Annotated in this window: 97 protein-coding genes (1 of these 97 running past the window's edge); 53 read left to right on the plus strand and 44 right to left on the minus strand. The window is 70.7% G+C overall.

The annotated features are described in order from the left end of the window. Positions 1 to 172: 172 nt before the first annotated feature. Positions 173 to 1,363 (plus strand): CynX/NimT family MFS transporter, encoded by a 1,191-nt coding sequence (locus IEY82_RS22850; protein WP_225263632.1) that lies wholly within the window; start codon positions 173 to 175, stop codon positions 1,361 to 1,363. 84 nt (positions 1,364 to 1,447) lie between these two features. Here IEY82_RS22850 and IEY82_RS22855 read toward each other — a convergent pair whose 3' ends face one another. After that, the gene (locus tag IEY82_RS22855; RefSeq protein WP_189126248.1) at positions 1,448 to 2,293 is read right to left on the minus strand and encodes a bifunctional methylenetetrahydrofolate dehydrogenase/methenyltetrahydrofolate cyclohydrolase; all 846 of its coding nucleotides are present in this window, start codon (positions 2,291 to 2,293) and stop codon (positions 1,448 to 1,450) included. Between the two features lie 131 nt (positions 2,294 to 2,424). On the opposite strand from IEY82_RS22855, the gene IEY82_RS22860 reads away from it, so the two are divergent. Genes IEY82_RS22860 through IEY82_RS22870 form a run of 3 tightly spaced genes read left to right on the plus strand, consistent with a single transcriptional unit; the run spans position 2,425 to position 8,710 of the window. Next, positions 2,425 to 6,861, plus strand: a complete 4,437-nt coding sequence (locus IEY82_RS22860) for a glycoside hydrolase family 38 N-terminal domain-containing protein (RefSeq protein WP_189126249.1) — start codon at positions 2,425 to 2,427, stop codon at positions 6,859 to 6,861. Next, a complete protein-coding gene (locus tag IEY82_RS22865) occupies positions 6,858 to 7,796 on the plus strand; it encodes a DUF7158 domain-containing protein (protein WP_189126413.1) in 939 nt (312 codons plus the stop codon). Before IEY82_RS22860 ends, IEY82_RS22865 begins: the two co-directional genes overlap by 4 nt. After that, positions 7,796 to 8,710 carry an ROK family protein gene (locus tag IEY82_RS22870; RefSeq protein ID WP_189126250.1) on the plus strand — a complete coding sequence of 305 codons (915 nt, stop codon included), beginning with the start codon at positions 7,796 to 7,798 and terminating at the stop codon, positions 8,708 to 8,710. The genes IEY82_RS22865 and IEY82_RS22870 overlap by 1 nt, the downstream gene beginning before the upstream one ends. Here IEY82_RS22870 and IEY82_RS22875 read toward each other — a convergent pair. The 3 genes from IEY82_RS22875 to purN form a co-directional block, all read right to left on the minus strand. Continuing rightward, on the minus strand, positions 8,689 to 8,871 hold the full coding sequence (locus tag IEY82_RS22875) for a hypothetical protein (RefSeq protein ID WP_189126414.1): 183 nt from the start codon (positions 8,869 to 8,871) through the stop codon (positions 8,689 to 8,691). The two genes, IEY82_RS22870 and IEY82_RS22875, sit on opposite strands and share 22 nt — an antisense overlap. A gap of 129 nt (positions 8,872 to 9,000) precedes the next feature. Further along, the gene (gene purH / locus IEY82_RS22880; RefSeq protein ID WP_189126251.1) at positions 9,001 to 10,542 is read right to left on the minus strand and encodes a bifunctional phosphoribosylaminoimidazolecarboxamide formyltransferase/IMP cyclohydrolase; all 1,542 of its coding nucleotides are present in this window, start codon (positions 10,540 to 10,542) and stop codon (positions 9,001 to 9,003) included. Next, positions 10,539 to 11,168 carry a phosphoribosylglycinamide formyltransferase gene (gene purN / locus IEY82_RS22885; protein ID WP_189126252.1) on the minus strand — a complete coding sequence of 210 codons (630 nt, stop codon included), beginning with the start codon at positions 11,166 to 11,168 and terminating at the stop codon, positions 10,539 to 10,541. The genes purH and purN overlap by 4 nt, the downstream gene beginning before the upstream one ends. A gap of 75 nt (positions 11,169 to 11,243) precedes the next feature. Here purN and IEY82_RS22890 point away from each other — a divergent pair, with 75 nt between their 5' ends. Further along, positions 11,244 to 11,663, plus strand: coding sequence for a hypothetical protein (locus tag IEY82_RS22890; protein ID WP_225263630.1), 420 nt, complete (start codon positions 11,244 to 11,246; stop codon positions 11,661 to 11,663). A gap of 52 nt (positions 11,664 to 11,715) precedes the next feature. On the opposite strand, the gene IEY82_RS22895 is transcribed toward IEY82_RS22890, so the two are convergent. The 3 genes from IEY82_RS22895 to sucC all read right to left on the minus strand — a co-directional run bounded on the left by IEY82_RS22895 (position 11,716) and on the right by sucC (position 15,557). Continuing rightward, entirely contained in the window at positions 11,716 to 13,350 is a 1,635-nt protein-coding gene (locus IEY82_RS22895; RefSeq protein WP_189126253.1) for a cell division protein PerM, read from the minus strand. Positions 13,351 to 13,496: 146 nt separating this feature from the next. Next, entirely contained in the window at positions 13,497 to 14,372 is an 876-nt protein-coding gene (gene sucD, locus IEY82_RS22900) for a succinate--CoA ligase subunit alpha (RefSeq protein ID WP_189126254.1), read from the minus strand. 3 nt (positions 14,373 to 14,375) lie between these two features. Beyond that, positions 14,376 to 15,557: an ADP-forming succinate--CoA ligase subunit beta gene (gene sucC, locus IEY82_RS22905; RefSeq protein ID WP_189126255.1), complete on the minus strand. Its 1,182-nt coding sequence runs from the start codon at positions 15,555 to 15,557 to the stop codon at positions 14,376 to 14,378. A gap of 192 nt (positions 15,558 to 15,749) precedes the next feature. Here sucC and IEY82_RS22910 point away from each other — a divergent pair, with 192 nt between their 5' ends. Both IEY82_RS22910 and IEY82_RS22915 read left to right on the plus strand, forming a co-directional pair. Further along, positions 15,750 to 16,652, plus strand: a complete 903-nt coding sequence (locus tag IEY82_RS22910; RefSeq protein ID WP_189126256.1) for a hypothetical protein — start codon at positions 15,750 to 15,752, stop codon at positions 16,650 to 16,652. 171 nt (positions 16,653 to 16,823) lie between these two features. Next, positions 16,824 to 17,687 carry a hypothetical protein gene (locus IEY82_RS22915; protein ID WP_189126257.1) on the plus strand — a complete coding sequence of 288 codons (864 nt, stop codon included), beginning with the start codon at positions 16,824 to 16,826 and terminating at the stop codon, positions 17,685 to 17,687. A gap of 149 nt (positions 17,688 to 17,836) precedes the next feature. On the opposite strand, the gene IEY82_RS22920 is transcribed toward IEY82_RS22915, so the two are convergent. Further along, the gene (locus IEY82_RS22920; protein WP_189126258.1) at positions 17,837 to 18,475 is read right to left on the minus strand and encodes a TetR/AcrR family transcriptional regulator; all 639 of its coding nucleotides are present in this window, start codon (positions 18,473 to 18,475) and stop codon (positions 17,837 to 17,839) included. A gap of 108 nt (positions 18,476 to 18,583) precedes the next feature. Between IEY82_RS22920 and IEY82_RS22925 the strand changes: the two genes are divergently transcribed. The 4 genes from IEY82_RS22925 to IEY82_RS22940 all read left to right on the plus strand — a co-directional run bounded on the left by IEY82_RS22925 (position 18,584) and on the right by IEY82_RS22940 (position 22,528). Beyond that, positions 18,584 to 19,156 (plus strand): dihydrofolate reductase family protein, encoded by a 573-nt coding sequence (locus tag IEY82_RS22925; RefSeq protein ID WP_189126259.1) that lies wholly within the window; start codon positions 18,584 to 18,586, stop codon positions 19,154 to 19,156. Between the two features lie 179 nt (positions 19,157 to 19,335). Then, positions 19,336 to 20,463, plus strand: coding sequence for a sigma-70 family RNA polymerase sigma factor (locus IEY82_RS22930; RefSeq protein ID WP_189126260.1), 1,128 nt, complete (start codon positions 19,336 to 19,338; stop codon positions 20,461 to 20,463). Next, positions 20,460 to 20,981 (plus strand): pyridoxamine 5'-phosphate oxidase family protein, encoded by a 522-nt coding sequence (locus tag IEY82_RS22935; protein WP_225263628.1) that lies wholly within the window; start codon positions 20,460 to 20,462, stop codon positions 20,979 to 20,981. Before IEY82_RS22930 ends, IEY82_RS22935 begins: the two co-directional genes overlap by 4 nt. A 542-nt stretch (positions 20,982 to 21,523) precedes the next feature. Continuing rightward, positions 21,524 to 22,528: a L,D-transpeptidase gene (locus tag IEY82_RS22940; RefSeq protein ID WP_189126261.1), complete on the plus strand. Its 1,005-nt coding sequence runs from the start codon at positions 21,524 to 21,526 to the stop codon at positions 22,526 to 22,528. Between the two features lie 96 nt (positions 22,529 to 22,624). Here IEY82_RS22940 and pcrA read toward each other — a convergent pair whose 3' ends face one another. After that, a complete protein-coding gene (gene pcrA, locus IEY82_RS22945; protein ID WP_465263446.1) occupies positions 22,625 to 24,874 on the minus strand; it encodes a DNA helicase PcrA in 2,250 nt (749 codons plus the stop codon). Positions 24,875 to 24,968: 94 nt separating this feature from the next. Between pcrA and IEY82_RS22950 the strand changes: the two genes are divergently transcribed. Further along, complete coding sequence (locus tag IEY82_RS22950; protein ID WP_189126262.1) at positions 24,969 to 25,688, plus strand: PIG-L deacetylase family protein; 720 nt, start codon at positions 24,969 to 24,971, stop codon at positions 25,686 to 25,688. Positions 25,689 to 25,885: 197 nt separating this feature from the next. Here the strand turns inward: IEY82_RS22950 and IEY82_RS22955 are convergent, their stop codons facing one another. The 8 genes from IEY82_RS22955 to IEY82_RS22990 form a co-directional block, all read right to left on the minus strand. Beyond that, a complete protein-coding gene (locus IEY82_RS22955) occupies positions 25,886 to 26,311 on the minus strand; it encodes a PIN domain-containing protein (RefSeq protein WP_225263626.1) in 426 nt (141 codons plus the stop codon). Then, positions 26,308 to 26,508, minus strand: a complete 201-nt coding sequence (locus tag IEY82_RS22960; RefSeq protein ID WP_225263624.1) for a type II toxin-antitoxin system VapB family antitoxin — start codon at positions 26,506 to 26,508, stop codon at positions 26,308 to 26,310. The genes IEY82_RS22955 and IEY82_RS22960 overlap by 4 nt, the downstream gene beginning before the upstream one ends. A gap of 185 nt (positions 26,509 to 26,693) precedes the next feature. Next, the gene (locus IEY82_RS22965; RefSeq protein WP_189126264.1) at positions 26,694 to 27,377 is read right to left on the minus strand and encodes a CPBP family intramembrane glutamic endopeptidase; all 684 of its coding nucleotides are present in this window, start codon (positions 27,375 to 27,377) and stop codon (positions 26,694 to 26,696) included. A gap of 9 nt (positions 27,378 to 27,386) precedes the next feature. Further along, entirely contained in the window at positions 27,387 to 27,644 is a 258-nt protein-coding gene (locus IEY82_RS22970) for a WhiB family transcriptional regulator (RefSeq protein ID WP_189126265.1), read from the minus strand. 159 nt (positions 27,645 to 27,803) lie between these two features. Further along, on the minus strand, positions 27,804 to 28,391 hold the full coding sequence (locus IEY82_RS22975) for a neutral zinc metallopeptidase (RefSeq protein WP_189126266.1): 588 nt from the start codon (positions 28,389 to 28,391) through the stop codon (positions 27,804 to 27,806). Between the two features lie 85 nt (positions 28,392 to 28,476). After that, the gene (locus tag IEY82_RS22980; protein ID WP_189126267.1) at positions 28,477 to 29,940 is read right to left on the minus strand and encodes a glutamate-cysteine ligase family protein; all 1,464 of its coding nucleotides are present in this window, start codon (positions 29,938 to 29,940) and stop codon (positions 28,477 to 28,479) included. 131 nt (positions 29,941 to 30,071) lie between these two features. Further along, complete coding sequence (locus IEY82_RS22985) at positions 30,072 to 30,704, minus strand: response regulator (RefSeq protein ID WP_189126268.1); 633 nt, start codon at positions 30,702 to 30,704, stop codon at positions 30,072 to 30,074. After that, entirely contained in the window at positions 30,701 to 31,909 is a 1,209-nt protein-coding gene (locus IEY82_RS22990; protein WP_189126269.1) for an ATP-binding protein, read from the minus strand. Before IEY82_RS22990 ends, IEY82_RS22985 begins: the two co-directional genes overlap by 4 nt. A 113-nt stretch (positions 31,910 to 32,022) precedes the next feature. Here IEY82_RS22990 and IEY82_RS22995 point away from each other — a divergent pair, with 113 nt between their 5' ends. The 8 genes from IEY82_RS22995 to IEY82_RS23030 all read left to right on the plus strand — a co-directional run bounded on the left by IEY82_RS22995 (position 32,023) and on the right by IEY82_RS23030 (position 42,522). Further along, on the plus strand, positions 32,023 to 33,888 hold the full coding sequence (locus IEY82_RS22995; RefSeq protein WP_189126270.1) for a PspC domain-containing protein: 1,866 nt from the start codon (positions 32,023 to 32,025) through the stop codon (positions 33,886 to 33,888). Further along, a complete protein-coding gene (locus IEY82_RS23000) occupies positions 33,878 to 34,078 on the plus strand; it encodes a hypothetical protein (RefSeq protein ID WP_189126271.1) in 201 nt (66 codons plus the stop codon). The genes IEY82_RS22995 and IEY82_RS23000 overlap by 11 nt, the downstream gene beginning before the upstream one ends. Positions 34,079 to 34,153: 75 nt before the next feature. Then, positions 34,154 to 34,636, plus strand: coding sequence for a (2Fe-2S)-binding protein (locus IEY82_RS23005; RefSeq protein WP_189126272.1), 483 nt, complete (start codon positions 34,154 to 34,156; stop codon positions 34,634 to 34,636). After that, positions 34,633 to 37,035 (plus strand): xanthine dehydrogenase family protein molybdopterin-binding subunit, encoded by a 2,403-nt coding sequence (locus IEY82_RS23010; protein WP_189126273.1) that lies wholly within the window; start codon positions 34,633 to 34,635, stop codon positions 37,033 to 37,035. Before IEY82_RS23005 ends, IEY82_RS23010 begins: the two co-directional genes overlap by 4 nt. Further along, entirely contained in the window at positions 37,032 to 37,886 is an 855-nt protein-coding gene (locus IEY82_RS23015) for an FAD binding domain-containing protein (RefSeq protein ID WP_189126274.1), read from the plus strand. Before IEY82_RS23010 ends, IEY82_RS23015 begins: the two co-directional genes overlap by 4 nt. A gap of 81 nt (positions 37,887 to 37,967) precedes the next feature. Beyond that, entirely contained in the window at positions 37,968 to 38,735 is a 768-nt protein-coding gene (locus IEY82_RS23020) for an SRPBCC family protein (protein WP_189126275.1), read from the plus strand. Positions 38,736 to 38,821: 86 nt separating this feature from the next. Beyond that, positions 38,822 to 41,461, plus strand: a complete 2,640-nt coding sequence (locus IEY82_RS23025) for a bifunctional glycosyltransferase/CDP-glycerol:glycerophosphate glycerophosphotransferase (protein ID WP_189126276.1) — start codon at positions 38,822 to 38,824, stop codon at positions 41,459 to 41,461. Further along, positions 41,458 to 42,522 (plus strand): glycosyltransferase, encoded by a 1,065-nt coding sequence (locus IEY82_RS23030; RefSeq protein WP_189126277.1) that lies wholly within the window; start codon positions 41,458 to 41,460, stop codon positions 42,520 to 42,522. Before IEY82_RS23025 ends, IEY82_RS23030 begins: the two co-directional genes overlap by 4 nt. Before the next feature lie 65 nt (positions 42,523 to 42,587). Here IEY82_RS23030 and IEY82_RS23035 read toward each other — a convergent pair whose 3' ends face one another. The 3 genes from IEY82_RS23035 to IEY82_RS23045 are packed head-to-tail and all read right to left on the minus strand — an operon-like array spanning position 42,588 to position 46,002. Beyond that, positions 42,588 to 43,637, minus strand: coding sequence for a sulfotransferase family protein (locus IEY82_RS23035; protein WP_189126278.1), 1,050 nt, complete (start codon positions 43,635 to 43,637; stop codon positions 42,588 to 42,590). A 22-nt stretch (positions 43,638 to 43,659) separates the two neighbouring features. Next, positions 43,660 to 44,505, minus strand: coding sequence for a CDP-alcohol phosphatidyltransferase family protein (locus tag IEY82_RS23040; RefSeq protein ID WP_225263621.1), 846 nt, complete (start codon positions 44,503 to 44,505; stop codon positions 43,660 to 43,662). 48 nt (positions 44,506 to 44,553) lie between these two features. Then, the gene (locus IEY82_RS23045; RefSeq protein WP_189126280.1) at positions 44,554 to 46,002 is read right to left on the minus strand and encodes a glycosyltransferase family 2 protein; all 1,449 of its coding nucleotides are present in this window, start codon (positions 46,000 to 46,002) and stop codon (positions 44,554 to 44,556) included. Between the two features lie 157 nt (positions 46,003 to 46,159). Here IEY82_RS23045 and IEY82_RS23050 point away from each other — a divergent pair, with 157 nt between their 5' ends. Together IEY82_RS23050 and pseI are read left to right on the plus strand one after the other, a co-directional pair. Continuing rightward, entirely contained in the window at positions 46,160 to 46,660 is a 501-nt protein-coding gene (locus tag IEY82_RS23050) for a GNAT family N-acetyltransferase (RefSeq protein ID WP_189126281.1), read from the plus strand. Continuing rightward, positions 46,657 to 47,700, plus strand: coding sequence for a pseudaminic acid synthase (gene pseI / locus IEY82_RS23055; protein WP_189126282.1), 1,044 nt, complete (start codon positions 46,657 to 46,659; stop codon positions 47,698 to 47,700). The genes IEY82_RS23050 and pseI overlap by 4 nt, the downstream gene beginning before the upstream one ends. Positions 47,701 to 47,779: 79 nt before the next feature. Here pseI and IEY82_RS23060 read toward each other — a convergent pair whose 3' ends face one another. After that, a complete protein-coding gene (locus IEY82_RS23060) occupies positions 47,780 to 48,859 on the minus strand; it encodes a PseG/SpsG family protein (protein ID WP_189126283.1) in 1,080 nt (359 codons plus the stop codon). Then, positions 48,859 to 49,587 (minus strand): cytidylyltransferase domain-containing protein, encoded by a 729-nt coding sequence (locus IEY82_RS23065; protein WP_189126284.1) that lies wholly within the window; start codon positions 49,585 to 49,587, stop codon positions 48,859 to 48,861. The genes IEY82_RS23060 and IEY82_RS23065 overlap by 1 nt, the downstream gene beginning before the upstream one ends. A 102-nt stretch (positions 49,588 to 49,689) precedes the next feature. On the opposite strand from IEY82_RS23065, the gene pseB reads away from it, so the two are divergent. Next, positions 49,690 to 50,673, plus strand: a complete 984-nt coding sequence (pseB, locus tag IEY82_RS23070; RefSeq protein ID WP_189126285.1) for a UDP-N-acetylglucosamine 4,6-dehydratase (inverting) — start codon at positions 49,690 to 49,692, stop codon at positions 50,671 to 50,673. Then, positions 50,673 to 51,797 carry a DegT/DnrJ/EryC1/StrS family aminotransferase gene (locus tag IEY82_RS23075; protein WP_189126286.1) on the plus strand — a complete coding sequence of 375 codons (1,125 nt, stop codon included), beginning with the start codon at positions 50,673 to 50,675 and terminating at the stop codon, positions 51,795 to 51,797. Before pseB ends, IEY82_RS23075 begins: the two co-directional genes overlap by 1 nt. 47 nt (positions 51,798 to 51,844) lie before the next feature. Here IEY82_RS23075 and IEY82_RS23080 read toward each other — a convergent pair whose 3' ends face one another. From IEY82_RS23080 to IEY82_RS23090, 3 genes are read right to left on the minus strand one after another with little or no spacing between them, the layout of a single operon-like run. Then, the gene (locus IEY82_RS23080; RefSeq protein ID WP_189126287.1) at positions 51,845 to 53,704 is read right to left on the minus strand and encodes a glycosyltransferase family 2 protein; all 1,860 of its coding nucleotides are present in this window, start codon (positions 53,702 to 53,704) and stop codon (positions 51,845 to 51,847) included. 43 nt (positions 53,705 to 53,747) lie between these two features. Continuing rightward, entirely contained in the window at positions 53,748 to 55,331 is a 1,584-nt protein-coding gene (locus IEY82_RS23085) for a class I SAM-dependent methyltransferase (RefSeq protein WP_189126288.1), read from the minus strand. After that, positions 55,328 to 55,957 carry a hypothetical protein gene (locus tag IEY82_RS23090; RefSeq protein ID WP_225263619.1) on the minus strand — a complete coding sequence of 210 codons (630 nt, stop codon included), beginning with the start codon at positions 55,955 to 55,957 and terminating at the stop codon, positions 55,328 to 55,330. The genes IEY82_RS23085 and IEY82_RS23090 overlap by 4 nt, the downstream gene beginning before the upstream one ends. Positions 55,958 to 56,323: 366 nt before the next feature. On the opposite strand from IEY82_RS23090, the gene IEY82_RS23095 reads away from it, so the two are divergent. Genes IEY82_RS23095 through IEY82_RS23125 form a run of 7 tightly spaced genes read left to right on the plus strand, consistent with a single transcriptional unit; the run spans position 56,324 to position 63,062 of the window. Continuing rightward, positions 56,324 to 56,569 (plus strand): acyl carrier protein, encoded by a 246-nt coding sequence (locus tag IEY82_RS23095; protein ID WP_189126290.1) that lies wholly within the window; start codon positions 56,324 to 56,326, stop codon positions 56,567 to 56,569. Then, positions 56,550 to 57,302, plus strand: a complete 753-nt coding sequence (locus IEY82_RS23100; protein ID WP_189126291.1) for an SDR family NAD(P)-dependent oxidoreductase — start codon at positions 56,550 to 56,552, stop codon at positions 57,300 to 57,302. Before IEY82_RS23095 ends, IEY82_RS23100 begins: the two co-directional genes overlap by 20 nt. A 1-nt stretch (position 57,303) precedes the next feature. Continuing rightward, positions 57,304 to 58,617, plus strand: coding sequence for an AMP-binding protein (locus tag IEY82_RS23105; RefSeq protein ID WP_225263617.1), 1,314 nt, complete (start codon positions 57,304 to 57,306; stop codon positions 58,615 to 58,617). Next, on the plus strand, positions 58,614 to 59,639 hold the full coding sequence (locus IEY82_RS23110; protein WP_189126292.1) for a LuxE/PaaK family acyltransferase: 1,026 nt from the start codon (positions 58,614 to 58,616) through the stop codon (positions 59,637 to 59,639). The genes IEY82_RS23105 and IEY82_RS23110 overlap by 4 nt, the downstream gene beginning before the upstream one ends. Beyond that, positions 59,636 to 60,880 carry an acyl-CoA reductase gene (locus IEY82_RS23115; RefSeq protein WP_225263615.1) on the plus strand — a complete coding sequence of 415 codons (1,245 nt, stop codon included), beginning with the start codon at positions 59,636 to 59,638 and terminating at the stop codon, positions 60,878 to 60,880. Before IEY82_RS23110 ends, IEY82_RS23115 begins: the two co-directional genes overlap by 4 nt. Positions 60,881 to 60,920: 40 nt before the next feature. Continuing rightward, a complete protein-coding gene (locus IEY82_RS23120) occupies positions 60,921 to 61,607 on the plus strand; it encodes a polysaccharide deacetylase family protein (protein ID WP_189126293.1) in 687 nt (228 codons plus the stop codon). 45 nt (positions 61,608 to 61,652) lie between these two features. Continuing rightward, entirely contained in the window at positions 61,653 to 63,062 is a 1,410-nt protein-coding gene (locus IEY82_RS23125) for a hypothetical protein (protein ID WP_189126294.1), read from the plus strand. 101 nt (positions 63,063 to 63,163) lie between these two features. Here IEY82_RS23125 and IEY82_RS23130 read toward each other — a convergent pair whose 3' ends face one another. The 5 genes from IEY82_RS23130 to IEY82_RS23150 all read right to left on the minus strand — a co-directional run bounded on the left by IEY82_RS23130 (position 63,164) and on the right by IEY82_RS23150 (position 74,650). After that, positions 63,164 to 67,090: a S8 family serine peptidase gene (locus IEY82_RS23130; protein WP_189126295.1), complete on the minus strand. Its 3,927-nt coding sequence runs from the start codon at positions 67,088 to 67,090 to the stop codon at positions 63,164 to 63,166. Positions 67,091 to 67,286: 196 nt separating this feature from the next. Beyond that, complete coding sequence (locus IEY82_RS23135) at positions 67,287 to 70,175, minus strand: helix-turn-helix transcriptional regulator (protein WP_225263613.1); 2,889 nt, start codon at positions 70,173 to 70,175, stop codon at positions 67,287 to 67,289. A 233-nt stretch (positions 70,176 to 70,408) separates the two neighbouring features. Then, the gene (locus tag IEY82_RS23140; protein WP_189126296.1) at positions 70,409 to 71,287 is read right to left on the minus strand and encodes an alpha/beta hydrolase; all 879 of its coding nucleotides are present in this window, start codon (positions 71,285 to 71,287) and stop codon (positions 70,409 to 70,411) included. A 3-nt stretch (positions 71,288 to 71,290) separates the two neighbouring features. Next, complete coding sequence (locus IEY82_RS23145; protein WP_189126297.1) at positions 71,291 to 74,041, minus strand: helix-turn-helix transcriptional regulator; 2,751 nt, start codon at positions 74,039 to 74,041, stop codon at positions 71,291 to 71,293. 258 nt (positions 74,042 to 74,299) lie between these two features. Then, the gene (locus tag IEY82_RS23150) at positions 74,300 to 74,650 is read right to left on the minus strand and encodes a winged helix-turn-helix transcriptional regulator (protein ID WP_189126298.1); all 351 of its coding nucleotides are present in this window, start codon (positions 74,648 to 74,650) and stop codon (positions 74,300 to 74,302) included. A gap of 47 nt (positions 74,651 to 74,697) precedes the next feature. Here IEY82_RS23150 and IEY82_RS23155 point away from each other — a divergent pair, with 47 nt between their 5' ends. The 3 genes from IEY82_RS23155 to IEY82_RS23165 all read left to right on the plus strand — a co-directional run bounded on the left by IEY82_RS23155 (position 74,698) and on the right by IEY82_RS23165 (position 77,643). Continuing rightward, a complete protein-coding gene (locus IEY82_RS23155; RefSeq protein ID WP_189126299.1) occupies positions 74,698 to 75,585 on the plus strand; it encodes an NAD(P)-dependent oxidoreductase in 888 nt (295 codons plus the stop codon). 259 nt (positions 75,586 to 75,844) lie between these two features. Further along, positions 75,845 to 76,837 (plus strand): hypothetical protein, encoded by a 993-nt coding sequence (locus IEY82_RS23160; RefSeq protein ID WP_189126300.1) that lies wholly within the window; start codon positions 75,845 to 75,847, stop codon positions 76,835 to 76,837. A gap of 110 nt (positions 76,838 to 76,947) precedes the next feature. Continuing rightward, positions 76,948 to 77,643, plus strand: coding sequence for a hypothetical protein (locus IEY82_RS23165; protein WP_189126301.1), 696 nt, complete (start codon positions 76,948 to 76,950; stop codon positions 77,641 to 77,643). Here the strand turns inward: IEY82_RS23165 and IEY82_RS23170 are convergent. After that, positions 77,633 to 78,187, minus strand: a complete 555-nt coding sequence (locus IEY82_RS23170) for a helix-turn-helix domain-containing protein (RefSeq protein ID WP_189126302.1) — start codon at positions 78,185 to 78,187, stop codon at positions 77,633 to 77,635. The two genes, IEY82_RS23165 and IEY82_RS23170, sit on opposite strands and share 11 nt — an antisense overlap. A 36-nt stretch (positions 78,188 to 78,223) precedes the next feature. Between IEY82_RS23170 and IEY82_RS23175 the strand changes: the two genes are divergently transcribed. After that, a complete protein-coding gene (locus tag IEY82_RS23175; RefSeq protein WP_189126303.1) occupies positions 78,224 to 79,570 on the plus strand; it encodes an erythromycin esterase family protein in 1,347 nt (448 codons plus the stop codon). 58 nt (positions 79,571 to 79,628) lie between these two features. On the opposite strand, the gene IEY82_RS23180 is transcribed toward IEY82_RS23175, so the two are convergent. Further along, on the minus strand, positions 79,629 to 80,102 hold the full coding sequence (locus tag IEY82_RS23180; protein ID WP_189126304.1) for a flavodoxin family protein: 474 nt from the start codon (positions 80,100 to 80,102) through the stop codon (positions 79,629 to 79,631). A 115-nt stretch (positions 80,103 to 80,217) separates the two neighbouring features. Between IEY82_RS23180 and IEY82_RS23185 the strand changes: the two genes are divergently transcribed. Beyond that, positions 80,218 to 81,054, plus strand: a complete 837-nt coding sequence (locus IEY82_RS23185) for a TetR/AcrR family transcriptional regulator (RefSeq protein WP_189126305.1) — start codon at positions 80,218 to 80,220, stop codon at positions 81,052 to 81,054. Positions 81,055 to 81,217: 163 nt separating this feature from the next. On the opposite strand, the gene IEY82_RS23190 is transcribed toward IEY82_RS23185, so the two are convergent. Then, complete coding sequence (locus IEY82_RS23190) at positions 81,218 to 81,613, minus strand: YybH family protein (protein ID WP_229697649.1); 396 nt, start codon at positions 81,611 to 81,613, stop codon at positions 81,218 to 81,220. 254 nt (positions 81,614 to 81,867) lie between these two features. Here IEY82_RS23190 and IEY82_RS23195 point away from each other — a divergent pair, with 254 nt between their 5' ends. Both IEY82_RS23195 and IEY82_RS23200 read left to right on the plus strand, forming a co-directional pair. Then, entirely contained in the window at positions 81,868 to 82,341 is a 474-nt protein-coding gene (locus tag IEY82_RS23195; protein WP_189126307.1) for a hypothetical protein, read from the plus strand. Between the two features lie 298 nt (positions 82,342 to 82,639). Continuing rightward, a complete protein-coding gene (locus IEY82_RS23200; RefSeq protein WP_189126308.1) occupies positions 82,640 to 82,828 on the plus strand; it encodes a hypothetical protein in 189 nt (62 codons plus the stop codon). Between the two features lie 295 nt (positions 82,829 to 83,123). On the opposite strand, the gene IEY82_RS23205 is transcribed toward IEY82_RS23200, so the two are convergent. Continuing rightward, a complete protein-coding gene (locus IEY82_RS23205; protein ID WP_189126309.1) occupies positions 83,124 to 83,552 on the minus strand; it encodes an ATP-binding protein in 429 nt (142 codons plus the stop codon). Between the two features lie 558 nt (positions 83,553 to 84,110). Here IEY82_RS23205 and IEY82_RS23210 point away from each other — a divergent pair. From IEY82_RS23210 to IEY82_RS23220, 3 genes are all read left to right on the plus strand, one after another. Next, positions 84,111 to 84,968: a helix-turn-helix domain-containing protein gene (locus tag IEY82_RS23210; protein WP_189126310.1), complete on the plus strand. Its 858-nt coding sequence runs from the start codon at positions 84,111 to 84,113 to the stop codon at positions 84,966 to 84,968. After that, positions 84,965 to 85,246 carry a DUF397 domain-containing protein gene (locus IEY82_RS23215; protein ID WP_225263610.1) on the plus strand — a complete coding sequence of 94 codons (282 nt, stop codon included), beginning with the start codon at positions 84,965 to 84,967 and terminating at the stop codon, positions 85,244 to 85,246. Before IEY82_RS23210 ends, IEY82_RS23215 begins: the two co-directional genes overlap by 4 nt. A 205-nt stretch (positions 85,247 to 85,451) precedes the next feature. After that, positions 85,452 to 86,855 (plus strand): IS1380 family transposase, encoded by a 1,404-nt coding sequence (locus tag IEY82_RS23220; protein WP_189126311.1) that lies wholly within the window; start codon positions 85,452 to 85,454, stop codon positions 86,853 to 86,855. Between the two features lie 462 nt (positions 86,856 to 87,317). On the opposite strand, the gene IEY82_RS23225 is transcribed toward IEY82_RS23220, so the two are convergent. After that, on the minus strand, positions 87,318 to 89,210 hold the full coding sequence (locus tag IEY82_RS23225; RefSeq protein WP_225263608.1) for a DUF2075 domain-containing protein: 1,893 nt from the start codon (positions 89,208 to 89,210) through the stop codon (positions 87,318 to 87,320). Between the two features lie 154 nt (positions 89,211 to 89,364). Between IEY82_RS23225 and IEY82_RS23230 the strand changes: the two genes are divergently transcribed. After that, a complete protein-coding gene (locus IEY82_RS23230) occupies positions 89,365 to 89,583 on the plus strand; it encodes a DUF418 domain-containing protein (RefSeq protein ID WP_372459744.1) in 219 nt (72 codons plus the stop codon). A gap of 361 nt (positions 89,584 to 89,944) precedes the next feature. Here the strand turns inward: IEY82_RS23230 and IEY82_RS23235 are convergent, their stop codons facing one another. The 4 genes from IEY82_RS23235 to IEY82_RS23250 form a co-directional block, all read right to left on the minus strand. After that, positions 89,945 to 90,538: a pyridoxamine 5'-phosphate oxidase family protein gene (locus IEY82_RS23235; RefSeq protein WP_189126314.1), complete on the minus strand. Its 594-nt coding sequence runs from the start codon at positions 90,536 to 90,538 to the stop codon at positions 89,945 to 89,947. An 858-nt stretch (positions 90,539 to 91,396) separates the two neighbouring features. Further along, positions 91,397 to 92,944, minus strand: a complete 1,548-nt coding sequence (guaA, locus tag IEY82_RS23240; protein WP_189126315.1) for a glutamine-hydrolyzing GMP synthase — start codon at positions 92,942 to 92,944, stop codon at positions 91,397 to 91,399. 73 nt (positions 92,945 to 93,017) lie between these two features. Further along, positions 93,018 to 93,848 carry an SDR family NAD(P)-dependent oxidoreductase gene (locus tag IEY82_RS23245; protein ID WP_189126316.1) on the minus strand — a complete coding sequence of 277 codons (831 nt, stop codon included), beginning with the start codon at positions 93,846 to 93,848 and terminating at the stop codon, positions 93,018 to 93,020. Between the two features lie 76 nt (positions 93,849 to 93,924). After that, on the minus strand, positions 93,925 to 95,283 hold the full coding sequence (locus IEY82_RS23250; RefSeq protein WP_189126317.1) for a pyridoxal phosphate-dependent decarboxylase family protein: 1,359 nt from the start codon (positions 95,281 to 95,283) through the stop codon (positions 93,925 to 93,927). 61 nt (positions 95,284 to 95,344) lie between these two features. Between IEY82_RS23250 and IEY82_RS23255 the strand changes: the two genes are divergently transcribed. The 3 genes from IEY82_RS23255 to IEY82_RS23265 are packed head-to-tail and all read left to right on the plus strand — an operon-like array spanning position 95,345 to position 97,479. Then, a complete protein-coding gene (locus tag IEY82_RS23255) occupies positions 95,345 to 95,821 on the plus strand; it encodes an Lrp/AsnC family transcriptional regulator (RefSeq protein ID WP_189126318.1) in 477 nt (158 codons plus the stop codon). An 11-nt stretch (positions 95,822 to 95,832) separates the two neighbouring features. Further along, complete coding sequence (locus IEY82_RS23260; protein ID WP_189126319.1) at positions 95,833 to 96,576, plus strand: N-acetyltransferase; 744 nt, start codon at positions 95,833 to 95,835, stop codon at positions 96,574 to 96,576. A gap of 39 nt (positions 96,577 to 96,615) precedes the next feature. Continuing rightward, positions 96,616 to 97,479: an SDR family oxidoreductase gene (locus IEY82_RS23265; RefSeq protein ID WP_189126320.1), complete on the plus strand. Its 864-nt coding sequence runs from the start codon at positions 96,616 to 96,618 to the stop codon at positions 97,477 to 97,479. A gap of 16 nt (positions 97,480 to 97,495) precedes the next feature. Here IEY82_RS23265 and IEY82_RS23270 read toward each other — a convergent pair whose 3' ends face one another. Continuing rightward, positions 97,496 to 98,533, minus strand: a complete 1,038-nt coding sequence (locus IEY82_RS23270; RefSeq protein WP_189126321.1) for a PLP-dependent cysteine synthase family protein — start codon at positions 98,531 to 98,533, stop codon at positions 97,496 to 97,498. A gap of 89 nt (positions 98,534 to 98,622) precedes the next feature. Here IEY82_RS23270 and IEY82_RS23275 point away from each other — a divergent pair, with 89 nt between their 5' ends. The 3 genes from IEY82_RS23275 to tgmC all read left to right on the plus strand — a co-directional run bounded on the left by IEY82_RS23275 (position 98,623) and on the right by tgmC (position 100,982). Further along, positions 98,623 to 99,318, plus strand: coding sequence for a hypothetical protein (locus IEY82_RS23275; RefSeq protein WP_189126322.1), 696 nt, complete (start codon positions 98,623 to 98,625; stop codon positions 99,316 to 99,318). A gap of 198 nt (positions 99,319 to 99,516) precedes the next feature. Continuing rightward, a complete protein-coding gene (gene tgmA, locus IEY82_RS23280; protein ID WP_225263638.1) occupies positions 99,517 to 99,768 on the plus strand; it encodes a putative ATP-grasp-modified RiPP in 252 nt (83 codons plus the stop codon). Positions 99,769 to 99,836: 68 nt separating this feature from the next. Beyond that, a complete protein-coding gene (gene tgmC, locus IEY82_RS23285; RefSeq protein ID WP_189126324.1) occupies positions 99,837 to 100,982 on the plus strand; it encodes an ATP-grasp peptide maturase system methyltransferase in 1,146 nt (381 codons plus the stop codon). Between the two features lie 102 nt (positions 100,983 to 101,084). On the opposite strand, the gene IEY82_RS23290 is transcribed toward tgmC, so the two are convergent. After that, positions 101,085 to 102,764: an FAD-dependent oxidoreductase gene (locus tag IEY82_RS23290; protein WP_189126325.1), complete on the minus strand. Its 1,680-nt coding sequence runs from the start codon at positions 102,762 to 102,764 to the stop codon at positions 101,085 to 101,087. Beyond that, positions 102,761 to 104,266: a succinic semialdehyde dehydrogenase gene (locus tag IEY82_RS23295; protein ID WP_189126326.1), complete on the minus strand. Its 1,506-nt coding sequence runs from the start codon at positions 104,264 to 104,266 to the stop codon at positions 102,761 to 102,763. Before IEY82_RS23295 ends, IEY82_RS23290 begins: the two co-directional genes overlap by 4 nt. A gap of 73 nt (positions 104,267 to 104,339) precedes the next feature. Here IEY82_RS23295 and IEY82_RS23300 point away from each other — a divergent pair, with 73 nt between their 5' ends. The 4 genes from IEY82_RS23300 to IEY82_RS40170 all read left to right on the plus strand — a co-directional run bounded on the left by IEY82_RS23300 (position 104,340) and on the right by IEY82_RS40170 (position 111,767). Then, a complete protein-coding gene (locus tag IEY82_RS23300) occupies positions 104,340 to 106,514 on the plus strand; it encodes a serine/threonine protein kinase (RefSeq protein ID WP_189126327.1) in 2,175 nt (724 codons plus the stop codon). A gap of 32 nt (positions 106,515 to 106,546) precedes the next feature. Continuing rightward, positions 106,547 to 108,580: a beta-propeller domain-containing protein gene (locus tag IEY82_RS23305; protein WP_189126328.1), complete on the plus strand. Its 2,034-nt coding sequence runs from the start codon at positions 106,547 to 106,549 to the stop codon at positions 108,578 to 108,580. 118 nt (positions 108,581 to 108,698) lie between these two features. Next, entirely contained in the window at positions 108,699 to 109,880 is a 1,182-nt protein-coding gene (locus tag IEY82_RS23310; RefSeq protein WP_189126329.1) for a helix-turn-helix transcriptional regulator, read from the plus strand. Between the two features lie 96 nt (positions 109,881 to 109,976). Further along, positions 109,977 to 111,767 carry a S8 family serine peptidase gene (locus tag IEY82_RS40170; RefSeq protein WP_189126330.1) on the plus strand — a complete coding sequence of 597 codons (1,791 nt, stop codon included), beginning with the start codon at positions 109,977 to 109,979 and terminating at the stop codon, positions 111,765 to 111,767. 44 nt (positions 111,768 to 111,811) lie between these two features. On the opposite strand, the gene IEY82_RS23320 is transcribed toward IEY82_RS40170, so the two are convergent. Together IEY82_RS23320 and IEY82_RS23325 are read right to left on the minus strand one after the other, a co-directional pair. Then, the gene (locus IEY82_RS23320; RefSeq protein WP_189126331.1) at positions 111,812 to 113,548 is read right to left on the minus strand and encodes a glycerol-3-phosphate dehydrogenase/oxidase; all 1,737 of its coding nucleotides are present in this window, start codon (positions 113,546 to 113,548) and stop codon (positions 111,812 to 111,814) included. Between the two features lie 106 nt (positions 113,549 to 113,654). Further along, complete coding sequence (locus tag IEY82_RS23325) at positions 113,655 to 114,425, minus strand: DeoR/GlpR family DNA-binding transcription regulator (RefSeq protein ID WP_189126332.1); 771 nt, start codon at positions 114,423 to 114,425, stop codon at positions 113,655 to 113,657. 122 nt (positions 114,426 to 114,547) lie between these two features. On the opposite strand from IEY82_RS23325, the gene IEY82_RS23330 reads away from it, so the two are divergent. Further along, positions 114,548 to 115,343, plus strand: the 5' portion of a protein-coding gene (locus tag IEY82_RS23330; RefSeq protein ID WP_189126333.1) for an SIS domain-containing protein. It continues 80 nt past the right edge of the window; the window shows 796 of its 876 coding nt (coding positions 1-796); its start codon is at positions 114,548 to 114,550; its stop codon lies beyond the right edge, outside the window.

Raw genomic sequence — 115,343 nt, forward strand, 5'->3', positions numbered from 1 at the left:
CACGGCCTACCGGTCACCGCACCGCTCGGGCCTTGGCGGCCCTCCCGCGCTGTCGTTTCCTCCCGGGCGTAAACGCCCGGGGTTCCACGCCAGATCACGCTGAAGCGCGCCGCGGGGGCTCGCACCGGCCGGCCCGGCGCCGACGGGTATCGTTCACCCCGATGTTCAGACTGTGGACGACGAGGCGACCGGCTGGACGCCGCTGATGTCGCGAAGATCCGTCCTCCTGCTCGCCGGCCTCATCCTGGCCTCCCTCAACATGCGCCCCGCGCTCGCCGGGGTCTCACCGCTGCTCGACGAGATCATGGCCGACATGGGGCTGACCCCGGCGGGCGGCGGCGCGATCACCACCGTCATGGTGGTCTGCCTCGGTGTGTTCGGCATGGTCACCCCGGGGCTGGCCAGGCGGATCGGGCTCGACCGGACCCTGTTCGCCGGCCTGCTCCTGCTGGCCTTCGGGATCGTGCTGCGCACCGTGGACGGAGTCTTCTGCCTCTACCTGGGCTCCGCCCTCGCCGGCACCGCCATCGCGGTCCTGAACGTGGCCATGCCCGGCGTGGTCAAGCAGCACTTCCCCGACCGCGTCGGGCTCTACACCTCGATCTACGTCTCGGGCCTGGTGGCGGGCGCGGCCGCGGCCTCCGCGTTCGTGATCCCGCTCGAACAGGCCACCGGCGCCGGCTGGCGCGGAGTGACGGCCATGATGGCGATCCCCGCCGTGGCCGCCGCCCTGCTCTGGCTGCCGCAGGCGCTCAGGAGGCCGGAGGGCTCCGGCGGCGGCACGCGCCCCTTCGCCGCCCTGATGCGCAACAGGGTCACCTGGTACGTGACCGCCTTCATGGGCCTGCAGTCGCTGACCTTCTACGTCGTGCTGGCCTGGCTGCCGACCATCTTCCAGGAGGCCGGGGTGCCGGCCCACCAGGCGGGCTACCTGCTCGGCCTGACCAACCTGACCCAGGTGGTGTCCACGCTGGCGGTGCCCGTACACGCCGGGCGCAGGCGGTCACAGGTGCCGCACGTGACCGTGGCGGCCCTGCTGACCGTCGCGGGCTACACCGGCGTGCTGGTCGCGCCCACGACGGCGCCGTGGCTGTGGGTGATCGTGCTGGGTCTCGGGCAGGGCGCGTCGATCGCGCTGGCGCTGCTCATCATCACGATGCGGGCGCCCGACGCCGCGTCGGTGACGGCCCTGTCGGCGGTGGCCCAGTCGTTCGGATACGTGCTGGCCGCGGTGGGGCCGGTGCTGATCGGCGTGCTCCGCTCGGCGTCGGGCGGCTGGACGGTGCCCCTGCTGGCCGGGCTGGCGGCCTGCCTGGTGCAGCTCGTGGCCGGCGTCTTCGCGGGCCGGCCACGACCGGACTAGCCCGGCCACGCCTGGATCGCGGCGGCTCGACCGGGCCGACATGACCCACGCCTGGATCGCGGCGGCTCGGCCGGGCCGCTTGGGCTACAGCCGCTCGGCGGCCTCGACCACGTTGGAGAGCAGCAGGGCGCGGGTCATCGGGCCGACGCCGCCGGGGTTGGGCGTCAGGAAGCCCGCCACCTCGGCCACGTCAGAGGCCACGTCACCGGCGATCTTGCCGTCGACCCGCGAGACGCCCACGTCGAGCACCGCCGCGCCGGGCTTGACCATGTCGCGGGTGATGAGGCCGGGCACGCCGGCCGCGGCCACCACGATGTCGGCCCGGCGCACATGACCGGCCAGGTCCTGGGTGCCGGTGTGGCACAGGGTGACCGTGGCGTTCTCGCTGCGCCGGGTCAGCAGCAGCCCCAGCGAACGGCCCACCGTGATGCCGCGGCCGACCACGGCCACCTCGGCGCCCTTGACCGGCACGCCGTACTCCTGCAGGAGCAGCACGATGCCGTGGGGCGTGCAGGGCAGCGGCGCGTCGACCATGTGCACCAGCCGCCCGAGGTTGACCGGGTGCAGCCCGTCGGCGTCCTTGGCCGGGTCCATCCGCTCCAGCAGGGCCATCGTGTCGAGATGCTTGGGCAGGGGCAGCTGGACGATGTAGCCGGTGCACTCGGGTGAGGCGTTGAGCTCGTCGATGGCCGCCTCGACCTCGGCCTGCGTGGCGGTGGCGGGAAGGTCGACGCGGATGGAGGCGATGCCCACCTCGGCGCAGTCGCGGTGCTTGCCGGCCACGTAGATCTGGCTGCCGGGGTCGTCGCCGACCAGAACCGTGCCCAGGCCGGGCGTGATGCCTCGGGCTCGGAGCGCGGCCACCCTGGTCGCCAGGTCTGCCTTGATCTTTGCGGCGGTGGCCTTGCCGTCGAGTTTCACTGCGCTCATGTCACGTCATCCTTCCACGCCGGCGGCGGGGGTGCCGCCGGGACCCCGTCCGGCGTACTGACATCGTTGTCATAGATCTTGGAAGCGCATAGGGTGACGCTCGCCAGCACCGCGTACTCCGAGGAGTTCCCTTGCCCGCACGCCTGCTCTCAGCGGAGTCGACGGACCTGTTCGTCGGGTCGGAGGCCGAGCCGCACCAGGTGCTGAAGGTCACCGTCAGGCAGGGCGGACGCGAGACGCCGCTGGACGTCCGGGGACGGGGCGTCTCGTGCGCGACGGCGGTGAGCGTGCCCCCGGGGGTGGGCGCGCTCACCCTGGAGGTGCCGCTGAGAGTGTCCGCGCCGCCGGGCACGACGGTCCCGTGCCGGGTCACGCTCGGTGACGAGGCGCTGGAGGCCGAGGTCACGGCCGAGCGGCCCGGGTGGACGATGCACATGGTGTCGCACTTCCACTACGACCCGGTCTGGTGGAACACCCAGGCCGCCTACACCAGCCCCTGGGAGCTGCTGGCCGGTGACTCGACCACCCGGCCGCTCTGGGAGCGCAACGCGTTCGCGCTGGTCGAGGCGCACATCGAGCTGGCCCTGCGCGACCCCGACTACCGGTTCGTGCTGGCCGAGGTCGACTACCTGAAGCCGTTCTTCGACGTGCACCCCGAGCGGCGGGCCGACCTGCGGGCACTGCTGCGCGAGGAGCGCGTGGAGTTGGTCGGCGGCACCTACAACGAGCCCAACACCAACCTGACCGGGGCCGAGACGACGATCCGCAACCTCGTCTACGGCATCGGCTACCAGCGCGACATCCTCGGCGGCGATCCCCGCACGGCGTGGCAGCTCGACGTGTTCGGACACGACCCGCAGTTCCCTGGCTACCTCGCGGCGGCCGGTCTGTCCGGCAGCGCGTGGGCGCGCGGGCCGTTCCACCAGTGGGGGCCGATCTCCAAGAACTTCGGCCCGGCCAAGGACGACGCCGCCGTGATGCAGTTTCCCAGCGAGTTCGAGTGGATCTCGCCGTCGGGGCTGGGCGTGCTGACCCACTACATGCCGGCGCACTACTCGGCCGGCTGGTGGATGGACTCCTCGCCGACGCTGGAGGAGGCGGCCGAGGCCACCTACCGGCTCTACCGGTCGCTCAAGCCCGTCGCCGCGACCCGGCACATCCTGCTGCCGGTCGGCACCGACTACACGCCGCCCAACAAGTGGGTGACCGACATCCACCGCTCCTGGGCCGAGCGTTACGTCTGGCCGCGCTTCGTGTGCAGCACGCCCAAAGACTTCCTGCGGGCCGTACGTGAGGAGACATCGGCGTTCAGCCCGCAGACACGGGACATGAACCCGGTCTACACCGGCAAGGACGTCTCCTACATCGACACCAAGCAGGCCCAGCGGGCCGCCGAGGTGGCGGCTCTCGACGCCGAGCGGCTGTCGGCGTTCGCCGCCCTGCTCGGGCTCGGGCGCTACCCGCACACCGCGCTGGACAAGGTGTGGCGGCAGCTCGCCTACGGCGCCCACCACGACGCGATCACCGGCTCCGAGTCCGACCAGGTCTACATCGACCTGCTCACCGGCTGGCGCGAGGCGCACGACCTCGCCGCCGACGCCCGCGACCGCGCGCTGGCCGCCCTGACCGGCCGGATCGCCGTGGACGGGCCGAGCGTCGTGGTGACCAACACCCTGCCGTTCGCCCGCGACGGCCTCGTACGCGTGCGGGTCGCGCCCGGTCTGCGCCCCGGCGACGCCCCCGCCGTGTACGAAGACGGCACGCTGACCTTCCTGGCCCGCGACGTCCCCTCGATGGGCTGGCGCACCTACCCGCTCACCGAGGGCGCCCCGGGCGCCTGGCAGCCGATGGACGGCACGACCATCGAGAACGGACGCTGGCGCGTCACCGCCGACCCGGCACGCGGCGGCGGCCTGACCTCGATCCTCGACCGGTCGAGCGAGCGTGAGCTGCTCACCGGACTGGGCAACGAGCTGCGCCTGTACGACGAGTATCCGCAACATCCCGACATGGGAGAAGGCCCCTGGCACCTCATGCCGACCGGCGTCATCACCGGCTCAGGTTCCAGCTCCGACTCCGACTCGGGCTCAGGCTCAGGTTCCAGCTCCGACTCGGGCTCGGGCTCGGGCTCGGGCTCGGGTTTTGACGAGGCTGAGGCGGCGGTCGTGCGGGCCCAGGTGAGCCCCCTCGGTCAGCGGCTGACCGTCACCGGCCGGGTCGGCGATCTCGCCTACGAGCAGGTGATCACCCTGCTGACCGGCTCCGACCGCATCGACTTCGGCACCCGCGTGCTCGACCACACCGGTGCCGACCGCCTGCTCAGGGTCCGTTTCCCGGCCCAGGTGGAAGGCGCGCTGCCGGTCTCCGACGTCGCGGGCGCCGTGGTCGGGCGCGGCTTCGCGCTGCCCGACGTCGACTCCGCCCGGCATCCGTGGACGCTGGACAACCCGGCGAACACCTGGTTCGGCCTTTCGGCCACCGCCAGGGTCGACCTCGGCGAGGCGGGCGCGCGGGCCCTCGGCGTCGCCGAGGTCGTCGTGCCTCGCCAGGAGGACGCTCCCCTGGCCCGCGACCTCGTGGTGGCGCTGGCCCGCGCGGGCGTGACGGCCACCACCTCGTCCGCGACCGGCCCCCGCTACGGCTGGCTGGACGTCGACTCCAACCTGCCCGACGTCCGCCTCATCCTGGGCGGGCCCGACGACAACCCGCTGGCGGCCGAGCTGCTCGACCGCAGCGACCCCGCCTACCGCGACGCGCTCAAGGCGGGCGCGCGGGCCGTCTGGGTGCCCGCCGAACGGCCGCTGGCCGAGGTCTGGCAGCCGAGCGCCGACCTGCGCGACGTACGCGCCCTGCCCGCGCTGATCGTCGCCGGACCGCTGCCGTCGCTGGTGTCGTGGCTGGTGGAGGACCTGGCCGACGCGACGATCGAGGCCGTCTGCCCGCTGGGCGGCGAACGGCTCGAAGACAGGACCGTCGCGCTGCTCACGTACGGGCTGCCGGGCTTCGCGGTCGACCCGTCCGGGGCGCTGCACCTGTCGCTGATGCGCTCCTGCACGGGCTGGCCGTCGGGGATCTGGCTCGACCCGCCCCGCCGCACGGCTCCGGACGGTTCGGCCTTCCAGTTGCAGCACTGGACGCACGAGTTCTCGTACGCGCTGACCGGCGGCGAGGGCGACTGGCGGGCCCGCGCGCTGCCCGCGGCCGGCCAGGATTTCATCACCCCGCTGCTCCCCCGTGTCGTCGACGGACCCGGCGGCGAGTCGCCTCCCGTGCACTCGCTCCTCAGCGTGGAGCCCGCCCGTGACGTGCTGCTCGGCACCCTCAAGGCCACCGGCAACCCGCACGCCCACGGCCTGGCCCGGCACGACGCCTCGGGCGTCACGATCCGCCTGGTCGAGTCGACCGGCCTCGGCTCGACGGCCGTGCTCCACTCGCCGATCCTCCAACTCGACCGGCTGACCCGCTCCGACCTGCTCGAACGGCCCGGTGAGCCGGTGCGCGACCTCGTCCTCGCCGGAGCCGAGGTCGCCACCTTCCTCGTCCACTCCCCGCCACCGTCCGAGCGGGGAGGCACGGCGGAGGCGGCGCGACGCGCGCTCGGGTCCACCGAAGTGACGACGCGGCCCGTAACCACCGAAGCAACGGCGCGGCCCGCGCTCGAAACCGGCGCCGGGCAGGCGCCGCCGGAGCTGGGAGCCTCTGAAACCGGCGCCGGGCAAGCGCCGCCCGAGCTGGGAGCGACCGCCGAGGTCGCGCAGCCGGTCTACAGCCGCTACTGGCTGCACAACAAGGGGCCCGCTCCGCTCGGTTACCTGCCGGTGTCGATCGCGGTCACTCCCGGCCTGGTCACGCCGTCGGAGGCGTTCGAGGTGTCGGTGGTGGTCTCGTCACACCTGGTCGACGCGGCGCACGAGGGCGTGGTGGACGTCCTCGTGCCCGACGGCTGGGCCGCCACGCCGGCCCGGCGGGTGTTCCGCCTCGAAGCGGGCGGCCACCTGCGCTTCCCCGTGACCGTCACACCGGGCACATCGGGCACACCGGGCGCACCTGTCGAACCGGGCACTACTAACACACCTGGAACCGGCCAGGGCCTGCACTTCGTCTCGGTCCGCACGTCCGCGGGTGGCCAGCAGGTCGAGGACGTGGTCACCGTCGCGCTCGGCGACGCTCCCTCGCTGCCCACTCCCGGCCCGCTCCCCGCTCCGGGCCGGGCGACTCACGGCACCATGGCCACCGAGGGCCCCGTCACGGGCCTCTCGGTCTCGCCGGTCGAGGAGTCGCTCTCCCTCCGCCCCGGTGAGCGTTCCTCGATCGAGGTACGCCTCACGAACGGCACCTCCGGCGAGATCAGGGGCGAGGCGCAGCTCGCGGCCCCCTGGGGCACCTGGGACCTGCTGCCCGAGGTCATCAGAGGCTTCAGCCTGCCGCCGGGCGAGTCGGTGACCGTCGGCTTCCCCGTCGAGGTGCCCGAGGACGCGCCCGCCGGCCACGCCTGGGCCATGGCCAAGGTCATGTGGTTCGGCCGCTGCCAGTACACCCCGGCAATCCGCCTGGAGGTGACCCGGTGACCCGCCAGGAAGCGCCCCCGGCCGGGCTCGGTCCGGTGGTCGGCTGGGTCGGTGACCGGGCGATCCCGAGAGAGCTACTTGATCGCCGGATCGCCGAGTTGCGCGACGGCCCGCTGGCCGGGGCGCTGCCGGTGCCCGGAAGCTCCGAGGACCGGCAGTTGGCCAGGTGGCTGGCCCAGGTGATCCTGACCGAGGCGCTCTGTGAGGACGAGGCGGCGGCCCGGGGCCTCGCGCCGGTCGGGGGCGGCCCGCTCGACCGGGTGGCGGCCGTGGAGCTGGGCTCCATCAACGCCTCCGCCTTCAACGGCAGCCCTTGGGTGCGCGCGGTCTTCGAGGACGTCACGGCGGCTGTGGGCGTACCTCCCGAGTGGCGCCGCCGTCCACCGGACGCACCTCCCGGCCGACCGATCGCCGATCCGCACGCCATCCGGCCACCGCGACCGGCGGAGGCATCGGCCCGCGAGCCGCGACCGAGCCACGAGGCGCGGGCGACGGCCCCGCCGGAGGAGGCGGCCGAGCGGTTCGCCGTGTGGCACGGGCTGTTCGGCGACCGCGCTCGGGCGGAGGCCGCCACCGCCCGCGACCTGGAACCCCTGGGCGTCGTGACCCTGGGCTCCCTGCCGACCGCCATCGCCGACGCCCTCCGCGCCGCCCCCGAGGGGACACGTGCCGGGCCGGTGGAGGACTCCCTGGGCTGGCACGTCGCGACGGCCCGGCCGGAGCCCGTTCCCTCCCCGGAACGGTCCGGCGACCACAGAACGCTCCCCGCCCCCGTCCCGCCCTGGGAGCGGGCCGGTGACTCGCCGGAAGGGGCGGCGCGGCGACGCGCGTTCGCCCGCTGGCTCGACCAGAAACGTGCCGAAAGGATCAGACTCGTGCCCGGTCTCGAACATCCTGGCGACCCCCGCCAGCCCGACAACCACCACAAGCACTGATGTCCCGCGTCCTCGCCGTCGACATCGGAGGGACCAAGCTCGCCGCCGCGCTGGTGGACGAGGCGGGGTCCGTCTCACGTTCCGCCACCCGGCCGACGCCGCGTACGGACGTCATGTCCGCGCTCGCGGACCTCATCGGCGAGGTGAGCGGCGGGGAGCCGGTCCTACAGGCGGCCGGAATCGGCTGCGCCGGGCCGCTGGACCTGGCGGAGGGGACCGTCAGCCCGGTGAACATGCCGAGCTGGCGCGGATTCCCGGTGCGCGAGGAGGTGCGGCGGCTGACCGGGCTGCCGACCGTGCTGGCCGGCGACGCGCAGTGCTTCGCGTTGGGCGAGCACTGGCTGGGCGCCGGTCGCGGCAGCTCGTCGCTGCTCGGGGTGGTGGTGTCCACCGGCATCGGTGGCGGGCTGGTGATCGACGGCGTGCCGCTGCTGGGACTCACCGGCAATGCCGGACATGTCGGCCACATGACCGTGGACCCGTACGGCGAAGCATGCGAGTGCGGCGGGCGCGGCTGCGTCGAGCGCTACTCCAGCGGCCCCAACCTGGCGCGGTGGGCGCTGAGCAACGGCTGGAAGGTGCCGGACGGATCACCCGCCGACGCGCGGGCGCTGGCCCGCGACGCCTCGGCGGGAGAGCCCGTCGCGGTGGCGGCGTTCGAGCGGGGAGCCAGGGCCCTCGCCGGGATGATCGCCTCGACCGCGGCGGCCACGGAGGTGACCAGCGTCGTCATCGGCGGCGGGGTCTCGGCGGCCGGGCCGGTGCTGTTCGAGCCGCTGGCACGGGCGCTGGACGAGGTGGCGGGGCTCGCGTTCGTCAGGGCGGTGCGGGTGCGGCGGTCGACGCTGGGTGTCCGGGCGGCGCTGGCGGGCGCCGCCAAGCTGGCCTGGGACTACTCGCGCTCGGCCGGCTGAGCCTCGCGCCGCTCGATGATCCTGCGCGTGAACGGGATGACCTCGACGACCCGGCCGCCGAGGTAGGCGCCGACGAAGGCGAGAGCCAGCAGCACGAAAGGGCTGGCGGACAGCTCGTTCAGGCTCACGAAGGCGTACAGAATCGCGTCAAACAGCGCCATAAGGGGACTCCGGGGGAAGAAACAGACGGCGAGGCCCACAGGTTAACCTCACCCGCCGTCTGTTCGCTCCCGACTTGGTGGAAGAACCCGCCTTCGCCGGAAAGAAGCGCTCAGCGGAACGAGGGGGCGTCAGTGGAAGAAGTGACGTGTCCCGGTGAAGTAGAGCGTGATGCCCGCTTTCTCCGCCGCGTCGATGACCTCCTGGTCACGTACGGACCCTCCCGGCTCCACGATGGCCTTGACCCCGGCCTCGATCAGCACCTGCGGGCCGTCGGCGAACGGGAAGAACGCGTCGGACGCCGCCACCGAGCCCTCGGCGCGCTCACCGGCGCGGGTGACCGCCAGCCGGCACGAGTCGACCCGGTTGACCTGCCCCATCCCGACGCCCACGGTCGCCCCGTCCGCCGCCAGCAGGATGGCGTTGGACTTGACCGAGCGGCAGGCCCGCCAGGCGAAGGCCAGGTCGGCCAGCGTCTCGGGCGAGGCCGCCGGGCCCGCCTTGAGCTCCCACCGCTCGGGCGCGTCGCCCGGCGCGTCGACCCGGTCGGTCTGCTGCACCAGCAACCCGCCGTCGATCCGGCGGAACTCCGCCGGGTTCGCGGGGCCCTGCGGGCAGACGAGGAGCCGGAGGTTCTTCTTGCGGGTCAGCACCTCCAGCGCCTCAGGCTCGTACGACGGCGCCACCACGACCTCGGTGAACACCTCGGCGATCTGCCCGGCCAGCTCCGCCGTCACCGCGCCGTTGACCGCGATCACGCCGCCGTAGGCCGACACCGGGTCGCAGGCGTGGGCCTTGCGGTGCGCCTCGGCCACGTCGGCGCCCACCGCGATGCCGCAGGGGTTCTGGTGCTTGATGATCGCCACGCAGGGCCCGGTGAGGTCCCACGCCGCGCGCCAGGCCGCGTCGGCGTCGAGGTAGTTGTTGTAGGACATCTCCTTGCCGTGCAACTGCTCGGCATTGGCCAGCCCGCCCGTGCCGGCGCTGTAGAGCGCGGCGCCCTGGTGCGGGTTCTCGCCGTAGCGCAGCGTGGACGAGAGCTGCCAGGTGGCCCCCATGAACCCCGGCCAGTCGCCCTCGGACGCGTAGACGCCGCCGAACCAGGACGCGACCGCCACGTCGTAGGCGGCGGTCTGGGCGTAGGCGAGGCCCGCCAGCCGCTTGCGCTCGGCCAGGGTGAACCCGCCGTCGCGCAGCGCGGCCAGCACGTCGCCGTAGTGGCCGGGATCGACGACGACCGCGCAGGCGTTGTGGTTCTTGGCCGCGCCGCGGATCATCGCGGGCCCGCCGATGTCGATCTGCTCGACGCACTCCGCGTCGGACGCCCCCGAGGCCACCGTCTCCTGGAACGGGTAGAGGTTGACCACGACCAGCTGGAACGGGTCGATCTCCAGCTCCTCGAGCTGGGTCACGTGACTCGGCTTGGACAGGTCGGCCAGCAGGCCCGCGTGCACGCGCGGGTGCAGCGTCTTGACCCGGCCGTCGAGGCACTCGGGGAACCCGGTCAGCTGCTCGACCTTGGTCACCGGGACACCGTAGGACGCGATCGCGGCGGCGGTGCCGCCCGTCGACACGATCTCCACGTCGGCCTCGTCGAGCGCCCTGGCCAGCTCTTCGAGACCTGACTTGTCGTACACCGCGATCAACGCGCGCCTGATGGCGATGCGAGTCACGTGGATCCCCCTCCTGGTTGGTTGCCGATGCGGACGGTGCGTCCGCTGACCGTCCAGCCCTCGCGGGCCATCCGGCCGACGATCTCGACGAGCAGACGCCGCTCGACGGTCTTGATGCGCTCGTGCAGAACCGCCTCGTCGTCGTCGGCCAGCACCCTCACGACCTCCTGGGCGACGATCGGCCCGCTGTCGACGCCGGCGTCGGCCAGCATCACCGTGCACCCCGTCACCTTGACCCCGTGGGCGAGCGCGTCACGCACGCCATGGGCCCCGGGAAAGGACGGCAGCAACGCCGGGTGGGTGTTGAGCACGGGGAAGGCGTCGAGCGTCGGCGCGCCGAGGATTTTCATGAACCCCGCCGACACCACCAGTTCGGGCTCGTACGACGCGATCCTGGCCGCGATGGCCCGATCCCAGTCGGCACGCGTCGGATGATCGCGCAGTTTCTCGACGAAAGTCGGCACACCCGCTCGCGCGGCCCTGGCGAGACCTTCGATCCCCTCCCGGTCGGCGCCCACGGCGACCACCCGGGCGCCATAGGACGGGTCGGCGGAAGCGTCCAGCAGGGCCTGTAGGTTGGTTCCAGAGCCGGAGACGAGGACGACGAGCCGCCCAGCCTTTGACACGCGACACTCCAAGGGAAAACCGGGGTGGGGCTGCAAGCGTATCGGCTTCTCGCCCGGTCACGCAGAGGAGGTCAGGTGTCGACACCGGTGCAGGCACCGGCGGGTCAGCAGCCCGCGGATGCAGCGAGCCGCCGCGCGATCTGGTTGTCCATCGCCGCGCTGGCGATGACGTTCATGTTGCCGCTCGCCGGTCTGGTGATGGCGTTGTTCGCGATCATCGCGGGCGCGCGGGCCGTCCCGCTGCTGAAGGGCGCGGGCAAGCCGGCGGGCGTCGCCGTGGGCAGCATCGTGGTGTCCTCGATCGCTCTCACACTCTCCGCGCTGGCCACCGCGACGCAGCTCTACCTGATGGACGAATACTCGGCCTACCAGGAGTGCATGAAGAGCGCGGGCACGGTCTCCTCGCAGGGCGACTGCTTCACCCAGTTCAGGGACGCGGCCCAGAAGAAGCTGCCGCCCGACGTGCTCGACGTCCTGGGCTCCGTGCAGCCCTGACCTGCCAGGCCCCCCGCCATGCACCCCGCCATGCACCCTGTCATGCACCCTGTCAGTCGCGGTCCCAGGCGTAGGGGTCGAGGTAGATGACGTGACCGCCGCGGTCGTCTGACTCGTCCACGATGTCCTTGCGCGGCTGGCCGGCGACCGGCGGGGCCGCCGCGGGACGCGGGCGCGCCTGTGAGAGCGTCTCGGCCTCGGCGGAGGCGTGCTCGTCCTGCCAGTCGTCGCGGATGACCGGGATGGGCTGGGTGTCGGCCTCGGTGGCGTCCATCCAGTGGCCCGGCAGCGGGCGGGCGTCGGCCTCGGCCAGTCCCACCTTGCTCGCCACCCTGGCGATCGCGGCTCCGGCCTTGCGCACGGGCACCGCGGCCTTGTCGAGCGGGGCCCGGGCCCGCCGGTTGAGCAGCAGCAGGTTGGTCACACCGGCCGAGATGCCCGCCGCGACGCCCACCTCCAGCGTGATGGACAGGGCCACCTCCCACGGCGACGGGCCGACGGCCGACATCCGGCCGCCGCCGATGGGGCCGCCGGACAGCGCGGCGAGCCCGCCCGCCACGAGCCCGCTGGAGACTCCGGTGAGGAAGCCCCACAACGGCGCCGCCTCGTACGACGGCGACGGCGAGATCCGGGCGACCACGATGCCGGCCACCATCCCGGCCGCGAACGGCACCGCGACGACCGCCATCATCCAGCCGGGCACGGTGCCGCTGTCGGGGAGCGCGCCCAGCAACGGCAGGGTCGGCACGGCGCCCAGATGCACCCCCGTGGGCGCGACCAGCGTGCCCGTGCCGATCGCGAACCCGGGCCCGGCGATGTAGGAGAACGCCCAGATGACGACGTTGAGCAGGTAGAGCAGCTGGAGCAGCAGGAGCAGCAGCCCGCCGACGAGCCCGGGCGACAGCACGCCGGACAGCTCGCGCACCTGCCCGAAGTTGAGCGCCACGGCGACCAGCACCAGGACGAGCCCGGCGGCGAGCATCACCGCGGTGGCGACGGCGGTGCCGACGGTCAGCGCGCGCACCCGCTCGGGCAGCAGCCGCAGCATCGCCCGCCACGGCCCGATCGTGCGCGCGGTGGCCAGCACGCCCGCCAGGAAGGCCAGCGCGAAGTGGCTGAACAGCGCCTCGCCGATGAACGGCTGGGTGATCTCGTTGCGGGCGACGAGCGCGATCAGACCGGCCAGCAGCGCGTAGGGGGCGGCCAGCGAGACCCCCGCCTGGATCACCAGCACGAACTGCGCCCGGCGGCGGGCGCTGGCCTGCTCGCGCGGGCTGTTCTTGGGCAGCCGCGCGGGCAGCCGCAGCCGCAGGTCGGCGTCACGCGCCATCCATCGCGCGGCGCGGTAGAGCAGCAGCGCGGGCAGCAGCATCAGGCCGAGCGGCAGCAGCCCGATCCGGCCGCCGGGGATCGCGAATCCGGCGTGGTGCGCGGCGAGCCACAGCTGCGCGGCGGTGCGGAACACCCCGGGCAGCCCCGCGCCCAGCGCCCCGCTGGGCGCGGCGATCCAGCCCACCAGCGTGAGTGTGGTGAGGATGGCCAGCCCGACGCCCAGCGTGCAGGCCGCGGCGAGCATCCCGGAGACGGGCAGCGGCCGCCGCGACTCGTCGTCGTCGGGCGAGACCCCGGGGAGCCTGCCGAGGACGGAACGGGGGGTCGTCCGCAGCTGGTCCAGAATCGCCGTCACAGTAGGCGATTTTCTCAATCTTTTCCGACCATCGCTTGGTTGACGCGCCGCACCGGACCGGGTTTGTGTCCGTCTGACGCTGTGGCGTCCAGGAAAGTGCCGAAGGCCCCGCGACCTGAGCGGTGCGGGGCCTTCGGGAAGGCAGGTCAGCGGGCCTGCATGATCTCGCGCATCAGACGGGCGGTCTCGGAGGGGGTCTTGCCGACGCGTACGCCGACCTTCTCCAGGGCCTCCTTCTTGGCCTGGGCCGTGCCGGCCGAGCCCGAGACGATGGCGCCGGCGTGGCCCATCGTCTTGCCCTCGGGCGCGGTGAAGCCCGCCACGTAGGCGACCACCGGCTTGGTGACGTGCTGCTCGATGTAGGCGGCGGCCCGCTCCTCGGCGTCGCCGCCGATCTCACCGATCATCACGATCGCGTCGGTGCCGGGGTCGTTCTGGAACGCCTGCAGGGCGTCGATGTGGGTGGTGCCGATCACCGGGTCGCCGCCGATGCCCACGGCGGTCGAGAAGCCGTAGTCGCGCAGCTCGTACATGAGCTGGTAGGTCAGCGTGCCCGACTTGGAGACGAGGCCGATGCGGCCCGCGGTGGTGATGTCGGCCGGGATGATGCCCGCGTTGGACGCGCCGGGAGAGGCGATGCCGGGGCAGTTGGGGCCGATGATGCGGGTCTTGTTGCCCTTGGCCACCGCGTAGGCCCAGAACTCGGTCGAGTCGTGGACCGGGACGCCTTCGGTGATGACCACGCAGAGCGGGATCTCCGCGTCGATGGCCTCCTTGACGGCGTCCTTGGTGAAGGCCGGGGGCACGAAGGCGACCGACACGTCGGCGCCGGTCTGCTCCATGGCCTCCTTGACGGTGCCGAACACCGGCAGGCCCTCGTGCGTGGTGCCCGCCTTGCGGGCGTTGACCCCGCCGACGACGCGGGCGCCGGAGGCGAGCATGCGGCGGGTGTGCTTGGTGCCCTCGCCGCCGGTCATGCCCTGAACGATGATCTTGCTGTTCTCGGTCAGCCAGATAGCCATGTGTCACGCACCTACCGAAGCGAGCTCGGCGACCCGCTTGGCCGCGTCGTCCATCGTGTCTACCAGCTCGACCCGCGGGAGTGCGGCGTCGGCCAGGATCTGTCGCCCGAGCTGGGCGTTGTTGCCGTCGAGGCGCACCACCAGCGGGTGGGTCACGGCCTCGCCGCGGCTCTCGAGGAGCTTGAAGGCCGCCACGATGCCGTTGGCCACGGCGTCGCAGGAGGTGATGCCGCCGAAGACGTTCACGAAGATCGACTTGACCGACGGGTCGGACAGGATGATCTCCAGGCCGGCTGCCATGACCTCGGCCGACGCGCCGCCGCCGATGTCGAGGAAGTTGGCCGGCGCGGGCTTGCCGGGGAAGGCCTCGCCCGCGTAGGCGACCACGTCGAGCGTGGACATGACCAGGCCCGCGCCGTTGCCGATGATGCCCACGTCGCCGTCGAGCTTGACGTAGTTGAGGTCCTTGGCCTTGGCCGCGGCCTCCAGGGGGTCCTCGGCCGACTTGTCGGCGTAGGACTCGTGGTCGGGCTGGCGGAAGACCGCGTTGTCGTCGAGCGTGACCTTGCCGTCGAGGGCCTTCACCTGGCCGTCGGCCGACAGGATCATCGGGTTGACCTCGACCAGCGTGGCGTCCTCGTCGACGAAGCAGCACCAGAGCTTCTCGATCAGCTCGGCGGCGCCGTCGAGCGCCTGCTCGGGCAGCCCGCCGGCCACCGCGATCTCGCGCGCCCGCTCGCGGTCGACGCCGGTCAGCGCCGAGACCGGCACCTTGGCGACCTTCTCGGGGGCGCTGTGCGCGACCTCCTCGATGTCCATGCCGCCGGCGGCGGAACAGATCGCGAGGAAGGTACGGTTCGCGCGGTCGAGCAGGAAGGAGAAGTAATACTCCTCCGCGATCGCGCTGGCCTCCTCCACGAGCACCTTGTGGACCGTGTGGCCCTTGATGTCCATGCCGAGGATGGCCTTGGCCTTCTCGACCGCGTCCTGGGCGTCGTCGGCCACTTTGACGCCGCCGGCCTTGCCTCGGCCGCCGGTCTTGACCTGGGCCTTGACGACGACGCGGCCGGTCAGTTGCTCGGCCGCCGCCCGTGCTTCGTCCACAGTGTGGGCGACGATGCCGCGTGGCACCGGGATGCCGTAGTCAGCGAAGAGCTCCTTCGCCTGATGTTCGAACAGGTCCACGAGGGTCCGTCCTTGCTTGTCCGACTGATGTTCGACGGCCCGGGGCACCCCGTGCGTGCCGGGCGATTCCGCCAGTGAAGCCTAGCCCCAAGCTTGACCTGCCCAGGTCATCGGGTCTCGGTTATCCCGTGATGTGACGGTGATCTTACTTCGCCACCATAGCGGGCTACATCTGGAGAAAGGCGGCACCTCATGAGGCGATGGATCGCCGGAGCGCTGGCCGTTTCCGCCCTGACCGTGGGCGCCCCCGCGTACGCGCAGGTCAAGCCGACGGATCCGGCCGGAGCGCTGAGCAAGCAGTTCGTCGCCGGGCAGGGTGTGCGGCTCACCGAGAAGACCCGCACCTGGATCGGGCGCGACGAGTACATCGGGTCCGTCCGGCAGGGCGTGATCGGGTTCGGCGCCAAGGGCGTGGCGGCCGTGGAGAACACCCGCACCCCGGTGCTCACCGCCGAGCTCCGCAAGGAGTTGAAGGAGTCCGCCGCGAAGAACGAGGACGTGGCCGACTCGCTCGACCTCCTGACCGAACGGCTCTACCTGATCAGCAAGGGCGAACGGCTCTACCTCAACGGAGGGCTGCTCTCGGACCTGCTGCCCGACGGCAAGTCCTGGATCGGCATGCCGGGCCACCCCTACTCCGCCGCGTACGGCGACCAGCTGATCAACGTGTTCGAGCCGGCGACGCTCAGGCACCTGCTGGCCACGGCCGGCGGCCGGCGGGGCGACCAGTACCGCGGCTCGACGACGTTCGCGCAGCTGTACAAGATCTCCCCTTCGTTCCGCGAGCAGGGCGGCCGGGCCCCCGAGGGCGCGGCGGCCAGGACCGTCGTGTCGTGGCGGATCACGCTCGACGCGCGGAAGCTGGTCAAGCGCGTGGCGGTCTCGTGGACGATGCCCGTCACCAAGAAGATCTCGATGAGGGGAGAGACCGAGACCCGCTACAGCGACTGGGGCACTCCGGTGAACATCACCGCCCCCCCGGCGGACCAGGTGGCCGACATCAAGGAAGTGAACGACAGATCGTTCGCGCCTCCGTCGCCGATCGACCGCGACTACGTCAGCGTGCCGCCCGGCGACGACGGAAACACCGAGTAATCCAATTCCGGTCGCTTATCGTCATGACACAGGGCCCGACGGTGACCGTCGGGCCCTTCTGCACAAAAAATCCACACGATTCCTTCGCGATATTCCACGCTTTGAGATATCGCCGTGATCTTGAGTTGACAGAATTCCCCGGCGCCTAATTGTGAATCGAAGGGGATACATATGAAGCGAATCATCACCGGCCTGGCCCTGGCGTCGGCCGCGGCACTCGTCACGGCCGCGCCCGCCCAGGCGGCTCCGAAGAATCCGGTCGCCGCCGTCAAGAAGCAGTTCGTGGCCGGTCACGGAGTGAAGTTCGTCGACCGCGCCACCATTTCCAGCGGTGGCGTCCGCGACATCGTCGCCCGCCGGACGGGGACGTACGAGTTCGGCAAGTCGGGTGTGAAGTCCTCCGACATCACCGGCAAGTTCGCCTTCAAGGCGAGCGACTTCGGCGACGAGGCCGACTCGGAGTTCGTCAAGGCACTCACCACGCCCGAGCGCGCGATCAAGGTGGGCAAGTCGACCTACCTGTCCGGCGGGCTGTGGAGCACCCTGGTGCCCGACGGCTCGACGTGGCTCAAGGTGCCCGGCACCACGATCGGCGGCGTGACCGACGTCTACGGCCAGCCGCTGAACATCACCGAGCTCGCCACGCTCAAGACCCTGCTCAAGGGGGCCAAGCCCGCGGCGGGCGGCTACGCCGGCAAGATCACCGTGCGTGACCTGCGCGAGGTCTCCACGTCCTTCCGCGCCGCGCAGTGGCTCAACAAGCCGAAGGCCAAGACGCTGAAGAGCGTCATCTCCTGGCGGATCACCCTGGACGCCAGGGGGCTGCCCACGCGGCTGGTCTCCACCTTCCCGGGGACCGCCCTGGCGTCCGACGCGCCCAAGGGCCTGATCCTCAGCGTCGACACCCGCTTCACCGGCTGGGGCAGCAAGGTCTCGATCAAGGCGCCGAACACCGACGAGGTGACGACCAACCTTGAGGACGGCCAGAAGATCCCGGACAGCCTGACCCTCCCGCTGGGCTCCATCGCGCACTAGTCGGTCGATCAGGTTTTCTGCGCTGGTCGGGATGGTCAGCGGTCGTAGGCGATCAACGATCGCCTACGGTCTGCCGATCATCCCGTTCAGCCAGATGGCGGTGTCGAAGGCCCACTCGCCACCCGTTCGGTCCAGATGTCAGCCGGGGCTCAGGTCAGCGCAGACGGCGTGGCGCGTGGTCCAGAGGGCCCACTCTCGTGCTGGACGGCCAGCGGAGCGAGGGCGGCATCGATGGCGTCGGCCAGGCGACGGGGGTCCGCTTCGGCGCGGGCGACGACATGAAGTCCCTGCATGAGGGTGAGCAGCAAGCGCGCGTGAGCCGCGCAGTCGATGTCAGGGCCGACCTCGCCGGACCGCTGCGCGGCGTCGAGGGCCGACTCCAGGCCGGTTTCCAGTGCGGCGAAGCCGCCGCGGACCAGACGGCCCGCCACGTGGTCCTCCGGTAGCAGCTCGGCCGCGGTGTTGCCGAGCATGCAGCCACGGCCGGGTGTGGCCTGCGCGGCCTCGAGGACACTCAGAAGCAGCTCGCGGACACGCGGCAGGACGGGCCCCTCGGCGGCGATCTCGGTCGCCTGCTCCCGAGCGGCGTCTGCGTAACGCTCAAGCGTCCGCAGGAAGAGCGCATGTTTGTCGCCGTAAGCGGCGTACAGGCTGCCCGGCAGCACGCCGAGCTCGTGCTTGAGGTCGCGCAACGACGTTGCCGCGAAGCCGCGTCGCCAGAAGATCTCCAGCGCTCCCTGAACGACCTGGTCGTCGTCGAAGGAGCGCGGCCGGCCGGTTCGTGGCATGACCGCATCGTACAACTTTTTGACATCTCGTTCAAGAAGTGTACTGTCCAGGGCATGACTTTTTGGTCATCCGACCAAAAAGTCGTCGGCCACTTCGAGGAGATCCCTGTGAGACGCCTGTTCCTGCACATCAACGTGTCGCTCGACGGCTACATCACCACCCCGGCGGGTGACATCGACTGGCGATTCGCCGACGAGGAGTTCGAGCGCCACATCGACACCCTGCTGGAGTCCATTGACGGGATGGTCTTCGGCCGCACGGCTTTCGAGCAACTGGCCGCGTACTGGCCGACGGCCGGGAACGAAGTCTCCGCCACGCAGCGACGTCGGATGCACGAACTGCCGAAGTACGTCCTGTCCCGCACCGCGCAACACGCGGAGTGGCACAACTCCCACCTGCTCGGCGACGATCCGGCCGCCGCCCTCGGCGACCTCAAGCGCCAGGGCGGACGCGACCTCGCGCTCTTCGCCGGCGGTCAGGCCGCCACCTCCGCCATCCGTCTCGGCGTTCTGGACCAGCTACGGCTCATGGTCAATCCCGTCCTGCTCGGCGGCGGGACGCGACTGTTCGACGGTACGTACCCGACGGCGGATCTCCGGCTCACCGACACGCGCCGGTTCGCCTCTGGTGCACTGCTCCTCACCTACGACCTCACAGCTCCCCGAACGCCAACCCGGTGATCTCCAAGCCGGAGACAAGGCACGACCCGCCTGAGGGCCGGCTCACGATCCTCCAGTCGACACGAGTGGCCTAAAGCGCGAACTCCGCCGCACCCGCGCCGAAACGGAGTGACACTTTCCGCCCTCCGCATCCGTCCCTCATGGAGCAAGCGTGTGGCGGATGTGATCGGGGACGGACCATGGCTGAGGCGGTAGCCGAAGAGAGCGCGCTGGTCGCCGCAGCTCTTTCGGGCGACGAGAGCGCGTTCACCGGGCTGGTCGAGCGGCACCGGCGGGAAGTGCGGGTGCACTGTTACCGGATGCTCGGCTCCTTCGAGGAGTCCGAAGATCTGGCGCAGGAGACGTTCCTGCGGGCGTGGCGCGGACGCCAGACCTTCCAGGGCCGTTCCAGCTTCCGCACCTGGCTCTACCGGATCGCGACGAACGCGTGCCTCGACTTCCTCGACCGCAATCCCCGCCGTCCGCGCCCATCTGAGGCAGGACAGGAGCAGGGGCCGCACCCGGGCTCGTCGCCCGCCGAGATCCGATGGCTGCAGCCGTACCCTGACCGATGGCTGGAGCCGGTCGCGCCCGAAGGCGCGGAGCCGGACGCGGCCGTGGTGGGCAAGGAGACCATCGAGCTGGCGTTCCTCGCCGCCATCCAGCATCTGCCTCCCAGGCAGCGAGCCGTGCTGATCATTCGAGACGTCCTCGGCTGGTCCGCCAAGGAGACCGCCGCGCAGCTCGACGCCAGCGTCGACTCGGTCAAGAGCGCTCTGCAACGGGCGCGATCGACGCTGAAGACCCACCTTCCGGAACGGCGGCTCGACTGGGCGCCGTCAACGACTCCGACCGCGCGAGAGCACGCATTGCTGCGGCGTTTCATGGACGCCCACGAGAGAACCGACGCCGCCGCCCTCGCGAAGTTGCTGAGCGACGACGTGCGCATGACCATGCCTCCGCTTCCGTACCGGATCGCTGGTCGTGACGCGGTCGAGGCCTTCGCCGCACATGCCTTCGGGCCCGGGTCACCGCTGCACCGAGCGCGCTGGCGGAGTGTGCTCACCCGGGCGAACCGGCAGCCGGCGGTGGCGGGATACGTCCGGCTGCCCGGAGACTCCGGCTACCGGGCCCAGGTGCTCAACGTGCTGGAAATCACGGACGGGCGGATCGCCGAGATCACCGTCTTCGAGCCGCACCTGCTGGCCGCGTTCGGACTGCCGCTGGTGCTGCCCTCGGACGGCGACCCCTTTCAGCGGCCTCACCCGTCTCAACGGGGGACGACCGCGACGAGCGCGGTCGACCATGCTGAGGAGCGCACACGATGACGATCGACCATCGCGAAGCTGTGATGACGCTGCCGCAAGGCGACGTCCGGCTGCTGGACAGCGACGTGGCGCGGCGCCTGCTCGACTCGACCGAACTGGCACGGCTGGCGTACGTGGCGGCGGACGGCACACCGCGCGTGTTCCCGATGTTGTTCCACTGGACGGGCGACGACGTCGTCATGTCCACATTCGCGGGAGCGCGCAAGATCGCCGCTCTGCGGGCCAAGCCCGACGTCGCCATCACCATCGACGCCGCCTCGACGCCGCCTGAGGTGCTCCTCATCCGAGGGCGGGCGTCGGTCACCGATGTCGAGGGAATCGTGCCGGAGTACGCCCTGGCCCAGCACCGGTACGCCGGCGCGGAGCAGGGCGCGGCCAATGTGGCGGCGGTGGACCACCCGGGGACGAGGATGGCCCGCATCGCCGTCCGCCCCACCTGGGTCGGAGTGCTGGACTTCCAGACCCGCCTGCCCGGAGGCGCCGGCGTGGAGGATTTCGAGCGCCGGGGCCGATCGTGACTCGGCGCGTGATTTGAGCCGATCTCCAGTGCTCGCCGACTTGGTGTGAACGGTTACTCGCGCGGTAAATCGACGCCGAAGAGCTGAAAATCATCCGCCGGCATCCGTCGCGCGGCAGGTGCCGGCACATCCTGAAACTCTCGGCCACGTTCGCGGGTAATGGCGCCCCCTATTCGGGGACCACGATCAGCGCCGCGCGATGAATGCCCGCCACGAAATAGCGGTGTACGGCGGACGTCTTGTCCACAAGTATCCCGCAGTTTCTGTCGCCGTCGCGGACCTCCGCCTGGCCCCGCGAATTCAGGCCACCCGGTCAGCGGGCCGCCGAGGATCATCGAGGCATCGAGACGTCCCGACGCGACCGCGCTCCCGGAGGATCCCGCCCACCCGAGATCGGCACTCTCACAGCCGCCGGGGGCGGAGATACGCCCAAAAGCGAACCTGTTATTCGATTGTTACTCATTCCGGTCGTCGTAACGGGTGTTTCGTTTGTCTACCTATGTGACGCATCTTGCGAAGCACATAGCTCTGGAGTACAACCCGTGAAACCCCTCCCCCGCATGCTGGCCATGGTCGCCCTGCTCTCGATGGCGGCCTGCACGGCGGAAGGCACGCCCGCGCCCGCCCCGCAAGCCGAACCGGCTCGCGCCGTGAGCACCCCGGCGACGAGGACCGCGGAGGCCCAGGCCGCCGGAACGGCCCAGAAGGCCAGCCAGAAGAAGATCAAAATCGGGATCGCCGACATCACCCCGATGGGCGAGAAGACGGAGAAGGTGGGCGTCGGCTTCCCGATCATCGTCACGTTCGACCGTGACCTCAGAACCGTCAAGGACAAGGCGGCGGTCGAGGCCGTGCTGCAGGTCGAGGCCGACAAGCCGGTCGACGGGGCCTGGCGCTGGGTCTCCCCGCGCCAGGTCGTCTACCGGACCAAGACCTACTGGAAGCCGCACCAGAAGGTGCTCTTCACGGCCCGCCTGAGCGAGCTCCCGGGCAACGAGCGCGCCAAGGACGTCAGCCGGAGGTTCGCCGTCGGCACCGCCAACATCTCGCTGGTCGACACCCGCAGGCACGTGATGAAGGTCTACCGCGACGGCAAGCTGGCCAAGAAGATCCCGATCAGCGCCGGCAAGGGCGGCATGATGCGCAACGGGGTCGACGTCTATCTGACGACCAGCGGTGTGCACCTCACGATGGGCAAGAAGGCCGTGGAGACCATGACGTCCTCCTGGCTGGGCGTCACCGACCCCAAGGACCCGCGCTACTACAAGGAGGAGATCCCGTGGGCCGTACGCATCTCCGCCAGCGGTGAGTACGTCCACCAGAGCGCCGGCTACTACCACTTCCTCGGCCGCTCCAACCAGAGCCACGGCTGCGTCCGCGCCACCCCCGAAGGGGCCAAGTGGTTCTACACGATCGCCCAGCGCGGTGACGTGGTCAAGATCACCGGCACCAAGCGCAAGCTCGACTGGCGCAACGGCTGGAGCTACTGGCAGCTGAACTGGACCCAGTGGAAGAAGGGCAGCGCGCTGGCGACCACCGCGCGCTGACGGACCGAACGGGCTGACGCTCCGACGCTCCGGCCGGGGAGCCCGACCGCCTCCGGCCAGCGCGTCAGAGCGTCAGAGGGCCAGAGCGTCGGAGCGTCAGAGCTTCTCCAGCGGGGCGTACGCGAGCAGCAACGTCTTCTCGCCGCCGGTGCCGAAATCGATCTTGACCTTGGTCTTCTCGGCCATCCCGTCGACGGACACCACGGTCCCGAGGCCGAACGCGTCATGGGAGACCCGGTCGCCCGGCGACAGCGCCGGGATCTCGCGCGAGCTCTTCTTGGCCGCCGCCCTGGGCGCGGGCTCGCGCCGGGTGGCCGCGCTCCACGCGGACTTCTCCGGGTCGGTACGCCAGTCGATCAGCTTGCCCGGCACCTCGCTCACGAACCGCGAGGCCGGATTGAACGACGGCGAACCCCACGAGCTCCGCACCGCGGCCCGGGTCAGATAGAGGCGCTTCTGGGCCCTGGTGATGCCGACGTAGGCCAGCCGGCGCTCCTCCTCCAGCTCCTTGGGCTCACCGAGCGAGCGGACGTGGGGGAAGACGCCGTCCTCCATGGCCGTCAGGAAGACGACCGGGAACTCCAGGCCCTTGGCGGTGTGCAGGGTCATCAGCGTGACCACTCCCTGGCCGCCGTCGGCGTCGGGGATCTGGTCGGCGTCGGCCACCAGCGACACCTGCTCCAGGAACTCGACCAGCGTGCCCTCGGGATTGGCCTCCTCGAACTCCGAGGCCACCGAGACGAGCTCGTTGAGGTTTTCCAGCCGCGACTCGTCCTGCGGATCCTCGGACGCCTCCAACTCGGCGCGGTAGCCGGTGGCGACCAGCACCTCCTCGGCCAGCGCCGACGGGGGCATGCCCGACCCCTTGGCGATCAGCTCCTCGACCAGCGCGACGAACTCCCTGATCGCGTTGAGCGAACGGGTCGCCATGCCCGGCGCCTCATCGGCCCTGCGCAGGGCCTCCCAGAACGGGATGCGCTCGCGGCTCGCGAACGCCTCGACCATCGCCTCGGCCCGGTCGCCGATGCCGCGCTTGGGCACGTTGAGGATGCGCCGGAGCGACACCACGTCGAGGGGGTTGGCCAGCATCCGCAGGTAGGCCAGCAGGTCCTTGACCTCCTTGCGCTCGTAGAAGCGCACGCCCCCGACCACCTTGTAGGGCAGGCCGGTGCGGATGAAGATCTCCTCGAACACCCGGGAGGCCGCGTTGGTGCGGTAGAAGACGGCCACGTCGCCCGCCTTGACGCCCTCCTCGTCGCTCAGCCGGTCGACCTCCTGCGCGACGAACATGGCCTCGTCGTGCTCGTTGTCGGCGACGTATCCGACGATCTTGGGGCCGTCGCCCTGGTCGGACCAGAGGTTCTTCGGCTTGCGCGACTCGTTGCGGGAGATGACCGCGTTGGCGGCGGCCAGGATGTTCTGGGTGGAGCGGTAATTCTGCTCCAGCAGGATCGTGCGCGCGTCGGGGTAGTCGCGCTCGAACTCCAGGATGTTGCGGATCGTCGCGCCCCGGAAGGCGTAGATCGACTGGTCGGCGTCGCCGACCACGCACAGCTCGGACTGGTCGGCGCCCGACCTGACCAGCTCGCCGTCGGAGGTGCGCAGCTCGGGACGGCCCACCAGCTCCCTGATCAGGATGTACTGGGCGTGGTTGGTGTCTTGGTACTCGTCGACCATGACGTGCCGGAACCGCATCCGGTAGTGCTCGGCCACCTCGGGGAACAGCTGGAACAACGTCACCGTGTTCATGATGATGTCGTCGAAGTCCATCGCGCCGGCCTCGGTGAGCTTGAGCTGGTAGCTCTTGTACGCCTCGGCCAGGGTGCGCTCCAGATGGGACCCCGCCCTGTCCATCGCGGTCTCGTAGTCGATCAGCTCGTTCTTGAAGTTGCTGACCTGGGCGGAGAACGACCTCGGCGGATAGCGCTTGGGATCGAGGTCCATCTCCCGGCAGACCATCGCCATGAGCCGCTGCGAGTCGGCCTGGTCGTAGATGGAGAAACTGGAGGGGAAGCCGAGCCGCTTGGCCTCACGGCGCAGGATGCGCATGCAGGCGCTGTGGAAGGTCATCACCCACATGACCTTGGAGCGCGGGCCGACCAGCTTGTCGATGCGCTCCTTCATCTCCCGGGCGGCCTTGTTGGTGAAGGTGATCGCGAGGATCTCGCCCGGGTGCACCTCGCGCTCGGCCAGCAGGTAGGCGATGCGGTGGGTGAGCACCCGCGTCTTTCCCGAGCCTGCCCCCGCCACGATCAGCAGCGGACTGCCGTGGTGGATCACGGCCTCGCGCTGCTGTGGGTTGAGGCCGTCGAGCAAGGGGTGGTCTACAGAGACATGGGTGGGCACCCACCTAGGTTAAGTCGCCCCACCGACAATCGGCGCCCGGAATGCCCACCCCGGGAACCGGGTTGACTCCGGCAGGAGCCTGGAAGGGGAGAGCATGCTGGCCGAAGGCGAGATCCACCGCGTACTGGTCGTCGCCGCGCATCCCGATGACGTCGATTTCGGGGCGGCGGGGACGATCGCGCTGTTCGGCGACAGAGGGGTCGAGGTGACCTACCTCCTGGTCACGGACGGCGACGCGGGCGGCAACGAGCGCACTCTGGACAACTCAGGCATGGCCCAGCTGCGCAGGACCGAGCAGACGGCCGCCGCCAAGGTCGTGGGGGTCACGGACCTGCGCTTCCTCGGCTACTCCGACGGCACCGTGGTGCCCTCACTGGAGCTGCGCCGCGACATCTCCCGGGTCATCCGCCAGGTCCGGCCCGACCTGGTGATCACCCACCACCCCGACCGCAACTACCAGTTCATCGGCCCCAGCCATCCCGACCACCGAGCGGTCGGCGGCTCCGCGCTCGACGCGGTCTACCCGGACGCCCGCAACCCCTACGCCTTCCCCGAACTGCTCCGCGACGAGGGACTGGAGGCGTGGAAGGCGCGCGAGGTCTGGCTCATGGGCGGTTCGACGCCCAACCACTGGGTGGACATCACCACGTCCATCGACCGCAAGATCGCGGCGCTGCGGTCGCACGTCAGCCAGGTGTCGCACATCGAGGGCTTCGCCGACTTCGTCAGGACCCGTTCCGCCGCCTGGGCCGAACAGGGCGGTCTCGGCGAGGGCCGCTACGCGGAGGGCTTCCAGGTCGTACCGACCGCCTGATCCTCGCGTCCAGGAGCACGAGCCGGCGTGGGCGCGGGCCGCCTGCGATCAGAGGCGCGGGCCGCACGGAATCAGCCGCCCGGCCCGCGCGGAACCAGCGGCGCGGCCCGCGCGGAATCAGCGGCTGAACCGCGCGGAGCGCACCGACCCCGAGGGTACGGCGCGCGGCGGGGCACCTCCCGCCGCGCGCCCACCGCCTACGGCACGGAGCCGGGTGGCACCACCCAGAGCGACGCCTGCCCGGTGACCTTGGAGATGAGGTCGAAGTCACGGTCGTAGTGCAGAAGCGTCGCCCCGTGCACCTCGGCACAGGCCGCGATCAGCAGGTCGCGGGGACCCACACACCCGTGCCGTGACGTGCGGACGAGCAGGGCCTGCACGTCGAGCGCCCGCGCCTGCACGTCGGCATCGATGGCGAGGCGGCGGAAATCCTCGCGGAGATGCCAGGCGTCGCGCTCGTAACCGGCGAGGTCACGGGCGCTGACGAGGACCTCGAGCTGCGTGACCGTGCAGACGGCCAGCATCCTGTCCAGCAGCAGCGGCTCCAGCACCCACCCGACGACGGGGTTGGGCATGCGCGCCAGAGCGCTCCTGTCGATCAGGTAGACCACACCCGCGGTCACCACGCATGCTTGAGGATCTCCGGATCCAGAAGCTCGGTGTTGTCGCGAGTGGTCCAGTACTCGAACGCCTCCCGCCTCTTCGCCCTGCCGGCCACCTCCGCCAAGGCGGCGCGGACCGTCTCCTTCATGTTCTTCGTCCCAAGCTCCGCCTGGGCGGCTTCCAAGAGCTCCGTGTCGATGTCGATGACCGTACGCATGGGACACCACCTCCGTACCTCCGGGCGCATATCACTGATAGCGATCTTGATATACGCACTCACCGCGTCCGGTCGATCACGGAAAGGCGTGAGGGAGACCTTAGAGCACCGGAGCCGGGCGCCTCAGGCCTTTTCGCGCAGCCCACGGGTCCGGTGGAGGATCTTCATCCCCCGGGAGACGTCCTTCATCCGCGTTTCGCGGCGAGGCGGGCGAAGAGGTAGCCCAGCGAGTTGGTGGACACGTGCAGCATCGACGGCGCGAGCAGCCCGGCACGCCGGCGGAGCTCGCAGAAGAGCACCCCCGCCGCGCCCGTCGACACCACGCTGCCCGCCACCACCCGGGCCGTGTCGAGACGCCCCGGCGACTCCCCGGCCGTGAGGGCGCCCAGCGCGGGGTTGGCCCGGGCCATGTCGATCGCGGGCAGGATGTGCCAGAGCCCGAACAGCGCCGACGACACCGCCGTCGCGGCGCCGGCCCCGTGTGTACGGCGAAGCAGGCCGTACAGGACGCCCCGGAAACCGACCTCCTCCAGCAGGACCGTGCCCACCGGCACCTGCAGCAGGGCCTCCTCCAGGGCGCGCGACCGGGACAGGGAGAGCGCGCGGTCGTCGTGGAAGAGGGGGCGGGTGCGCGCCGTCGCCACCCCGGCCGTGTAGACGCCGACCACCCCCAGGGCGAGGGCGCCACCGGTGAGGGCGCCGCGCCGAGGGCGCTCGAACCCGAGCTCCCGCCAGGACAGCCCCGAGCCGCGCGCCATGGCCACCAGCGCGGCCGTGGCGGCGGCGGACGTGAGCGGGGCGAGCCTCGGCGCGACCCTGTTGTTCAGGAGGTTGGCGACGGCGAGCACGGCGATCGAGGGAAGCAGCACCCTCGCAGGCTACGTCGCGGCCGGGCTGCGCCAGCCCGCGGGGAAGCGGGTGCGGCGCCGCTCCTGCGGGGTGAGGCCGCCCCAGATGCCCTCGGACTCGCCCGCCCTCAGCGCGTAGGACCGGCACTCGTCGACGACCGCGCAGGTCGCGCAGACCGCTTTGGCCCGCTGCTCCTGCGCGGGAGAGGGGGCGAGCGGGAAGAAGAGCTCAGGATCGCTGGATCTGCAAGCGCCCCCGCGCAGCCAGCCGGTCTCCTCCAAAGGCATGCGTCAACGCTACGACGAGGTCATGATCAGTCGCATCATCCTCTGGGTTGACCCTCGGCTACATCCCAGGTGGTCATCCTGGGTGGTCATCGCGGATGGTCATCGCGGATGGTCATCGCGGATGGTCATCGCGGATGGTCATCGCGGCGCGGCGGACTCTCAGCAGGACTCGACGCCCTCGTTGTAACCGACGGCGAACGACCGCTGGCGCTGCTTGGCCGTGCCGTGGGCGGAGGGGTTCAGCCAGTCGTCGGTGGGATCGCCGGCGGCCTCCAGGCTCAGCAGCAGCTCGCGGCCGTCGCCCTCCTCGACGTTCAGCGCCCCGGAGTTGATCAGCGACGCCAGGGTGGCGCCTCCGTAGCAGTCGGCCTGCAGCTCGGCCTGGATGTTGTGCCGGAAGTCGGCGCGCAGCTGGGCCTGCACGGCATGCCCGAGCTCGTGCGGGATGATCACGTAGACGGAGCCGTCCCCCATCTCCTTCCAGAGTCCTTCCATCCACTCGTGGTCGTAGGCGATGAAGTGGCCCTGCCGGCAGTAGAACGCGTTCTTGGGCGCGGCCCGGTGACCTGAGCAGCTCGGCCCGGAGTCACCCGAATAGGCGATGAAGTCGTTGATGGGCTGGTAAGTCCAGCCGAACTTGGCGAACTGCTTCGTCCAGAACGCCTCGGTCAGCTCCCTGGCGTCCCGCATGTCGTCCGCGAACGAGTCGACCTTGGGGGGTGGCTCCGCCGGCACGGGCGCGGGCATGGGCGGCAAGGAGCCACACCCCGACGACACGAGAGCCAGGGGCGTCAGCGCTACCAGGAGAGCAGTCAAGACGCGTGTCACAGACTCACACTTCCCAGGTGTGAACCGGTTCATTCTCATGCATACGCCCGATGTACTCCAATGTCATCAAGCGCAGCGCCTCATGCCGGTCTCCGCCGATCGCCCGGACCTTGTCCACCTGCCAGGTCGCACCGGTACGCCCGGTCAGGCAGCGCCCCTCGATGACACCGAGCAGCCGGTCGGCGACGGCCCCGTCCACATCCCACAGGGCGAGCCCCTCGCGGGCCATCGGCAGCAGCCGGCGCAGGACCAGCTCGGCGGCGGACACCTCGCCCACTCCTGGCCAGTAAAGGCGGGAGTCAATGCCGTACCGGGCGGCGGCGGCCAGGTTCTCCTCGGCGGCGGCGAACGACATCTGGCTCCAGATCGGCCGCTCGGCGTACGGCAGCACGCGCATCAGCCCGTAGTAGAAGGCGGCGTTGGCCGCGATGTCGACCACGGTCGGCCCGGCGGGCAGCACCCGGTTCTCCACGCGCAGGTGCGGGGCGCCGTCGGCCACCGCGTACACCGGCCGGTTCCAGCGGTAGATCGTGCCGTTGTGCAGGGTCAGCTCGTGCAGTTGGGGGATGCGGCCCTGGTCGAGGACGTCCCTGGGGTCCTCGTCCTCGCAGAGCGGCAACAGCGCGGGGAAGTAGCGGACATTCTCCTCGAACAGGTCGAAGACACTGGTGATCCAGCGCTCGCCGAACCAGACGCGGGGCCGCACCCCCTGGGCCTTGAGCTCGTCCGGACGGGTGTCGGTGGCCTGCTCGCACAGCGCGATCCTGGTCTCGCGGTGCAACTCCTTGCCGAACAGGTAGGGAGAGTTGGCCGCGATCGCCACCTGCGGCCCGGCGATGGCCTGGGCGGCGTTCCAGTGGGCGGCGAACGTCTCGGGGCTGACCTGGAGGTGCAGTTGGACGCTGGTGCAGGCGGCCTCGGGCGCGAGGCTGTCGGCGTGCGTGTCGAGCCGCTCGACGCCCTCGATCGCGAGGTGCAGGTCCTCGCCCCGGGCGGCGAAGATCTGCTCGTTGAGCAGCCGGTAGCGCGGATTGGACGACAGCGTCCCCTCGCCGATGTCCTCCTCGCGCAGCGTGGGCAGGATGCCGATCAGGACGAGGTGGCCACCCTCGGAGCGGGCCCGGATCTCGGCGTGGTTGAGCCGGGCGCGGACGTCGTTCTCCAACTGGAGCGCGCCGTCACCGCGCAGGTCCTGGGGCTGGACGTTGATCTCGACGTTGAACTGGCCGAGCTCGGTCGCCCAGTCGGGCCGCGCGATCGCGGCGAGCACCTCGGCGTTGCGCATGTTGGCCTCGCCAGCCGCGTCCACGATGTTGAGCTCGATCTCCAGCCCGGCGAGCGGGCGGTCGAGCTCGAAGCGGGACTCGCGGAGCATTCGTGCGAAGACGTCGAGACATCGCCGCACCTTCTCCCGGTAGGCGCGTCGGTCGTCCCGGCTGAAGACGACGGCTGGTACGTCCCTCCCCATATCTTGAAATGTCGCACGTCAGCCGCGCCGAAACCAGCCCACCCCCCCTCGGCCGCGTCCGGGCGGCCAGACCAGGCGGCCAGACCAGGCGGCCAGACCAGGCGGCCAGACCAGGCGGCCAGACCAGGCGGCTAGACCAGGCGGCGCGCCGTAGCCCAGCGGGAGAGCTCGTGCCGGTTGGACAGCTGGAGTTTGCGCAGCACCGACGACACGTGGGTCTCGACCGTCTTGACCGAGATGAACAGCTCCTTGGCGATCTCCTTGTACGCGTAGCCGCGGGCGATCAGCCTGAGCACCTCGCGCTCTCGCTGCGTCAGCGAGTCGAGCTCCGGGTCGATCGAGGGCGCCTCGGAGGAGGCGAACGCGTCGAGCACGAACCCGGCCAGCCTCGGCGAGAAGACCGCGTCGCCGTCGGCCACCCGGCGGATCGCGTCGGTCAGCTCCTTGCCGCTGATGTTCTTGGTGACGTAGCCGCGGGCGCCGCCCCTGATCACGCCGATCACGTCCTCGGCCGCGTCGGAGACCGACAGCGCGAGGAACCTCACCGAGGAGCCGGAGCCGAGGACCTTGCGCAGCACCTCCTGGCCGCCGCCGCCCGGCATGTGCACGTCGAGCAGGACCACGTCGGGCTCCAGCTCGGCGATCGCCTTGACCGCCGTGTCGACGTCCTCGGCCTCGCCCACGACCTGGATCGAGTCACCCAGCTCGGCCCGCACGCCGGAACGGAACAACCGGTGGTCGTCGACGATCAGCACCCGCGTCATGGTTTCTCCACCTTCATGGTCAACATCACTTCCGTGCCCTCACCCGGCTCGGTGCGCACCCGGGCCGTGCCGCCGTGACGTTCCATTCTCCCGATGATGGACTCCCTGATCCCCATCCGGTCGAGCGGCACCGTGTCGAGATCGAAGCCCTTGCCCCGATCCTTCACGAAAATCGTCACCTCTTCACCCTCCACTTCCGCATAGACGGAAATAGACGGGCTCTCAGAGTATTTGGCCGCGTTGACCATCGCCTGCCTGGACGCCTTCAGCATGGCGGCGAGCTTGCCGGCCGAGTCGAGCGCGATGTCCCCGACGCAGACCACCTCGATGGCCACGCCGTGCGCGTCCTCCTCCTCGGCGGCGATCCGGCGGACCGCGGCGGCCACGGTGGCGTCCGCGTCCTGGGCCGGCTGGTAGAGCCAGTTGCGCAGCTCGCGCTCCTGCGCGCGGGCCAGGCGGGTGACCTCGCGCGGGTCCTGCGCGACGCGCTGGATCAGCGTGAGCGTGTGGAGCACCGAGTCGTGCACCATCGCGGCGACCTCGGCCCGCTCCTCCTGCCGGATGCGCTCGCGGCGCTCCAGTTGGAGCTCCTTCCACAGGCCCGCGAGCCACGGCGCGGCGATGACGGCCAGCCCGCCGACGACCACCACGGTGAACAGCAGGCCGGGCCGGGCCGGGGCCAGCTCGCCCTGAGCCGCCAGGAAGCCGGCCGCGCCGACGACGACCAGGGCCACGCCGAGCAGCGTGCGGACCCGGTTCTTCCGGATGCTCTGGGTCGCGCCGCTCACCCAGTTGCGGCGGCGTACCGGATCGGCCTGCTGCCACAGGATGAGCGCGCCGATGCCGCCCACCGCGAACGGCAGCATGCCGATGCCTCCCTTGGAGGCGCCGGTCAGCCACCCGAACGCCATCAGCGCCATCCCGATCGCGCTGAACGCGGCCAGCTGGCTCCAGTCACGCGCGGGCGCGTGCCCCTCGTGCGGCTCGCGCGGCGCGACCATCCAGAGCACCGCGTACGCCACGAAGCCGACCCCGTCGACCACGCTCAACAGCACGAACATCAGCCGGACCACGACCGGGTCGAGCTTCAGCTGGCTCGCCAGCCCCTGCGCCACGCCGCCGACGAGGCGGCCCTCCATGGGCCGTGTCATCCGGCGGTAGGGCGCGTCGCCGCCGGGCTCGGCAAGTGTCTTCTGGTCAGCCATAACGCCACCATCGTCACACGCCCCCGGCGATTCGGACATCGGGAACAACCCCCAGGGTCGGCTCAGGGGTCTCCCCGATGCGGACGGCCACCGGGCGGGTCCACGATGGTTCCATGACAGAAGCACCGGCGAAGGAACCGGCCGCGCCTCCCCGGGTCCTGCGGCGCAGCGGCGAGGGCCGCTTCCTCATGGGCGTCTGCGCCGGGCTGGGACGGCACACCGGCATCGACCCCGTGGTGTTCCGCGCGGGGTTCGCGGTGCTCCTGTTCGGCTCGGGCATCGGCCTCTTCCTGTACATCGCGGCGTTCCTGCTGATGAAGGAGCCGGACGGCCGGCCCGGCTACATCGAGCAGTGGAGCCGCCGCGACTTCGACGCCGACACCGTGATGGCGCTGCTGACGGCGGTGCTCGCGTTCGGGCTGGCGATCAACCTGACCACGGTCTGGCTCGGCACCGGCACCCTGGTGGTCGGGCTGCTGCTGGCGGTCGCGCTGCTCGCCGCCCACTCCAAGGGCGTCGACCTGCTCGGCCTCGCCCGCTCGATGCCCGAGCGGCTCACCCGCCGCCAGGCCGCCGAGGCGTATCCACCGCCGCCCGTGGCGCCCTCCCCCGGCTTCCCCCGGCCGTCCCCGTACGGCGAACCGCCGGTCGCGACGGCCCAAACGGCCCACGGCTCCCTGGGCGTGGACACCACCCTCCGTCCCGTCCGCCCGGACATGCCGTCTTCCGCCGCTACGTCCCGGTCGCCGGAGGCGCCGCCGGTCCCGGACCCGACCGTCCCCCACCGGTCGCCCATCCCCGCCACCACCTCACCGAGCGAATCGGTCACCGCGCGCCTCCCGGCGGACGACCTCCCTCGTGCGGACACTCCAGCGGGCGACGCGCCACACGAGAGCACGCCGGCCGGCCCTCGCGAGGACGACGCCACCGAAGTGCCGCGGGAAGCCGTCGCGGCGACCGACGTCGCGCCGGCCGGCACCGCCGCCTCCCCGGGCACGGCCGCCGTCGAGACTCCGCGCGACGAGACGCCCGGCTCGCCGTACGCGGGCACGACCACCCGCGAAGAGACACCCGGCTCGCCCCACGCGGGCACGACCATCCGCGAAGAGACACCTGACTCGCTGTACGCGAGTGGCTTCACGCGCCTGGACAGGTCCCTGGGCGACGGAGCGTCCGGAGGCGGACGGGACACGGAGTTCGCCTCGTACGGGGCGCCGTTCGCGCCGCACGGCCCCTACCGCCCGCGCGACGCGTACCACCCGCGCGACGCGTACCAGCCGCTCGACCCGAGCAAGCGCGCCGGCTACTCCCCTTACGACCCCGCCCTGTACGGCCCGCCGACGCCGACGCCGCCACGCCGCCCGCGCCCGCGATCGTTCATCGGCGCCATCACCATGTTGCTCGCCATCGTCATTGGAGGGATCGTCGTGGCGGTCCAAGCCGGATCGAGCCCCGGAGTGAACCCGATCATCGTGGGGGGCAGCGTCCTCGTCACGATCGGGGCGGGTCTGCTGATCGCGGCCTGGTGGGGCCGAGGCGCCGGGCTGGTGGCCTCGGGCACGGCCGTGGCGCTCATGGTGGCCCTGGCCCTGACGCTCGGCGGCCTGCCGGAGAAGGTCGGCGACTCGGTGTGGACTCCGGTCACGGCCGCGGAGGCGAGCAAGGTGTACGACGTGGGGGTGGGCAGCGGCCGGCTCGACCTGTCGGAGCTCAGGCTGACCCCGGGCACGAGGCTGACGTTCAACGCGTCGATGTCGATCGGGGAGCTGACCGTGATCGTGCCGCCGACGGTCAAGGTGGAGGTGCACGCCATCAACAAGGTGGGCGACATCCAGGTGGGCCAGTCGCTGAGGGGTGGCATGGACGTCAGGTTCGACACGGTGCTGGAGCCGGAGACTCCACCGTCGGGGAAGGTGTCGACCATCGTGCTCAATCTGAGCGGTGGCGTCGGCGACATGGACGTGCGTCATGCGGCCTGACGTCGATCGGCCGCGCCGGCTGCACCGGACCGACTGGATGGCGCTGCTCAGTGGTGTGCTGTTCGTCGTGCTGGGCATACTGATCATGACCCGCGCGATCACGGATCCGCTGGTCCTGGTCTCGCTGCTGGTCGTCGGGCTGGGTTTCGCGGGTCTCGTGGCCATCGTCGCGAGGGTGCTCCGCGGTTGATAACCCTTGACCGGGAAAAACACCGGCGTACGTTGGCATTTATCCGCCTTTCCCCCTGCTCCTGAGGGAGGACGTATGCCCCGGATCACCGTCACCGTTGACGGAGTCGGATACGAGGAGGAAGTCGAGCCGCGACTTCTCCTCGTCCACCTGCTACGAGAACGACTGGGCAAGACCGGCACTCCTGTCGGCTGCGACACCAGCAACTGCGGCGCCTGCACCGTGATGCTCGACGGCAAGACTGTGAAGAGCTGCTCCGTGCTGGCCGTCCAGGCCGACGGATGCGACATCGTCACGATCGAGGGGCTCGGCTCGCCCGGGTCCATGCACCCGATGCAGCGCGCCTTCCACGAGGAACACGCCCTGCAGTGCGGCTACTGCACACCTGGCATGGTCATGGCCGCGATCGACCTGCTCAGGGATACGCCGGACCCGTCCGAGGAGGCCATCAGGGAGGGCCTGGAAGGCAACCTCTGCCGATGCACCGGCTACTGCAACATCGTCCGCGCGGTACGGCGTGGCGCCCAGGAGATGGGGCAGGCGGTGAAGTCGTCATGACCGAGCTGGATCCCGGCCTGGTGGGCGAGCAGATCGCCGAGAGCGACCAGATCTCGGAGCCGGGCGGCACCGGCGGGGAGATCGGCCGGTCGCGGCGGCGCAAGGAGGACGCCCGGCTGCTGACCGGGCACACGCGCTGGACCGACAACCTGGTTCAGCCGGGCATGTTGTACGTCATGTTCCTGCGCAGCCCGATGGCGCACGCCCGGATCACCCGGGTGGACGTGTCGGGCGCGCGCGGCCTGCCGGGGGTGTTCGCCGCGTTCAGCGGCCAGGACTTCGCCGACGAGCAGGGCAGCCTGCCGTGCGCCTGGCCGGTGAGCGAGGACATCGTGATCCCGGACCACCCGCCGATGGCCGTGTCCGAGGTGCGTTACGTCGGTGAGGCCGTGGCCTGCGTCGTCGCGACGGACCGCTACCGGGCGGCCGACGCGCTGGAGGCCATCGAGGTCGACTACGAGCCGCTGCCCGCCGTCGTGGACATGAACGACGCGCTGACCGAGGGCAGCCCGAAGGTGCACGAGGCCGGCAATCAGGCGTTCACCGCCAAGATCACCTCGGGCGACATCGAGGCGGCGTTCAGGGACGCGCCGGTCCTCATCGACCGGACCTACATCCAGCAGCGGCTCATCCCGAGCGCGATGGAGCCGCGCGCGGTGCTCGCGAGCACCGACGGCGACGGTTTCACGCTGTGGACCTCCACCCAGATCCCGCACGTGCTGCGGGTCATGCTGGCCGTGACGACCGGCATCCCCGAGCACAAGATCCGCGTGGTGGCGCCCGACGTGGGCGGCGGGTTCGGCTCGAAGCTGCAGGTCACCGCCGAAGAGGTGCTGTGCCTGCTGCTGACCCGCAGGCTCGGCAGGCCGGTCAAGTGGACCGAGTCGCGCTCCGAGGGCAACCTGACCGTGCACCACGGCCGCGACCAGATCCAGCACATCAGGGTGGCGGCGGAGTCCGACGGGCGGATCCGGGGGCTCCAGGTGGACCTGCTGGCCGACATGGGCGCCTATCTCATGCTGGTCACACCGGGCATCCCGATGCTGGGCGCGGCCCTGTACAACGCCATCTACAAGATGGACGCGTACGAGTTCGGCTGCACGGGTGTGTTCACCACCAAGATGCCGACCGACGCCTACCGGGGCGCCGGGCGGCCCGAGGCGACGTACGCCATCGAGCGCGTCATGGACGAGCTGGCCGCCGAGCTGGGCCTGGACCCGGTGGAGGTGCGGCGGCGCAACTGGATCAGGCACGAGGAGTTCCCGTACACGACGATCGCCGGGCTGACGTACGACTCGGGCAACTACGAGGCGGCGACGGACCGGGCGATGGCGCTGTTCGGCTACGACAAGCTGCGGGCCGAACAGGCCGACCGGCGTGACAGGGGCGACCCGGTCCAGCTCGGCATCGGTGTCAGCATCTACACCGAGATGTGCGGGCTGGCCCCGTCGAGGCTGCTCGGCGAGTCCAACTACGGCGCCGGCGGCTGGGAGCACGGCACGATCCGCATGCTGCCCACGGGCAAGGTCGAGGTGATCACCGGCACCTCCCCGCACGGCCAGGGACACGTGACGGCGTGGAGCCAGATCGTGGCCGACACGCTGGGCGTGCCGTTCGAGGACATCACGGTGCTGCACGGCGACACGGCGATCTCGCACAAGGGCATGGACACCTACGGCTCGCGCTCGCTGGTGGTCGGCGGCGTCGCGGTGCTGCAGGCGTGCGAGAAGGTCAAGGACAAGGCCCGCAAGCTGGCCGCGCACCTGCTGGAATGCTCTCCCGAGGACCTGGAGTTCGCCGAGGGGGCGTTCCAGGTGCGGGGCACCGACTCGCGGAAGACGATCCAGGAGCTGGCGTTCGCCGCGTTCACGGCGCACAGCCTGCCCGAGGGCGTGGAGGCCGGGCTCGACTCCGACTCCACGTTCGACCCGGACAACTACTCCTTCCCGCACGGCACCCACCTGTGCGCGGTGGAGGTCGACACCGAGACGGGCATGTCGAAGATCCGCTCGTACGTGGCGGTCGACGACGTGGGCAAGGTGATCAACCCGCTGATCGTCGACGGCCAGGTGCACGGCGGCATCGCCCAGGGCATCGCGCAGGCCCTGTACGAGGAGGCCGTCTACGACGCCGAGGGCAACCTGCTCACCACGACGATGGCCGACTATCTGCTGCCGTCGGCGGCCGACCTGCCCACGTTCGTCACCGACCGGACCGAGACGCCGGCCACGAGCAACCCGCTGGGCGTCAAGGGCGTCGGCGAGGCGGGCACGATCGCCTCCACGCCGGCCGTCGTCAACGCCATCGTGGACGCCCTGCGCCCGCGCGGGATTCACGACGTCCAGATGCCGTGCACTCCCGAGCGTGTCTGGCGGGCCCTGGAAGGAGTTCGGCGATGATCCCTGCCACGTTCGACTACGTCCGTCCCGGCTCGCTCGACGAGGCCTGCCAGGCGCTCGCCTCGGACGAGGACGCCAAGGCGCTCGCGGGCGGGCAGTCACTGCTGCCCTTGTTGCGGCTGCGGCTGGCCTATCCGTCGACGCTGGTCGACCTCGGGCGGCTGCCCGAGCTGACCGGCGTGCACGACCGCGGCGACCATGTGTTCATCGGCGCGATGACCACGCACGACGAGGTGATGCGCTCCAGCCTGGTCAATTCGGCCTGCCCGCTGGTCGCGCTGACCACCGCCACGGTGGCCGACCCCGCGGTACGGCACCGCGGCACGTTCGGCGGCTCACTGGCCCACGCCGACCCGGCGGCCGACCTGCCGGCCGTGGTGCTGGCGCTGGACGGCGTGCTCGTGGCCCGGTCGGCGGAGGGCGAGCGGGAGATCCCCGCCGCCGAGTTCTTCGTCGACTACCTGGAGTCCGCGCTGCGACCGGGAGAGATCCTGCTCGGGGCGCGGATTCCCAAGCTGGGCGACGGCTGGGGCTATCACTACGAGAAGTTCCACCGGACCGCGCAGGCGTGGCCCATCGTCGGGGTGGCCGCGGCCGTCCGGCGTTCCAACGGCTCGATCCAGGAGGCCAGGATCGGGCTGACCAACATGGGCCCGACGCCGCTGCGGGCCCGTGCGGTGGAGAGCGCGCTGCAGGGCGCGGAGCTGGGTGACCAGGTCCGCCAGGCGTGCGAGCAGGCGGCGGAGGGCACCTCGCCGTCGGGCGACCTGCACGCCCAGCCCGACTATCGGCGGCATCTGGCCAGGGTGCTGACCCATCGCGCGATCCGCACCGCCGCCGGTTCTCCCTGACCTCGGCTCCGGGGGCGTCCCCTCTTCCGGGGCGCCCCCTTATCGACGTAATGTCGCAATAGCGGGAAAAGGAGCGGATCGATGGCGATGCGGTTCGAGCACGACTTCACGGTTCCGGTCCCGATCGAGCAGGCGTGGGCGGTGCTGCTCGACGTGGAACGGGTCGCGCCGTGCCTGCCGGGCGCCGCGCTCGACACCGTCGAGGGCGACGAGTTCACCGGCCGGATGAAGATCAAGGTGGGACCGATCACCGTGACCTATCGCGGCTCGGCCAGGTTCGAGGACGTCGACAAGGACGCGCACACGCTCACGATCCAGGCGTCGGGCAAGGAGTCCCGCGGCACCGGCACGGCCGCGGCCACCGTCAAGGCGACGCTGAGCCCGGCCGACGGCTCGACCGCCGTCGCGGTGGAGTCGTCGTTCAACGTGACCGGGCGTCCGGCGCAGTTCGGCCGCGGCGTGATGGCCGAGGTGGGCGGCAAGCTGATCGACAGATTCGCGGCCAATCTCGCCGACCTGCTGGCCGAGCCGGCCCACGAGTTTCCGGCAGCCCCGGCCGTGCCCGTGCCCGCAGAAGGGGCCGCGGAAGTGCCCGAAGAAGGGCCCGCGGAAGGGCCCGTAGAAGGGCCGGCGGTAGTGGAGGAGCGCCACCTCAGCGCGGTGCCCTCGCCTCCCGATCAGGACATCCGGCCGGCCGGCACGCTGCGCACCTCGCGCACGCCGGACGAGGAGGCGCTTGATCTCCTGGAGATCGCGGGCACGCCGCTGCTCAAGCGGCTCGCGCCGGTCGCCGGAGCGGTCGCCGCACTGCTGCTGATCGGCTGGCTGATCAGACGGCTCATGCGCTAATTCCAGCAAAAACACCATCAAGTCCGGACACATCTCCCGAACAGGGGGAATGCCTCTCTCCACGTGTCTGACTCGGGGGTGTTGGCATGCCGGCGTGCAGTGTCGTCGTGATCACGTACAACGATGCCGAGCGGCTGCCCAGGGCGGTGCGCTCCGTGCTCCGGCAGTCCCTGCGCGACCTCGAGGTCGTCATCGCCGACGACTCCTCGACCGACGAGACGCCCAGGGTGGCCGAGGAGCTCATGCGCGCCGACCCGCGCGTGCGCTACCTGCGCCGGCAGGCCAACAGCGGCGGCTGCGGCGCCCCCAGGAACGACGGCCTCGACGCCGCCACCGCGCCGTACGTGATGTTCCTCGACAGCGACGACGAGCTGCCCCGGCACGCCTGCAAGAGCCTGCTGACCGAGATCGAGCGGACCGGCGCCGACTTCGTCTCCGGGCAGATCTCCCGCCTGTACGAGTGGAACGGCCGGATGCAGCGCTACTACCCGACGCTGTTCGCCAGGCGCAGGGTGGTGCCGGGCATCCGCGCCGAGCCGGAGCTGTTCCTCGACTCCTTCACCACCAACAAGCTCTACAGCGTCCGCTTCCTGCGCGACGCGATGCTGCGCTTCCCCGAGGACATCCACTACGAGGACCACGTCTTCGCCACCGAGTTGTACGCCACGTCCCACCGGTTCGCGGTCGTGCCGTGGGTCGTCTACCACTGGCGGCGCGGGCGCGACCGCACGTCCATCTCGCTCAGCATCAAGGAGATGGACAACGTGCGCCACCGGGTCGTCGCGGCCCGGCGGAGCGACGACGTGCTGCGCCGTCACGGCGCGGACGACCTGCTGCCCGCCCGGCAGGAACGCTTCCTGCGCCAGGACCTGCGCGTCTACCTCAACCCGCTGCCGACGCGCGACCGGGTGTGGGTCAAGGAGTTCGCGGCGGTCGTGCGGCCGTACCTGGCGGAGATCCCCGCCGGTGTGCTGCGGCGGATCGACCCGATGACCCGGGTCTGCTGCCATCTCATCCTCGACGACCGGATCGACGACCTCAGGATCGCCGCGAGCTCGCTGACCGGCCCCAAGGCGCCGCCCCGGGCCGCCGTGCGGAGCGACGGGCGTACGTACTGGGGCACCACGGTCGCGCCCGGCATGGACATCACCGCCCTGCGGCTGGCCGAGCTGCCCTTCAGCGCCAGCCGACTGCGGCACGAGGTGACCGAGATCGCCGCCGACGGCGACCGGGTCCGGATGACCGTGCACAGCTACGACCCGTTCGGCGCGCTGCCCGTCGACCGGAAGGCGTTCCTGCGGCTCGGCCGGACGCGGATCCCCATCGAGCCCGAGCCGTCGGGCGAGGGCGGCTACATCAGCGAGATCACCTTCACCCCCCGGGCCGGCTGCGAGCCGCGCATCGGCTTCACCCGCCTGTCCGACGGCCACACGACGACCGACCGGCTGATGGCGGACCCCGGACTGCGGCCGATCGAGCTGCCGGGTGTCACCGTGACGACCGACGGTAACGCCTCCTACCTGCGGATACAGTCGCGCTCGCGGCTGCGCCCGCTGGCCCGGCGGATCAGGCGCGCGGTGCTCAGGCGCGTCAGCACGCCGGCCGGCAAGCTGCGCTTCTACAAGGCGGTGATCCGGCTGCTGCCGCCCCGGCGCGACCTGGCCCTGTTCGAGTCGGACGTCGGCAAGGGCTGCACCGGCAGCCCGCGCGCCATCTACGACGAGCTGCGGCGACGCGCGCTGCCGATCGACGTGGTCTGGTCGGTGGCCAGGGGCCACCGGCGCGCCCTCCCCGCCGACGCTCGGGTGGTGCGCCGGGGCAGCTGGCGCCACGTCTGGACGATGGCCCGCGCCGGCGTCTGGGTGGACAGCCACGGCTTCCCGCTCGACTACCCGAAACCCCGCCGCACCCGCTACCTGCAGACCTGGCACGGGCAGGGCATCAAGTCCGTCGGATTCGACGCGCCGGACCTGCGCGCGGACTTCGACCGGCCACGCGCCCAGTGGCGCGCCGCCGTCGCGCGCTGGGACGCGCTGGTCTCGCCCAGCGAGGAGTTCTCGCGCCACTTCCTGACCGCCAACGGCTACACCGGCCCGGTCTACAGGTACGGGACGCCGCGTTGCGACGCCCTGGTCAACGGGACGTCCCGCGACGACGTGCGGGTCCGGCTGGAGATCCCCGCCGGACGCAAGGTGCTTCTGTACGCGCCCACCTACCGCGACCGGGCCAAGGGCAGCGGCGCCTCGGTGCGCGTGAACCTCGACCTCATGGCCGAGGAGCTGCGCGACGAGTGGGTGATCGTGCTCCGGACCCACCCGGTGGAGAGCTACGAGGTGCCGTCGCACCTGCGGCACTTCGTCCGGCCCGCCGGGTCGTACCCCGAGATCAACGACCTGATCCTGGCCTCCGACGCGCTGCTGACCGACTACTCGTCGGTGATGTGCGACTACGCGCTCACCGGCAGGCCGATGCTGTTCCACATCGACGACTGGGACGACTACCGGCTCTCCGAGCGGGGCGTCTACCACGACCTGCCGGCCATCGCCCCGGGGCCGTGCGTGACCACGACCAGCGAGCTGATCGACCGGATCCGCGATCTGCCCGCCACGCACGCCTCCTACGCCGACCGGTACGCGGCCTTCAGGAAGCTGTGGTGCGCCGACGAGCGGGGCGACGCGGCGGCCAGGATCGTGACGGACTTCTTCGAGACCCGGGAGGTTTCGTGAACGTGGTCTTCGCCTGCCTGGACGCCGACACGCTGGGCGGCATCCAGCAGGTGACGCACACCCTGGCGCAGGGCCTGGCCGGGCGCGGGCACGAGGTGCACGTCATCGGCGTGCACCGGGCCCGCGCGCCGTTCCGCTACGTGGACGAGCCGCTCTACCGGCAGCACGTGATCAGCCGCCACCCGCTGGACACCGTCGGCCGGTCGGCGCGCGCGGCGGCCGATCGCCGCCTGGCCAGGCTGCTCGCCACGATGCCTCCCGGTTTCGTGATCATGACCTCGCCCGGGATGGTGACCCGGATGGCGGGCGCGGTGCCCGCCTCGCTGCGGCCGATCGGCCAGTACCACGGCTCCTACGAGCACGCCCGCGACTGCTGGCACCTCAACTCGATCCGCGCCCACTACCCGGAGCTCGACCAGGCCGTCTTCCTGAGCCCGGACGACGCGTGGCGGTTCGCCGAGCACGCGCTGCTACCCAACACCTGGTCGGTGCCCAACCCGCTGGCCGCCTGGCCCGAGAAGGTCTCGACGCTGGAGACGCCCCGGGTGCTGGGCATCGGGCGGTTGGAGGGGGTCAAGCGGTTCGACCGGCTGATCAGCGCGTTCGCCAGATCGGACGCCCCGCCCGGCTGGGAGCTGCACCTGATCGGCGACGGCGCCGAGCGGGACCGGCTGCGCGCCCACGCGATCCGGGAGGGCGTCGAGGAGCGGGTCGTCTTCAGGGGCCGCGTGCCCGCCGCCGAGATGCCGCGCGAATACCTCGGCGCCTCGATCCTGGCGGTGACCAGCGAGCACGAGGGGTTGCCCATCGTGCTGCTGGAGTCGGCCGCGCACGGCGTGCCCGCGGTGGCCTTCGAGGTGTCGGGCGGGGTCCGCTCGGTGGCTCCCGTGCTCGTCCCGCCCGGCGACGTGGACGCCTTCGGCCAGGAACTGGCCGGGCTCATGGGCTCCGTGCAGGAGCGGCGGCGGCTGGGCGCCACCGCCCGGGCCACGGCCGAGGCGTTCCTCCTCGACCACGTCCTGGACGGCTGGGAGTCGCTGTTCGCCCACATCGAGCGCTGACCCCCGCAGCGTCCGGCCGGCCGACTCGGCAGCCCCACAGCCTCCGGCCGGCCATCTCGGCAGGTCTAAAGCGTCCGGTCGGCCATCTCGGGCGAGTCGATCCGCTGGCGCGGCACGCCGGCGATCGCCCGCTGGCCGCTCGTGAGCAGCGCGGCCACCGGGCTGGGCTCGCGCAGCCGGTTGATGCGGTCGCGCATGTTCTTGCGCAGCCGGCTGGCGCGGCGCTTCTGCATGGTCTTCTGGCACGCGGCCAGGTGCGCCTTGGCGGCGGGAGCCGCGCCGGTCAGCTCGTAGCCCTGGCTCACCAGCCGGTCACCGAGGACGTCCTCGCACAGCGCGATCTCCCAGTTCTCCAGCCGCGCGGCCCAGCTGCCCACGCGGGCGCGCGTGACGTCGCCGTGGGTGTTGCTGTGCCAGACCTTGTGCACGGGCACGGCCACGCTGGCCGCCTCGCGCGGCGAGATCATCGCCTCGTCGAAGTCCTCCTCCAGGAAGACGCAGAGCTTCTTCAGCTCGGTCGACGGGTCGTCGGTGAGGTCCTCGTACCGCAGCTCGTAGTAGCTGTCGGCGGCCATCGTCCGCCGCAGCTTGGCTCCCGCGTCCATCGCCTCGGCCCAGGTGGAGACCGCGTGGAAGGAGTTGTGCGTGAACCAGGGCATCTCCTTCAGCGAGGCCACGCAGTCGCGGCCGTCCCTGATCAGGTGGATGAACTGGGCGTCGGGGAAGAGCCTGAGCAGCATGTCGACCTGCTTGACGTAGCTGGGCCGCTTGTCTCCCCAGCGGGGCTTGTCGAAGCGGTCGGCGTACATCCGGAAGGTCGTCCCGATCACCGAGCCGAGCGAGCCGGGGCCCTCGACGCACTGCCGGACGAACTCGTCCTTGTCGATCTTGAGCTCGTGGAACTTCGTGGTCCGGTCACCCGCGATCCACTCGGCGAGGGCCTGACGGCGCTGCGCGAGGCGCATGTCGCCGAACATCCGGCGGCGTTGGTAGGCGGGTACGAGGTACCGCGTCTCCGGCGGCACCGCGATCCGCGGGTGCGAGTGAAGCATGAGCTGCAGCATCGTGGTGCCGGACCGCGGGCAGCCGACGACGAACACTGGGCGATCGGACATTTTCGTTCTAACCCCCGAAAACTTAGACGAGAACGTGCTCTCGGTTCTCCACCTGGACGGGCACGGTGTGCCGGCGGGTGAAGATCCACATCCGGTAGACAAGGAAGATCTCGTTGGCGAGAAGCAGCGCGCCGGCGGCCGCCGCCACGGGGACCAGGGCCACCACCCCGACGAGCGGCGCCACCACGAACACCGCGGCGTGAAACTCGATGCCGCTGATCAGGTGGGACCGGACCCGGCGACGCGCCAGATACTTGTTGAGCCGCTTCATGAACCGGCGCACCCTGACGGCCGGCGTGAGCGGCCTGCCCGGCGAGCGGGCCGGGCCCCGCCTGACGGGCTTGTCCACGCCGTACCCCAGTGCCAGCTCCGCCGCCTCGGCCCGCGCCAGCTTGATCGTCTCCCGCACCCGCTTCATCTGCGGCGCGTTGACGTACCTGAACAGGTCGAGCACGGCCACCCCGGCCCCGAGCAGGATGTAGCGCACGTCCCCCGTGAGCGTGTACTGCCCGTACGCCAGCCCCATGGCGCAGAAGACCACCCTGACCCGATCACCCACGTAGTCGAGCCAGAGGCCGAAGGGCGTCCCCGTGCCCTTGAGCCTGGCGATCTTGCCGTCGACGCAGTCGACCATGAAGCTCAGATAGAACATGGCCGAACCCGCCACCAACTGGTCCAGTGCGAAACAGACCGCCGAGACCAGGCCGAGGACCAGCGAGAACACCGTGAGCTCGTTGGGCGTGATCCGTGTGTGGTTGGCCACCAGCAGAGCTGCCCGGCACGCGACCGGGTCCACGACGTACACGGTCCACCAGGAATCTCTCCGCTTACGTGTCGCGTGGACGTCATCGAGCGAATAGGTCCTCATGGCTTCCAGCATGGCCACGACTCGCGCTCGACTGATTACTCTCTGGAACTAATAGGAGATGTCCATGCCCGTTCTTGACCATCCCGGCACGGACAGCCGCCACGGACGGTGACCGTCGGCGTCGCGGAAGCGCTCCTCCAGCACCAGCCCCCGGGTCTCGGCCCGCACGTGCAGCCGCCAGTGGGGCCGCCCGCCCTTGAGCCAGGCCGGGTCGACCGTCAGGACGATCCCCGGGCCACGGACCCGCCGCACCTCCAGCGGCACGTGGCGCTTGCCGTCGGTCAGCCACACCTCCAGCCGGCCCGGCCTGCGCCGCACGCGGTGCATCGACACCTCCGCGCGCACGACGAACCGGTCGCCGGTCCATTGGCAGTCCTCGACCGTGGCCAGCAGCCTGAGCTCCTGGCGGGCGTCGAACACCTCGTCGGGGATCTTGAGCTTGCGGTCGCGGAAGTAGGGGTAGTCGCCGTACCAGCCGGTCGTGCGCAGCCCGCGCGGCACGATCCTGGTGCCGTTCACGGCGGCGCGCCGGAACTTGCGGACCTCCCGCAGTTGCTTCACCAGCCCGCGTTCGATCAGGTGCAGTTCGAGCCGGCGCAGCGACGACGCGGCGGCGAGCACGTCCGGGCTCAGCGTGGCCACCCACTGGCGGCCCAGGTCGACCAGCGCCGGGATCTCGTCCTTCTCGGCCTGCTCCAGCGCCTGGAACAGGAAGACGGTGTCCTTCTCCAGGACCAGGCCGTCGAAGGCGTCGGCCAGGTCGGGCGCCTCCTTCTCCAGGAAGGATCTGACCTCCCGGATCGCGGTCAGCCGCTCGGCCAGGTTGGCGCGCTCGGCCCGCCGCTGCGTGATCGACGTCTCGCCGGAGTCGCGCTCGCGCCAGTGGTAGACGACGTCGGACAGCACGTCCACGCTCGCGGCCATGACGTGCGCCCGCATGCTGAGCGGCACATCCTCGTAGATCCCCGAGGCGAAGCGCAGCCGCTGCTCGTGCCAGAAGCCGCGGCGGTAGACCTTGTTCCACACCGTCCGGTCCCTGATGAGCACCCGCCTGTCCGTGATGTGAGTGCGGTGCACGTCACGCCTGAACACCTTCTCGTGCAGGGTCGACTCGGCGAGCTCGCCCTCCCGGAGCCGCCGCACCCCACCGCACGCGAAGTCCGACCCGGACCGCTCCAGCGAGGAGACCAGCGTCCCGTACGCCTCGGGCGGCACGACGTCGTCACTGTCCGCGAACGCCAGATAGGTCCCGCGCGCCCGCAGCACCCCCTCGTTGCGGGCCGGCCCGGGGCCGCGGTTGGGCTGGTGGACCACGACGAACCGCGGATCGCGGGCCGCGAAGCCTTCGGCGATCCGCGCGCTGCCGTCCTGCGAGCCGTCGTCGACGACGATGACCTCCAGGTCCGGCAGCGTCTGGGCGGCCAGCGACTCCAGGCACTCGGTGATGTACGGCTCGACGTTGTAGACCGGGACGACGACGCTGACCAGGGGCGCCATGCCGTGACTCCTTGTGTGCGGGGGATGCTTAGTGGGCAGGATGCCCCGGCCATCGCCTGAGGGCGGCGGGCGATGCCTCTCCCTGATCAGCTCTTTACCCGATCCGGCATCCGCTACGGTGTGAGACCGTTCCGGCACCAGGCGTAGGGGGGCGACGATGCTGAGGCCCGTCGGAGACCACGATCTGCCCGTCATGCTCCGCTGGCGCAACCATCCACGGGTCCGCGCCGCGAGCTTCACCACCCACGAGATCGGCGAGGCCGAGCACGCCCGCTGGTGGGCCGCGGTCAAGGACGACCCGGCTCGGCGCGTGCTGGTCTACGAGCACGACGGGGCCGCCGCGGGCGTGGTGACCTTCTCCGGGCTGCGGCCCGGCTCGCGGTGCGCCGACTGGGGTTTCTACCTCGACCTCGACGGTCTCGAACGGTCCGGCGCCCTGCTGCGGGCGTGGATCGGGCTGGAGCGGGCGGTCGTCGGCCACGCCTTCGGCCCGCTCGGGCTGACCACGCTCCGGGGCGAGGTGCTGGCCGGCAACGAGGCGGTCAGGCGGCTGCACCGCCGGTTCGGGTTCGCCGAGACCGGCCGGCACACGCGACACGTCGACGGCGCGCCCGTGGACGTCGTCGCCATCCAGCTCACCAGGGAGGAAGACGCGTGATCGAGATAGCGGGCCGCGCCATCGGCGCCGACCGGCCGCCGTTCGTCATCGCCGAGATGTCCGGCAACCACAACGGCAGCCTGGAGCGGGCCCTCGCGATCGTCGACGCGGCGGCCGCCGCCGGGGCCCACGCGCTGAAGTTGCAGACCTACCGGCCCGACACCATCACGATCGACGCCGACGGCCCGGCCTTCCGCCTGGGCGACGGGCACGAGCTGTGGGGAGGTGAGCGCCTCTACGAGTTGTTCGAGCGGGCCCACACGCCGTGGGAGTGGCACGAGCCGATCTTCGACCGGGCCCGCGCGCTGGGGCTGGTGCCGTTCTCGTCGCCGTTCGACCCGACGGCCGTGGAGTTCCTGGAGAAGCTCGACGCGCCGGCGTACAAGATCGCTTCGTCGGAGGTCGTAGACCTGCCGCTGATCCGGCTCGCCGCCGGCACCGGCAAGCCGTTGATCATCTCCACCGGCATGGCGTCGGTCGGCGAGATCCACGCCGCCGTGCAGGCCGCCCGCGAGGGCGGCTGCACCCAGCTCGCCGTGCTGGCGTGCACCGCCTCCTACCCCGCCTCCCCCGCCGAGAGCAACCTGCGCGCGCTGCCGCTGCTGGCCGGGCTCACCGGCGCGGTCGTCGGCGTGTCCGACCACACGCCGGGCCTCGGCGCGGCGCTCGCGGCGGTGGCGCTCGGGGCCTGCCTGATCGAGAAGCACCTCACGACCGCCAGGAGCGACGGCGGCGTCGACGCGGCGTTCTCGCTGGAACCCGCCGAGCTGGCGGCCCTGGTCGTGGAGAGCGAGCGCGCCTGGCAGTCGCTGGGCTCCCCCGTCATCGGCCCGCGCGCCTCCGAGCGCGAGGGGCTGCGCTTTCGCCGGTCGCTCTACGTGGTCCGGCAGGTGCGCGCGGGCGAGCCGGTGACCGGGCAGAACGTCCGCTCCATCCGGCCCGCCGGGGGCCTGCCCCCTGCGGCCGCCGCCGACGTGATGGGCCGCCGCTTCACCCGCGACGCCGCCCCCGGCACCCCCCTCACCTGGGACCTCGTCTGACTCCTCGCCGGACAGATCTGTCGACGCGCGACCGTCGACGCGCGGACTGCGACCGTCAGCGTGCGACCTGTTAGAGGAGTCAGAGGAGCGTGAGCAGGGCGTCGGCGACGCGTTCCCGGCCTCTGCCGTCGATCAGGCCGCTGCCCCGCCTGCCGTACTTCTCGCACAGCCCGGCGTCGGCGAGCAGGCGGGCCAGCGTCTCGGTGGCGGCCGGGTCGGCCTCGGGGCCGAGCCCGGCGGCGATGCCGTCGCGCACCAGCGGCTCGTAGCCGACCAGCTGGTTGGCCGCGACCCAGGTCAGCGCCGTCGGCACGCCCAGGTAGAGCAGCTCCCAGACGGTCGAACCGGCCGCCGAGACCACCAGATCGGCCTCGGCCATCAGCTGGGGCAGCCGGTCGGTGGGCGGGATGACGGTGACGGGCCCGTCGATCCGGAACTTCCTGGGCGTGATCACCGTGGCGGAGAACGGCAGCCCGGTGTCGAGCAGCGCCCGCGTCCAGGCCGGCGCCACGCCCGCGCTGTCGGTGCCGCCGAAACAGCACAGCACCCGCGGCACACCGGAGCCCAGACCGCGCCGGCCGTGCTCAGCGCTTGGCCGTATCACCTGGCCGAAACCGCCCCTGCCTCCGGCGGACAGGTCTCCGGCGGGTTCGCGGACTTCGCGGACTTCGCGGACTTCGCGGACTTCGCGGACTTCGCGGACTTCGCGGACGCTGTCGCGGAGCAGGACGTAGCGGGCGCCCGCCAGCCGCTCACCGGCCATCGGGAAGGCGCGCAGCTCGGCGCCGAGGTTCTGGTCGAGGTAGAGATCGGCCTCCTGGCCGAGGGGGTCTCCGTCGACGATGGCGAGCACCGCCGCGCCGGTCGCCCTGATCGCCGCGCCGGTGCCGGGAGCCAGCTCGTACGAGTCGAGCACGACCGCGCCGAGCCCCAGGTCGCGCACCAGCCCGGCGAGCCGGTCGGGCCGGTCGGGAGCCGGGACCAGCGGGAGCCCGCGTTCGAGCAGCTGGGTGCGCGCCCACGGGGAGCCGGCCAGGTTGCCGAGGAAGCACACGTCCATCCCGCGGGCGCACAGCTCCTCGGCCAGCGCGACGCAGCGCACCAGATGACCGAGCCCGCTCTGCACGCCCGCGTCGCAGCGGATGCCGATCCCGCTCATCAAGCCTCCTGCAACGCCTTCTGCTCGACGTGCGCGTTGAGCAGGCGGATCTCCGGCCGGTCGCGCAGGAAGCCGGTCAGCGTGGCGAACGGCACGCACCGGTCGCCGAACTCGGCGACGACGCGCGAGATGAGCCGCCAGTCGTCCTCGGTGTCGAGCGTGACCCGCAGGTCGGCCGCGGCCGGGGCGTGGGCGAGGCCGAGCAGCCGCGCGCCGCCCGGATGGGTGTAGACGTAGGAGGTGACGTGCGCGCGGTGGTGTCCGGTGGCCTCCCGGTCGGCCCGGCGCAGCGCGGGCAGGCCGACGATCTCGACGTCGAGACCGCGCGGCAGCGTGCGGGCCAGGCCGGTGCTCAGGTAGTCGAGGCCGGGAACCGCCCGGTAGACCAGCGCGGTCTCGCGGATCACCTCGGGGTCGAGCAGCGGGCAGTCGGCCGTGATCCGCATCACCGCGTCACCGGGGCAGGCGGCGAGCGCCTGGACGTACCTGGTGAGGACGTCGTCGACCGGGCCCCGGTGCCACCGGACGCCGAGGGTGCGGCACCGCGCCACGATCGCGTCGTCGGCCGGCTCGGTCGTGGTCGCCACCACCAGGTCGTCGACGGCGCCCGCCTGGCGTACGGCGCGCACCACCCAGCCCAGCACCGAACGGCCGTGGAGATCGCGCAGCACCTTGCCCGGCAGCCGCGTGGATCCCATCCGCGCCTGGATGATTCCGACAATCCGCACCGAAGCCCCAATCCCCCATGTGACCGTGCGTGGCCAGCAGACCGCGCTATGCTACCGGCCGACCCGGACGACTACAGCGCGTAAACGCCATCAGGGGGCCACGTGAGCATTCTCAGTGGATCGTCGGTTCTGATCACCGGAGGCACGGGGTCCTTCGGCAAGGCGTTCATCCGGCACGCCCTCGACTCCCTCGACCTGCGCCGGCTGGTGGTGTTCTCGCGCGACGAGCTGAAGCAGTGGGAGGCCCGCCAGCTGTTCGGCGACGACCGGCGGCTGCGCTGGTTCATCGGCGACGTCAGGGACCGCGACCGGCTGACCCGGGCCATGCACGGTGTCGACCACGTGGTCCACGCCGCCGCCCTCAAACAGGTCGACACCGCCGAGTACAACCCGTTCGAGTACGTCCGCACCAACGTGTCGGGCTCACAGAACGTGGTGGAGGCGGCGATCGACAGCGGGGTGAGCAGGGTCGTCGCGCTCTCCACCGACAAGGCCTCCGGCCCGGTCAACCTCTACGGCGCCACGAAGCTGGTCGCCGACAAGCTGTTCGTGTCGGCCAACCACTACGCCGCCGGCCACGTCACCCGGTTCGCCGTGGTGCGCTACGGCAACGTGGTCGGCAGCCGGGGCTCGGTGGTGCCGTTCTTCCGGCGGCTGGCCGAGGAGGGCGGCAGCCTGCCGATCACCGACAAGCGGATGACCAGGTTCTGGATCACGCTCGACCAGGCCGTACGGTTCGTCGTCGAGTCCTTCGAGCTGATGCGGGGCGGCGAGCTGTACGTGCCGCGCATCCCCAGCATGCGGATCACCGACCTGGCCGAGGCGGTGGCCCCGCGGAGCCCGGTCTACGAGATCGGCATCAGGCCGGGCGAGAAGCTGCACGAGGAGATGATCGGCCCCGACGACGGCCGCCGGGCGCTCCGGCTGGCCGACCGCTACATCGTCCAGCCGACGATCGCCACCTGGGGCTACCAGCCGCCGCAGCACGCCGAGCAGCTGCCCGAGGGCTTCTGCTACCGCTCCGACACCAACGACCGGTGGCTGTCGGTCGACGACCTACGCGCCATCGTGGCGGCCGGCGTCTGATGCTGCCCTACGGACGCCACTCGATCACCGAGGACGACGTCGAGGCGGTCGCCGAGGTGCTGCGCGGCGACTGGCTGACCACAGGTCCTGCGGTCGGCCGGTTCGAGGCCGAGCTGACCCGCTGGACGGGCGGGGTGCCCTGCCTGGCCGTCACCTCGGGCACCGCCGCCCTGCACGTCGCCTACACGGCCACCGGGGTCGGGCCGGGTGACGAGGTGATCACCTCGCCGTTGACGTTCGTGGCGACCGCCTCCACCGCCGTCCTGCGCGGGGCCCGCGTGGTCTTCGCCGACGTACAGCCCGACACGGGCAACCTCGACCCCGGCGCCGCCTCGGCGGCGGTGACCGGCCGCACCCGCGCGATCACCGCGGTCGACTACGCCGGCCATCCGGCCGACTACGACGAGCTGCGCGAGGTCGCCGGGCGGGCCGGCGCGACACTGATCGGCGACGCGGCCCACTCCCTCGGCTCGACCTACCGGGACCGCCCGGTGGGGCGGCTGGCCGATCTCACCACCTTCTCCTTCTTCCCGACCAAGACCGTGACCACGGCCGAGGGCGGCGCGGTCGCGGTGGCCGACCCCGAGCGGTTCGCGCGGGCCTCCCGCTTCCGCAACCACGGGCTGGTCAGGGAGCCCGCCGAGCAGCGCGACCCCGAGCACGGCGGCTGGCACCAGGAGGTCCACGAGTTCGGGCTCAACTACCGGCTGCCCGACGTGCTCTGCGCGCTCGGTCTCAGCCAGCTGCGGCGGCTCGGGGCCTTCCGGGCCCGGCGGGCCGAGCTGGTCGCCCGCTACCATGCGCTGCTCGGCGGCCTGCCCGGTCTGACGCTTCCGGCGCGGCGGTCCTACACCGACCCGAGCTGGCACCTCTATCCGATACGGATCCACGACGGCCGCAGGCGCGAGGTCTACCAGCGGATGCGCGCGGCCGGCATCGGGGTGCAGGTCAACTACGTGCCCGCCTACTGGCATCCGGTGTTCGAGGACCTCGGCTACCAGCGCGGGCTCTGCCCCGAGGCCGAGGCCTACTACGCCGAGCAGCTCTCGCTGCCACTCTTCCCCGACCTCACCGACGCCCAGCAGGACCGGGTGGCCGACCACCTGGCCGCCGTCCTGCGCTGACCCGGCTCAGAGCTCGGCCGGCACCGGCCAGCCGTCGCCGCCCCGGCTCAGAGTTCGGCCAGCACCAGGCAGCCGTCGCCGCCCCGGTCCACCTCGAAGCGCCGGTCGGCGACGGTCGCCATCGGCCGCTCCCGGGTGCGCACCAGCGGCCTGATCTCCCGGCCCTGGTCGATGACCACCTCCCACCTCGACTCCTGGCCCACGGACTCGTCGACGTCCCGCAGCGGAACCCGGGCCCGGAAGCGGTGCCCGGCCATGACCAGCGGAAAGTACATCTCCTCCCCGTCGCTCCTGCGCACCAGCCGCAGCACCGGTTCGCCGTCGCCGAGATCGGCCAGCTCCCCCGACAGGACCAGGTCGTCGCCGTCGACCCGGCACTCGCCGATGACCGCCTGGGCCCGGCACAGCCGCAACCCCCACACCCCCCTGCGGTTGCGGACGGGAACCAGCCAGGTGTTGCCCCGGCGCGCCGGGGCCGGCGGCGCGAGCGGCAGCCCGCGAGGCGTGGCGACCCGTCCGGCCAGCCGCAGCCCGGTCGCCCGCAGCTCGGCTCGCAGGTCCCACTGCCCCCTGCGGGTGAGCTGCGCCGTGGTCAGCGCGGCCGGGTCGAACGCGAACCCGAAGGGGAAACCGCCTCTCTCCCAGGGGACGCCGCGCCTGCCTGCCCGGCCGGGGAGCGGCACGGTCTCCCCGGTGCCGCGCTCCTCCAGCCACACGCGGACGGCGGTCCGGCGCAGGTCCCTGCCGTCGAACCGGCCGGCCGACAGCACCCCCTGGCCGTACAGGACGCCGTCGCGCCACTCCAGGGTGGTCAGCCGGGTCACCAGCTCCAGCTCGTCGGTGACGTCCGACAGGTGCTCGGGCATCGCCGGATGCCGGCCGTACCACCGCCTGCGGCCGAAGCCGGGGCGGCACAGGCGCGGCCACAGGCGCTCGTCGCGTTCCTGCGCGAACAGGAACGCGAGGTCGTCCAGTCGCCGCCGGTGCAGCAGGTGCACGAGGAGCCGGTGCGCGTACGGGACTCCCAGCCACTCCTCCGGCGCGACGCCGTCGAGGTAGCGGACGGCGAGCTCGACCAGCGCGGGGTCGGCCTGGTCGCCCACGGCGGCCACGGCCTCCACCGCGACGGTCAGGTCGATGACCAGCGTGTCGCGGTCGAAGTACGGCTTCAGCTCGGGCGCCCGCTCGGCGAGCAGTTCGGCCGTCTGCAGCACCGACAGCAGGCGGTCGTGGAGGTTGCCCGGCTCCAGGCGGCACTGGGTGATCGAGGCGTTCTCCTCGTCGCGCTGCCGCCAGTGGTAGACGACGCTCTTGAGCACGTCGACGGCGGCGGCTCCCACGTGGGCGGCGACGGAGACCGGCTGGTCCTCGTACCTGCGCTCGGGGAAGCTCAGCCCGAGGTCGTCCCAGAAGGAACGCCGGTAGACCTTGTTCCAGACCATGCGGTCGCGGATCAGCAGCGGATGGCTGGTGATGTGGGTGCGTTTCAGCGGCTCGGCGAACGCCTTGCGGTGCGCCCAGGACGGCACGAGCAGGTTGCGGTGCAGCCGCATGACGTTTCCGCAGGCCAGGTCGGAGCCCGTGGACTCGAGCGACGACAGCAGCCGTTGGAAGGCGGTGGGCGGCACCGTGTCGTCGCCGTCGACGAAGGCGAGGTAGCGGCCGGTCGCGTGGCGCACCCCGGTGTTGCGGGCGTGCCCGGCGCCGTGGTTGGCCTGCCGGATCAGCCGCACCCGCTCGTCGGCCGCCATCGCGGCCTCCACCACCGCCGCGCCGCCGTCGTGGCTGCCGTCGTCGACACAGATCACCTCCAGGTCCCGGAAGGTCTGCGCCCCGATCGAGTCGAGGCAGGTTCCGAGATACTTCTCCACGTCGTGGAACGGGACGATCACCGAAAGAACCGGCACGAGAGCCTTCTTTCCTCAGCGAGCTTTCCTTCAGCGAGCTTCCTCAGCGAGACAGCATGCGCTTGACCCTGCGGGCCACTTTCCGCGGCTGGACGAGGCGGCGGGAGAGGCGATATCCGAGCGTTCTGCGGTAGGCGGCCACCTTCCGCTGGCTCCTGCGCACCTTGGCCCGGGCGCGCACCAGCTCGCGCTCGCGGTAGGTGAGCTTGGTCTCCAGGCGGGCGACCCGGGCCAGAGCGGCGGTGAGCTGCTCGGCCAGGCGGTCGCGGGCGCCGAGCAGGTCGCGGTAGGTGGGCGACGCGTCGGGCACCTCGGCCGGCTGCCCCAGCTCGGCGTCGAGCTTCCTGGCCAGGTCGAGGTCGGCCTGGTCGCACGGCTTCCCGGCCATGCCGCACAGCGTCAGGGTCAGCTGGTCGGCCGCCAGCGGCCACGGCCACGGGTGGTGGTGGCCCGCCGCCAGCAGCCGGACCGCGAACCTCCACAGGATCCGGCAGAGCACCACCCGGGCGACCGGCGTGGTGGCCGGAGCGGGCACCGGGATGACGGCGGCGAAGTGCTCGCCGTCCCACACGAGGTTGTCGACCGTGGCGTCGCCGCCGTCGGTGACCCAGTCGGCCAGCTTGGCGAGCAGCTCGCGCACGGCGCGTACGTCCTCGCGGGCGCAGGCCTCGACCAGCAGCTCCTCCACGACCCGGCCACGCGGGATCGGGCGGGCGGCGCCGCCCGGCAGCCGCCTGATGGCCTCCGGCGTGATCTCGTGCACGGCCCGGCCCACCTCGATGAGGCCGGGCGGCAGCTCGACGTCGCCGGCGTCGCCCGGCCTGGTGGCGACCGCCACCCACGCCGGGGCCAGTTGCTCGCCGAGCCCGTGCCGGAAGGCGAGCCGCGACAGCCGCAGCGGATCGGCGACGCGCATCGTGTCGCCGCCGCGCGCGCTGAGCGGGACCGTCAGGGCCTCCGGCAGGTTACGCTCCAGCAGCTCGCGCCCGAGCAGCGCGCGCGGGGCGCGGCGTCCGGGGTAGGCGGCGTAGCAGCGGTCGACGGCCAGCCCGGACGCCTTCAGCGCCCGGTCGAGCGGGCCGGAGCCGCGCGGGTGGCTCGGGTCGAAGCCGTGCGGCTCCCACTGGCCGTCGCCGCCCTCCCGGTCGGGGGGCCGGGCCTCGACGAACCGGTCGATGCCGAGGTCGTTGGCCACGGCCAGGACCAGCCGCCCGCCCGGCGCCACGAGAGCGGCCAGCGCGTCGAGCGAGGCCCGCCAGGCGGGCGCGGGTTCCTCGGCCGAGCTGGTGCGCTGGAGACCGTCGAGCGCCAGGACCAGGTCGTACGGCTCCTCGACGGTGAGCGCCCGCAGCCTGCCGCAGTGCACGGTCAGCGCGGGGTGACGCTCGCCGAGCGCGCACGCGTCGGGATAGGAGCGCACCAGCACCGCGACCGACGCCGCCCTGGCCGCGACCGCGTCGACGAGCGCCTGCGGATGCGGGCCCACCAGCAGCACCCGGCCCTCGGCGGGGAGCAGCCGCCTGACCAGCTCCAGTCCGGCTCCGCGCCAGTCGACGGGGTCGTCGGCGTCCGACCACAGCAGCATCTCGCCACCGATCAACCGGACGTTCTGGGGTGCCTCGTTCATGCGGATCGCACCCGCTTCCAGCCGAACATGCGCCGTAGCTCCTCCGGTGTCGCCTGGTGGTCGAAACCCAGCTCGCTCCGCGCGGTCTCGGCGGCCAGGGCGCGATCGACGTGCACTCCGTGCAGCTCCGGCCACAGGCGCCGCCGCCGGGCCGTGCCGCCGTACTCGGGCCGTTCGTCCTCGTACTGCATGGGATCGCCGTAGACGGCGACGTCGCAGCCGACCGAGACGCCGTAGAACAGCGCGCTGCCGAGCCGGTTGGAGGCCACCCGGCGGTGCCTGCGCAGCTCGATGAGCTGCCTGCGCAGGAACCCGCGCCCCTTGCGGTCCCAGCGCGAGCCGCGCTCGCCGTGACAGACCACCCGGAAACCCATCGATTCGTACGCCTGCCGAATGGCCGGGTTGGCGAATTCGAGCCAGTAAAGACAGACGGTCACAGGGCCGGTCTCCACCTCGCGGATCTCGGCGGCGAGCCGGGCGTGGTCACCGCGGACCGAGCTTTTCTCCCAGCCGTGGAACGGGTACCAGATCGTCCCTTTCCGTTCCGGCACCCTGCCGAGATCGGGCTCCAACTGGAGGAGGTAGACCCAGGGGGCCCCGATGACGTAGTGGCCCCTGCGCCCCATCGACCAACCGCGGCGTCGGAGCACGTCAGACCAGACGAACCGGGGATATCCGGGGCTGCACCAGTGGTCGTCGGGCGGAAATCCGTGAAGGTAGTTCCAGCCGTGTTGCAGGAATCCCTGGATTCGCTTGGGCGTGTCGTCCGCCAGGCCGCAGTATCTACCGAGTATTCGGGAATGCCCGTACCAGTGATTGGACTTGTCCATCATTCCCCCTGAAGTGACCGGCGTGCCGCGTCCGAGATTCGCAGCCCGGCCACCGCGCCAGAGGCGTTTATACGGTTCCATTACCCGCGACGGTTCCGGGTTTGAGCCGTGCGCGATCAGGGCTACACTACGTTCCGGCACGACCACAGAGAGTGAGTCATCATGAGTCATCTCGACCGGCTGCGCGACGTCTTCCGCGCCGCGCTGAGCCTTCCAGAGGGCACCGACGTCGACGGCCTCGAATACCGGGCGATCCCGCAGTGGGACTCGCTCGCCCACATGGCGCTGGTCGCCGCGATGGAGGACGAGTTCGCCGTGATGATCGACACGGACGAGATGATCGACATGAGTTCGTTCGCGCACGCGGCCCGGCTGCTGGAGAAGCACGGTGTCAGCGCCGCGCTCTGACCCGCGCGTGGCCCTGGTCACCGGTTCGACCTCGGGCATCGGGCGGGCCGTGGCCGTCAGGCTGGCGAAGGCCGGGCACGAGGTCGTCGTCCACGGGCGCGACCAGGAGCGCGCGGCGAAGGCCGCGGCCGAGATCGCCGCCGAGACCGGCGGGCGGGCCGGTTCCGTCCACGGCGACGTGGCCGACCCCGACGCGGTGTCCGCGATGATGCGCGAGGTCCGCAGACGACACGAGCGCCTCGACGCACTGGTGATCAACGCCGGGGTGCACGAGGCCGGGCTGCTCGGCATGATGTCCAGCGCCGCGGTGGTCAGACTGTTCGAGACCAACGCGATGGGCGCCGCGCACACCCTGCAGGCGGCGGTCCGGCTGCTGCGCCGGGGCATGAGCCCGGCCGTGGTCCTGATCTCGTCGGTCATGGGCCACCGGGGAGCGCCCGGTCAGGCGGTCTACTCCGCGACGAAGGCGTCCCTGCTCGGTCTGGCCATGGCCGCCGCCCGGGAGCTGGGGCCGGCGGGCATCCGGGTCAACGCGGTGGCCCCGGGCTACATCGAGACCGGCATGCTGGCCACCCTCGACGACCGGGCCCGCGCCGCGACGGTCGCCGCGACCCCGCTCGGCCGCCTGGGCAGCTCCGACGACGTGGCCGCCACCGTGGCTTTCCTGCTCTCCGGCCACGCCGGCTTCATCACCGGCCAGGTCATCGGCGTGGACGGCGGGCTGGTGCTCTGAGGTGGCCGACTTCCCGCATCCCGAAGCCCGGCTGGTCGTCGCCGGCGAGCCCGACGCGCTCGCCGGCGACGCGCTGACCACCCGGATCGAGCGCACCGCCCAGGTCCTGACCCGGCTGCCGCCCGGCCCGCTGTTCTGCGGGATGCGCAACGACCTGGCGTCCGTGGTGCGCTACCTGGCCGCGTGGCGGGCCGGCCGGCCGGTCGCGCTGCTCGACCCCGACCTCTCGGCCGGCGCGCTGACCGAGCTGATCGCACGGTTCAGGCCCGCTGGGCTGACCGGCTTCGCGCACGCCGTCGAGGGCTCGCCGCGCGGCCGGCGCCCCGACGCCGAGCCGCATCCCGAGCTGGCCGTGCTGCTCGCCACGTCGGGCTCGACCGGCAACCCCAAGCTCGTCCGGCTGTCGCGGGCGGCCGTGCTGGCCAACGCCCGCGCCATCGCCGACGCCCTGGCCATCGGCCCCGGCGACGTCGCGCCGACCAGCCTGCCCCTGCACTACAGCTACGGGCTGTCGGTGCTCAACAGCCATCTCGCCGCGGGCGCGACCGTGGTGCTCACCGACGCGGGCCTGCTGGAGCGCTCGTTCTGGACCCATCTCGACGGCCACCGCTGCACCTCGCTCGCGGGCGTCCCCTACCAGTACGAGATGCTGCGCCGGCTCCGCTTCGACCCGGCCGAGCATCCCAGCCTCACCACGCTCACCCAGGCGGGCGGGCGGCTGCGACCCGAGCTGGTGACCCGGTTCGCCGCCGTCGCCGAGCGCTTCTTCGTGATGTACGGCCAGACCGAGGCCACCGCCCGCATCGCCGTCCTGCCGCCCGAGCGACTGCCCGACAAGCCTGGCTCGGCGGGCCTGGCCCTGCCCGGCGGGCGGCTGGCCGTCGACGGCGGCGAGATCGTCTACCACGGCCCCAACGTGATGATGGGCTACGCCGAGACCGCGGCCGACCTGGCCCGGGGCGACGACCTGGGCGGCGTGCTGCGCACCGGAGACCTGGGCCACCTCGACGACGAGGGCTTCCTCTTCCTGACCGGCCGGGCCAGGCGCATCGCCAAGATCTTCGGCGTGCGGGTCAACCTCGACGACGTCGAGGGGCTGCTGCGCGACTGCGGCCCGATCGCGGTGACCAGTGGCGACGACCGGGTCACCGTCTGGGCCGAGGGGCTCGACCGCGACGGGTGCGGCCGGCTCGCCCGGCGGCTGGGCGTGGAGCTGCGGCTGCACTGGAGCGGCTTCGACGTGCGCGCGGTCGACCGGCTGCCGATGCTCGCCACGGGCAAGGTCGACTACCGCGCGCTGGAGGCCCGCGCGTGACGGTCTTCACCCTGACGGAGGCCGAGCGGGAGGCGTTCCTGCTGCCACGGCTGGCCGCGCTGACCGTCCGGCACCGCGACGCCTGCCCGCCCTACGCGCGGATCTTAGCCGCGATCGGGTCGGAGCCCCCCTACGCGCGGGTGGCCGACCTGCCGTGGCTGCCGGTGCGTCTGTTCAAGACCCACGAGCTGCGCAGCGTGCCGCGAGAGCGGGTGTTCCGGGTGCTGACCTCCAGCGGCACCACCGGGCAGGCGCCCAGCCGGATCCACCTCGACCGGGAGGCGGCGGCGGCCCAGCCGCGCATGCTGGCCGCGACGCTCAGGACCGTGCTCGGCGAGCAGCGGCTGCCCATGCTGATCGTCGACAGCCGCGCGGCGGTGCGCGGTCCGGCCCTCAGCGCCCGGGGAGCGGGCGTGCTCGGCATGATGAACCTCGGCAGGCACTACACGTTCGTCCTCGACGAGGGCGGCGAGGTCGACTCCGCGGCGGTGCGCGCCTTCCTCGCGCGGCACGGCGGCGGGCGCTTTCTGATCTTCGGGTTCACCTTCATGGTCTGGCTGCACCTGCGCGAGCTGGGCCTCGACCTGTCGCGGGGGATCCTGATCCACTCCGGCGGCTGGAAACGACTGGCCGACCAGGCGGTGGACGCCGCCGTGTTCCGCGGCGCGCTCCGCCGCGAGTGCGGGCTGACCCGCGTCCACGACTTCTACGGGATGGTCGAGCAGATCGGCACGGTCTTCCTCGAAGGCCCTGACGGCGGCGGCCTCTACTGCCCCGACTTCGCCAACGTGCTGATCCGTGACCCGGAGACGTGGGAGGAGGCTCCGCCGGGCGTGCCCGGGGTGGTCGAGGTGGTCAGCACGTTGCCCACCTCCTATCCGGGGCACGTCCTGCTGACCGAGGATCTCGGCGTCGTACACGGCATCGACGACGGCGTGTGGCCGGGCAAGCGCTTCTCCGTCCTCGGGCGGCTGCCCCGTGCCGAGGTCCGCGGCTGCAGCGACACGGCGGTGCCCGCGTGACACCCGCCGCGGCACTGGTCGAGGTGCTGTTTCCCACGGCGCGACCCGTGACGGTCGAGGCACTGCTCGACGAGCTCTCCTCCGGCGCGATGCTCTCGGGTGGGACGTTGCGGGCCGGGGATGGGCGGATGCGTGACTTCCTGGCGGCGTTCGGGCGACGGCTGCTGACCCCCGAGTCGGCGCGTCGCCATCCCGAGCTGGCCTCGCTCGGCTTCTTCCTGCGGCCGGGCGAGCTGGCGCGCACCGTCGACGGGCTGCGTGGCGAGCACCTGCGGGTGCCACGCGGCCTGATCCTGCACATCCCGCCGGCCAACGTCGACACCGTCTTCGTCTACTCGTGGGCGCTGTCCGCCCTGATGGGCAACCGCAACGTCGTACGGCTCTCGCCGCGCGCCGGGGCCGTGGCCTCGACGATCGTGCGGACCCTCCAGGAGACGCTCGCCGGGGCCGACCCGGTGGTGGCGGCGACGCAGCGCATCGTCACCTACGACCGTTCCGACGTGGTCACCGCGGCGCTCTCGGCGGCCTGCGACCTGCGGGTGATCTGGGGCGGCGACCGTACGGTGGCGGAGATCCGCCGGCATCCGCTGGCGCCGCACGCACGCGACCTCACCTTCCCTGACCGGTCGTCGTTCGCGGTCATCCGGGCGGCGGCGTGGCTGGAGGCTCCTCCGGGCACACGTGAGGCGGTGGCCGACGGGTTCGCGAGCGACTCCTACTGGTTCGACCAGGCCGCCTGCTCGTCGCCGCGCACCGTGTTCTGGGTGGGCTCGGCCGCCGACTGTGACGCGGCGCGGGCCGATTTCACCACCTGCCTGGCGCGGGCGGTGAAACGGCGGGGCTGGACCGTCGACACCGCGATGGCGGTCGAGAAGCGGGTGGCGACCTACGGCCTGGCCGCCGACGGCGCCGCCGACACGGTCGGCTTCCACGGCAACACCCTGGCCAGCGTGGTCCTGGCCGGCCCCGAGGCGGCCCCGCGGCGCTGGCTGGGCGCGGGCACGTTCGCGCACACCCGGCTCGGCGCCCTGATGGAGCTGAGCGGCCTGGTCAGGCGCAGAGACCAGACGATGGCGCATTTCGGCTTCGCGCGGGCCGAGCTGGAGGAGCTGGCCGAGTCGCTGGCCGGACGGGGGGTCGACCGCATGGTGCCCGTCGGCGGCGCGCTCAGCTTCCACCGGGTGTGGGACGGTGTCGACCTGCCGGCCGAGTTCACCCGCCTGGTCACCGTCACCGGGTGACCCGGCGCACCCGTCCAGTTTTGGGCTTAAGGTGTCACCTGTGGTGGTTCACGGCTTGCTGGCACTGTCACTGGCGACGAGCGTCCTCCCCGCCGCCGACGTCCAGGCGAAGATCGACTGTTCCAAGGTCAAGTGCCTGGCGCTGACCTTCGACGACGGCCCGGGCAAGCACACCCGCCCCCTGCTCGACCTGCTGAAGAAGGAGAAGGTCAAGGCGACCTTCTTCGTCACGGGCAAGCACGTCGAGGAGTCGCCGTCCGTTGTCAGGAGGGCCGCGCGCGAGGGTCACGCGATCGGCAACCACACCTACTCCCACCAGTCGCTGCCGCCGCTGCTCGACTACGAGATCATCGACCAGATGCGCGCCGCCTCGACCGTCATCGAGGACGCGACGGGCAGGCGGGTGCGGATGTTCCGCCCGCCGTACGGGCACACGGACGAGCGGGTGCTGGGCATCGCCGGCGAGCAGGACCTCGCGCAGGTGCTGTGGACGGGCACCACGCTCGACTGGAGCCTGCGTGACGCCAAGAAGATCAAGGCCGCGGTGCTCCGGCTGGCCAGACGTGACGGCGTGATCCTGATGCACGACACGGTCCCGCAGACCGTCCAGGCCATGCCGGCGATCGTCAAGGAGCTGAAGAAACGCGGCTACCACCTGGTCACCGTGCCTGCGTTAGCGGGAGCCAAGGGGGCCAAGGGGCTGCGACCCGGCGTCAGCTACCCCTAGAGCTCGCCGAGTCCGGGGTTTCCCGGCTGCCCGGGAAATGGAACCATGCAGACCGAGACCGCGAAACGTCCACGCTGGGTGCCGCTCGCGACCTTCCTCGCCATTCAGGCCGTGCTCGCGTGCTGGTGGGCGGCCTTCTACCCGGGCCTGTTCAGCCGCGACTCGGTGCTGTACCTCAGCCACACGATGGCCGGCCCGTGGGTGAGCGACCATTCGGTGGCCTACGACGGGCTGCTGTGGCTGAGCATGCGGATGACCGGCGACGTCGGCCTGGTCACGCTGCTCCAGACGACCGTCATGGCCGCGGTGCTCACCTATGTCGCGGGCGCGCTGAAGGCGCTGGGCGCGCCGCGCCGGTCCACGACGGCGGTGGCGATCCTGCTGCCCTTGCTGCCGCCGGTCGGCGCGTTCGCGGTCGCGCTGTGGAAGGATGTGCCGTTCACGCTCTGCGCCGTCGCGATCGCCGCGGTGTGCGCGGGGATGGCGGCCGGCCGCACCCTCAGCGGGCCGCGGCTGGTCGCGCTCGGCGGGCTGATGACCGCTCTCGGCCTGTTCAGGGCCAACGGTTTCCTGGTCGTGGCGGTGGCCGTCGTCGTGCTGGTCGTGGTGGTCAGGACCAGGAGGGCCTGGCTGGCGGTCGTCGGCGCCGCGGCGGCGGCCGTGCCCCTGCTGCTGAACAACGTGGTGCTGCCGCACGCCGGCATCTCCGCCCCGTCCAGCACGTACGTCTACCACACGGCGTTCGGCGACGTCGCCGTCCTCTACCGCGACCATCCCGAGGTGTTCACCGACCAGGACCAGACGTTGATGACCGCCGTCGCGCCACTGTCCAGATGGCGGGAGGGCGGCACCTGCCACACGATCAACACGCTGATCTGGCGGCGCGACTTCAGCTGGCAGCAGGCCGACAAGCACGCGGGCGAGCTGCTCAGCCTGTGGAAACGCCTGCTGCTGGAGCACCCCGGTCTGATCGTGGAGGCCAGGCTCTGCAGGGGGCAGATCGCCTGGCGGCCGGCTGAGGACGAGTGGGCCGTCGGCGGGGAGACCTACCACTTCTCGCTCCGGCCCACCTCCGAGACGTACGTCGGCCCGGGCAAGGTGCCCGACTATCCCGAGCGGCAGGTCTTCCGGCTCCGGCCGAAGTCGCCCGACCTGCACCGGGTGGCCGAAGCCTGGCTGATCGGCAGCACCGAGTACGACTCGCTGATCTGGCGGGGCGCGCTCTGGGCCTACCTGGCGTACGTGGCCGTCGCGCTGGCGGCGTGGGCGCTGCGCAACCGCTACGTGGTGGCCGTGGCCGCGGTGGTCGCCGGGCAGCAGCTGGCGATTCTGGCCAACATCTCGGCCCAGGACTTCCGCTACATGGCCACGCCCATCTACGTCGGCATGCTGCTCCTGCCGCTGCTGGTGTCCGCCGCCTGGCGCCTGGTCCGTCCCGCGCGGCTCAGGGAGTGATCCGGCGCCCCCGACAGGCCGGTGAGAACCTGCCGGGGGCGCCGTGACACCTGGCGGCGGTGTCCCGTGGCTCTGCTGAAGAGCCACGGGACTCCCCCGACCTAGCGGAGGGTGAAGGCGCGGAGCGTGGTCTGCTTGACGCGGTTGCCGGCCGCGTCCCACGCCTCCGCCTTCAGGCTGACCGCGCCCTTGGTGCCGGCCAGGCGCGGATACGTGGCCGAGGCGGTGTAGTCGCCTCCGCGTCCGCGGCGGACGTCGACGGCGGTCCAGCGCTGACCGTCGTCGGTGCTGATCCACAGCTTCAGGCCGGCGATGGCGGGCATCCGGGCGGTCCCCGGCGAGTGGTAGACGTTGACGTCGAAGGTGTGCCGCCTTCCCGCCGGCACGGTGTTGTCGAGCCCGATGTCGTCGGACAGGTCGTAGGAGACGAACACGACAGGCTCCGGCCGGCACGGGTCCGGGGCGCCGATCAGCGAGCCCAGGCAGTCTTGGCCGGGCAACGTGGCGCTCTTGGTGACCGTCTCGGAGCGGAAGGTCCACTCCGCCGTCGTCCGGGTGCTCGGGTTGTCGAGGGTCAGCCGGTAGTCCCCCGCCTCCTTGGGCAACGTGAACCCGGGGAGGCCACTCGTGAGGTCGAGCGGGATCTCCGCGCCGTTCCGGTAGAGGCGGGTGTCACCGAGCCAGATCATTCCGGTCTGGCTCTGTGCCCCGATCTCGTTGTAGTTGGTCCACAGGGTGTCGCCCTGCCGGCAGATCGAGCAGGCGGCGACGCTCTGCGGAGATTCATCGATCAGCCGCTGGACCGGGCCGGGCACGGTGGTCGCGCCCGGTGTCAACGGCCCGGCATTCCAGTGCTGGGTGTGGCGGGCCGGCTTGTCGAACACGTGCAGTGTGCGGAGCGAGCGCTGCTGCTCGCTGCTCACCTCGCGGACGACGATCGTCTCGGGTTCGATCGGGCCGACGTACTCGGCGCGCCTGCCCGGTCCGTTGATCACCGGCAAATGCGCGGAGAAAATCCCAAGCTGCCCCTTCCTGATGAAGGACGACGCGACGAGGTAGTCCGTGGGGGCACCGGAGTGGTAGTGGGTGTCAATGGTCGCGAGCTGCTTGTTGGTGATCTTGAAGGTCGGCGTGGCGGGCACCCGGCCTCTCTCGGCGGGAGCCAGCTGGTAGCCGTAGGACGCATGCGGCCTGCCCTGAACGGCGATGGTGACCGGCCCCTTGGCGAGCCGCTTGATCAGCGCTCGGGCCTCGCCGGGAGACACGGTCACGTAGGGGATGCCGATGGTCGCGGGGTTCTCCCAGGACTCGGGCCACACTGGCTCGGGGATGTGCGGCCCGTCGCCGCAGGAGTAGAGCGGCGCCGACGGCCACAGCAGGATTCCGGACGCTCCCGCCTCGCGAATGTTCCGGACGCGGTCCAGTTGTGCGCCACACTGGCCGTCGTCGTCGAGGAGCGCCAGCTTGCCGCGCAGGTCGAGGCCGGCCAGGTTCTCCGGCTTGCCGACCCCGGCGTCGACCAGGTTCGCGGTCAGGTCACCGGTGAAGGGGACGTACTCCAGCGGGGTGCCCTTGAGCAGGTCTCCGTCATGCGCATAGACCTCCGGGTGCAGTTGGAGCGGGTCACGTCCGCGTACCTCCATGGTCACCTCGCGAGGGGCCAGCCCCCAGTAGGTGGCGACGAGGAACTCGCTCTTGGTGACCTTCTTGGTGGGAGTGATCCAGTGCCGGATGAAAGGAGCGGACGACGTCATGGAGAACCAGGTGGTGCCGTTCTTGAGCTTGTGCTGGAAGTAGGTGAACCCCTGGGAGCCCGGGGACGCGACGGCCGGTTTCGGGGTGCTGAAGCCGATCTCCTTGAGCTTGCGCGCGTCCAGGGTGACCTCGGTGTCCTCGGCGACCTCGACCTCCGGTACCAGCGTCCAGCCGCTGTTCGACAGGTACGAGGACGGATCCACCCAGGTGACCGCCGCGCTGACGCTGTAGAAGCCACGCGGCACCTGGACCCGGAAGACACCGGGCGACTCCCACTGTGCTCGGCGGGCGACATCGCCCCGGTCACCGGTGAGGTCGAGAACGCCGAGCATGCGCGGGTTCGCGGGCGCCCCTTCGCGGTCGAAGGTGCGGATGGTGAGCGTCACCTTCGGCGGCTCGCGGGTCAGGCCGACGGGGATGGTCAGGCGGGTACCGTGGTCGTCGGTCGCGGTCACCGCGCCCGTGTACGCGCCCAGTCCGAGATCGGCCGAGGTCAACGTGACGGTGGCCTTGGCCGTCTGGCCCGCCGGAACGGTCAGGGTCCCGTCCACCCTCAGGACGCCCTGGGGGACGGCTGCGCCGGCGACGGTCGCCAGCTTGGGGGTCAGGGTGAGGGTCACCGGCTGGTCGGACGTGTTGGCGTACACGATCTCCTTGCCGATCGGCGCGCTCCCTTCGTTCACCGCGCCGTAGTCGAGGTTCGCGGTGGCGGCGTACGCCCGCTGGGTGATCGCGTTCGCGAGGTCCAGCCGGCCGGCTCCGCGCTCGTAGACGGTCCCGTCCACGTCCTTGGCGGTGCTCATCAGCGCGGCCTTCAGCTCGGCGGCCTTCCAGTCCGGGTGCTGCTGGGCGAGGATCGCCGCGGCTCCGGAGACGTGCGGCGTGGCCATCGACGTGCCGGACGCCGCCGTGTAGGAGTCGTCGGCCGGGTTGCCCATGCTCGTACCTGCGGCGCGGGCGGCGACGACGTCGACACCGGGAGCCGCGATGTCCGGCTTGAGCGCCCCGTCGAGCCGGGGGCCACGGCTGGAGAAATCAGCCAGTTTGTCATCGTTGTCAGTGGCCGCGACGGTCAGGGCGGCCTGGGCGGCGCCGGGAGCGCCGACGGTCTCGGCCGCGCCCGCGTTGCCCGCGGCCACGACGAACAGCGTGCCGGTGTCGGCCGTCAGGCTGTCGAGCGCCTGGCTCATCGGATCGGTGCCGTCGGTCGCGTCACCGCCCAGACTCATGCTCACGATCTTGGAGCCGCTGGTGGCGGCCCACTGCATGCCCTCGATGACGTCGCTCTCGTACCCGCCGCCGGTGTCGTCGAGCACCTTGCCGACGACGAGTTTCACGCCGGGTGCGACGCCCTTGTACTTCCCGTCCGAGGCGGCGCCACTGCCGGTGATGATCGAGGCGACATGCGTGCCGTGCCCGTGGCCGTCCTTGACCGACTCGACGTCGGGGACGAACGACCGGGTTTCGGCGATCTTGCCGGCGAAGTCCGGGTGGGCCTCGTCGATGCCGGTGTCCAGGACGGCGACCTTGACGCCGGTGCCCTCGAATCCGGCGGCCCACGCCTGCGGCGCGCCGATCAGCGGCACGGTCCGGTCGAGGTCGGCCGCGACCTTGCGGTCGAGCCACACCTTGGTCAGCCCCGCGCTGAGGGTGCTCGCCGTCCTGCCCTCCGCCGTCCGGCCCAGTACGGCCGACCAGAACGTGGCGCTCTCCTGGTGCGGCACGGCCAGCGCGGCGGCGTTGATGCTGTCGAGAGTCCCGGTCGCCGAGCTGGCCGGCAGCGCCTCGGCGGTGGCCTTGAGGCCCTTCGTGGTCTCGGGATACTGCACGATCACCGGGGTGTGGGTCGACCGGTCGTTCGCGTAGCCGTGCTCGGCCAGGTATTTCACGTCGAAGAACTCGCGGTCGACGCGCCCCGCCTCGATCGCGGGCAGTACGTCGTCGGGGTAGACGTAGAAGCCGTCGGGCGTGGCCTGGCCGTGGAAGACGGGCAGCGGCCTGCCGGGCCTGACGGCGGCCTTGGTCTCGAAGCCGTAGCGCCCGCCGCCCGCGTCGGTCAGCGTCACCTTGTCACCCGTGATGAGGGTGATCTCGTGCTTGCCCGGCTTGACGCCGTCGAGCGTGATCGGCCCTGAGGTCTGCCTGACCTGGGCCTGGGCCTGGTCCTGATCCTGGGCCGCGGCGGAGCGGACCGGCACCACCGTCGCGGCCATCGCGATCACGGCGACGGCCGCGACCGGCCATCGTCGCCGCGCGCCTGGGGGGAACTTCATGGGGGTCTCCTGGGGGGTGTCAGAGTGGCTCGTACTCGTCGGCGCCGGCCTCGGCCTCGGGCAGGGCTCGCTCCTCGTCGGAAGGGTCGTCCCGAGGCTCATCCGGAGGGATGCACATGGGCAGAGCTTCGGTCAGCCGGAAACCCTTGTCATGAGTCGGATGACCTAATAAATGACGATCGCCCCTGGTCTGGAGTCAGGTCACGAGTCCGGATTCGAGGGCGCTGACCGCGAGTGCCGTACGGGAGTTGACACCGAGTTTGCGCATCGCCGAGTTGATTTGCGAGGCGACCGTCTTCGGTGAGCGCGACAGGACGACGGCGATCTCCCGGTTGGTCCTGCCGGTGGCGAGCAGGCGGACGACCTCCAGCTCGCGCGGTGAGAGCTGGTCACCGTAGCCGCGCCGGCCGCGCCCGCGCACCTCGACCTTGTGATCGCGCAGCAGGCTCGCCAGCCGCTCCGCCGCCCTCCGGGCGCCGAGGCCGGTCAGGCCCTGCAACACCAGCCGGGCCAGAGAGAGGGCCGCCTCCGTCTCGCCGGCGGCCAGCAGGCAGGCGACCTGCCGCTCCTGGGCGAGCAGCGCGTCGTACGGCCGGGGCAGCCGCTGCCAGGCGTCGGCCGCGCGGGCGTACGCGTTCGCGGCGTCCCCGCGTATCACGCCTGCCTCCGCCAGGATGGCGCGGCTCAGCTCCAGACCGGCCCAGCACGCCGGCGCGTCCCGGTCTCGTACCCAGTCCGCGAACGCGGAGACCAGGTCGGCGGCCTCGTCCAGCCGGCCGGCGGCGACCAGCGCCCGGGTGCGGGCCGGCGCGAGGTCGGCGGCCCACAGCCAGATGCCTTTGTCCGCCACCTGCCGGATGGGCTCGTCGGTGACCCGCAGCGCCTCCTCGACGCTTCCCCGCGCGAGCAGCAGCTCGCACAGAGCCGCCGCCGGCTCGGCCACGAGTTCGGCGGCACCGCGCCGGTGGGTTTGCGCGAGCACGTGCTCGAGCCGCTCACCGGCCTCGGGATCACCTGCCGCCGCACGCAACAGGGCGGCGACCAGCACCGCCTCCAGTTTCGTCACCGGCTGCAGCTCGTCGTTGTCCGCGAGGGCGGCGGTCCGCTCGGCCAGCCCCTGCCATTCGCCCCTGAACCAGTCCAGATGGACGCGAGTCGCGTCGATAATGCCTCTGTGACGGAGAAACTGGTAGCGCTCGGCCATCCGCGCGGCCGCCGCCAAGTGCCGGGCGGCCTCGGCGTAGCGTCCCCAGCGCACCGCGGCGTCGCCGAAATTCATGTAGCCCTTGTCGACATGCCGGGCCTCGTCGGCGCAGGCCGGGTCGCCGGGGATCCGGGACGCCTCCGCCCAGCCTTCCTCCTCCCCCAGCAACAGCAGGGCGGAGGCGCGCTCGACGAGCACACCGAGACGCTCGATCGGCGGCAACGACTCGGCGGCCTCCGCCGCCCGGCGTAACCAGCGCAGGTGCGCGGACACCGGCGCCGACGGTTCGCGCGGCCAGCCGAGGGTGACCATGATCCGGGCAGCGCTGAGAGAGCCGGGCGGCAGATGGACGACCGCCTTCTTCATCTCGGCCTGGCCCGCCTCGTACTCCTCCATGATCGTCAGGACCCGGCCCAGCTGGTAGCGGGTCTCCGCCCCCTCCACGGGCGACATGGTGTCCGAGTCGAGCGCGGCGCGCAGACTCCGGACCAGCCCCTTGAAGCGGTCGTCGCCGGTGAACGAGGAGAACGGGATCTTGACGACCAGCCGGGCCGCGTCGGACGCGGGCAGCTCGGGGTGGGTGAGCAGGTCGTACAGCAGCGACGTGGCTCCGGCCTCGTCGGCGGCGGCCAGGGCGAGATCGGCGGCCCGCTCGGCGTACCTCCTCCAGGCGGCCACGTCCCCGGCCTCGCGGAAGTGACGGGCCAGCTGGGACACCGGGGGCGGCGTCCGGCCGGCCAGGGCGTCGCCTGCTCTCAGGTGCATCGCCCGGCGTTCCGGCGCGGGGGTCGCCTCGTACACGGCCCGGCAGGCCAGTACGTGCCGGAACGACAGCAGCCCGCCGTCCTCGCGCAGCAGTCCGCAGGCCAGCGCCTCCGCCAGGCCGTCCAAGGGACCGTCGAGGAGGGCGCCCAGCGTGGCCTCGTCCGCCGGGGCGGACAGCACCGCCGCCGCCTGGAGGACGGCCCGCGCGGGCGGGTCCAGCCGGGCGACCCGTTCGAGAACCGCGTCACGCACGGTCGGGGGCACGTCGATCTCGGTGAGCCTGCGGCGTGCCCACTGCCCGTTCCGGCGGATCAGGTCCGCGCGGTCGTACAGCAGGCGTACGGACTCCTCGATGGCCAGCGGGATCCCGTCCGTGTGCCGGTGCAGCAGCGTGGCGAACGCCGGGGAGACCGGCTCGTCCGCCAGCATCGACGACACCAGATCGCCGGTGTGCGCCACGTCCAGGGGTTCCACCGCCAGCCGCAGCCCGGTCGTGCCCGTGGGCAGCCGGGAGGACAGCCGCAGGAGCAACGAGCCCTGCGGCACGTCGTTCGGGCGGTAGGTCACGACCAGGCTGGTCCGCAGCGGATGCCGGGCGGCCAGGAACAGCAGGAACTCCAGCGTTGCCTCGTCCGCCCAGTGGAGGTCCTCCATCGCCAGCACCGACACCTGGAGGCGGTCCAGCACCTCGGCGAGGGCCCGGAAGAGCAGGTGGCGGGCGGCGCGGGCATCCTCCGGCGGATCCGGCACCCGTGGCAGCTCGTCCGCCCACTCGGGGAACAACGGCCGCAGCGCTCCGCCGAGCGCGCTCAGCCGCAGTCCGGCGACCTGGCCGGTCGCCTGGCGGATCGCGTCGACGATCGGGCCCAGCGTGCACGGCTCGCGAAAGGGCGGGCACGAGGCCACCAGGCTCCGCTTGTCGCGGGCCACCCGCGAACTCAGGAACTCTCGCAGCAGGCGGCTCTTGCCGACCCCGGCCTCTCCCTCGACGAGGACGATCGCCGGCCCTCCGGCCAGCGCCTGCTGGAACGCCGCGAGCTCCGAGTCGCGGCCGACCAGCGCGGGCATCGACATCAGGCGCGAGGCGCCGGCGCCAGAAGTCGCTGTACCAGCCACAGGCGGGAGCTCCCTACCGTGAGACCACGGCCCGCGGGATCCGCTCCCACCCGGCGATCGCCTTGACGAGAGCACCGTTCCGGACACGGACTTCGGACCCGAGCGCACTACCGTCCGGCACAGCCGGAGACCAGATCATCATAGTCGTTATAAGGCACACGACACCAGGTTCGGCCCGTCCGGCGGTGCCGGCCGCCGCTCCACCTGGCCGCACGACGTGGGCGGTGCTGTCGTCACTCGGCCGTGTGCGTGAGGATCGCGTCGGCCAGCTCCCGGTGGGTCTCCGGCGGCAGCGTGTGCCCCATGCCTGCCACGATCATCAGCCGCGCCCCCGGGATCTGCTCGGCGATGATCGCGCCGTGACCCGGTTTGACCGGCTCGTGGCTGCCCTCGATGACCAGCGTGCGCGCCTTCACCCGGTGCAGCGCGCCCACCGGCTCAAAGTCGGGGCCGGCCCCTGCGGCCAGCCGGTGGTTGGCCACCGCCGACAGGTCGCGGGCGCGGTCGTAGACGCGTTCCTGCAGCCGGCGCGCCGCGTCCTCGTCGAACGGCAGCCCGGTGCCGTGCAGCACGCGCTGCTCGGCGATCATGCTGTCGATCAGTGCGCGGCGGTCCTGGGCGGGCGGGGCGGTCATCAGCGCGCGGAAGAATTCCACGAACTCCGGCTCCGGCTCCGGCAGGCTGCCCTCGGGCTGCGGCTGCCCCGTCAGGGCCCGAAGGAGCACCTGGCCCTCGCCGCCGCCGAGCGGCGAGGAGGCGATGACGGTCAGCGACCGCACCCGCTCCGGCGCCTCCACGGCGATGAGCTGGCTGAGCAGCCCGCCCGCTGAGTGGCCCACCAGGTGGGCGCTGTCCAGGCCGTGGGCATCCAGCACGCGGTAGACGTCGTTCTTGATGTCGTCCCAGGTGTACGGCTCGGCCGCGAAGTCGACGGTGCCGGACCTGCCGGTGTCGCGGTGGTCGTACCGGATCACCCTGCGGCCGCCGGCGGTCAGCCGGCCGACGAGCTCGTCCGGCCACAGGATGCCCTGCGACATCGAGCCCATGATCAACAGGATGGGCGCGTCCGTCTCGGCGCCGAACTCTTCGCTCCAGATGGTTACGTTGTGCATGACTCAGAGCATGCCGTCCCCGGCTACGGGCGCCTTCTGTAGAACTACCAGCCGCGCCAGCTCCGTACGGGTGCCGATGCCCAGCTTCGGATAGATCTTGTACAGGTGGTACTCGACCGTACGGGGGCTCAGGAAGAGCTGGGCGGCGATCTGCTTGCTCGACAACCCGTCCGCGACCAGGCCGGCGATGCGCAGTTCCTGCGGGGTCAGCGCGTCGAGCACGCTGGGGGGCGGGGCGCTGCCGCTCTCGCCCGCCGCCCGCAGCTCCTCCTGCGCGCGCCGCGCCCACGGCCGGGCCCCGGCCCGCTCGAAGGTCTCCCACGCCATCCGCAGATGCGCTCGCGCCTGACCCGGCCGCTGCGCGCGGCGCAGGTGCTCACCCAGCAGCAGGGCCGTCCTGGCCGCCTCGAACGGGTTGGTGTGCAGCCGCAGCGCCTCGCCGAAGGCGTCCTGCGACGATTCGGCCAGACCCCGGCAACGGGCCAGCAACGCGCGCGACTCGGACGTCGCGGCGTGCTCGGCCGACCGCTCGTAGGCCGAAAGCGCCGCCCGCGCGCCGGCCTCGTCGCCCGCGCCCACCGCGGCCTCGATCTGGTCCGGCATGGTCCGCCACGCCACGGTCGGATGCCCGGCGCCCGGCCCCGCCACCGCGATCGCCCGGAAACGGTCGTGCGCCGACGCGTAGCGGCCCAGGCACAAGTCGAGCATCGCCAGCGCGTACGCGGCCACCCCCGCACGCAGTCCCACCCGGTGCGGCAGGGCGATGGCCAGCGCCTCGCGGGCCTGCCGTTCGCAGGGCTCCTCCTCACCGCGCAGAGCCGCCAGCACCGCCAGATTGGCCAGGTGCGCGGCCACCGTGTTCTCGTACCCGGCCTCCCGCGCCAGCGCCAGGCCCTCCTCGGAGACGGCCTGGCTGCGCGCGAGCCGCCCGGCGAGGCGGTCGGCGGTCGCCACGAACTCCAGCACGACGGGCAACTGCCCGGTCATCCCCGACACCCTGGCCACCTGGCCGGCCCGGGTGGCCAGCTCGGTGGCCAGATCCGACTCGCCCAGCGTGCTTGCCGCGGCCGTGGCCCACAGGTAGCCCGCCGCGTCCTCCAGCTCATCGACCCGCGTCAGTGCCCGCCGCAGCAGGCCGGGACCGGTGGCGTCGCCGTCCAGCGTCAGACCGATCCCGGCGAGGGTGTCCCGCAGGAATCCCTCAGGGTGCGCGGCCGCCCGCCGGCCGAGCTCGACCATGGCCGCCGTGTCGCCGACGTACGAGGCCGCCTCCAGGGCGTCGGCCAGCATGTCCAGGCTGTCGCCCGCCGCCAGGATCCGCACGGCCTCGGCGGCGTTGCCCGAGTTCAGCTCGAACCGGCCCCGGAGCTGGGCGATCTCCGTCGCGAGCGTGATGTCCCCGCCGGCCGCTTCGCGTGCCTCGGCCAGCAGCGATTCGGCCTGTCCCGGCCGGCCACCGAGCCAGGCCGCCCCGGCGGCGTCCTTCAGCCGGACGGCGCGGGCGCGCGGCTCGGGGGTCAGCTCGGCGGCCCTGGTCAGGGCGGTGGCGGCGGCGCCGTACCCGCCACGGTCGCGAGCGCTCTCGGCTGCCTCCGCCAGCGCGGCGGCGACCGGCTCGGCCCGGCCCAGGGCGGCTCCGGCCAGGTGCCAGGCCCTACGGTCGCCCGCGGTCAGCTCCGCCAGAACGGCGTGCACGTGGCGGACCTCGGCGGGGGCGGCCGCCTCGTGGATCGCGGATCGCATGAGCGGGTGACGGAAGCGCACGCCGGTGCCCGACACCTCGGCCAGCCCGCTCTCCTCCAGCTCGGCGAAGGCCGCCGCCACCACCGACGCCACCGACGCCACCGTCCCCGACCCCGACCCGGACCCGGACCCCGACGCCGCCACCGACGCCACCGACCCCGCCGCCGCCCCGGCCGCCAGCCGCTCGGCGGCACGCAGGACCACCTCGACGTCGGTCTCGACGGCGGCGAGCAGGGCGACCAGCCGGGCGGGGGCCGACAAACCGGTCACCCGGTCGCCGAAGAGCCGGGCGCCTCCGGGCAGCGGGTCGGGCAGCGGTTCGCGGCCGGCGAGTTGCGCGGGCGTCAGCCGGGCGGCGATCTCGTCCAGGGCCAGGGGGTTCGCCCCGGTCAGCGTGATGAGTTCGCGTCTCACCGGGGCGGACAGCAGCCCGTGCCGGGACTCCAGCAGCTCGGCCGCGGCGTCCTCGGGCAGGCCGCGCACGCCCACCGTCGACGGCACGCCCTTGATGGGGGCGTCGCCGCGGACGGCGAGCAACATCGCGATCCGTTCGGTGCCCAGCCGCCTGGCGGCGAACAGCAGCGCGTCGGCCGAGGCCCGGTCGGCCCATTGGAAGTCGTCGACCATGCAGATCAGGCCCTCCGGGCCGGCGGCCTCGACCAGCAACGACAGCACGCCGGCGGCCAGCAGGAAGCGGTCGCCCGCGCCGCCGGCGGCCTGCCCCAGGGCCGCTCGCACGGCGTCGCGCTGCGGCCCGGGCAGCGCGTCGAGCAATCCGGCCACCGGCCACAGCAGCTGGTGCAGCGCCGCGAACGCCAGGTCGGACTCGGACTCGACGCCGCCGGTCCGCAGCACCCTCATCGCCCCGCCCCGCGCGGCCGCCGCGTCGAGCAGGGCGGTCTTGCCCGCGCCGGCCTCACCCCGGAGCACCACCGCCCCGCCGCAGCCATGGCGAGCCTGCGCGATCACCTCGTCGAGCGCGCTGATTTCCGCAGATCTGCCGTAAAGCACAGAAACCCACTGTAAAGGCCAGGTGGGCGTGTCAGAGCGCGGCAAGCTGCCGGGTGGCGAGCCGGGATGGTACGGCGCGCAGCAACGCGTGGCTCAGGTCATCGTGTACGGCGGTGTCCTACACGATGAAGATCCTGACACCCGGCGGTAGCCACTTTTTTGTGGGTACTTGTCGGCCGTACCGGAGCGGCCTGAAGCTTGGTCGTGGGCGGTCGAAGGCCGTCAGATCCAGGCTGAGATGGGCGGGTTGGCGGTGTATCAGGAAACCGGTTGGGGCTCGGCCAGCTGCTCCAGGCGGCGGTGGCCCCAGTCGGCGAGAGGCTCCAACGCCTCGGAGAGTTCGCGGCCGAACGCGGTGAGGGAGTACACGGTCTTCAGCGGTCGCACATCGTGCACCTCCCGGTGGACCAGTCCGTCGCCCTCCATCTCGCGGAGCGTCTGAGTCAGCACCTTCTCGGTGAGGCCCGGCAGTCGCCGGCGCAGCTCGCCCGGGCGGTGCGGACCAGATTCGAGGAGCCAGAGCAACATCGTCTTCCACTTGCCGTCGATCACGGCGATCGCGGCGGTCACTCCGCAGACGTTCGGATCCTGAGCACGGCTACGCGTCATCTTCATCCCCATTCATCACCGTTTGCTGTTTATTGAGGAGTTGAGGCATGACCTCGAACATTGAAGAGTCTGCCGTCACCGTACTCGGCCTGGGGCCGATGGGCCGAGCCCTGGCCGGCGCCTTCCTGGACGCCGGGCTGCGGACCACGGTCTGGAACCGGACGCCGGGCAGGGAACGGGAGTTGGTCGGACGGGGCGCGGTCGGCGCCCGATCGCCCGAAGCGGCTGTCGCCGCAAGCAGGTTGACCGTGCTCTGCGTGGTGAACTATGACGCGGTGGACGCCATCGTGCGGCGTGACGCGGTCACCGACGCGCTCAAGGGGCGCACTGTCGCGAACCTGACCGCCGACACCCCCGACCGCGCCAGGGGCATCGCGGCCTGGGCGGCCGAGCACGGCATCGGGTACCTGGACGGTGCGATCATGACGCCGACCACGACCATCGGAACGCCGGACGCGGTGTTCCTCCACAGCGGTCTGGAGGAGCTCTACCGGAAGCACCGGCCGGTGCTGGACGCCCTGGGTGGCACCCACACCCACCTTGGTGAGGACATCGGCCGGGCGGCCGCGTACGACATCGCCTTGCTCGACATCTTCTGGACCGCGATGGCGGGTTACGCACACGCGCTGGCGGTCGCGAGAGCCGAAGGGATCACCGCGCGGGAGCTGGCGCCGTTCGCCGAAGGCATCGCCACGATCCTTCCGGCGATCTTCGAGCAGTCTGCGGAGGAGGTCGACAGCGGGACGTTCTCCGGCGAGGACAACCCGATCACCTCGGCGGTGTCGTCCATGGCCCATATCGTCCACACCTCCGAGGCCCATGGCATCGACGCGGGCGTGATGCGTGCGGCTGAAGGCCTGGCGCGCCGCGCCATCGGACGGGGCCACGGCACCGACGGATTCCTCCGGATCACCGAGATCCTCAACCCTCGCTGATCACTGATAGTCGATAGCGCAGGACGGAAGTACGTCGGCTCCGTCGAGAGCTGGGTCCGGTTGATCGAGGTGAGTCGGCCTCTGGTGACGTTCCGCTGGACCTATGCGTTCGCCGCGGACGGACAGGTGCTGACGTCGGATGCGACCTCGCGTGTCCGAGAGCGGGAGGAAGTCGATCGGGACCTGGTCACGCACGACGCGACGCCAGGAGATGTCGGTCTTATCGCATAAGCTCGCGACTTCAGTCCGCTATCCGATCATGATGGGAGAACAGGTGCTTCACCGCGCCATCAACCAAGCAATAGTCCAGGCATTCGCGGATGAGGGCTTAGAGACCCGGTTCACAGACTCCAGAACGCTCAGCATCAGCTCTCAGCCTGCCGACGTCTTCGTCGATGTCAGCGATTGGTACGTCCACGTTTATGACGTCCTTGCCGATTGTGACGTGGATGAACTGCCCATGATTGCCGCGAACATAGCGCGCGGGTTCGCTCAGGAGATTCGTACGCAAGCGGGACAGGGCCAGGCACTTGAGCAGCCCGCCGCGGTCGACATCGAACACCTCCTGGAGACCGAGGCGCTGCGCGTGCGCATCTACCCGGAGGCGGAGCTGGCGGAGGTGCCCGGCTTGCGGGACTCCCTGCTCACTCGGCAACTCGCACCCGGACTGATGGAGACCGTGGTCATCGACCTGCCCGACGCGATCATGCCGCTCAACCGCTGGGACATCGGCAGCAGGACCGAGGACCAGCTCTTCGGTGCCGCGCTCCATGCCTCTGTGAATCGGGAGCCGCACTACACCGAAGCCTTACAGGTCCAGAACGTCCCGATCATGGCCATCGGTGAGACCCACCGCTACATCGGCTCGCATGTCCACGTGCTCAAGCGCCACCTCGGGCCTGCCCCACACGGTGCGCTGGTCTCATTCCCGCTTCCTGAATACCTCCTCGTGCACGAGATCGGCAGCGTCGAGTTGACCGCGGCGATGGAGGCCATGCGGTCCGCCTCCCGAACCCTTGTCAGCGGAGGCGAAAAAGCCCTTACCTCGCAGCTCTACTGGTGGCGCCCTGGCACGTACGAGCAACTACCCGAGTGGGACGCGCTTGCCTGCGGCGCCGTCCCAGACCTGCGGCTCGTCGGAGTCAAAGAGGACGAGGAGGTGGATACGCGGGAAAGGAGCATCACCTTCTTGGCCGCCGACACCATGGAGCCCGTCGACCTACGGGTACGCGACCATGGGCGACTCGCCTGACACATCCAGTGCCGCCGATGCGCGTCCGTGGATCACGCGTGGCGAAGGATCGGTCAAACCCCATTCACAGTGCGATGGCACACCATCTTCAGGAACGGCGGAGAGTTCCGATGGCCGAGGAGCGCAGCGGGAGGCTGGCCGCGATCAGGTCGAAGCTCGATCTGCTCAAGCGGGTGGAGGCCGAGCACGGTTTCGGCGTCATCATCGAGGAGCCCAGGGAGCTGGAGCCCGTCCCTGGGCTTCCTGCGGGGGTGACGGAGGTGTTCGGCCTGTTCCACCGGTTGGGCGGAGATTACTTCCGCTTCCAGCAGCCACCAGAGTTGGCCGGTCGCCAAGCCTGGGCCGACCGCCACATCGATCCGCACTGCCCTCTGGGCAATCCACTCCACATCGGCTGTGAACGCTACGGCGCTCCCGAGGACATCGAGTGCGGCAGCGGCATCTACCTTGATCTCCAGGGCGGCGACGTCTACTTCTGCGACGGGGACGACTACGTCTTCGCCTACGAGCACGTTGACGTCGAAGAGGTCGAGACCACGGAGCTGGCATCCGACATCGTCACGTTCTTCGACTTCCACGTCCTCGGCGAGGGCTATCCCCAGCTCGTCGCGTCCGTCATCGGGGGGCACGCCGTCAACCGCCGTAAGCGGCGGCGCCGACACCGGGACAGCTGGATGAGGCTCCTGGAGATGGGCGGCCTGGCGTCTGCGGAGACGTGGGAGAAGGTCGCCGGGCAGGATGCCGACGGCACTTCCGCCGCCGAAGGACATGCGAGCCGGCAAGGGACACCTTCCCTCAGCCCGTGACCTGCTCACTCTGCCGTGGCTCCTCGGCCGGGAACAGGATCAGGCTCATCAGATGGGGATGGCGGCCGGGCTCGGGACCGTTGGCCGCACGAGCGGCGAAGACGGCGCGCAGCTCGCCGACCATCTCCGCGATCTCGTCCTGGCTGAGCCAGAAAACGCCCTGCTTGTAGCCGACGAAGTCGGCGGACGGGTCGGCTCCGTCCCGATCGAGGTAGGCGTCGAACTCGGCGAGCAGGGCGGCCATGGCTGCCGCGAACCCCTGGCGGTGGTCGTCCAGGGACATCGACGCGGCCGTGTCCGCGTCGATCACCGTCCGCTCGCCGCGTAGCCGGTAGTGCCGTTCCACGGCGCCGCGTACCCGCTGCTCGCCGACGACCTCCAGCACTCCCCCATCGACCAGCAATCCGACGTGCCGGTACACGCTGGTCTTGGGGACGTCGGGCAGACGGGCGCACAGGTCGGACGTGGTGTGGGTGTGTCCGCCGGACATGGCGTTCACGATGCGCAGCCGTACCGGGTGCAGGAGCAGATCAAGCGAGTCCATTCGCCTATGATTCCATATCTGATACCATTCCCAGATATGGAAAAGGTCAAGACCGCAACGAACGCCCCGACGACCGCGGCACGGCTGAGCGACCAGGCGGTGATGCCACTGCGCACGCTGGATCCGACCGGACCGCTGGATGATCTCGAATGGCTGGACCACGCGGTCGGCGACGCACGGGTGGTGGCGATCGGCGAGAGCGCGCACTACAACGGCGAGTTCTACCGGCTCCGCCACCGCCTGCTGCGCTACCTGGTCGAGCGGCACGGGTTCAGCGTTTACGCGATGGAGACCGGCTTCGCCGAAGGACTCCTGGTCGACGCCTGGGTCCGAGGCGGCGACGACCGGCTCGGCCACGTCATGGCCAACGGCATGACCTCGCTGATGGGGCTGTGGGCGCAGATGCGCGACCTTCTGCGGTGGATGCGACACCACAATGAGACCGCCATGCGCCCCCTCGGCTTCTCCGGGATCGACCTGCCCGGCTCGAACATGTCCCTGTTGCCCGGTTTGGACGCCGTGCTCGCCTACCTCGCGCAGGCCGATCCCGAGTTTCGGCTTGACCCGAGCGTCCGGGAGACGGCTTCGGCCTTCGCGGCGATGTCCGCGTTCTCCGCGCCCGCGGCCATCGCCGCCTACGGCCAGTTCCCCTCCGCGACCAAGGACGCACTGACGGCGAGTCTCGCCGAACTCGTCGCGCTCATGACGGGCCGGCGCCTGGACTACCTTCAGCGGACCACTGTCGAGGACTACGAGCGCGCGCTTCAATCACTGCGCATAACGGTCACTCTCGACACGATCATCCGCGCGATGGCGCGGGGCGACCAGCGGACCGTGATGTTCAACCGCGAAGCCGCGATCGCGGACACCGTCGAGTGGATCTTGGGCGGACAGGACCGGATCGTGCTGGCCGCGCACAACGGTCACATCCAACGCGGGCCCGGCACGCTTCCCGGCCTGACGCCGATGACGCCGATGGGCATGCACCTGGCCGATCGGCTGGGCAAGGACTACCTGGTCATCGGCACGACCTCGGGGACCGGTCAGATCCTCAACACCGGCCCCGACTTCTACACCGGCACCTTCTTCACGGCGATGGAGGCGCCCGAGCCCGGCAGCCTCGACGCGCTCATGCACGCCAGCCACGACGGGCCCTTCGCCACCGACCTGCGGCGGCTGTCGCCGATCGACACCGACGCCGTTCGCGGCATCACTGGGCAGCGCGCCGGCATCGGGACGTTCTACTCCCCCGTGAGCCCGCTGGACGCCTACGACATCATCGTGCACCTGCCCCACGTCACGGCAGCCGATCCCGACGACGCCGCACTCGCCCACTCACCCCGGGACGTGCGGGAGGCGTTCGCCCAGTGGAAGCCGCAGTGACACCGTGCAGCGGTCGACACACCCGCCGCCCAGCGAGTGATCGGAACGGGCAGACGGGTCAGGCTTGTAGCGTCCGGCCCCACTCACGCGCTCGAGCGAGTTCCCCGCTCCCCAGAGGGCCCGGGGTGCCCATGACGGTGAAATCCGTGCCACGTTCGGCCCGGATCTCGTGGCGCTTGAACGCCTTGACGATCGCCTTGCTCGCTGAACCGGCGAACAGACCACCGGTCGTGGTCGAAAAGGCGATGACCCTGCCGTCGACCGAGTCGACCCGGTCGATCCACTCGCGGACGCCAGAGGAGGGGGCGCTACCGCCCTTCTGCGCCGCCTGACTGCGCGAAGCACTGCTCGGCAAGCCCATGTTGTGCGTCGGCGCACCGACAAGGACCAGGTCGGCGGCCAGGGATGGCGGCGCGGAGTCGGCTGACACCACCTCGACCGCGGCACCGCCTGCGCGTAACCCCTCAATGATGGCCTCGGCCACCTGTGAGGTGTTACCGAAGCAGGACTCGACAACGACCACCACGCGCATTGTTCCTCCAGCAGGTGCGAGCATCGAGGGCCGGATCATCCTGGGCGGCTTCGAAGCCGCCTTTTCTCTTCGGGAAGAACTTGAGACATGATGTCTCATTTGCCATGCTAGCAGCGTGAACAGTCCCCGTCGCAAGCCCGCCGACCGGATCATCGACGCCGCAATCACCCGGGTCCGCGAGCGCGGCATCATGGTGGCTCTCGACGGCATCAGCCTGGAGGAGGCGATCGCCGACTCGGGAGTCTCCCGGGCCACGGCCTACCGTCACTGGCCGAGTCGGGCCGAATTCCTGCGCGAGGTGCTCGTGCGGGTCGTGCGCGACACCCGACTCGAACCGGAGGGCGTCGAAGAGATCGACGCGCTCCGGGAGTTCATGTCCGCGCACCAGGGCGAGCTGGCAACGGAAGCGGGACGCCGGACACTGGTCGTCGAGGGCCTGCGCATCGCCTTGGAGGCCGACTTCCAGCGCTTCGCGACCTCGCGCGAATGGCGCGACTACCTCGCACTCCGCGCGACCTGCAGCGGCCTGCCCGACAGTGACCTGCGCGCGGTCGTCACGGCCGAACTGGCGGCGGCGGAGCGCTCCTTCACGGCACTGCGCGCAGCCGTGTACAGCCGCCTTCCGAAGCTGTTCGGGTACCGGCTCACCACGCCGCCGGCCGACGGCGGCGGCTTCGAGTTGATGTCCCAGGCCATGGGAGCGCTCCTGACGGGGTTCGTGGTCCGCGCCTCCGTCAACGAGGAGAGCACGTCATTCCAGGCCCGGGCGTTCGGCTCTTCCATGGAGTCGCACTGGACGAGCACGACCTATGCCCTTGTCGCCGCCACGCTCTCCTACCTCGAACCCGATCCTTCCGTCCACTGGACCGCGACCCGGATCGCCGCTTCGATCGCCCTCCTCGACGAACTCGCGACCCTCGTGGACAAAGGCCACGCTGAGCGCGGGACCTGACCCGCTTTCCCGTCTGTCTCCAGGACCGGGGCCCTCAGCCAGGATCGCGCTGGCGGCGTGGCGGCTGCTCAATGACTGAGGCAGAACATCAGATGTGACCCGAATGGCCATGGCCTAGCTGGAGCAGGAGGTAACCCGCGACGCCCCCGACGTCGGCGACTCGTCAGGGCTCGAGGTCTGCCACGCCCCTGCCGCTCGCGATGTCGAACGGCACAGAGGCCTGGTCGTGCGCGATCAACCAATGGTCGTCGCTCTTCCGGAAGCACAACGTGGCCCGGACCCACATGCCACTCGTCGCCGTCCCGTTCTGCAGCGTGCCGCTGAGCCGACCGAAACCGTGGCCGAACGCCACGTCATCGCCCACGGTGAAGGTCAGGTCGCGAAGCTCATAATCCACATCCTGGAAGAGCGCGAACGCCCTCGTCCAGTTCTCCATCTTCGCCGCTATCCCCACGTGTTGCAGCGGCGGCTCGACGTCGAAGGAGACGACGTCTGTCGCGTAAAGCCGCCTCAGGCCGTCGAGGTCCTTGGCGCGGATTCCTTCGACGATCTTCTCCACCTGCTGCTTGATCCTGGCTTCGTCTACCTCGCGGTGCGCAGACATCGCTACCCATCACTTCCCATCGGTGTGGAATCTCGGCTTTTCACCAGACCGACGACACAGCGCCCCGAGATGTCAGGCCCGAGGAAACCCCCGGACCGCGGTCCTGCGCACCCATGCCAGCCCCCGGCCGCGCAGAACTCGTAGACGCGCCCTGCACTCATGGTTTCCAAGCGGCTGGCAACAGCGCTGAGGCCGCTATGGTCGCGGTCATGAAAAGGGTTCTCGGCTGTTCGTTGGTGGCGGTCGCCGGTTTACTGGTGGTGGCCGGTCTCGCCGCTGGCCCCCTGATCTCCGAGCTATGGGAGCACCGGAGGGTCTGCAGCAAGAACTACGACAGCGTCGAGGCCGCCTTGGCGTCGTTCGACGTCCTGGACGCCGCCCCGACCGGCGCAGCCCCGACCGGAGAGCGCGATCGCGGGTGCACCGACACCGACGACCACCATGCCACCATCAGCCGCTCCTATCGCCTTCCGGGGCAGCATGGCTCACCCAAGGATGTTGAGTCCTTCTATCAAGACCTCGCCCTGCGCAACGACTGGACGCTCCTTCCCACCGAGGGCTCCGCTGACGAGCCGAGGTGCATGGTCAAGGAGGTCGAGGGTGCAGAGGTCAGCCTCAATCTCTGGTTCGACCCGGAGTCGGAGGACACCTTCGAGGTGAGTGCGTCCACCTGGCCCTGCTAAGGCGATCACGGCCAGGTCATCGACGCTCCAGAGATCACCGAGACTGAGCCCGGCCAACGCGCCAACGTTGGTCGGGAAGGCAAGTCCCGCCTCAGCTCTGGCACAGATTCGGTGGTAACCATACGTGGTCAGTTCATTCAGAAGAGCAGGATTGACTGCTGCCGTAGCAGGGCGTAGCTGTGCAGGCGGGTAGCGGCAGCACCCACTTCAGGAGCGCTACGAGCAGATCCTCACTGAGATCAGCGACTTCAACCGGCTCGCCCGCGACGACGAGAACCGGCACGTCAACAGCGCCGTCGTGGTGTTCACCCTCGTCACGGTGCCCGCCGGCATCGGTCTCGCGCTGCTCCAGGTGCTGGAGACCAAGGACCCGTGGCTGTTCGTGGCCGTGGCCGTGGCTTGTCTCGGGCTCACCGCGCTGCTCCTGAGCACCCGTTCGGCACGGGTCGCGTTCCGGGCGCTGCGTAACCGCTTCACCCTGCGATAGCGGGTCGTCGATAATCGGGCCTCGCCGGTGAGGAGCCTCTCCCACAGCTTTTCGACCTCGCCGTACGAGCCTGGATGGCTCTCCTTGACGGTCGGCCCGGCGGCAAGCCGATCTGTCCTGCGCACCCACGCCAGCCCACCGGCCGCGCAGAACTCGTAGACGCGCGCCCTGCACTCGCAGGTGTGCCGCAGGACCCGGACCCGGTCGAAGCGCGGCACCGGATCACACCACTCGACTCGTTCGGCATCGGCACGGCGGACGCCCAGGTGAAGGCCGTGGAAGTCGGGCAGCCCGGTCATGGGGACGCGCCTGCGCTGAGGAGTTCCAGCGTGGACACCTCGGCCCACACCAGGTTCCACCTCAGTGGAGCGTTCCGAGTCCCCCAGCTGATCGAACTCTGCTGGACCGCCCACAGCCCACGCCCGCCACACTCGTCGTCGTCCGACCGGCGCGGATGGGGACTCGTCTTCGCGCCCTGATCGATGACCTCAATCCTGGCCACCGCTTCAGCGACCTGCGAGACCCGTACCATGACCAGGCCGCCCGGCCGGCCCGACGCGGTGTGCAGCACGGCGTTCCCCACCAGCTCGCTGGTGACGAGGCGGGCACCATCCATATCGCGATGCCCCGCGGCCACCAGGGCATCCGCCACCCAACGCCGGGCCAGCGGCACCCAGGCCGCCACACCCGGAAACGTCAGCTCGACCAGAACCTGATCGCTCACTGGGCCACCTCCCACACCCGCTCGTACGCGCACTCGTCAAGGGCGTCCACCCGCCGATCCCGCCCCCGCCCCCACGTGAACACCCACCGCTCGCCACGTAGCGAAGCCCGTACGAGCAACGGTCCCGACGCCCGCTGGACCGAGACGCACGGCTCATCGCGTCGCGGCAACTGCACCGAAACAGCCAGGCCACGCCTCTTCAGCGCCCACGCAAGCTGGGACAAATAGAGAAACTGCACCTGTTCGGGAGTCGGCGGTACCGACATCGGTTGCGGATTGTCGTGCCTTCGCGTGCGTCGCATCGTTCCAACCGCCCTTCACGTGCGGAGACGATCAGTAGCCCAGGGAGCTGCACTAAGACATGCTGCACGTGGTGCGGATCAACACGTCCGCTTCTTGGCAGCATGCCGAGCTGGCCGGAGAGGGATGCCTGTGCAAGCATTTACCCCTCACAGAGTGTGCCTTGACGACTACTCTTAGTGCAAGAAGTTCACGGGATGCACTTGGTTCAGATTGTGTCCTCAAGATCGATCCAGACTTCCACGCACCGGAGGCGAGATGTCAGCACAGCGCAGTCCGTCAGCACGCCAGCGTCGCCTGGCGGCCATCTTGCGCAGCCTGCGCAAAGAGAAGGGCCTGTCGCGCGATGCGGTCGCCGAACGCCTGGGATGTTCGGCACCGACCGTCACCCGCATCGAGGCGGCACTGGTCGGCGCCCGCATCTCCGATGTGACCATGTTGCTGGAGATTTACGAGGTGCCACCACACACCAGGGAAATCCTGCTCCAACTGGCCCGCGACGCACGGAAACGCGGCTGGTGGGACAAGATGTCCGACACGATCCCCGAGTACTTCCAGAGCTATGTGGGTCTCGAAGAGGACGCCTCGTCCATCTGCGGCTACGAGACCGAGTACGTGCCTGGCCTCTTCCAGACGGAGGAGTACGCGCGAGCCGTCATGGGCGCGGAGCCGACTCTCGCTCCGGATGAGGAACTCACCCAAAGCCTCTCGATTCGCATGAAGCGCCAAGAGCTGCTGACGTCAGCAACGCCACCCGAGATGTGGATGGTACTGAACGAAGCGGTCATTCGACGCGAAGTGGGAGGAAAAGACGTCATGCGGCGTCAACTGCTCCACCTTCTTGAACTGTCACAACAGAACCCCATCAACATCCAGGTCCTCGCCTTCGACAGCGGCGCCCATCCAGCCATGAACGGCGGGTTCAGCATCCTGAAGTTCCCCAAGCCGTCCGATCCAGATGTCGTGTACGTCGAGTATTGGAGGGGAAGTATCTACCTGGAAGCCCCTAATGATGTGAATGCCTACAATCGGATGTTTGATCATCTACGTGCGCGAGCACTGGGACCCGATGCGACCCGACGCCTGATCGAACAGGCAGCAGGAGGTACATCGTGAACAGCGGTCAAGACGAGAACCGCGAGCGGATCGATCGCCTAGCGTGGCGAAAGTCCAGCCTCTCCAACGGGACGGGTGGAAACTGTGTCGAGGTGGCCCTGCTGGACGGCGACCTCGACGCTCGGGCAGCGGGCGCCGCGCACAAGGCCGGCGATGGGCCGCTGATCGCTCTACGTGATTCCAAAGACCCCGACGGCCCCAGGCTGTACTTCACTCGTAGCGAGTTCGCGGCTTTTCGACACGGGCTCGTCGCAGGAGAGTTCGACGACCTCACATAAGGAAGGATCGTTCTCTCCTCTGAGTAGATGCCGACCTTCCTACCACGAGGCAGGAGGCCGGGTTGATGAACCTTTCGCGCCTGAGCCTGAATCCACCGGCCTGAATGTGGCATGAGGTTCGTGAAATGAGGTGAGGTGCCCTCCGAACTGGGAGGATGGGAGTTCTCTAGGCTTCCAACCGCCGCAGTCAAAGGACACCTCGTAAGTGCGATTCTCCCACGCCGCTGACAAGACTCACGCGATCTTCGATGACGAGCATCTGATCTCCTACGGTGGCTTGGCCCCGGCGCTGCGGCTGGCTGAGCGTGCTGGGCTGGGACGCCTGGTGGGCGAACACGTGGCCCCGAGCGCGGCGGAGGGCGTGAACGCTCCGGCGAAGGTGGCCTCGATCGTGGCCGGGATGGCCTGCGGCGCTGACAGCATCGACGACCTGGACGCGTTGCGGCACGGCGGGATGGACAAGCTGTTCACCGGGATCCGCGCGCCGTCCACACTCGGGTCGTTCCTACGCGCTTTCACCTGGGGCAACGTGCGCCAACTGGACAAGGTCGCCCGGCAGGTGCTGGTCACGCTGGCCGCGCACACGCCGCTGCTGCCCGGCGCCGAAGTGCTGGCCTTCCTCGACATCGACTCGATGCAGCGACGCACCTACGGCTACGCCAAGCAAGGCTCCGGGTTCGGCCACACCAAGATCCAGGGCAAGAGTGTGCTGGTCCGCGGGCTGAACGTGCTGGCCGTCACCCTGTCCACACCGTTGGCCGCGCCGGTGCTGGCCGCCACCCGACTGCGCGGCGGCAGCGCAGGCTCCGCGCGCGGCGCAGCTTCCCTGGTACGCGAAGCGATTCCCACCGCCCGGCAGGCGGGCTGCTCGGGCACGCTGATGCTGCGCGGCGACAGCGCGTTCTACAGCGCCGAAGTCGTCGGCGCCTGCCACGACCAGGATGTGCGTTTCTCCGTCACCGCCAAGCTGGACCCCAAGGTCAAGGCGGCAATCACCGCCATCGACGAACCCGCGTGGATGCCGATCAAGTACCCCAACGCCCTCTTCGACGAGCAGGCCGGCGGCTGGGTCTCCGACGCCGAGGTAGCCGAGGCCCCATACACCGCCTTCACCAGTAAGAAGAGCAAGCAGGTGGCCGCCCGGCTGATCGTGCGCCGGGTCAAGAAGCTCAACGCTCAGGCCGATCGTGGCCAGGACGAACTGTTCACCACCTACCGCTACCACCCGATCTTCACCGATAGCCCCTACACCCTGCTCCAGGCCGAGGAACACCATCGTGATCACGCGGTGCAGGAGCAGGTCAACGCGGATTTGATCGACGGGCCGCTCGCGCATCTGCCCTCGGGCCATTTCGCCGCCAACGCCGCCTGGCTCGCCTGCGCGGCGATCACCCACAACCTGCTGCGCGCCCTGGGCTGCCTGGCCTCGGCCTTCCACGCCCGAGCCCGCGGGGCCACCCTGCGCCGCCACCTCATCAGCGTGCCCGCCCGCCTGGCCCGGCACGGCCGCGGCCACCTCGCCCTCCACCTGCCCACCCACTGGCGCTGGGATTTCGCCTGGATGAACGCCTTCACCGCCACCCACGACCCGCCACCACACCCGGCCTGAGCGCCGCCTCCAGATCACCGCCACCTCAACGACCGCGACGGTCACCGCCACCGCGCACATCCCACCCCCGAAAACCTGAAAGACACCGGACAGGCCGCGACCCGCGCGCGGCAGCCCTCCCACGCCGAAAACCCAGCCCCTCACCTACGGAATCCGTCCTCGCGGACGAATCGGACTGGAAATCGATCACCGTGAATCACACGGCGGATTCAGGCTGAGTGACTCTTCTCTTGGACGCGAGTGGTCCAGCAGGCGGGCTGGACCATCTGGGCGTCACCTGGCGGGATCAGATCTGCCAGCAGTGACGAGAATGCTCAGTTCGGCGCTTGATGGATAGTCTCGAATTCCCGGTTGGCCCATATCAAGGATGACCGACGGATATTGAACGCTGTCGCGTGGATGCCACGCGCGAGCGTCATCTGGCGCGGATCTCCGAACATGCCTGGCAGACGCGCTCTCGCGTCAACGTACAGCTGCACGTGGCTCCAGCAGTCCAGCGAAGAACTCCTGCGTCGCCGGATCGACCGAGTACACGGCGGTGCCCATCATGCCGCGTGTCAGCAGCACCTTGTAGGTGTTGCGGATCAGCCGATCCGCCTGCACGTCGGTGACTCCCTTCCGCGTGAGCGCCGGGTCCTTGCTGGCGCTGCGGACGGTGACCAACTTGCCGTCGCGATAGACGAGGTCCGGGCCGAAGATCACACCGTTCCAGTCGTACTCGAAGCCTTGCGCGGTGTAGACGCACCCCACCTGCTCGAACCCACCATCTGCGGTGGCCCACAGGGCACTGGCCGGAGCGTTCCCCACAGCCCTGTCACCCTTGACGTTCCACGGCCGCGCCCAGTCACCGACCCGCACGTCCGCGACCAGGCTGTCATCGCCGTTCGGGGAACTCCAGGGCCAGCAGAACCCGGCCGTCATCCGCGCCGAATAACTCGCTTCCAGCCTGCTCCGCAGCAGGGCCTCCAGTTCGTAGGGCGATTCGGTGAGGGAAACCGTGAAGTGGTCGTCCCCTGTCCACGCCTCCGGAGCGCCGCCGTCCAGGCCCAGCAGGCGCAGGACCCACTCCTCGTACTTGCGGCTCCCGCCACAGCGGAACTGCGCGTCCAGATCGACCTGGTGCACGGCAAGGCCCAGAGAGTGGGCGTAGGCGGTGATGTCAGCGACCCGCCCCATCTCGCCCGGCCGCACCACCTGATGTTCATCCAGCAGGAACACCGGCACCCTCGCCGCGGCGATCAACTCGTCCAGCTGTGGCCGGCCGGTCCGCTGGGCCGATTTGGTGAACCGGTTGGCCGAGGTCTCGCGGATGCGGTGGGCCTCGTCGCAGATCAGCACATCCAGATCGTTGGGCTTGGCCGTCATGAAGTTGTTGAAGTACTTGAACATCGCCTTCATCCGGGTCGACCCCTTGGCGACAACGCGCCGCATCGTCTCGGTGAAGGAGCGCGAACCAGTGGCGTGCAGAGCCGAGTAACCACGGTCGGAGAGCTCCCCCAGCAGAGACAGCGCGATGACGCTCTTGCCGGAGCCCGGCCCTCCCGTGATGATCACAACCTGCTTCGAGTCGCCCGCCCGAGCCTTCTCCACCGCGTGCAGCACGATCTCGTAGGCCAGCCGCTGCTCGGCCAGCAGGACGAACTGATCACGGTTCTTGATCTCACCGGCAGCGGCCTTGAGCAGTTGCTTGGACGGCCGGATGGCGCTGGACAGCAGGCGATCAGCCGCCGCTGCCCCGGGCTCGGTCGCGAACTGCCCCCTGAGATAGTCGACGAACTGCCCACGGCGCGTCTTGCTGAACAGCCGGGTGCGCTCGTCCTCAACGTGGTCGTAGAGATCGTGGATGTCCGGGTCACTGGCGTTGTGCAGGTAAGCCACTCCGCGCACCGCGTTCCGGTGCTGGTCCAGGGCACCGACGAAATCGGCCAGATATTCGCAGTAGCCGCGCACCTGCACCACCGGGTGAAGCTTGGGCCGATCACCCATGCCAGGCACCAGGACGAGATCCGCGTCGTCCTCGTACAGTTCGGCCTGGCTCCACTGCTTGAGCTCGACGATCAGGTAGGAGTCGGCTCCCGTCCGCCGGTCACGTCCGGCGAGAATGACGTCGGCCCGCTTGCTGGTTAACGGAAGCTGATACTCGATCAGCATCTCGACGCCACCAAGTCCGGCTTCGACCAGATCCCGGGCCAAAATCGGGATACTCCGGTCCCACGACCTGCGTTCACCCTTGCCCGGATTGATGCCCTGGGTAGCGCGCAGGTAGTCGGCGATCACATCACTGAGGACGCGCTCAGGCACCGACTCGGACACCAACTGAACCAGGCTTTCCGCCGAATGCCGGAAAACGGCCACGGACGTACCCCCAGGCAGCACGAAAGATTCGTGCGGTATGGGGGCATGTCCGCCATCAGAGCGGAAGCCCGTCGGGCCGCATCACCGATACGTCCAGAAGATTACCGGGATCTCCCCTCGCCCCGGTCGACGATTACCAGCTTTCGAACCCTCGATGAGCCTTTATCTGTTCCAGTCGGTCGTGTTCGTCGTGGTCTTCGGCCCGTACGGACTCAGGCTGCAGGACGATCTCGGGCTCGCGGGCGCCACGGGGGTGGCAGCGGCGACCTGGCTGCTGTCACTGGTGATCGCCGATCTGCTACGGCGCGCCGGGCACCGGGGCCCGGCGGAGATCCTGCTGCGCCGCCTCGCCTACCGTCAACGACGAGCCTGATCGAAGTGCGGTGCCGCCCTACCACGACCGTGGTCGGGCGGCATGCGGCCAAGCGTGGCGCGATAGGCGGATCAGCCTGCGTGCTTGAGTTGATGGACGCGCTGCTTTGACAGGCCCATCATCACGGCCCCGTCCCGCTCGCTGATACCAGGGCCTTTGCCGCTCGCTTGGCCAATGCCTCACGAGCCCTGGCCAGCGCCTTGGCTTGCGCGTCGACTTCCCGGAACTGACCGAGTTCGACAGCGGCCTGCTCATCGCCGAGATCATAGACATACTCGACATCGATGGCGACGTCTGTGGGGAGGTCGACAACGAAATGCTTGACGGCCTCGACCTCTTGGTGGAGTTGGCCAATGTGGTGTTATGCGGTGCGCGGAAGCGGTGGCAGTGGCAGTGGCAGCCCCGGAAGACCGTCGATGCTGGTCGCGATGTGTTCCTTCTTCTGGAAGTACACGTCGAGCGACTCATCGGTCTCACGCGCGAAGCGCGAAGCGTGCAGCGGGCGGTCCTCTTCATAGGTCATGAACGGGACGGCATACCCGCAGGTATCGCGGATCTTCTCGGCGGTAACGACGATGATCGCGCGCAGGCCGTGCAGGGTCGGGTCGATGTCGGGGAAGTAGCCCATCAGCTCGGCCCAACGCGCATCGTCGCGGAAGACCGGCTCTCCGCGGCCGTGCACGCGCACGATGTTGGGAGGACCATCGAAGGCGCACCACATCAGGGTGATGCGGCCGTTCTCGCGCAGATGGGCGATCGTCTCGGCGTTGCTGCCCGCGAAATCGAGGTAGGCCACGGTGAGTTCGTCAAGTACGGCGAACGAACCGTTCAGGCCCTTGGGCGAAAGGTTGACGGTGCCCTCGCCGTCCAGCGGTGCCGTCGCGGTGAAGAAGATGTGCTGCGCCTCGATGAAGGCACGCAGCCTGCCGTCTATCCGCTCGTAGCTCTTTCCCATGGGCCGATTATGACGGAATGATGATCTCTCCGACACGGCAGGAGGCAGGGATCGCGCGGCAACGGAATCGGTCACCAACCCAGATCACGATCAACTCCACGGCGTGAGCGGCGCTTCAAACTTGATCCACTCTTCAGCTGAGCACCCTCTTCGCGCTTTCGATCGCCGAAGTCCACGGAGTCCTCATCGACGAGATCGAGCGCCGCCGAACGATCGTGATGGGGATCACGCTCGGCGGGACCGGCTCCGCCACCATTCCAGGGTCGCCGAGCGTACAGGGCAACACTGGGAACGTCAGGTTGTCGCCAAGGTGCCTGCCGAGACGTTGCGTCAGATCAACAGGATCTTGGGGAAGCACTTCGTCACGAAGTACGGGACCAAGCAGGGAATCATCGTTCTCGGTCGAGTGTCCGAGAACTCGCATGGCTGACCCTCGGTGAAGTAGCCGCGCTGCTGAGCTGCCCTGCGCCACAGCCGCATCCGAGGCTTGTCTTCTTGTGGGCGCATCTCACAAGGCCAGCCTGCACTACGAGAAATTTTTAGTTTGGCGCATTGGGGACACATCATACTAAAAATACTCTCAGTTACATACGCGAACAGCTTGCCCCAGACCATATCCAGAACGCCAAGTGAGGCATGGAGTGGAAGCCGCCAGGTAAAGACTCTGGCGGTTCTACCGCGTAGACGGTAGAGAAGGCGGCGTGCCGGTCAGCGGGCGTATCACTGGAGGCCCGACCCCGTACGGTGCGTGGCGCGTCGCAGAGGATGAAGATTTTCACCAGGACGCCCCGCACAGAACCCGGGCGTCGCGTCGCGCATACGGCCCCCGAACAAGAGTGGGAGCGACTCAGAACCCCGCTACTCCCACTCGATGGTGCCCGGGGGCTTGCTGGTGACGTCGAGGACGACGCGGTTGACGTCGCGGACCTCGTTGGTGATGCGGGTGGAGATGCGGGAGAGCACGTCGTACGGCACGCGGGACCAGTCGGCCGTCATGGCGTCCTCGGACGACACCGGGCGCAGCACCACCGGATGACCATAGGTGCGGCCGTCGCCCTGGACGCCGACGGAGCGGACGTCGGCGAGCAACACCACCGGACACTGCCAGATCTCACGGTCGAGCCCGGCCCGCGACAGCTCCTCCCGGGCGATGGCGTCGGCCTCGCGCAGCAGGTCGAGCCGCTCGCGGGTGACCTCGCCGATGATGCGGATGCCGAGGCCGGGACCGGGGAACGGCTGACGCCACACCATCGCGCTCGGCAGCCCCAGCTCCTCACCGGCCCGCCGCACCTCGTCCTTGAACAGCGTGCGCAGCGGCTCCACCAGGGTGAACTGGAGGTCTTCGGGCAGGCCGCCGACGTTGTGGTGGGACTTGATGTTGGCGGTGCCGGTGCCGCCGCCCGACTCGACCACGTCGGGGTAGAGGGTGCCCTGGACGAGGAAGTCGACCGGGCCGTCGGCCATGATCGCGCGCTGCTCGTCCTCGAAGACGCGGATGAACTCGCGTCCGATGATCTTGCGCTTCTCCTCCGGGTCGGTCACGCCGTCGAGCGCCTTCAGGAAGCGGTCGGCGGCGTCGACGACCCGGAGCTTGACGCCGGTGGCGGCCACGAAGTCGCGTTCGACCTGCTCGGCCTCGCCCTTGCGCAGCAGCCCGTGGTCGACGAAGACGCAGGTCAGCCGGTCGCCGATGGCGCGCTGCACGATCGCGGCGGCCACGGCGGAGTCGACGCCGCCGGACAGCGCGCAGATCGCCCGGCCGCCGCCGACCTGGCGGCGGACCGCCTCGACGGACTCTTCGACGATGTTGAGCATGGTCCAGGAGGGGCGGCAGCCCGCCGCGTCGAGGAAGTGCCTGAGCACCGCCTGGCCGTGCTCGGAGTGGAGCACCTCGGGGTGGAACTGCACGCCGTAGAGGCCCCGCTGGGGGTGCTCGAAGGCGGCGACCGGAGTCTCGCGAGTGGAGGCGGTCACCGCGAACCCCTCGGGGGCGGCGGCGACGCTGTCGCCGTGGGACATCCAGACCTTCTGCGCCGCGGGCAGCCCGGCGAAGATCACGCCCTCCTGGAGCACGTCGAGCTCGGTGCCGCCGTATTCGGCGACGCCGGTGCGGGCCACCTCGCCGCCCAGCGCCTGGGCCATCGCCTGGAAGCCGTAGCAGATGCCGAACGTGGGCACTCCGGTCTCGAACAGGCCGGCGGGGACGGCCGGGGCGTTGTCGGCGTAGACCGAGGAGGGGCCGCCGGACAGGATGATCGCCTTGGGCCGCTTGGCCAGCATCTCCTCGACCGGCATCGTCGAGGGCACGATCTCGGAGTAGACGTGGCACTCGCGCACCCGCCTGGCGATCAACTGCGCGTACTGCGCGCCGAAGTCGACCACGAGCACTGTGTCGAAATCAGACACCGAGAGATACCCCCATGAAGGCGAATGCGGTGTCTCCAGTGTATCGGCAGCACCCGTCCTGCCTGGCCAGGTGTCATTCGTACGCGGGCAGCGGGGGGATACCGCCCGTGAGCAGGGCGTCGGTCTGCCTGCGCAGGCCCATGCCGTAGTCGGGGTGGGTCAGCACCAGGAAGCGTTCCTCGTGGATCGCCTCGACGACCAGGTCGGCGACCCGTTCCGGCTCGATGCCGCGCTCGACGGCGGCGTCGAGCCGTTCCTGCGCCTCCGGGTCGTCGGAGCCGCGAGCGAGGGAGAGCCCCGCCGGGCGGACCTGTTCGGAGTGGTTGATCCTGGTCCGCACCCCGCCCGGGCACAGGGCGGTGACGCGCAGCCTGGACCCGACGGCGGCCAGATCCTGGGCGAGCGACTGTGTGGCCGCGTACGCCGCGTACTTGCTGACCGCGTATCCACCCGCCGACGGGGCGCCGAGCAGGCCGGCCACGGACACGGTGTTGACGATGTGGCCTTCGGTGTCCTGCTCGATCATCCGCGGGACGAACGCCTGGATGCCGTGGAGCACGCCCCACAGGTTGACGCCCAGCAGCCAGCTGAAGTCCTCGGGGGTGCGGGTCCACATGTGCCCGCGCTGGAAGACGCCCGCGTTGTTGCAGAGCAGGTGGACCGCGCCGAGCTCACCGAAGGCCCGGTCGGCCAGGTGGTGCACGGACGCCTCGTCGGACACGTCGGTGATCTGGGTGAGGGCCTTGCCGTTGCCCGCCAGTTCGGCGGTCTCGGCCAGCCCACCCGGATCGACGTCGGCGAGCATCAGCGACATGCCCTCGGCGGCGAGGCGCACGGATAACGCCCTCCCGATGCCGCTCGCCGCCCCCGTCACCACCGCGACCTTGCCGAACAGTTCTCGCACCGGAACCCTCCCCTAGCGCTCGACTCGAACGTACAGGATCGGGCGGATCCGTCTAGAAGGTCGGCAAAATCCGGATTCAGTACGTCGCTACGGCGGCGATCTCGTCGAGCAGGGCCTCCAGAATCTTGTCGTCCGTCGCGGGGGCCATGACCGTGACCCGCAGGTGGCGGGCGCCGCCCAGCTCGGTGGAGGTGAGGTGGAAGGAGCCGTCGAGCAGCAGGCGCTCGCGGATCGCGGCCTGGTCCGCGTCGCCGTACCTGAAACAGACGATGTTGCTCTCGGGCTCGTACGGCAGATCGAAGGCGGGTCGCCGAGCGGCGAGCTCCCAGAAGCGGTGGGCCGTGGCGTACTGGCGGGCCACGTAGTCGCCAAGGCCGCGCTCGCCGCGCCAGGCGAGGTTCAGGAAGATCTTGAGGCCCAGCTCGGCCTTGGTGCACTCGACGGTGCGGCCGATCAGGTCGAAGCCCTGGTCGCCGTAGAAGAGGTAGCTGGCCTGCTGCCGGAAGGCGGCGTCCAGGTCGCCCTCCTCGCGGACGAGCACGGCGGCGGCGAGGGAGGAGGTGCGGAGCATCTTGTGGGCGTCCCAGATGACCGAGTCGGCCTGGTCGATGCCGTCGAGCAGGTGCCGGTGCCGGTCGCTGAGCAGGGCCGAGGCTCCGTGCGCGCCGTCCACGTGGAACCAGACGCCGCGTTCGCGGCACCACGCGCCGAGGGTGCGCAGGTCGTCGTGGAGCCCGGTGCCCGTGGCGCAGGCGGACGCGACCAGCGCCATCACCCTTTTTCCGGAAATCTCGGGTAGGCGGCTGACGTCGATCCGGCCGAGCGCGTCCGTCTCCAGCGGCACCAGCGAACGCTGCCCCAGCCCCAGGATCGACGCGGCGCGCGACACCGAGTAGTGCGCCGAGGGCGGCGCGAGGATCACCAGGTCGTCCGGCACGCCGTTCTCCCACGCGTCGGGCGCCACCCGTGCCCGCGCGGCCAGCAGCGCCGTCAGGTTCGCCAGCGACCCGCCGTGCGTCAGCACGCCGCCGCCGGCCGGGAGGCCCACCTTGGCCAGCATCCACCTGAGCACCTCGAACTCGACCGTAGCCGCCGCCGCGCCCATCTCGTAGACGGCCATCGGGTTGTTCGTGGCGCCGTGGATGAAATCGGCCAGTGCCGCCGGGAAGTCCGGCGACGCGCTCTGGTGTCCCAGGTAGGCGGGATGGTGGAGCCTGGTGCCCTCCGCGAGGAACGTCCGCAGAAACTCCTGGTACGTCCCGGGAGTCATCCCGCCGTCCCGGATCAAGTCCCGCAGCCCGAGCCGCTCGGCCAGTTCCCGGGGCGGCTCGCGCCTGATCACGGGCACGGCGCCCCGCTGGCTCTCGTCCACGTACGCCGCCAGCTCGCGGACCGTGATGCCCGCCGCCTCGGTGAACTCCTCGATGTTCCACATACTCCGAAATAGTGGTCACTTCATCGAGGCCCGGCTAGCGTCACCGAAGGAAAGGGTGACAATGCCGCATAACACCGAACTGGATTCGATCGACCTGGCCATTCTGGCCGAGCTGCAGAACGACGCCCGGCTGCCCAACAAGGATCTCGCCGACCGCCTCGGCGTGGCGCCCTCGACGGCCCTGGAACGCGTCCGCTCGCTGCGCCGCCGGGGCGTCATCACCGGGTTCCGCGCGTGGGTCGAGCCGGCCAAGCTGGGCCGGCCGCTGCAGGCGTTGCTCGCCCTGCGCGTACGCCCCCACACCAGCCAGCTCGTGGACCCGCTGCGGACGTTCGTGCTCGGCCTGCCGGAGACGATCACCCTGTTCCACGTCGCCGGGACCGAGGACTTCCTGGTGCACGTGGCCGTGACCGACGCCGACCACCTGCACCGGCTGGCGCTGGAGAAGTTCCTGGTCCGGCCGGAGATCGTCCATCTGCAGACCACGCTGATCTTCAGGACCGAGCACCAACCGGTCCAGCGGCCATCCGAAATGTAACAATGATCCACATGTCCCTCCGGATCACGACGCTCGCCGAACGTCCCGAACTCGCCGCCTCGCTCTGGACGATGGACAGCGCGTGGCCCGAGTTCATGCTCAAGGACCCCATCGCCGACCTCTTCTACGAGATCGCCGACTCGGCCTACGCCGACTACGTGCTGGTGGCCGACGACGACGCCGAGCCGGGGCGGCTGGTGGCGCGCGGCTGCATGATCCCGTACGCGCCGAAGGGGTCCGAGCTGCCCGACGACGGCTGGGACGCGGTGATCCGCCGGGGCTGGCTGGCCCGCGAGACCTCCGCCGAGACCTCCGCCATCTCCGCCCTGGAGATCACCGTCCGGCGCGACCTGCTGGGGTCGGGAGTGTCGCCTCGCATGGTGCGCGCGATGCGCGACCACGCGGCCGCGATGGGGTTCGCCGAGCTGGTGGCGCCCGTCCGGCCCAACCAGAAACACCTCGAACCGCACACCCCCATGACCGAGTACGCCTTCCGCACCCGAGCGGACGGGCTGCCGCACGACGCCTGGCTGCGCGTGCACGTACGGGCCGGCGGGAAGATCGTCAAGGTGGCGCCCCGGTCGATGGTGGTCGCGGGCACACTCGACGAGTGGCGCGCGTGGACCGATCTGCCCTTCGACCGCACCGGCACGGTCGAGGTGCCGGGAGCGCTCAGCCCGGTGCACTGCGACGTGGCGCACGACCACGCGGTCTACGTCGAGCCGAACGTCTGGGTCAGCCACCCGCTGCGCTGACCGTGTTAGACGGGCTCACCTGCGGGCAAGCGCCCCGGTATGCCGGAGACACCGAACAGCACACCACCCGGACAGAGCCAGCCGTACCCAGGCCGAAGCGGCGAGATGGCGCCCGAACCCCGCGATGAGATGCGCGACTACGAGGGCAGGGGCCTGCTGGCGGGCAAGCGGGCGTTGATCACCGGCGGTGACTCCGGCATCGGCCGGGCGGTCGCCATCGCCTTCGCCAAGGAGGGGGCCGACGTCGCGATCGCCTACCTCAGCGAGCACGAGGACGCCAACCACACCAAGAAGCTCGTGGAGCAGGCCGATCGGCGTTGCGTGCTGCTCCCGGGCGACCTGGGCGACCGCGACCACTGCGCGTCGGTCGTCGAGCAGGCGGTCGGCGAGCTCGGCGGCCTCGACGTCGTGGTCAACAACGTGGCCTACCAGGAGCCGGTCAACTCCCTGGAGGAGCTGACCGACGAGCAGTGGGAGCACACGTTCGCGGTGAACATCCACAGCTACTACCGGGTCACCAAGGCCGCCCTGCCGTACCTGCGGGAGGGCAGCGCGATCATCAACACCTCGTCCGTGAACGGGCTGCGCGGCAACAAGACGCTGATCGACTACTCCGCCACCAAGGGCGCGATCAACGCATTCACCTACGCGATGGCACAGAACCTCGTCGAAAAGGGCATCCGGGTCAACGCCGTGGCCCCCGGGCCGGTCTGGACGCCGCTGATCCCGGCGACGTTCCCCGAGGAGAAGGTCGAGAAGTTCGGCGAGCAGGTGCCGATGAAGCGGGCCGCCGACCCCGACGAGATCGCGCCGTCGTACGTCTTCTTCGCCGCCGAGCGGCTGTCGTCGTACTACACCGGCGAGGTCCTCGCCCCCATCGGCGGCGAGACCCTTCCGGGGTGAACGCCGCTCCGGCTGATCAGCTCGTACGGCGGAGCAGCTCCCGCTCGTGAGCGCGCACGTCGAGCCCTTTCGCGGTGGCCCACGCGTCATCGTGATAAGTCGCCAGATGTCGTGGATGCGCGTCACCGATCACGGACACCACCGTGCCGTGACGGCCCTTGGCGCGCATCCGTTCGACCAGCTCCAGCGCGGCCCAGAGCGCGGTGCCCGACGAACCGCCCACGGGCAGCCCGGTGACCTCGCGAACGCGCCGGGCGGCGGCGACGGAGGCCGCGTCGGGCACCGGGATCACCAGGTCGACCAGGTCCGGGCGGAAACCGGGCTCCACGCGCGGCCTGCCGATCCCCTCGATGCGTGACGGCATGCCCGTGGCGTAGTCGGACACGTCCAGGGTCCATCCGGGGAAGTACGCCGAGTTCTCGGGATCGGCCACCGCCACCCGTGTCCGGTCCACGCTTCCCGGCTCTGGGCCCGCAAGCGTGGGGAGTCGCTCTGGGCCCGCACCCGGAGAGGCGACGAGGGCCTGGGCCCGGCGGCCCAGGGTCGCCGAGGTGGCTCCGGTGCCGGCCCCCACCACCACCCAGTCCGGGCGTACCTGGGCGAACAGCTCGTCGGCCAGGTCGTGCTCGACCGCTCGACCGAACTGGTCGAGGAAGTGCCCTTCGATCTGCCGCGCCGCGTCGTAGATCGCCAGTGGCGGGGTCACGAACCGGCACTCGCCGCCCAGCTCCTCCACCGGCCGCGCCCGTTCCTCACCGCGCGCGCCAGGCATGACCACGATGTACGGCAGGCCGAGCCGCCTGGCGAACCACGCCTGCGCCACGGCGGCGTTGCCACCGGTGGCCTCCACCACGGTCGTCCCCTCGGTCACCAGCCCGTCGAGGACGGCCCGCCGGAGCAACGCCCTGGCATGCCGGTGCCGCAGGCTCCCGGTCGGATGCGCCGACTCGTCCTTCAGCAGCAGCCTGACGCCGGGCGCCGCCACGGGAAACTCGACCAGAGGCGTCGGCGCCCCCGTCTCCAGCAGGTCCAGCGCGTGCACGTCCCAGCTCACCTGATCACCCTTTCACGCCCTTGATGTGCCCGCGCTCAAACGAGGCCAGGAGCACTGGGTGTGCGTACTTTTGCTGGAAATAGGCCGTCATGAGTGTGCATTTCTCAGCAGAGCAGAACAATCTTCTGCTCAACCATGGAGACGTCGAGAGCGGGGGTGCGATCCGGGTGTCCGACTCGGTGACGATCGTTCCGGGAGCCGGCTGCCTGGCGGTCGCCGGTGATCCCACCACGGTCCGGTGCTCGGCCGGCATCCCGAAGATCCTGGCGAGGCTGGGCAACGGCCGCGACACCTTCCGCACGCTCGTCCCGTTCGCCGGGTCGGTCGAGGGCGACGACGGCGACGACACCTTCCTCGTCGGCGAGGCCGCCGGCACCACGGCCAGCCGCATCCTGTACGCCGGCCACAACGGCGAGGACACCACCTCCTACGCCCTGTCCTCGGCCGCGGCCGGGGTGACCGTGCGACTGGACTTCGCGTTCAACGACGGCCGCCCCGCCGAGGGCACCCGGCCGGCCGACCAGGACAACATCCAGACGGAGAACATCATCGGCAGCTCGTTCGGCGACACGCTGACCGGCGACGCCCTGGGCAACACGATCACACCGGGCCGCGGCCGGGACACCGTGTCGGGTGGCGCCGGCAACGACGTGATCGACGTCCAGGACGGCCAGGCGGAGAACTCCGTCCGCTGCGACGGCGGCACCGCCGACAGGGCGATCGCCGACCGAGTCGCCGTGGATACGGTCAACGCCGACTGCGAGACCATCACCCGCGCCGCCTGAGTGCGTACCAGTGGTGAATCCGGTCGAACGGGGCCCGACCGGACACACCCGGGGGCCGGCCAATCAATGGCCGGCCCCTTTTCACCGCAAGCCCGGCAACTCGCCATCTCGCCTTCCGATTCCCCGGCGGCCACGTCAACCGGTGGGCCACCCTGTCCGTCAACCGAAGAAAGAAGGAGACACCAGGCCATGAAAACCATGACAGCCGAACCGTGGGGAGTCACCCGCGTGACCGCATTCAACCCGTCCGCTCGCGTGGAAGTGCCCCGCGTCGAACTCGACCCCGTGACACAGACCGGTCGCTACTTCGATCCGTCCGGCCAGCCGATCGAGGCGGGCAGGCACGGCACCAACAAGGAGACCAACAAGAACACGACGACCAGCTGCTCTGACAGTACGAGGCCTGCTAAAGACCACGACAACACCATCGACTACGCCGACGACTGTTGATGACGGATGTTCCGTTCTGGTGATCAACAGCGTGCGCTCTCGCCAACCTCTCTGGGGAAAGGACGTACATGACCGATCGGAGCGCTGGACTGGCCGAGCGACTCATCTCGGGTGGTCACCTACACGATCCGCAATGGCGGGCCGCGGTCGAGCACGTTTCCCGCGAGTTCTTTCTCGGAGACGCGGTCTTCCGGCGGGTGAACGGTTCGTACGGCACGCTGTGGGAGCCGGTGCGTCGCCAGGACGTGGGCGATGAGGAGTGGCTGCGGATGGCCGACTCCGACGAATCCTGGGTCACCCAAGTGGACGGTGTCATGGCTGCGGCCGCGACCGACACGATGGGCGGGAGCCCGACGTGCTCCTCCACGATGCCCAGCCTGGTGGTGCGGATGCTGGGGGTCGCCGAGATCGTGGACACCGACTCGGTGCTGGAGATCGGCACGGGGACGGGCTACTCCACCGCTCTCATGTGCCACCGGCTCGGCGAGGCTCGCGTGACCTCGGTCGAGTACGATCGGGCCGTGGCCGCCGGCGCGCGGGCCGGCCTCTCGCGGCAGGGCTACGCCCCCACCCTCGTCGTGGGTGACGGCCTCGGCGGCCATCCGGAGAACGCCGAGTACGACCACCTGATCGCCACCTGTTCGGTGCGCTACATCCCCGCGCCCTGGATGTGGCAGGTGCGTGACGGCGGCACCATCACCGCTCCGCTGACGGGCTGGATGCACGGGTCGGCGTTCGCGCATCTCAGGCTCGGCGACGACGGCACCGCCTCCGGCCGGTTCCGCGCCGAGGACATCTCGTTCATGCCCGCCCGCCCGCATCAGCCCCCGCCGCGCTCGCCGTTCTACCTGACGGGCCTCGGGGAGGCGCGCGCGAGCCGGATCGATCCGAAGCTGCTCGACGACTCGACCGGCGTGTTCGTCGCCCAGCTCGCCGCGCCTTCGGCCGAGAAGATCGGTGACGGGGACGAGGTGTTCCTGATCGACGTGGCCACCGGGTCCCAGGCCACCACCGAGCCGGCCCCGGACGGTGGCTGGAGCGTGCACCAGCACGGGCCGCTCCGGCTGTGGGACGCCGTCGAGGACGCCATCCTGACCTGGCAGCGAGCGGGATCTCCCCACCAGTCGGCCTTCGGTCTCACCGTGACGCGCGACGGGCGGCAGCGGGTCTGGCTCGGCGACCCGGACGGGCCGAGCTGGAATCTCCCTGTCTGACCGATCCACGGCGGTGTCCCGCGCGCGGGATCCGCCCCGGCGGGCCCGCGCACCCGGTCGGATCTCGACGCCGTACGCGGTCAGGTCTCCGCGTCGTACACGTCAGGCCGGCGTCGTACGTGGCGTGAGGGTCAGCCGGAGGGCGCCGGGGGCGGCGGCGGGGACCACCGGGTGGCGCGGCGCGACCGGCGAGAGCCGGTCGTAGGCCGATCCGAGGGGCGGACGCGGATCCGCCTCGCCCGCGTTCGGCCAGAACGACATGGCCCGCTCGGCCTGCGCGGTGATGGTCAGCGACGGGTTGACGCCGAGGTTGGCCGAGACGGCCGAACCGTCGACGACGTGCAGCCCCTCGTGGCCGTAGAGCCGGTGGTAGGGATCGATCACGCCGGTGTCCGGGGAGTCGCCGATCGCGCAGCCGCCGAGGAAGTGCGCCGTCGCCGGGATGTCGAACAGGTCCAGCCACGACCCGCCCGGCAGCCCGCCGACCTCCTCGGCCGCGTGCCGTACCGCGTCGTGACCGGCCGGGATCCAGGTGGGATTGGGCTCGCCGTGGCCGCGTGACGCGCGCAGGCCCCAGCGGGTGCCGCGTACCGTGATCGAGTTGTCCTTGGCCTGCATGACCAGCGCGATGATGGTCCGCTCCGACCAGCGCCGCAGGTTGAGCAGGCGCAGCGCCCGCAGTGGGTGCGCCGCCGCCTCTCGGGCGAAGGCGCGCCACCGGGACTGGCCGCCGTCGATGAGCAGGGTGCGCAGCAGGCCCATCGCGTTGGAGCCGTCGCCGTAGCGGACCGGCTCGATGTGCGTCTGCGCGTCGGGGTGGATGGAGGAGGTGATGGCGACGCCGGAGTTGAGCTTCTCGCCGTCGGCCGAGAGCCGTTCGAAGCCCAGCAGCGCCTCGGAGTTGGTCCTGGTCAGCGTGCCCAACCGGGCGGAGACGCGGGGCAGCGTGCCGTCGGCGCGCAGCCGGTGCAGCAACCGCTGGGTGCCGTACGTGCCGGCCGCGAAGACGACCTGCTTCGCGGTGAACGTACGGCGCAGCCGCGCGGACCCCGTCCTACGGACGTGCACCCGGTAGCCGCCGGAGGGCAGCGGACGCACCGAGGTGACGGTGCACTCGGCGTAGATCCGGGCGCCCGCCCGTTCGGCCAGGTAGAGGTAGTTCTTGGTGAGCATGTTCTTGGCGCCGTGACGGCAGCCGGTCATGCACTGGCCGCACTGCGTGCACCCGCGCCGCTCGGGGCCGGCGCCGCCGAAGTAGGGGTCGACGCCGTCCTCGCCGAAGTAGACGCCGACGGGCGCGAGGCGGAAGGTGTCCGCCACGCCCATCCGATCGGCGACCTTGCGCATGATCTCGTCGGCCCGGGTCACCGTGGGGTTGGTCACCACGCCCAGCATGCGTCTGGCCTGGTCGTAGTGGGGAGCCAGCTCGGCCTTCCAGTCGGTGATGGACGCCCACTGCGGGTCCTGGAAGAACGGGTCGAGCGGCTCGTACAGGGTGTTGGCGTAGTTGAGCGATCCGCCGCCCACCCCGGCCCCGGCCAGCACCATGACCTTGCTGCCACGCTCGCCGCGCAGCACGTGGATGCGCTGGATGCCCTTCAGCCCGAGCCAGGGCGCCCACAGGAAGTCGCGCGCGTGCCAGGAGGTGGCGGGCAGGGTGGACTCGTCGAAGCGCCGGCCCGCCTCCAGCACGCCGACCCTGTACCCCTTCTCGGTCAGCCGGAGCGCCGAGACGCTGCCGCCGAACCCGGACCCGATGACGAGCACGTCGAAGTCGCTCACTTGAGCCGGAGCCTCCTCATCGTCTTGAGCGTGACGCTCAGAACCTCGGCCCACGTCTCGTACGACAGGTCGAACGGCGGCTCGAACCCCAGCCAGCTCGCCTGGGAGGCCACGGTCTGCGACTCGGTGTAGCGGAGCAGGCCCTCCGCGCCGTGCCTGCGGCCGATGCCGGACGCCTTCATGCCGCCCATCGGGGCGTCGTAGGAGGCGTAGGCGGAGCCGTACCCCTCGTTGATGTTGACCGTGCCGGCCTTGACGCGGGCGGCGAGCGCGCGGCCGCGGGCGAGGTCGGTGGTCCAGACGGAGGCGTTGAGCCCGTAGACGGTGTCGTTGGCCAGGGCGACGGCCTCGTCGTCGGTGCCGAACGGGTACAGCGCGACCACCGGGCCGAACGTCTCGTTGCGGCACAGCTCCATGTCCTCGGTGACGCCGGTGAGGACCGTGGGCTCGTAGAACAGCGGCCCGAGGTCGGGCCTCGCCTTGCCGCCGGTCAGCAGCGTGGCGCCCTTGTCCAGCGCGTCGTCGACGTGCGCGCTGACGGCGTCGAGCTGGCGCTGGGAGGTGAGCGAGCCCATCTGCACCGACCAGTCGTGGCCCGCGCCCAGCCGCAGGTTGCGCACCTGCCGGGTGAAGCGCTCGGCGAAGGCGTCGAACACGCTCGCGTGCACGTACAGGCGCTCGATCGACAGGCAGAGCTGGCCGGCGTTGGTGAAGCAGGCCCGGAGGGCGCCCTGGACGGCGAGGTCGAGGTCGGCGTCGTCGAGCACCACCATCGGGTTCTTGCCGCCGAGCTCCAGGGAGCAGCCGATGAGCCGCTTGGCCGCCTCCTCGGCGATCTTCCGGCCGCTGCGGGTGGAGCCGGTGAAGGCCACGTAGTCGGCCCCGTCGAGCAGCGCGTCGCCGAGTTCGGCGGGCTCGCCCAGCACCACCTGCCAGATCTCGCGCGGCATGCCCAGCTCGGCCAGCAGGTCGATCGTCCACAGCGTGGACAGGGCGGTCTGCGTGTCGGGTTTGTGGACGATCGCGTTGCCGGCCAGGAGCGCGGGGACGGCGTCGGTGACCCCGAGCGAGAGCGGGTAGTTCCACGGCGAGATGAGCGCGACCACGCCCTTGGGCCGGCGCAGCTCGCTCACCCGGGTGGCCACCGGGAGGATGCCCTGGCGTCTGCGCGGGGCGAGCAGGCCGGGGGCGCGGCGAGCGTAGTAGAGGCCGCACCCGGCGACGTCCAGCACCTCCTCGAAGGCGTGCTTGCGGGCCTTGCCGGTCTCGTTCTGGACGATGTCGAGGATCTCGTCGCGCCGGTCGAGCAGCGCGTCGTGGAGGAGGAGGAACGGCCGCACCCGTTCGGCGACCGGCCGGGCGGCCCATTCCTCCTGGGCGGCCCGTGCCTTACGGTAGGCCGCGCTGACGTCGTCGGCGGTGGAGAGGGGCAGTTGGGCGAGGGGTTCGCCGGTGAACGGCACGGTGATCTGCTGGGTCGTGCCGCTGGACGTCACGTGCATGGCAGAAGGATATTCCGGACATGCTACTCGCGGGTAGTTTTCGCCGGGCGCGGCATGGGGTGAGAATCCCCTCATGCCTTCCTTCGCGCCGCTCAGACCCGGAGATCCGCCACGCCTGGCCGGCCTCGATCTCCTCGGCAGGCTCGGCGAGGGCGGGCAAGGGGTCGTCTACCTGGCCAAGGACCCCTCCGGCGAGCACGTCGCCGTCAAGTGGCTGCGGGCCGACCAGGCGGCCGACGAGGTGAGCGTCGAACGGTTCCTGCGCGAGGTGCAGGTGGCTCAGCGGGTGGCGCCGTTCTGCACGGCGGCCGTTCTGGGCACCGGCATCGAACACCAGCGGCCCTACATCGTCAGTGAGTTCATCGAGGGGCCGTCGCTGCAGCAGGTCGTGCAGCGGGAGGGGCCGCGCACCGGCTCCTCGCTGCACCGCCTGGCCGTCGGCACGGCCACCGCGCTGGCCGCGATCCACCAGGCCGGCATCGTGCACCGCGACTTCAAGCCGGCCAACGTGATCCTCGGCACCGACGGGCCGCGGGTGATCGACTTCGGCATCGCGCGGGCGCTCGACGCCACCTCGACGATCAGCGGCATGCCGGTCGGCACCCCTTCGTACATGCCGCCCGAGCAGATCATGGGACACACCGTCGGGCCGGCCGCCGACCTGTTCTCGTGGGCCGGGACGATGGTGTTCGCCGCGTCCAGCCGGGCGCCGTTCGGCAGCGACACCATGCCCGCGGTGCTCAACCGGGTGCTCAACCAGGATCCCGACGTGGGCGTGCTCGACGGGCCGCTGCGCGACGTGGTGCTCGACTGCCTGGCCAAGGACCCTGCCCGCCGGCCGACGGCCGAGCAGGTGATCATGCGCTTACTGCAGCGCGCCGCGCCCAACCCGGGCATCCTCGCCCAGGCGGCCGCCGCCGCGACCCCCTCGGCGCCGTACCCGGCGGCACCACCGCACCCGACGCCCCCGGCAGCGCACCCGGCACCGCACCCGACGCCGACACCGCACCCGGCGCATCCGGCGCCGTCTCGGCACCCGATGGCCTCGGGGTCGCCGATGGGGTCCACGCCGGTGGCATTCCCGGCGCCCGCGAGGTCCTCGATGCCGCCCGGAGCGTATCCCGGGTCTTCGACCTCCTTTCCCACGCACCACCGGCCGGGGTTCCCGCCACCCCGCAAGGGCAGGGGCCCGATCATCATCGGTGTGACGGTGGCCGTCGCGGTGCTCATGCTGGCGGCCGTGGCGGTGGTCGTCTCGCGGCAGCGGCCCCCGGTCGCGGCCCTTTCGGCCACGCCGCGACCGACGACGACACAGCAGCGCGAGACCCCCACGGCGGTGCCGGCCGACCCGGTCAAGCGCAAACTGCCCGGTGGCGCGATCACGCTCTACGAGCACCCGGCTGACGCCATCACCCTCACCTCGTACGAGATCTACGACAAGAAGTCCGAGGAGTGGCAGGACTACGCCAGGAAGTCACTGCGCGGCACGTTCATCAAGTACGCCGACAACTGGGAGTCACTCGTCTCGCCAGACGGTCACCGCCTGGCCACCAGGGGCCGCACCTACACCTCCGACGACTACGACTCGATCGTCATCACCGACCGGCGCTCGGGCGCCAGGTCCACCGTCAAGACCGTGCGCGAGCCGCTGATCAGCAGCCTGCGTTCCTGGTCCAAGGACGGCTCGAAGCTCCTGCTCAACATCGAGCGGAAGAAGGGCGACGACTGGCTCTACCTGGGCTTCGTCCTCATCGACGTGGCCGAGGCCAAGGCCACCGTGGTCAACGTGGCCGACAACGCGATCCGCGGCTCCTCCTTCGGCTGGGACGGCGAGGAGAAGGGCGTGGTCAACGTCTACGGCAAGGACGAGGGCCTGCGCTTCTTCGACGCCGCGGGCAAGGCGGTCCGCGACGCGCCCGCCGTCGGCACGCTGGCCTCGGGCACGCAGGACCTCTTCTCCCCTTCCGGCAAGCTGTTCGTGACCAACTGCCCCGAGGGCGTCGGCCGCGACCACTGCCTCTGGGACTCAGCCACCGGCGTCCGGGTCCGGGCGTTCTCCTCCGACTGCGACAAGATCCTCGGCTGGTACGACGAGACCCACCTGTTCTGCTGGGAGCAGAGCAACGCCAGCAACGACGAGGTCCAGGTCGTCGGCTTCGACGGCGAGCTGGTGCGCAAGCTGCTGGAGATCCCCGACGAGCTGGAGCTGAGTCCCGTCTTCACCGTCAACCCGGCCCGGGGCTCCTGAACCACCCGGCCGCGGAATCCGTCAATGTGGTCATGAAGCCGCCGATCCGTACGGCACTGGTCGCCACAGTCCTCGCGACCACCGCCGCCTGCACCTCCGCCACCCCGCCGCTCCCGAAGCAGCGGCTGGAGGCCGTACGTCTCGTCTCCTACAGCGACTGCGACGAGCTGCTGGCCGGGCTGCGCGAGCGCGCGGCGAAGAGCGTCGGCGCGTGGGGCTTCGGCGGGCCCCAGGTGAAGTATCTGGCACGTGACACCGCGATGGCCGTGCCCGAGGCCAAGGTCTCGCTCACTCCCGAGCACTCCACGACGAACGTGCACGAGGCGGGCGTGGACGAGCCCGACCTGGTCAAGACCGACGGGGACCGGGTCATCACGGCCGGCAACGGCGTACTGCGCGTCATCGACACGGCGACCAGGAAGGTCACCGCCTCGCTGGACCTGAACGGCGGCAAGGAGCCGACCTACCAGCCCGCCGACCTGCTCGTCTCGGGCGATCGGGCGCTGGTGCTGATGCGGGGCGGCGGCATGGTGTTCGACGCCGTCGTGCCGATGAGCGAGACCAGATACCTGCTCGTGGACCTGTCCGGGCAGCTCAAGGTGCTCGCCACGATCAAGCCGGACGGCGAGTACGTCGACGCCCGGATGGTCGGCTCGACCGTGCGGCTGGTCACCCGGAGCCAGCCTGCCATCACGTTCCCCCGGCCCCCCGACGCCACCTCGGAGGCCGAGCGCAGGAAGCTCAACCAGGCCGCGGTACGGCAGGCGTCGCTGGACGCGTGGCTGCCCAAGGTCGAGATCACCGACGCGTCCGGCGCCACCAGGAAGGACTCGGTGCCCTGCGAGCGGGTCAGCCACCCGGCCGACTACACCGGCGCCTCGCTGCTCACCCTGCACACGATCGACCTGGCCCAGGGCGTCACGGCGGCCGGCACCGACCCGATCAGCCTGGCGGCCGACGGCGACATCGTCTACGGCACCGGCCAGAGCCTGTACGTGGCCAGCAACCCGCACTGGTGGCGGCCCATGCAGCCGATGGTCGTGGAGGACGCCCCGATCACCGAGCCGACCCCCTCGGAGCCCAGCCCACGCACCACGTCCACCTCGGCCAGCACGTCCACCTCGGCCACCTCAGCCAGCACGTCCAGCTCGGCCACCTCGGCCACTTCGCCCACCGAGTCCGCGCCGGCCGAGGGCAAGGTCAAGCCCACTCTGGCGCCGACTCCCACGGAACCGCCGGAGGAGACCGAGGTGCACCGGTTCGACCTGGGCAAGCCCGGCGCCCCCTCCTACGTTGCCTCCGGCAAGGTGCCCGGCCGGCTGCTGAACCAGTACTCCCTGTCGGAGCACGACGGCCACCTCCGCATCGCCACCACCCTCACCTCCACCGACCAGCGGCCCAGCTCCAGCAGCGTCTACGTGCTGGAGGCCGCCGGCATGCGCAGGGTGGGCGAGGTCGGCGGGCTCGGCAAGGGCGAGCAGATCTACTCGGTCCGCTTCATCGGCCCGGTCGGCTACTGCGTCACGTTCAAGCAGGTGGACCCGCTCTACACGATCGACCTGCGCGACCCGGCCGAACCCCGCGTGACGGGCGAGCTGAAGATCACCGGCTACTCCGCCTACCTGCACCCGGCGGGCGACGGGCGGCTGATCGGCATCGGCCAGGAGGCCAGCGAGCAGGGCCGGACGCTCGGCACGCAGGTGTCGCTGTTCGACGTGAGCGACCCGGCCGGCCCGCGCCGGCTTTCGCAGCTGTTCCAGAAGGACTCGGGTTCCGAGGCCGAGTGGAACCCGCACGCGTTCCTGTACTGGCCGAAGACGGGCCTGTCGGTCATCCCGCTCAGCGACCACACCGGCCGCCAGGGCGCCATGGCGCTGAAGATCGACGACTCCGCGGTCACCAAGCTCGGCCTGATCGAGCATCCCCTGGATCGCAGGAACGGCTACCAGCCCGGCATCGAGCGCTCGATGGTCGTCGGCGACTCCATCTGGACCGTCTCCCAGAGCGGTGTCCAGGTGAACGACGCCACCTCGCTGGCCCGGCAGGCGTGGATCCCGATGAACTGACACCCCTCCGATCTGGAAGTGCGCCGTTCCCCAGGGGCGGCGCCCTTTCATATGGACACAGTCCCACAAATAATGAAAAATCCACTGACACTTTGTAGTTCGGGCCGGGCGGTGCGGCATGCCTTTCGTGGGACGGCAGCGCGAGCTGCGCCAGTTGACGGCGGCTCTCAGCCGCCCGCCCGTCGTCATCCTGATCGAGGGCGAGGCGGGCGTCGGCAAGACCCGCCTCCTGCACGAGCTGGCCGGACACCCCATGCTGATCGGTCGCTGCCACCCGATGCGATTCCCGTACGGCCCGATCGTCGAGGCGCTGCGGGACACCTGCCCACCCGCCGACCTCAACCCGGTCACCGGCGCGTTACGCCCTTTCTTACCCGAGTTCGCCCAGCTGCTGCCGCCCGCCCCGCCTCCGCTCCCGGATCCGCAGGTCGAGCGGCATCGTCTGTTCAGGGCCGTGCTGTCGCTGCTCGGCTCGCTGCAGCCGATCACGCTGGTGGTCGAGGACGCGCACTGGGTGGACCCCGGCACCAGGCAACTGCTCGCCTTCCTGGCCCGCTGCCTGCCCGAGGCGGTCAACCTGGTGGTCACCTACCGGGCCGAGGACCTCGCCCATCCGGTGGCCGAGCTGCTCGCCCACCTGCCGCCGCACATCGACCACGCCGAGCTCGCGCTGGCACCGCTCGACGCCGGGGAGACCGCGCTGCTGGCCGGGCACCTGCTCCCCGAGCCGCGTGACCTGTGGCCGCTCACCCGGGGCGTGCCGTTCGCGGTCGAGGAACTGGCCCGGATGCTCGCCGAGGGCCGGGAGCCGGGCACGCCGCCCGCGCTGCGCGACGCCGTACTCCTCAAGCTCGGCTCGCTGCCGCTCGCGGCCCGCCGGCTCGTGCAGGCTGCGGCCGTGCTGCCGGAGCCGACCGGTCAACGGACACTGACCGCCGTCGCGGGGGTGCCGCCCGAACAGGGCGAACGCGGCCTGGCCGAAGCCGTACGGCGCGGCCTGCTGTGGGAGTCGCCCCCCGGCAGGTACGGCCTGCGCCAGCCGCTGACCCGGCAGGCCCTGTGCGACTCGATCACCCCTGCGGCGCGGCGCCGGCTGAACCGCCGGATCGACGGCCCGCCCCAGCCGCAGGGCACCCTGTCGCCCCGGGAGGAGCAGGTCGTCAGGCTGGCCGCCGACGGGCTGACGAACCGGGAGATCGCCGAGGACCTGTTCCTGTCACCCCGGACGGTCGAGGTGCACGTGGCCAACGCGCTGCGCAAACTCGGCCTGAGCTCACGCAGGCAACTACGCACTACGTAGTCGCAATACGTGTGCTTTACGTATGGCCGGGAGCCTGATTTGGGCTCATGTTTTCAATGGTCCCCATCCGCCACCCCAGGAAGGGCTCACGCTGCCATGCGACGACGCACCCCCCTGCTCGCGTTACTCGTCAGCGCGCTGGCGTTACTCATGACGCCGACCCCGATCCACGCCTCCGTCTCGGCCTCATCCTCGGCCGAGGAGGGCTCGTACATCGTCCAGCTCAACCCGGGCAAGCTGCGGGCGGCGCCACGAGCGACCGCCGAGGACCAGGTGAACCAGCTGGACGGCACACTCGTCGGCGTCTACGAGCACGCCTTCAAGGGCTACACCGCCCGCCTCACCCCGGCCGCCGCCGAGGCGCTCCGGAAGAACCCGAACGTGCTCACCGTCGAGCCTGACGCCGAGGTCGTGGCGTTCCCGCAGACCACGCCGACGGGCGTGCGGCGGATCTTCGGCCCGAGCAACCCCAACCTGGACATCGACGGCGTGGACGACGTCCGCATCGACGTGGACGTGGCCGTCGTCGACACCGGGGTGGACTTCGACCACCCCGACCTGAACGTGGTCGCCAGGGCCAACTGCACGACCGGCTCGTGCGTGAACAACTCCGGTGACGACGACAACGGTCACGGCTCGCACGTCGCGGGCACCGTCGGCGCCATCGACAACACGATCGGCCCGGTGGGCGTCGCGCCCGGCGCGCGCATCCACGGCGTCAAGGTGCTCAACTCGGCCGGTTCCGGCACCCTCGCGGCCATCGCCGCCGGAATCGACTGGGTGGTCGCCCGCGCCTCGACCATCGAGGTCATCAACCTCAGCCTCGGCTGCAGCGGCTGCTCCAGCAGCGCGATCAGCACGGCCATCACGAACGCCGTCAACGCCGGCGTGGTCGTCGTCGTCGCGGCGGGCAACAGCAGCGCGAACGCGTCGTCGTTCTTCCCGGCCAACCACGCCGACGTGATCACCGTCTCGGCGATGACCGACAACGACGGCCTGCCCGGCGGCCAGGGCGGCAGCACGCTGTCGTGCCGCACCGAGACCGACCAGGACGACACGCTGGCGTCCTACTCCAACTACGGCACCACCGTGGAGATCACCGCTCCCGGCACCTGCATCTACTCCACCTGGATGAACGGCGGCTACAACACCATCAGCGGCACCTCGATGGCCAGCCCGCACGTCGCGGGCGCCGCGGGCATCCTCACCTCGGGCGCCAACAAGCCGACGACCAGGGCCGGCTCGCTGGCCGTACGGACCGAGCTGATCGCCACCGGCAACTCCAACTGGACCGACGACTCCACCGACGGCGTCAAGGAACCGCTGCTCGACGTGCACGACGCGACCCGCTTCCCGCCGACAACCGGCGGCAACCGGCCGCCGACGGCGTCGTTCACCTCGTCGTGCACCCAGCTGGCCTGCTCCTTCAACGGCTCCGGCTCCAGCGACCCTGATGGCACGATCGCCTCGTACGCGTGGAACTTCGGCGACGGCTCCACCGGCACCGGCGCCACGGCGACCCACACGTACGGCACCGCGGGCACCTACACGGTCACCCTCACCGTGACCGACAACGCGGGCGCCACCGCCTCCACCACCAGGCAGGTCACGGCGGGCACCCCGGCCAACCAGCCACCGGTGGCCAACTTCACGCAGACCTGCCAGGCGATCCTGTTCTGGCGCTACTGCAACTTCAACGGCTCGTCCTCGTCGGACGCCGACGGCACGATCGCGTCGTACGCCTGGAACTTCGGCGACGGCTCGACCGGCACCGGCGCGACCAACCAGCACTTCTACAGCTCGGCCGGCGCGAAGACCGTCACCCTCACCGTGACGGACAATCTGGGCGCCACCGGCACGATCACCAAGACCGTGGCGGTTCCCTGACCTTCGCGGATCGGGCGGCCCGTGCCGGTGGCGCGGGCCGCCCGTCAGGAGTGTTCGGGGATCGCGACGGGCACGATCTCGGGGGCGCCGAGCCTGATCGCGTCGGCGTCCTGGTCGGAGTCCTGCTCCTGGGAGAGCCGCTCGGCCTCCACCCGCTTGGTGAAGTACTCGACCTCCCGCTTGACCTGCTCGGTGTCCCAGTCGAGCGGCTCAGCCATCAGCTCGGCGGCCTCCTGCGCCACGGCCAGGCCGCGGTGGAAGGTCTCGATCGAGATGTGCGTCCGGCGGGTCAGCACGTCGTTCAGGTGCCGGGCCCCCTCGTGGGTGGCGGCGTAGACGACCTCGGCGCGCAGGTAGTCGTCGGCCCCACTGAGCGGCCTGGCCAGCGACGGATCACGGTCGATCAGCTCCAGCACCTCGTCGATCATCGAGCCGTACCTCTGCAGCAGGTGCTCGATCCGGGCGACGTGCAGCCCGGAGGTGTGCGCGAGGCGGTATCTGGAGTTCCACAACGCCTGGTAACCCTCGGCGCCGACCAGCGGGATCCGGTCGGTGCACGAGCGCGGCACCCGCTGGTCGAGCCCGTGGGCCACGGCGTCGACCGCGTCCTTGGCCATGACCCGGTAGGTCGTGTACTTTCCGCCCGCGATCATGACCAGCCCCGGCACCGGATGCGCCACCACGTGTTCGCGCGACAGCTTCGACGTCTCGTCGGACTCCCCCGACAACAACGGCCGCAGCCCGGCGTAGACGCCTTCGACGTCGTCGCGCGTCAGCGGCACCGACAGCACGGCGTTGACGTGGTCGAGCAGGTAGTCGATGTCGGCCCGGGAGGCGGCGGGATGCGCCTTGTCGAGCGTCCATTCGGTGTCGGTGGTGCCGATGATCCAGTGCCGCCCCCACGGGATCACGAAAAGAACCGATTTTTCGGTACGAAGGATGATCCCGGTGAGGGAGTGAATCCGATCCCGGGGCACCAGCAGATGGATCCCCTTGGACGCCCGGACATGGATCTGGCCACGACCGCCCACGAGCTCCTGGATGTCGTCGGTCCACACCCCGGTGGCGTTGACCACCTGCTGCGCCCGGACCTCCAGCTCGCCGCCGCTCTCCAGGTCGCGCACGCGTACCCCGGTGACCCGCTCCCCCTCGCGCAGGAACCCCACGACCTGGGCCCGAGGCGCGATCGCCGCCCCGTAGGTGGCGGCGGTGCGCAGCATGGTCATCACATATCGGGCGTCGTCCACCTGGGCGTCCCAGTATTGGACGGCCCCGGTGAACGCCGACTTCTTCAGCGCCGGAGCCAGCCGCAGCGCCCGGCTCCGCGACAGGTGCCGATGCCCCGGCACCCCACGCGCCACGCCGGTCGCGATCCCGAGCGTGTCGTAGAGCGCCACGCCGGCCCCCACGTAGGGGCGTTCCCACCCGAAGTGCGTCATCGGAAACAGGAAAGGCACCGGCCGCACCAGATGCGGCGCGATCCGCTGCAGGAGCAGGGCCCGTTCCTGGAGCGCCTCCCGTACGAGCTCGAAGTTGAGCTGTTCGAGATAGCGCAGACCGCCGTGGATCAGCTTCGACGACCGCGACGACGTGCCGGACGCGAAGTCACGCGCCTCGACCAGGCCCACGTCCAGCCCGCGCGTCGCGGCGTCGAGCGCGATGCCCGCGCCCACCACCCCGCCACCGACCACGACCACGTCCAGCTCCTGGGCGCCCATCCTGGTCAGTGCCGCCGCCCGCTCGACGGGCCCGAGCCGCGTCACGCCCCTTCCCGCCGTCATAAACGCCCCCTGATATACGGCTATGTCGCCTTGCGCTCCATACCTACCCGCTCGGACAGCGCGATGTAACGCTTGCCCCGAGTCGACCCGAGACCATCGTGCCCCATCAGGCTCTGATCACCTTCACCCCGGCGTCGGTCAGGCGGCCGGCGAGCTCGTCGGAGAGCCGGGCGTCGGTGACCAGAGTGTCGATCTCCCCGATCGGGCAGATCCGGGAGAACGCCCGTCTGCCGATCTTGGAGGCGTCGGCCACCACCACCACCTGCGCGGCCCGGCGGATCAGCAGATGGTTGACGTCGGCCTCGCCCTCGTGGTGCGCGGAGGCCCCGAGCTCGACGTCGAGGCCGTCGACCCCGAGGAACGCCACGTCCAGCGTCACCTGCTCCAGCACCCCCGAGGCCAGCGGCCCGATCAGCTCGTAGGACTGCGGGCGGGCCACCCCACCCGTGACGACGATCTTGACGTGCTGCCGGACCGTGAGCTCCGCGGCGATGTTGAGGGCGTTGGTGACGACCGTGAAACCCGACTCCAGCGTCGAGCACGTGGCCAGGGCACGGGCCAGCTCCGAGGTGGTGGTGCCGCCGTTGAGCCCGACGACCACGCCGGGGGTGAGCAGCTCCACCGCGGCGGCGGCGATGCGGTGCTTCTCGTCGGCGTGCCGGGCGGTCTTGTAGCGGAGCGGCAGGTCGTAGCTGACGCTCTGGGCGACCGCGCCGCCCCGGGTCCGCATGAGCATCTGCTGCTGGGCGAGCTGGTCGAAGTCACGGCGGATCGTCGCGGTGGAGACGTCGAGCGCCTGGGCGGCCTCCTCGACGGACAGGCGACCCTCTTGAGCGAGCAGCTCCAGAATCGCATTCCACCGGTCATATCGGGACACGAATGCCTCCTTGGCCATCCAACACGTGCAAGCGTCGCACACGCCCGAGACCAGGGCCACCACTGCACAATCTTGCAGTTTGTTGATATAAACAGAGCAGAAACAATCATGCACTGGAGGTAATGGTGGCCACCCACACCGAGGCCGAGATCGCCTCTCAGCCGGACTGCTGGCGCCGCGCCGTCGCTGAGGTGCCTGTCGACGCGCTGCCGCGCCCGGGCGAGCGGGTCGCCGTCGTCGGCTGCGGCACCTCGTGGTTCATCGCGATGGCCTACGCCGCCCTGCGCGAGCGGGCGGGGCTGGGCGAGACGGACGCGTTCGCCGCCTCGGAGGCGCCGATGGGCCGCCGCTACGACCGCGTGCTGGCGCTCAGCCGTTCGGGCACCACGACCGAGGTGCTGAAGCTGCTCGCCGGCACCGAGTCCGCCACCACGGCCATCACCGCCGACCCCGACACCCCGATCATGAACGTCGCGGACCAGCTGATCGTCCTCGACTACGCCGACGAGCGGTCGGTGGTGCAGACCAGGTTCGCCACCACCCAGCTGGCCATGCTGCGCGCCAGCCTCGGCGAGGACCTGACCCAGGCGATCACCGACGCCGAGCGGGCCGTCTCGGCGCCGCTCGCCGACGGGCTGGTCGAGGCCGAGCAGTTCAGCTTCCTCGGCTCCGGCTGGTCCGTGGGCCTCGCCCAGGAGGCCGCGCTGAAGATGCGCGAGGCGTCGCGGTCGTGGACCGAGGCCTACCCGGCGATGGAATACCGCCACGGCCCGATCAGCATCGCCGGCCCCGGCCGCGTCACCTGGATGCTCGGCGAGGCCCCTGAGGGTCTGCGCGAGCAGGTCGAGGTGACCGGTGGCACCTTCCTGCAGAGCGGGCTCGACCCGATGGCCGAGCTGATCACGGCCCAGCGGGTCG

This window comes from Nonomuraea cavernae (assembly GCF_014646355.1).
Taxonomy (GTDB): domain Bacteria; phylum Actinomycetota; class Actinomycetes; order Streptosporangiales; family Streptosporangiaceae; genus Nonomuraea; species Nonomuraea cavernae.

Excerpts from the sequence above, each read along its gene's own strand:
- IEY82_RS22870 (WP_189126250.1), top strand. The coding sequence starts at position 7,796 with ATGTCCCGCGTCCTCGCCGTCGACATCGGAGGGACCAAGCTCGCCGCC.
- IEY82_RS22935 (WP_225263628.1), top strand. The coding sequence starts at position 20,460 with ATGACGATCGACCATCGCGAAGCTGTGATGACGCTGCCGCAAGGCGAC.
- IEY82_RS23305 (WP_189126328.1), top strand. The coding sequence starts at position 106,547 with ATGAAGCCGCCGATCCGTACGGCACTGGTCGCCACAGTCCTCGCGACC.
- IEY82_RS23005 (WP_189126272.1), top strand. The coding sequence starts at position 34,154 with ATGCCCCGGATCACCGTCACCGTTGACGGAGTCGGATACGAGGAGGAA.
- IEY82_RS23060 (WP_189126283.1), bottom strand. The coding sequence starts at position 48,859 with ATGAGCGGGATCGGCATCCGCTGCGACGCGGGCGTGCAGAGCGGGCTC.
- IEY82_RS22950 (WP_189126262.1), top strand. The coding sequence starts at position 24,969 with ATGCTGGCCGAAGGCGAGATCCACCGCGTACTGGTCGTCGCCGCGCAT.
- tgmA (WP_225263638.1), top strand. The coding sequence starts at position 99,517 with ATGACAGCCGAACCGTGGGGAGTCACCCGCGTGACCGCATTCAACCCG.
- IEY82_RS40170 (WP_189126330.1), top strand. The coding sequence starts at position 109,977 with ATGCGACGACGCACCCCCCTGCTCGCGTTACTCGTCAGCGCGCTGGCG.
- IEY82_RS23040 (WP_225263621.1), bottom strand. The coding sequence starts at position 44,505 with ATGAGGACCTATTCGCTCGATGACGTCCACGCGACACGTAAGCGGAGA.
- IEY82_RS23255 (WP_189126318.1), top strand. The coding sequence starts at position 95,345 with ATGCCGCATAACACCGAACTGGATTCGATCGACCTGGCCATTCTGGCC.
- IEY82_RS23045 (WP_189126280.1), bottom strand. The coding sequence starts at position 46,002 with ATGGCGCCCCTGGTCAGCGTCGTCGTCCCGGTCTACAACGTCGAGCCG.
- IEY82_RS23010 (WP_189126273.1), top strand. The coding sequence starts at position 34,633 with ATGACCGAGCTGGATCCCGGCCTGGTGGGCGAGCAGATCGCCGAGAGC.
- IEY82_RS22930 (WP_189126260.1), top strand. The coding sequence starts at position 19,336 with ATGGCTGAGGCGGTAGCCGAAGAGAGCGCGCTGGTCGCCGCAGCTCTT.
- IEY82_RS23230 (WP_372459744.1), top strand. The coding sequence starts at position 89,365 with ATGAGCCTTTATCTGTTCCAGTCGGTCGTGTTCGTCGTGGTCTTCGGC.
- IEY82_RS23250 (WP_189126317.1), bottom strand. The coding sequence starts at position 95,283 with ATGTGGAACATCGAGGAGTTCACCGAGGCGGCGGGCATCACGGTCCGC.
- IEY82_RS23050 (WP_189126281.1), top strand. The coding sequence starts at position 46,160 with ATGCTGAGGCCCGTCGGAGACCACGATCTGCCCGTCATGCTCCGCTGG.
- IEY82_RS23260 (WP_189126319.1), top strand. The coding sequence starts at position 95,833 with ATGTCCCTCCGGATCACGACGCTCGCCGAACGTCCCGAACTCGCCGCC.
- IEY82_RS23020 (WP_189126275.1), top strand. The coding sequence starts at position 37,968 with ATGGCGATGCGGTTCGAGCACGACTTCACGGTTCCGGTCCCGATCGAG.
- IEY82_RS23170 (WP_189126302.1), bottom strand. The coding sequence starts at position 78,187 with ATGGACTCGCTTGATCTGCTCCTGCACCCGGTACGGCTGCGCATCGTG.
- tgmC (WP_189126324.1), top strand. The coding sequence starts at position 99,837 with ATGACCGATCGGAGCGCTGGACTGGCCGAGCGACTCATCTCGGGTGGT.
- IEY82_RS23140 (WP_189126296.1), bottom strand. The coding sequence starts at position 71,287 with ATGCACAACGTAACCATCTGGAGCGAAGAGTTCGGCGCCGAGACGGAC.
- IEY82_RS23320 (WP_189126331.1), bottom strand. The coding sequence starts at position 113,548 with ATGACGGCGGGAAGGGGCGTGACGCGGCTCGGGCCCGTCGAGCGGGCG.
- IEY82_RS23095 (WP_189126290.1), top strand. The coding sequence starts at position 56,324 with ATGAGTCATCTCGACCGGCTGCGCGACGTCTTCCGCGCCGCGCTGAGC.
- IEY82_RS23180 (WP_189126304.1), bottom strand. The coding sequence starts at position 80,102 with ATGCGCGTGGTGGTCGTTGTCGAGTCCTGCTTCGGTAACACCTCACAG.
- IEY82_RS23125 (WP_189126294.1), top strand. The coding sequence starts at position 61,653 with ATGCAGACCGAGACCGCGAAACGTCCACGCTGGGTGCCGCTCGCGACC.
- IEY82_RS23085 (WP_189126288.1), bottom strand. The coding sequence starts at position 55,331 with ATGAACGAGGCACCCCAGAACGTCCGGTTGATCGGTGGCGAGATGCTG.
- IEY82_RS23165 (WP_189126301.1), top strand. The coding sequence starts at position 76,948 with ATGGCCGAGGAGCGCAGCGGGAGGCTGGCCGCGATCAGGTCGAAGCTC.
- IEY82_RS22990 (WP_189126269.1), bottom strand. The coding sequence starts at position 31,909 with ATGGCTGACCAGAAGACACTTGCCGAGCCCGGCGGCGACGCGCCCTAC.
- IEY82_RS22910 (WP_189126256.1), top strand. The coding sequence starts at position 15,750 with ATGAGGCGATGGATCGCCGGAGCGCTGGCCGTTTCCGCCCTGACCGTG.
- sucD (WP_189126254.1), bottom strand. The coding sequence starts at position 14,372 with ATGGCTATCTGGCTGACCGAGAACAGCAAGATCATCGTTCAGGGCATG.
- IEY82_RS23130 (WP_189126295.1), bottom strand. The coding sequence starts at position 67,090 with ATGAAGTTCCCCCCAGGCGCGCGGCGACGATGGCCGGTCGCGGCCGTC.
- IEY82_RS23075 (WP_189126286.1), top strand. The coding sequence starts at position 50,673 with ATGCTGCCCTACGGACGCCACTCGATCACCGAGGACGACGTCGAGGCG.
- IEY82_RS23300 (WP_189126327.1), top strand. The coding sequence starts at position 104,340 with ATGCCTTCCTTCGCGCCGCTCAGACCCGGAGATCCGCCACGCCTGGCC.
- IEY82_RS22960 (WP_225263624.1), bottom strand. The coding sequence starts at position 26,508 with ATGCGTACGGTCATCGACATCGACACGGAGCTCTTGGAAGCCGCCCAG.
- IEY82_RS22980 (WP_189126267.1), bottom strand. The coding sequence starts at position 29,940 with ATGGGGAGGGACGTACCAGCCGTCGTCTTCAGCCGGGACGACCGACGC.
- IEY82_RS23310 (WP_189126329.1), top strand. The coding sequence starts at position 108,699 with ATGCCTTTCGTGGGACGGCAGCGCGAGCTGCGCCAGTTGACGGCGGCT.
- IEY82_RS22915 (WP_189126257.1), top strand. The coding sequence starts at position 16,824 with ATGAAGCGAATCATCACCGGCCTGGCCCTGGCGTCGGCCGCGGCACTC.
- IEY82_RS23275 (WP_189126322.1), top strand. The coding sequence starts at position 98,623 with ATGAGTGTGCATTTCTCAGCAGAGCAGAACAATCTTCTGCTCAACCAT.
- IEY82_RS22875 (WP_189126414.1), bottom strand. The coding sequence starts at position 8,871 with ATGGCGCTGTTTGACGCGATTCTGTACGCCTTCGTGAGCCTGAACGAG.
- IEY82_RS23150 (WP_189126298.1), bottom strand. The coding sequence starts at position 74,650 with ATGACGCGTAGCCGTGCTCAGGATCCGAACGTCTGCGGAGTGACCGCC.
- IEY82_RS23210 (WP_189126310.1), top strand. The coding sequence starts at position 84,111 with ATGTCAGCACAGCGCAGTCCGTCAGCACGCCAGCGTCGCCTGGCGGCC.
- IEY82_RS23035 (WP_189126278.1), bottom strand. The coding sequence starts at position 43,637 with ATGTCCGATCGCCCAGTGTTCGTCGTCGGCTGCCCGCGGTCCGGCACC.
- IEY82_RS22995 (WP_189126270.1), top strand. The coding sequence starts at position 32,023 with ATGACAGAAGCACCGGCGAAGGAACCGGCCGCGCCTCCCCGGGTCCTG.
- IEY82_RS22975 (WP_189126266.1), bottom strand. The coding sequence starts at position 28,391 with ATGCCCGCGCCCGTGCCGGCGGAGCCACCCCCCAAGGTCGACTCGTTC.
- IEY82_RS22970 (WP_189126265.1), bottom strand. The coding sequence starts at position 27,644 with ATGCCTTTGGAGGAGACCGGCTGGCTGCGCGGGGGCGCTTGCAGATCC.
- IEY82_RS22985 (WP_189126268.1), bottom strand. The coding sequence starts at position 30,704 with ATGACGCGGGTGCTGATCGTCGACGACCACCGGTTGTTCCGTTCCGGC.
- IEY82_RS22855 (WP_189126248.1), bottom strand. The coding sequence starts at position 2,293 with ATGAGCGCAGTGAAACTCGACGGCAAGGCCACCGCCGCAAAGATCAAG.
- IEY82_RS23175 (WP_189126303.1), top strand. The coding sequence starts at position 78,224 with ATGGAAAAGGTCAAGACCGCAACGAACGCCCCGACGACCGCGGCACGG.
- IEY82_RS22920 (WP_189126258.1), bottom strand. The coding sequence starts at position 18,475 with ATGCCACGAACCGGCCGGCCGCGCTCCTTCGACGACGACCAGGTCGTT.
- IEY82_RS23025 (WP_189126276.1), top strand. The coding sequence starts at position 38,822 with ATGCCGGCGTGCAGTGTCGTCGTGATCACGTACAACGATGCCGAGCGG.
- IEY82_RS23195 (WP_189126307.1), top strand. The coding sequence starts at position 81,868 with ATGAAAAGGGTTCTCGGCTGTTCGTTGGTGGCGGTCGCCGGTTTACTG.
- IEY82_RS23265 (WP_189126320.1), top strand. The coding sequence starts at position 96,616 with ATGCCGGAGACACCGAACAGCACACCACCCGGACAGAGCCAGCCGTAC.
- IEY82_RS23295 (WP_189126326.1), bottom strand. The coding sequence starts at position 104,266 with ATGCACGTGACGTCCAGCGGCACGACCCAGCAGATCACCGTGCCGTTC.
- IEY82_RS23090 (WP_225263619.1), bottom strand. The coding sequence starts at position 55,957 with ATGGGGCGCAGGGGCCACTACGTCATCGGGGCCCCCTGGGTCTACCTC.
- IEY82_RS23160 (WP_189126300.1), top strand. The coding sequence starts at position 75,845 with ATGATGGGAGAACAGGTGCTTCACCGCGCCATCAACCAAGCAATAGTC.
- IEY82_RS23155 (WP_189126299.1), top strand. The coding sequence starts at position 74,698 with ATGACCTCGAACATTGAAGAGTCTGCCGTCACCGTACTCGGCCTGGGG.
- IEY82_RS23235 (WP_189126314.1), bottom strand. The coding sequence starts at position 90,538 with ATGGGAAAGAGCTACGAGCGGATAGACGGCAGGCTGCGTGCCTTCATC.
- IEY82_RS23000 (WP_189126271.1), top strand. The coding sequence starts at position 33,878 with ATGCGGCCTGACGTCGATCGGCCGCGCCGGCTGCACCGGACCGACTGG.
- IEY82_RS23015 (WP_189126274.1), top strand. The coding sequence starts at position 37,032 with ATGATCCCTGCCACGTTCGACTACGTCCGTCCCGGCTCGCTCGACGAG.